This is a genomic window from Methylorubrum sp. B1-46, from assembly GCF_021117295.1.
Lineage (GTDB): Bacteria > Pseudomonadota > Alphaproteobacteria > Rhizobiales > Beijerinckiaceae > Methylobacterium.
The window spans coordinates 2,353,784-2,461,995 of the sequence record NZ_CP088247.1 but is presented as its reverse complement, the minus strand read 5'-3'; the positions used below and the strand labels follow the sequence as shown (position 1 = coordinate 2,461,995).

The following is a 108,212-nucleotide window of genomic DNA, read 5'->3' as shown; positions in this document are numbered from 1 at the left end:
AAGGCGGCGCGCAACGGCGCCTCGTAGGGGAGATGGGCGTTGGCCACGAGATGCAGCGTCCCGCCCGGCCGAAGGGCCGCCGCCGCGCGGGCGATGAAGGCCTGTCCAAGTGCCTGGTCCTCGGCGCCGCCGTCGTGGAAGGGCGGGTTGGAGACGACGAAGTCGAGGCCCGACAGAGCCGGCTCCGGCCCGCGCAGATCGGCCCAGTGCAGGCTGGCCCGCGCATCGCCGACATTGCGCCGGGCCATCTCGGTCGCGCGGCGGTCGATGTCGATCAGCGCGAGCGCAACGACCTTGTCGGATTTCAGAACCTCGCGCGCCAGGATACCGAGGCCGCAGCCGAAATCGGCGCCGCGCCCCGCGAGCGCCGGCAGGCGGCGCAGCAGCAGGGCGGAGCCGGGGTCGAGCCGATCCCAGGAGAAGATGCCGGGCTGCGTGCAGAGCGAGAGGTTGTCGATGTGGCGCGGGGCGCCGGCCTCGATGGTCGCCGTGATGCCGGCGGGCGTCTCGGGCCGCGTCGCGGTGCAGATGCGGTGGTGGCGACGCGGCTCGTCGGTCACCGCGCAGCCGAAGCCGCGCAGCTCCTTGGCGAGCCGCGTGCCGCCCTTGTCCTTGGGCGCCAGCGCCACGAGCCGCCCGCCGGGCCGCAGGGCCCGGATGGCCAGCGCCAGGACGTATCGCCGCTCCACCGTGCCGGGCGGAGCCAGCAGCAGGGCGGCCTCCAGGCTCGCCTCGGCGATGTCCTCCAGCCGCGCCGAGCCGGGGATCAGCGGCGAGACCTGTGCGGCGTCCTCCGGCACGGCCGCGAGGTCGGCGGGCGGGAGGCCGTAGAGGATGGCCCGGATGTCAGGGTCGGTCTGGGGCATGGGGCTGGTGTTCGGGCCGTGGCGCTCGGCGACGATCGGGTCATCCGATCCTGCCCCTCATCCTGAGGTGCCCGCGCCAGCGGGCTTTGACGGATCTTCCAGCGGATCGCGCGAGATCTGGAGGCTCCTTCGAGGACGCCGCTTCGCGGCGCCACCTCAGGATGAGGGTGAAGATTCTCGAGAGGGAATAGAGGTCAGCCGGTCGGGAATTCGAGCCCCATCTCGCGATAGCGCGCGGGGTCGTCGGCCCAGTTCTCGCGGACCTTCACGTGCAGGAACAGGTGGACCTTGGCCTCGGCCACCTCGGCGATCTCGATGCGGGCGGCCTGCCCGATCGCCTTGATGGTCTGGCCGCCCTTGCCGAGCACGATCGAGCGCTGGCTCTCGCGCTCGACGAAGATGGTCTGCTCGATCCGCACCGAGCCGTCGGGCCGCACCTGCCACTGGTCGGTCTCGACGGTGGAGCGGTAGGGCAGTTCCTCGTGGAGCCGGTCGTAGATCTTTTCCCGCGTGATCTCGGCGGCTAGCATGCGAAGGGGCGCGTCGGAGATCTGGTCTTCCGGGTAGAGCCAGGGGCCGGGCGGCATCCGGGCGGCCAGCGCCTTGCGCAGATCGGCAACGCCGTCGCCCTTGAGCGCCGAGATCAGGAAGGTGTCCTCGAACGGCACCATCGCGTTGAGCTTGGCCACCAGTTCGAGCAGGCGCTCGCGGGCGATCAGGTCGATCTTGTTGAGGATCAGGATTTTCGGCCGCTTTACCTCGGGCAGGCGACGCAGGATGGTCTCGACCTCCTCGTCCGCCCCCTTGCGGGCATCGACCAGCAGGCAGACCGCGTCGGCATCGGCCGCGCCGCTCCAGGCCGAATGCACCATCGCCCGGTCGAGGCGGCGCTTGGGCGCGAAGATGCCGGGGGTGTCCACCAGCACGATCTGCGCGTCGCCCTCCATGACGATGCCGCGCACCAGCGCCCGCGTCGTCTGGACCTTTCGGGACACGATCGAGACCTTGGCGCCGACCAGCGCGTTCAGGAGGGTCGACTTGCCGGCATTCGGCACGCCGATCAGCGCGACGAAGCCCGCCCGCGTCTCCTGCGGCGGGACACCTTCGTCCGTGTCGTGTTCCGGTTCGTTCTCAGACATCCGATCCGACCATTCGCGACCTAACCACCTGATCCATCCTGTCCTTGCGTCCCGCCGATTTTCTCGCGGGCGAGGACGGCGCGGGCCGCTTCCTGCTCCGCCACGCGCTTCGAGGCGCCTTCGCCGTATCCCGGTTCAATGCCCTCGACCCGCACCGCGATCCGGAAGACCGGCGCATGGTCGGGGCCGGAACGCTCCACCACCTCGTAGACGGGGATCGCGAGGCTGCGCGCCATCGCCCATTCCTGCAAGGCCGATTTTGCGTCGCGCCCGCGCGGTGCTGCGGTCTCCTCACCGGGGCGGAAGGCGCGCTGCACGATCGCGCGCGTCGCCTCGTAGCCGGCATCGAGAAACACCGCGCCGAGGATCGCCTCGCAGACATCGGCCAGGATGGTCTGGTTGCGCCGGCCGCCGGTCTGGATCTCGCCGGGGCCGAGGTTCAGATGCGGCCCGACCTCCCAGGCCTCGGCCACCGCGGCACAGGTCTCGCGCCGCACGAGGCCGGCGAGGCGGCGCGACAGCTCGCCCTCTTCTGCATCGGGCAGCGCCCGGTACAGCGTCTCGGCGACCGCGAGCCCGAGCACGCGGTCGCCCAGGAATTCGAGGCGCTGGTAGCTGCCGACCCGGCCCGACTGGCCGGCCTTGCTCACATGGGTGAGCGCGAGCGGCAGCAGGGTGGGGTCGGCGAAGACGTGGCCGATGCGCTCTTCGAGCACAGCGAGGCTCGGCCGAGGACGGTGCGCGCGCCGGGCGCGGCTGGATAAGGGAGTCGGAGTGTCGGCGTCGCCCGTTGGGGTCTGCTTGTTCGTCACATCAGTGGATCGTCGAGAAGATGCGGCCCCAGCGCACATCCGAAGGCCAGCGCCAGAGCTGCCAAGCGGGCGTGCGCTCGTCGATGGAGAAGAAGATCATCTCGGCCCGGCCGACGAAGTTCTCGAACGGCACGTAGCCGACGCTGGCGAGGTCGCGCGAATCGGTCGAGTTGTCGCGGTTGTCGCCCATCATGAAGAAGTGGCCGGCCGGGACCGTGTAGACCACGGTGTTGTCCCAGAATCCGCGGTCGCCGTCGCGCTCGATCACCCGGTGCGTCACGCCGCCCGGCAGCGTCTCCATGTATTGCGGCACCTTCACCACCTGGTCGAAGGCGTCGAGCGTCTCGTAATCGGCGATGCGCTCGCGCTTGACCGGCTTGCCGTTGATGTTGAGCACGCCGTCGACCACCTGGATCTTGTCGCCCGGCAGGCCGATCACCCGCTTGATGTAGTCGGTCGCGTTGTCCTTCGGCAGCTTGAACACGGCGATGTCGCCGCGCTTCGGCTCGGCCGCCCAGACCCGGCCATGCGCCTGGAACGGCAGGTACTCGGACAGCGGCAGCGAGTATTTCGAGTAGCCGTAGGTGTATTTCGAGACGAACAGGTAATCGCCGATCAAGAGCGTCGGGATCAGTGAGCCCGAGGGGATGTTGAACGGCTGGAACAGCAGCGTCCGCACCACGAGCGCGATCAGCAGCGCCTGAACGCCGACCTTCACGGTTTCCCGGATGCTGGCCCAGGTTCCGGGCTCGGCCGTCCGGATCTCCGTCTTGCCCTCGCGGTCCACGCGCGCTTGTCCTGTATCCATGAGTGGTGTGCCTCCGGCCCCGCCGTGTCGTTCGGCAGCCGCTGCCCATGGGCCGGTGGACTGTCGTGCTGGGCGGCGGGTCTAGACTAAGCCGCGCCGCCCCGCAACGCGGAGGATGGAGGCGTAGGAAACCGCAAAAGCCGATGCCGGGGCCGATACCGCGATCTATGACGATGTTGCGAGAGGCACGGCCTCAATAATCACGAAGGCTTGCGCCAGGGGCGGCTCGTCGGTGAGGGTGAGATGGAGGCGCGCCTCGTACCCCTGCGGCACCATGCGGGCGAGGTGTTCCCGCGCACCTCCGGTTAGGTTCAGGGTCGGCTGGCCGCTGGGCAGGTTGACCACTTCCATGTCGCGCCAGAACACGCCCTGGCTCATGCCGGTGCCGAGCGCCTTGGCGCAGGCTTCCTTGGCGGCGAAACGCCGGGCGTAGGAGGGCGCGCGGGCGGCGCGCCGGTCGCATTTCGCCCGCTCGCCATCGGTGAAGACGCGGTGGGTGAAGCGATCGCCGAAGCGTTCGAGCGAGGACGCGATCCGGCGGATGTCGCAGAGGTCGGTGCCGATACCGAGGATCACGGCTCGGCCTGCCGCCGCGCCCGGTCCATCGCCGCGCGCATGTCATGGACCGCTTGCCGCAGGCCGACGAAGATCGCCTCGGCGATCAGCGCATGGCCGATATTCAGCTCGCGGATCTGCGGCAGCGCCGCCACCGGGCCGACGCTCTCGACGGTGAGACCGTGGCCAGCATGGATCTCCAGGCCGAGCGCGGCGCCGTGGGCGCTGGCGCGCACGATCCGGTCGAGTTCACGGGCGATTCGGGGCTGGTCGCCCTCGATCACCGCCTCGCAATAGGAGCCGGTATGCAGCTCGACCACGGGGGCGCGCAGCGCGTGGGCGGCGTCCATCACCGCCTCGTCGGGCTCGACGAACAGCGAGACGCGAATGCCGGCCTCCGCCAGGGTCGCGATGCGCGGGGCCAGGTGCGCGCGGCCGGCGATGATGTCGAGGCCGCCCTCGGTGGTGCGCTCCTCGCGCTTCTCCGGCACGAGGCAGGCGGCGTGCGGCCGCGTGGCGAGCGCGATGCCGACCATCTCGTCGGTCGCCGCCATTTCGAGGTTGAGCGGCACCGGCAGCTTTCTCAGCGCCGCGATGTCGGGGTCGCGGATATGCCGGCGGTCCTCGCGCAGATGGGCGGTGATCCCGTCGGCGCCCGCCGCCACGGCCTCATGGGCGGCGCGCACCGGATCGGGCGCGAACCCGCCGCGGGCGTTGCGGACGGTGGCGACGTGATCGATGTTCACGCCCAGGCGCAGGGACGACACGGCTGGCTTCCGATGCATGGCGGACCGATGGGGTGACGGTGTAGCGGCTGCCGCCGGACCTTGGAAGGGTCCTGGGACGCTCGGACACGTCGAAGGATTGGGGATAGGCACGGGACGGACCAGGGTTTCGCGTCGCCCGAGCCCGCTGTCGGCGTATAGCTCTGAGTCGATGCACAAGCTGCTGATTCAGCTCGGCCTTCGCTTCGACAACCCGGACGAGGAACGGTCGTTCGTCCGCAGCTTCACGCTGCATGACCTCGGCCGCACGCAGGCCGCGATGGTGCTCGGCGCCTTCGTCTACTGCTCGTTCTCGGCCATGGACTGGATCCTCAGCCCGGACGCCTGGGCGGTCGCCACCGCGCTCCGGCTCGCCGTGGCCGTTCTGGTCCTGCTGCCCGCGACCCTGCTGCTGACCCGGCCGGGCGCCCGGCCCTTCGCGGAACAGATCTACCTCGTCTACTGCGTGGTGCCGGGCTGCGTGCTCAGCGTGATCTACGTCTTCCTGCGACCGAGCTTCGACCACGGCGCGGCGGGCCTGATCGTGGTGATCCTGTTCGTCTCGACGCTGCTGCCGCTGCGGGTGCCCTCGTTTTCGGTCTTCGCCGTCCTGACCTGGGCCTGCTTTGCCCTGTTCGAGACGATCGCGGCGCACGACAATCCCGGTCTGGCGCTGGTGAACAATGCCGAGCTCGGCGCCGCCTACTCGCTCTCGTTCTACGGGGTCGCGGCGCGCGAGTTCCGCGCCCGGCGCCAGTTCCGGACGACGCAGGAATTGCAGGTCGAGACGGAACGCTCGGAGGCGCGGCTCTCCGAATTGCGGGCCGCCCAGGCCCATCTGGTCCAGGCCGAGAAACTCGCCGCGCTGAGTCAGCTCGTGGCGGGTGTGGCGCACGAGATCAACACACCGATCGGCCTCGCGCTGACGACTTCGACCGCCTTCGACCACGACCTCGCCCGGCTGCGCCGGACCATCGCCTCCGGCCAGATCCGCCGCTCGGACCTGACGCAGAGCGTCGAGCGGCTCGGCGAAGGCGCGGCCCTGGTCTTCGCCAACCTGACGCGGGCCGCCGATCTGGTGCACAATTTCAAGCAGGTCGCGGTCGATCAGGCGACGGAGGACCGGCGCCGCTTCGAGGTCCGGTCCTGGCTCGCGGAGCTGATGAGCACGCTCGATCCGGTCCTGCGGCGCAAGGGCCACGCGGTCCGGCTCGCCTGTCCCGACGGCATCGTGCTCGATTCCTATCCTGGTGCGCTGGCGCAGATCGTCAGCAACCTCGCGCTCAACGCCAGCGTCCACGCCTTCGACGCGGACCGCCCCGGCACGCTCACGATCGACGTGACCCGGCTGGGCGAGACACAGATCAGGATGGTGGTGCGGGATGACGGGCGCGGGATCCCGAGGGAGAACCTGCAGCGCATCTTCGATCCGTTCTTCACGACCGGTCGCGACAAGGGCAGCACCGGGCTCGGCCTGCACATCGTCTACAATCTCGTGGTCTCGACCCTGCGCGGGCAGATCAGGATCGCGAGTGAGGAAGGCGGCGGCACCCAGGTGACGATCGATCTTCCCGTGAGCGTGCCGTGACCCTGCCCCGTGCCGTCCCGCCCACGTCATCCCACCCACGTCATCCCGATGCGGCGGTGCGGGCAGTTGCGCCGGCCGCGCCAATGACCAGATTGGCCCGGCCGGCCCGACCGGCGACGAAATGCTCGAGTCCCGATGCACGGCACGCTGACCCAGCCGGATTTACCGAAGCCGGCCCCGCCCTCCCGGCTGCCGCTGACCCTGCGGCTGGCGCTGCGCGAGCTGCGCGGGGGGCTTGCCGGCTTCCGCGTGTTCATCGCCTGCATCGCGCTGGGTGTGGCCGCGATCAGCGGCGTGACCTCGATCGCCGCCTCGCTGTCCGGCGGGCTCGGGCGCGAGGGGCGTCGGATTCTGGGCGGCGACATCACCTACAGCCTGATCAACCGGGAGGCGACGCCGGCCGAGCGCGCCGTCCTCGACGGTCAGGCGCCCGTCTCGGAGGTGGCGAGCCTGCGGGCCATGGCGGTGGCCGGTGACGGCAGCGCGGCCCTGGTCGAGCTGAAGGCGGTCGATCCGAGCTATCCGGCGGTCGGCGCGGTCGAGACCGATCCACCGGCGCCGGTGCAGGCGCTCATGACCGAGCGGGACGGCCTCTACGGCGCGGTGGCAGACCCGGCGCTGCTGACGCGCCTCGGGCTCAAGGTCGGCGAGCGGGTGACGCTCGGCGGCTTTCCGATCCAGATCCGCGCCGCCCTCGTCTCAGAGCCCGACCGGATCGGCTCCGGCATCGGCTTCGGGCCGCGCCTGCTCGTCTCGCTCGCGGCGCTCCGCGCCACCGGTCTGGTCCAGCCCGGCAGCCTCAACCGCTTCACCTACCGCCTGCAACTGCCGAAGGCCGACGATGCGCGGCTGACCGCCGTCAACGCGGCGGTGCAGAAGGCCCTGCCGGAGGCGGGCTTCGAGATGCGCGCGCGCGACAACGCCGACCCGCGCTTCGCCAAGGGCATCGAGCGCTTCACGCAGTTCCTGACCCTCGTCGGTCTCACCGCCCTCATCGTCGGCGGGGTCGGGGTCGCCAATGCCGTGCGTGCCTTCGTCGATGGCAAGCAGGCCTCCATCGCCACCCTCAAGAGTGTTGGCGCGCCGGGCTCGCAGGTGGTCGGACTCTACCTGATCCAGGTGATGCTGATCGCCGCCGTCAGCACCCTGCTGGGTCTCGCCATCGGCGCGGCCCTGCCGTTCGCACTCGATCTGGCCCTGCGTGACCAGCTTCCGCTGCCGCTCAACCCCGAGATCGCCCCGGCCCGCCTCGCGCTCGCGGGCGCCTACGGCCTCCTGACCGCGCTGGCCTTCGCGATCCTCCCGCTCGGCCGCGCTCATGACATCTCCGTCGCCGGGCTGTTTCGCGACGCCGTCGATCCGTCCGCGCGCCGGCCGCGCTGGCGCTATCTCGCGGTGCTCGGCGCCGCCCTGCTCGCGCTTGCGGGTCTGGCCCTGTTCACGGCCTTCGACCGCAAGGTCGCGCTGATCTTCATGGCGGCGGCGGCACTCGCCTTCGGGGCTTTGCGTCTCGTCGCCACGGGGCTGATGGCGCTGGCCGCCCGCCTGCCCCGGCCGAAGGGCATGGTGCCGCGCATGGCGCTGGCCAACCTCCACCGCCCCGGCGCCCTGACCCCGGCGGTGGTGCTCTCGCTCGGCCTCGGCACGACGCTCCTGGTGACGCTCAGCGCCATCGACAGCAACATCACCCGCGCGCTCGAAAGCTCGCTGCCGGGCCGCGCCCCGAGCCTGTTCTTCCTCGACGTGCCCTCGCGCGACGCGGAGGCCTTCTCGGCTTTTCTCGGGGCGCATGCGCCGAATGCCAAGATCGAGCGGGTGCCGATGATGCGCGGCCGCATCACCGCGCTGAACGGCGTGCCGGCCGGCCAGATCAAGCCGCCGGAGGACGCCGCCTGGGTGCTCGATGGCGACCGGGGCATCACCTACGCCGAGACGCCGCCCGACGGCTCGTCGATCATCGAAGGCACGTGGTGGAACGAGGAAGAGGGTCGCAAGCCGCTCGTCTCCTTCGATGTCGAGCTGGCGCGCTCACTGGGGCTCAAGGTCGGCAGCACGATCACGGTGAACGTGCTCGGCCGTTCGATCACCGCTCGGATCGCCAACCTGCGCAAGATCGAGTGGCGCTCGCTCGGCATCAACTTCGTGATGGTGTTCTCGCCCGGCACCTTCCGGGGTGCGCCGCACGCCGATCTCGCCACCCTGACCCTGCCCGACGGGCCCGACCCGAAGCTGGAGGCGGAGGTGGTGCGCGACGCGGCAAAAGCCTTCCCCTCGGTGACGAGCGTGCGGGTGAAGGACGCGCTGGAGGCGGTCAACGACCTCGTCCACAAGCTGGTGCTCGCGATCCGCGGCGCCAGCGTCGTCGCCGTGCTGGCGAGCCTTCTGGTGCTCGCCGGCGCGCTCGCCGCCGGCCACCGCGCTCGTCTCTACGACGCGGTGGTGCTGAAGGTTCTCGGCGCCACGCGGATGCGCCTGCTCTCGGCCTACGCCCTCGAATACGGCGCATTGGGGCTCGCCACCGCCTTCTTCGGCATCCTGGCCGGTTCGGCCGCGGGCTGGGTCATCGTCTCCCGCGTCATGCGCCTCGATTTCGCACCCGATCCCGCCGGGGCGCTGGCGGTGGCCGCGTTCGCCGTTATCTTCGCGATCGGGGCCGGGCTCGCGGGGACATGGCGCATCCTCGGGCAGAAGCCGGCACCTTACCTGCGGCAGTTTTGAAGATGCTTAATCACGTTCGAAGAGCAGGTTTAATCCACAAAGAATCATAAAAATCTCACGCCGCTGTAAGGCTTGAAAACGCGGCCATTCGGCTGAGCCCCACTTGTTTGTGACTGTTCCAGCGAACATATTCGGCCACGAGGCGCGCTCGACGCGCCAGGGGTTGCGTGTGGACCTCGACAAACTCCACGCCGAGAGCTTCCAAGGGAAACTTTCATGGCATTCGACAACAGCCCGTTCCGCTACGGCGCCCAGCCGCAGGGGTACGCCGGCTCTCAGGTCGAAGTCGACCAGGGCCTGCGCAGCTTCATGCTGGGCGTCTACAACAACATGGTCGTCGGCCTCGGGATTTCGGGTCTCGTGGCGCTGGCCCTCAACATGGCCGTCCAGACCGGGACGATCGTCGCCAACTACAAGGGCATCCCGCTCAACCAGTTGGGCGTGTTCATCTACGGCTCTTGGTTCAAGTACGTCCTGATGCTGGCGCCGCTCGCCTTCATCTTCGTGTTCACCTTCCGGATGGACCGGATGTCGGCGGCTTCGGCACGGACGGCGTTCTGGGCCTTCGCTGCGGTGATGGGCGCCTCGCTGTCCACCCTGCTGCTCGCGTTCACGGGCGCCAGTGTGGTGCGGGTGTTCTTCATCACGGCGGCGACCTTCGGTGGCCTGAGCCTCTACGGCTACACGACGAAGCGTAGCCTGTCGGGCATGGGCTCGTTCCTGATCATGGGCCTGATCGGCATCATCATCGCCTCGCTGGTGAACATCTTCCTGGCCTCTTCCGCGCTTCAGTTCGCGATCTCGGTGCTCGGCGTGCTCATCTTCGCCGGCCTGACCGCCTACGACACGCAGAAGCTCAAGGAGATGTACCTCTACAGTGGCTTCGACGCCGAGGGCGCGGCCAAGATGTCTGTCAACGGCGCGCTGACGCTGTACCTGGACTTCATCAACATGTTCCAGTTCCTGATGCAGCTGCTGGGCGACCGCCGCTAAGCGACGGTGCAAGACTCTGAAACGAGAGAGCCCCGGCCGAAAAGCCGGGGCTTTTTCATGCGCGCAGGTCCCTGCCCTCCCCCGCAGAGGGGGAGGGGCTGGCTACTTCCCCTCCTCCACCGCCTCGCAGACCAGCGGCGGCGGCGCCTCGACGCCGCGCCAGCGGCCGTAGGACCAGGGCCGGTGCCAGGTGGCGCCTGCCGGCAGACGCTCGGGCACGAGGTCGATGCCATGGGTGCCGAACGGGCCGCAACGGCAGATGCGGGCGACACCGATCCAGCCGCCGGCCCAGAGGCCGTGCCGCTGGATCGCCTCGTCGGCGTAGCTCGAGCACGACGGCCAGTGCCGGCACTGGCGCCCGATCAGCCCGGAGAGGGTGAGCTGATAGCCACGAATGGCCCAATGTGCCGCCCGGCGAACCATGGCGGCTTGAGCATCGTCCTGGATATCGGATCCAGGACGATGCTCGAGATTCTTGTTTTGCATCATCTTTTTCCGAAAGCCGGCGACCACCTTTCGGGGTGATGCTCTAGGCCGCCTCGGTTGCGCCGGAGCCGTTCTCACCGGACTTCTTCCGCGCGGCGGCCTGATCGAGGGCGTCCACCACGGCGTCGAAGGTCAGGAGCGTCGAGGCATGGCGGGCGCGGAAATCGCGCACCGGCTCCAGCACGGCGAGGTCGGCCCACTTTCCGTCCGGCGCCGGACCGTTCTCCTTCAGCATGTCCCGCATCCGGGCGCGGACGGCGCGCAGCTCGTCGGCGGTGGCGCCGACGACGTGGCGGGCCATCAGCGAGGAAGAGGCCTGGCCTAGCGCACAGGCTTTCACGTCATGGGCGAAGTCGGAGACCGTGACGCCGTCCGCGTCGAGCGTCAGATCGACGGTGACGGTCGAGCCGCACAGCTTGGAATGGGCGGTGGCGGTGGCGTCCGGCGCCTCAAGCCGGCCGAGACGGGGAATGTCGGCGGCCAGTTCCAGGATGCGGCGGTTGTAGATGTCGTCGATCATCGCTGACACGCCTTTCGCGGGCGTCCGTTGGATAAGGTTCAAGGAATCGTTGAGCCAGATACGCATGCCACGCATTGCGCGACGGCGCGATTGCGACGATATAGGCGCGATACCGCCATTCCGCGAGAATGGCACCGTCGACCCCGGTCACGCCCTGGCCCAGGATTCGGATCGTTCGAGGGCGTCGGCACTTAAATGGTTTAAGACGCCGGGACGGATCGACGATGTACGCCAAGCCCGACAGCACGACCATGAAGGCGCGTGTGGCGAAGGCCGGAGATGCCATGGATGCCGCTCTCAAATCCCTGTCCTACGGCATGAGCGACGACGAGCGACGCATGAGCGCGGTCGGCCTGCAAGGGATGCGCGGCGCCAACGATCCCGGTCGCCCCGAGAGCGCGCCCGATATCGCCCCCTTGCCCGAATCGGCCCAGCGGGTGCCGAACGAAGTGGCACTCGGCCGCCCGAGCCGCCAGGAGGCGGAAGCCGCCGTGCGCACGCTATTGCGCTGGGCCGGCGACGACCCGACCCGCGAGGGGCTGATCGACACGCCCGCCCGCGTGGTGAAGGCCTACGAGCAGATCTTCGGCGGCTACCGCATGGATGCCGACGCCCTGCTGGAGCGGGTGTTCGAGGAGGTCGAGGGCTACTCGGACGCCGTGCTGGTGCGCGACATCCCGTTCTACTCTCATTGCGAGCACCACATGGTGCCGTTCATGGGGCTGGCCCACATCGCCTACTACCCCACCAAGGGCGTGGTCGGCCTCTCGAAGCTCGCCCGCGTGGTCGATGCCTTTGCCCGCCGCCTGCAGACGCAGGAGACGATGACGGCCCAGATCGCCGACACCATCGAAAGCATCCTCCAGCCCCGCGGCTGCGCCGTGATGGTCGAGGCCGAGCATCTCTGCATGGCGATGCGCGGCGTGCAGAAGGCCGGCGTCTCCACCATCACCACGCAGTTCCGCGGCGTCTACAAGGGCGATCCGTCCGAGCAGGTCCGCTTCCTGACCTTCGTGCGGAATCAAAAGGGCTGAGGCGGCCGGGCCTCCCGATCATGACCGAGCAATTCGCTTCTCCCAGCTCCCGCGCCGAGGTCGAGGAAGGGGCGCGACTGACGCCCCGGTTCGGCCCCGACGGGCTCATGGCCTGCATCGCCGTCGATGCGGGGAACGGGCACGTGCTGATGCTCGCCCACATGAACGCCGAGGCGCTCGCCCGCACGCTGGAGACCGGCGAGGCGTGGTACTGGTCGCGCTCGCGCGGCGAACTCTGGCACAAGGGCGCCACCTCCGGGCAGATTCAGCGGATCGTCGAGATGCGGGTCGATTGCGATCAGGACGCGATCCTGATCCGGGTCGACGTCGGCGGCGATGGCGGCTGCTGCCATACCGGCCGCCGCTCCTGCTTCTACCGCGCGATCGAGCGCGACCCCGCGACCGGCGCCGTGACCCTCGTTCCCGCTGATCCGGAGCGATGATGTTCGAGGCGTCCCGGCCCCTCCCCTCCCGCTTTCCGGATGGGGCAGTGGAACCGGTGGTGCCCCGCTTCCGCTCTCCCCGCATCGGCCTCGCCCTCGGCGGCGGATCGGCCCGCGGCTGGTCGCATATCGGCGTGATCGAGGGGCTGGAGGAGGCCGGCATCTTCCCTGAGGTCGTGGCCGGCTGTTCGATCGGCGCCGTGGTGGGCGGGGCGTACGCCGCCGGCCGCATCGACAGGCTCAAGGATTTCGCGCTCTTGCTCACCCGGCGCCGGGTGGTCGGCATGCTCGATCCGCGCATCACCGGTTCCGGCCTGATCGCCGGCGAGCGCCTGCGCCGTCGCCTCTCGCGCGAACTCGAAGGCTTCCGCATCGAGGATCTGCCCCTCGCCTTCGCGAGCGTCGCGACCGAACTCGGCACCGGACACGAGGTCTGGCTATCGCGCGGCCCCCTCGTCGAGGCGGTGCGGGCCTCCTACGCCATTCCCGGCATCTTCCCACCGGTCGCCCTCGAGGGGCGTCTCCTGATGGACGGGACACTGGTCAACCCCGTACCGGTGCGCCTCGCCCGCGAACTCGGCGCCGACCTCGTGATCTGCGTGAACCTCGCCTGCGAAACACGGGCTCCGGCGATGGTGATCCGGCCCGAGCGGGACGACCCGGTGATCACCGAGGCCGAGGAGCCGGTGGAGCGGGCGATCGAGCAGACGCTGGAGGCCACCGTGCGTCGCCGCGGCCGATGGGGGCTGCTGAGCGGGGCGAGCCAGCGCCTGATGAACCATCGTCTGATGCGCCGCCGCGGCGCCGCGGCGGCGCCGTCCGTCGGCCGCTCGAGCCCCGGCGTCGCTCGCGTCATGCTCGACGCCTTCAACATCACCCAGGATCGGATCTCGCGGGCGCGGCTCGCCAGCGATCCGCCGGATGTCGCGATCAGGCCGCTTCTGGCGGAGTTCGGGCAGTTCGAGTTCCATCGGGCGGCCGACGGCATCGCTCTCGGCCGTCAGGCGGTGCGAGCGGCGCTGCCGGAGATCCGGCGCATGATCGAGGGTGCGGCGGCGCGGAGTTGAGCCGCCGCAACGCGTTCGGGTCGCCTCGGTTCGCGCTCAGGCCATCGTGATATAGTCGCGCATCGCCTGATGCTCGGCCTCGACGGCGGCGATGCGGCGCGCGACCACGTCACCGATCGACACGACGCCGACGAGATGCCCCTCCTCCACCACCGGAAGGTGACGGAAGCGGCCATTGGTCATCGTCTCCATCACGTCCTCGATCGTCGTCCGTCGGGTGCAGGTGACGACCTTCTCGGTCATGTAGTGCGAGACCGGCCGGTCGAGCGCCGCCGCGCCCTCGGTCGCCAGCGCCCGCATCACGTCGCGCTCGGACAGGATGCCGATCACGCGGCCCTGGGCATCGCCCACGACGAGGGCGCCGATCCGCTTCTCGGCGAGAAGGTGGATGGCCTCGTCGATCGTGCGGTGCGGGGCCACCGTGACCACCGAGCCGCCTTTCTCTGCAAGGATACGCGCAACGGTCATGTTATAATTCCCCTCCCTGGGAGCTGCACCGTCAGCCCGCGGCGCCGATAAGCGTCTCGGCCGGGTTGGCCCCGGCTCTCTCGGACGATTGTGTGGCGTCTTGGCCGTGCTGGCAAGCAGGCGAGGCCGGACCACCAACAGCCGGCCTGCACGAAAATGCAGACGGCCCACCGGAGGAGAGGCCGGCGGGCCGCAGGAAGTTCCCTGGAATGGAGCCGGATCGGCCCGATCAGCGGCCCTCGGCCTGACGGCGGGTGATCAGCGTGCGGTTCGGCTGGGCCTCGCCCTTGTCCTGCAGGAACGGGACGACGATGCGCAGCCAGCCGCGGGTTTCCTTGCCGCCGTAATTGCGCTCGGCCACATCGCGGGTGATGTAGCCCTGCACGTTCATGAAGCCGAAATTGTAGCCGACGAGGCCGCCCACCGCGATTTGGCCCTGCTGCCGGTAGCCGACGACGTTGGTCTTGAGATCGACCGAGCCGAAGGCCACCGGGCCGACCTGCCACTTGCCGAACTTCTTCGTCAGGGTGACGTCGAGGTTGAGGTAGTCGGGATAGAGCACGCCGTTGGGCGAGCGCGTCTCCAGCATGTGGCCGTAGAGCAGGTTGGCGGTGACCGCCCAGTCGTTGGCGGCGTAGGTGATCGCGAAGCGATGGCTCAGCGAGGCCGACTGCGTCAGGAAGCGGGTTTCCCAGGGCAGGTAGCCGCCGAGAAGGTAGCTGACGCCGACGCCGTCACCGAGATCCCAGGCGAGCTGTCCCGCGAGAAGCGGCTGGCCCCAGCCGCTGTTGTAGGGCGCGCCGCGCACGCTGGAGGCGGCGATCGGCGCCACGAAGACGAACTGAACCTGCCCGCCGAGAACGGAGAAGGGCGTCGCCCAGAGCAGGGTCGGCAGGTTGACGTTGCTCTCGGAATCGCGCGGGGCGGTCTCGCGCACGCCGAAGCTCGACAGGTTCACGGCGTAGAAGCCCTTGGGAAACGGCGCACCGAACGGCACGCCGATGGTCTGTCCGGGCTGGGCAGCGGAGGCAGCATGAGCGGCTGTGCCGCCGAGGCCCCACACGCCGGTTAGGGCAAGCCCGAGACGGGCGATGACGGCTGCTCGATGTTTCACCGGGATCCACTCTCCATCAGGAACGGAGCAGTTGTTTGCTAGTTCGTTTTTAATCCGCTCTCGTTCACATCATCGACGGACGGGTGGCTGCTTTTATTTCCGGCTCCATTGCAAAAGAACACAACGTGGCAGCAAGGACACAGCCTGGCCTGACTGACCCTGTACTAGGCTTGAGATGCGGCCTGTTGATCGCCCGGACTCGATCGCGGCGGGCGCCCGCGTGACGAGGCTCTAACCCGGCCCTCCGGCGCGGCCTCTCTCCATCAGCGGCAGAAGGAAGAAGCCCGCGGCGAAGCCGCCGAGATGGGCATCCCAGGCGATCGGCCCTTCGCTGCCGCCGAGCGGCAGAGCCAGGACCCCGAACAGCAGGTTGGTGACCAACCAGACCGCGAGGAACAGAACCGCAGAGCGGTTGCGCAGCAATTCGGGAATGGTCTGAAGCCGCGGCCGTGGCGGCAATTGCCAGGGCGCGCCGGCCACGAAGGGCGGTGGAGGCTGGAAGACGAAACGGGCTGCCGCCGCCATCAGGGCCGAGATGCCGGCCGAGGCGCCGACCAGCGGCATCAGGCTGTAGGGATCGACCAGAAGGTGGACGACGGCGCCCGCCACGATCCCCGCGAGCGCCAGCAGCCCGTAGCGGAGCACGCCGTAGCGGCGCGCCACCGGCGTGCCGAACACGGCGAGCCACACCGCGTTGAAGATCAGGTGCATCCAGGAGCCGTGCAGCAGGGCATAGGTCGCCCCGGTCCAGGGCATCGCCGAGGGATCGGCCACGAGGTAGCGGGCGAATTCCTGCCGGGCCGAGGCCATCTCGGGTCCGCCCGCCCCCTCCCCCGCCGCCCGGATGATGTCCGCCGCGGAGTTGGGATCGAAGGCGGCGGTCCAGCGCGCCGGGATGAAGGCGAGGTTGAGCAGCACCGAGAGGTCGGTCTCGTTCGGCAGAACGCTGCGGACGACGTGGATCCCGGCCAGCACCGCAATCGAGACGGTGACGATTCCCGGCAGGTTGAAGACGGGCACACGGCCCTGGCGCGGCAGGTCGGGGGAGGCATCCATGCTGCACCATGTCGGGGGGAAGCGCGGCGCTGCAAGATCCAATCGGCACGGGATCGGGCGAGGTCGCTCAATTGCAGGCAAATCCGTCCATTCGCGGTTAAGGTTAAGGATGGGTTGCGCGAGCGCGGCCGGATGGGACGGCATAGGGTGTGCGGACGATCACCACGAACGGCGCGCGGGGACGCTTTTCGTGCCGGACCGATCATAACAGAGCCCATCCGGACCTGGGCCGTACCGATGCGGAACACCATGAAGCATCCGACAAGTCGTCAGCTTCACGCCTACTGGGACCGGCTGCGCGGGGAGCGGGCTGCGCCGGAGCGCGGCGAGATCGAGCCCGGCGAGATCCGCAACCTGCTCGCCGACAGCTTCATCCTGGAAACCGATCCGGCGCGGCGGACGAGTGCGGTGCGCCTTGCCGGCACCCGCCTGTGCGCCCTGTTCGGGCGTGAATTGCGGGGCAGCGCCTTCGTCGATCTCTGGGCCGAGCGGTCCCCGCCCTTCACCGATCCCTGGCATCTCATCGAGACGGTCGCCTGCGACACGGTCGGCGTGGTGGCCGGACTGACCGGCGTCACGGTGCGGAACGAGACCCTCGACCTCGAATTGCTGCTCCTGCCGCTGCGCCACCGCGGCAAGACGCAAGCGCGCATTCTCGGCTCCCTGAGCCCGCATTACATCCCGCCATGGCTCGGCAGCCGGCCGATCCTGCACCTCCAGACCGTATCCCTGAGGGTACTCGAGGGGTTCGCGCCGGAGCCGGCGGCGATGCGCAGCTTCGTCGAGACCCTACCCGCACCCGCCAACGATGCCCGTCCGGTCCGGTTCGGCCACCTGCTGGTCCACGAGGGTGGGCGCGGCATCCGGCAGCATATCGATCGATAGCGACGTTTTGCGCAGGTTTAGGCAGGATCGGCTCAAGAAGACGGCGGCTCCGATGCTCGCTCAGCCGACATGCGTGGGGCGCTGCCGCGCCCTGAAGGGGCACGGCCGTACAGACTGAGTGTCGGACCGCCTGCGGCTGAGATCGTGCCGGCGCCGGCCGTCTTGCCGGCACGGACGGTCGTCAGCGCTCCGGAATGACGGTGGGTGCCGATCCGAGGCGATCAACCAGAAATGGTATCATCCCCCATTCTTGGCGATCGGCGGCTGCCCTCTGGCCGGCATGCAAGCCTTTTGTAACCGTGGCGCAGCTACTGATTCGGTCGGAACATCGAGACCGCCGAGCTGACATGACCGAGCTTTCCCGATCCGGGACAGCCCCCGCTCTGCCGGATTACGCCGCCGAACAGCGTCGGCACCAGCGGGTGCGCGCGACTCTGCTCGGCCGCTACATGCTGGCCGACCGGCGGGAATATCCCTGCCAGACCGTGGACATGTCGCCGGGCGGCGTCCGCCTGACCTGCGCCGTGATCGGCGCGCTCGGCGAGCGCGTGATCCTGTATCTCGAACAGATCGGCCGTCTGGAAGGCGTGATCGTGCGCCACCCGCCGCGGGGCTTCGCGATGCGGATCAACGCGACGCCGCGCAAGCGCGACAAGATCGCCTCACAGCTCATGTGGCTCGCCAACCGGGAGAGCCTGGGCCTGCCGGAAGGCCGGACCAACGAGCGCCTCGTGCCCCACCAGCCCGGCGTGACCCTGCGCCTGGAGAGCGGTCGCTTCATCGCCGCCCGCATCATCGACATCTCAATGTCGGGCGTCGCGCTCGCGACCTCCTCTTCGCCGCCGATCGGCACGCACATCATGGTCGGATCCACGCCGGGGCGGGTGGTGCGCTACTTCGAGGGCGGCATCGGCGCCCAGTTCATGCTGCCGATCTCCCCCGACCGGTTCCATGAGGGCATCACGCTCTGACCGCCGGGCGGGGCCGCCCCGCTTCGCAGCACTTGGCGGTGGACCCGCCGCATCGGCTTGAGTACAGGCCGGTGCCGGACCCACGAGCCGCGGGCTCACGCGCCGACAGACGCTGTTCAGCCGCGCACCGCCGTCATTCCCGGACCATGCAGCGGGGACGGGGAAACGCCCGAGATGCGACGCCCAAATCGACGTCGGCTGGTCTGAACCGGCGACACCCTCCCGAACACCCGAACCGTTCATCCGCGCCGCGACCCCGGCTCTGCCGGGTGAAGCACGGCTTCCGTTCGATCGCCTCGGCCAACCTCATCGCCAGCATTCCGAGGCACGGGTGAACGAACCGGCTGCAGAGGCGCAGCGCAGGCGTGTAACCGACGACGAACTTGGATGCCGGGCCTGCCCATCGTGTCACGGGTGGATGCTTGGTTCCGCTGAGCGGCCCCAGGAACGACGGGTGGGAGGGTCCCGAATACCGCCTGTAGCGGCCGGCAGCCCTCCTCAGGGTTTCCCGACCCCTAACGCGATCACCCGCTTTTGCCGCAGATCCGTGAGCCGCAATTCGCCCTCGCGCACGGGCGGATCGTTGCCGGGGCGAATCGATAAAATTGCGCGGATCGGCTTCAGCGCGGCGGAGGGGGTGCGGCGACATCCTGGCCTCGTTCGAAGGAAACGCCGCGATGCGCACCACCGGGACGGATCATTTCAAGACGGGGCTCCAGATGGGGCTTCTGATACTGATCGTCTGTGTCGGCCTCCTCGGCGCCGACGCGAAAGCCCAGAGCTCTCAGATCATGGCCGCCCTGCCCGCGACGAGCGCCGGCCTCACCGCCGGAGCCGAGGCCCGGCCGATCCTGGCCTGGACGGAGTTCTGCCAGTCCTATCCGGCGGAATGCGTCTTCGACCGGGCCGAGCCGGCCCGGATCACGCTGACCCCCGCCATCTGGTCGAGCATCGTCTCGATCAACCGCCGGGTGAACCGGACGATCGACCCCGTCACCGATCAGGAGCATTGGGGCCGGCCCGACCGCTGGGACCTTGCCGAGGACGGCCGCGGCGATTGCGAGGACTTCCAGCTGCTCAAGCGCAAGATGCTGGCCGCGGCCGGCCTGCCGCGCCGGGCGATGCGGATGACCGTGGTGATCGACGAGAAGGGCGAGGGCCATGCCGTCCTCACGCTGGTGACCGACCGCGGCGACTACATCCTCGACAACAAGACCAACGCGGTGCTGCCCTGGGCCCAGACCGGCTACGTCTTCATCAAGCGCGAGGGACAGGACGCGCTGGCATGGGTTTCGCTCGGCGGGGCCAGCTCGCCCGTCACCACGGCGAACCGCTGAGAGCATCGCCCCGAAAGGAGGCGGCGTGCTTCCCGGATCGATGCCCTGCGGCCGGCGCGAAGATCCGTGAAAACGGCGGTCGGTGTGGCCGGATTGCCAGCCCGAGCGAGGTTGTCTCAGGCGGGCACGGGGAAGCGGCAATCCGCCTTCACCCTTCCTTCACTTTCGTATTGAGCCGGGCGCCGGCCCGTGCAAGCTTCGCCGGGAAACAAGGGGCTGCGGGACGGTCGGCCATGCGGTACGCGGTGCTTCGGGGCGTCGGCAACGGATCGGCGTTCCTCCGCGGGGATGTGAGGCGGCGCCTCGGCCGGGTCGCACATCTGTCTCTCGTTGGCGTCACCCTGCTGCTCGGCGGCGCCGCAGCACCGGTCCAGCCGAGCCAAGCGCGCACCGCCGGTCTGCCCGAGGCGAGCACCGCCGCCGATCCTGGCGCCCCCGCCCGGCCCGTCGCCGCCTGGAACGATTTCTGCGCCCGCTACCCGTCGGAATGCACGGTCGATCCCGGCGAGCCGGCCGTCGTCAGCTTGACCCCGGCGACGTGGCACATGCTCACGACCGTCAACCGCCGGGTCAACGCCCGCATCAAGCCGATCACCGACATGGCGCATTGGGGCGTCGTCGATCGCTGGGATTTCCCCGATGACGGTTTCGGCGATTGCGAGGACATTCAGCTCCTCAAGCGCCGGATGCTGGTGGAGCGGCGCCTGCCGCGTCGGGCGCTGCGCATGACGGTGGTGATCGACGAGATCGGCGAGGGCCACGCGGTGCTGATGGTGCGCACCGACCGGGGCGACCTGATCCTCGACAACAAGACCAATGCGGTGCTGCCCTGGCGGCGCACCGGCTACAGCTTCGTCAAGCGCGAGGGGCAGGACGGCCGGGCTTGGGTGAGTCTCAACAGCGACACCTCGCCCGCGACCACCGCCAACCGCTGATCCGGATCGGGGTTCGGGCGTTGAAGGGCATGCTTTCGCCGCGCTCCGACACCGTTCCGGCTTACCTGCCCCCCGCCTCGGCCGGCTCCTCCGTCCCTGGTCGCAGTCTGCCATGACGCCCGCCGACACAGCTCTCTCGCTCACGCCGGACGCATCGACGCAGCCCGACCGGCTTGCGATACTCCCGCTGCCGTCGCTGCTTCTGGAGCAGGGAGAGGCCGGACCGATGATCGGGTCCGTCAATCCGGCCCTGCTGGCGCTGACCGGCCTCGGCGAGGCGGAGCTTGTCGGGCAGCCGATCGAGCTGCTCGCCTGCCGCCACGGGGATCATGCCGGCTGGGCCCCCTTGCGCGAGGCCCTGGCCCGCGGCGAGGCGGGCTGCTTCGAGCTGCTGTTCGCCCGCGGCGGCGGCGACTCGTTCTGGGGCGAGATCCACCTCGTCCCGCTGCCCGCCGCCGGCGACGCTCCCCGCTTCCTCGGCCAGATCATCGACGTGACGCGGCGGCGGGATGCGGAGGATGCCCTCGCCCTGTCACGGCAGCGGGAGGCACTCGGGCTCCTGACGAACAGCGTCGCACACGAGTTCAACAACTTCCTGCAGATCCTGATCGGCTACATCGACGGGCTGAAGCGGCGCCTGGGCGACCGGCCCGAGCCCTTCATCCAGCGGGCGATCACCCGCTCCACCGAGGCCTCCGAGCGGGCAGCCGTCCTGACCCGGCAGCTCCTCGCCCATTCCCGGCGGATCGCCCCCGACCTGCGACCGGTCGATCTCGGCGCGGCAGTCCGGGCGGGCCTCGACCGGCTGCGCCCGAGCCTGCCGCCTGGGATCGACCTCGACCTGTCGATCCCGGAAGGTCTGCCGCCGGCCCTGTGCAACCCGATCCAGCTCGAACTGGCACTCGGCCACATCCTCGCCAATGCCTGCGAGGCGATGGCGGGGCAGGGACGTGTCCGGGTGGCCCTGTTCGCGATCGAGCCCGGCGACCGTTCGTTGCAGCGCCCCGAGGCCGGGGCCGTCGGCCTCACCGTCTCGGATTCCGGGCACGGTCTGTCGCCCGAGATGCTGTCGCGGGCGCTCGCCCCCTTCGCCACGACGCGCGAATCCGGCCGGGGCGCCGGCCTCGCCATCGTCCACGGCTTGATGAAACGCCAGAACGGTACGATCTCGATCGAGAGCCGGCCCGGCGAGGGCGCGACCGTGCGGCTGGTCTTCCCTGCCGCGCGCTGACTTTTTGACGGCGCGCGTCACGGATCGCGCCCGGCGGATAAAAAATCCGCCACACCGCCAAAAAAGTCGAGCTTAGACGGGACTAAAAACCAGCCTCGGACGTCTCCACATAAAGACGGGGTAATTCGCCCCTTCTGGTGACCGAGGTTCTTTCGATGGCTTCCTCCCCCGCGCGCCGTCGGCGCGTCGTGACCCTCCTCGCGCTCGCGGCTTCGCTCGCCCTGGCGGCGCCCGCCGTCGATGCTCGGCCGGGCGGCGGCGGCGGTATGGGCTCGCGCGGCTCGAAGACCTACAGCGCGCCGCCTTCCACCGCGACCTCGCCGGGCGCGACCGGCCCGATCCAGCGTTCGCAGACGAGCCCGAGCCCCGGCTTCAACAATCCCGGCATGGCGGCACAGAACCAGGGGCGCCGCTTCGGCGGCGGCTTCCTTGGCGGCATGCTCGGCGCCGGCCTGATCGGCGCGCTGCTCGGCGCCGGGCTGTCGGGCGGCCTCGGCGGCATCGGCTCCTTTATCGGCCTGATCTTCCAGATCGGCCTGATCGCGCTGCTCGTCATGTTCGTCGTGCGGTTCTTCCGCCGCCGCCAGGAAGGCAACCAGCCTGCCATGGCCAGCAACACGCCCCACGCCCGCTCCGGCCTGCCGCCGCAGAACGGCATGAATCCCGGTGCGAACCCGATCGGCGGCCTCGGCGGCGGTCTTGGCGGTGGACTCGGTGGCAACGTCCGCACCCAGCCGGTGCAGGTCCAGCCGGAGGACTTCCAGGCCTTCGAGCGCTCGCTCAACGAGATCCAGGGCGCTTTCGGCCGCGAGGATGTCGCCACCCTTCGCCGTCTCGCGACGCCGGAGATGGTTGGCTACTTCGAGGAAGAGCTGCGCGCCAACGCCGCCCGCGGCGTGGTCAACCGGATCTCCGACGTGAAGCTCCTCCAGGGCGACCTGTCCGAGGCGTGGCGCGAGGGTTCGGTGGAGTTCGCCACCGTCGCCATGCGCTTCTCGCTGCGCGACGAGGTGTTCGAGCGGTCCACCAACCGCCACGTCGAGAACGGCCCGCAGGAGGCCAAGGAGTTCTGGACTTTCGTGCGCGAGCCCAACGGCCCGTGGCTGCTCTCGGCGATCCAGCAGGGCCGGTAAGCTCTCTGCATCTCAACAAAAAGGGCGTCCGGCGAGAGCCGGGCGCCCTTTTTCGTGATCGCTCCGCTCGCAATGGCGGAGCCTCTGACAAGAAATCATTCCGTCAGGGAGCGCGCTTCCTCCGGCAGCATGATCGGGATGCCGTCGCGGATCGGGTAGGCCAGCTTGGCGGAGCGGCTGATCAGTTCCTCACGGGCAGCATCGTATTCCAGCGGCTCTTTCGTCAGCGGGCAGACGAGGAGTTCGAGCAGGCGGGGGTCGACGCGGGTCGCTTCGACGGGCGGGGCAGAGGTATCGGCCATGTGTTCGTCACTTCTCTCGACGAGCCCCCACCGGCGAAGCGGCGGAAAGCCTCTGAAAAAACATCACTGCAGCGTCGGCTCCGCGCCGCTGGCGCGCACCAGCTCCATCTCGGTCACGGCGACCAGCACCTCGGCCCGCGTCTTGAGATCGGGCGCTTCCAGCATCGCCTGCTTCTCGCGTACGCCGAACGGGCTCATCATGCAGAGCGCGTTGACCAGCGCCTCGTTCGGCGCCTCCTCGATGCCGGCCCAATCGACTTGGAGCTCGTTGGCCTCGATGAAGTTGCGCAGCGCCCGCAGCACGCCCTCGCGATCGACCGCCTCCTCGCCGGCCCGCGCCTCGAAATCCTGGGCGAAGCCGTCGTAGGACACTTGGCAGCGGCGGTAGGGGGTGGTGACGGCCAGTTCGCTCTCGACCCGGAAGCGGCTGATGCCGGTGAGCGAGATCAGGTAGCGCCCGTCGCCGGTCTCAGCGAACTGGCTGATCCGCCCGGCACAGCCGACACGGTAGAGCCGGGGGCTGAGCGGCGCGCCGCCGCCCTCCGCGTCGGGCTGGATCATGCCGATGATCCGCTCGGAGCGCAGCGCGTCGTCCACCATGGCGAGGTAGCGCGGCTCGAAGATGTTGAGCGGCATCTGCCCCCGCGGCAGCAGAAGTGCCCCCGGCAGCGGGAAGACCGGAATGATGGCGGGGCACTCCGCCGGCGACTTGCAGCTCGGCTGAGGGCTCATGCGCGGCTTTCCTGCTGGGGCAAGGGGTGCGGGCCGTCCCGTCCGGAGGTTTCGGTCGCCGTGACGCTCTGAGGGCGATTCTGCCTCACGAGAACAGCAGCGTCGAGAGCTGGCGGCGCCCGCGGATGGCGGCCGGGTCCATCAGGCCCCAGGCCTCGAAGAACTGGAGCATTTGCTTGCGCGCGGCGTCCTCGTTCCAGTTCCGGTCAGCCCGGGCGATGGCGACGAGCTGATCGACCGCCTCATCGCGCTTGCCGGCGGCGTTGAGGCCCAGCGCGAGGTCGAAACGGGCCTGATAATCGCTGGGATCGGCCTCGATCCGCCGCTGCAGGCCGGCGAGGTCGCCCAGGCTCCCGGCCTGATCGGCGAGTTCGAGCGCGGCGCGCACGCCCGCGAGCAGCGGGTCGTCAGTCTTGTCCGGCGGCACCATCGCCAGCACCTGCCGAGCGTTCTCGGTCTCGCCGAGTTCGAGCTGGGTCTTGGCGAGGCCGGCGATGGCCTTGAGGTTTTCCGGCTCCTCGCGCAGCACGGCGGCGTAGAGTTCGGAGGCCGAGGCGAGATCGCCGGCCGAGGCGACCGCGGCAGCCTCTTCGAGCACCTGATCGATCTCGGAGGGGCCGGCGAGCCGGTCGACGAAGGCGCGCACCTCGGATTCCGGCACGGCGCCCATGAAGGCGTCGACCGGACGGCCGCGGTCGATCGCGATCACGGCGGGAATCGATTGCAGGCCGAGCTGCTGCCCGATCTGCTGCCAGACGCCGGGATGCTCGTCGATATTGAGCTTGGCGAGCTTCACCCGTCCGCCCGACGCCCGCACCACCTTCTCAAGGACGGGCGTGAGCTGCTTGCACGGGCCGCACCAGGGCGCCCAGAAATCGACGATCACCGGCTGGTTCATCGATTCGGCGATGACGTCCTGCCGGAAGCCCGCCGTGGTGGTGTCCTTGATGAGGCCGTCGGCGGGGGCGCCGGCGGCGGCGTTGGCGTCGAGCATGGAGCCCTCGGAAATCATGGAACGCGTCCGGCGCGTGCACCGCGCCGGGCTCGTTACATGGGGCTTCGGGACGCACCTGACCAGACGTTTTCGAACCCCTTCCGGGAACGAAATCCAATCAGGGCTTGGGCTGGCCGGCCGCTCCCGCCTTCGGCGCTTCCCCGCCCGGACCGGCGCCGGCCTTGCTCTCCGTCACGAACACGCCCGCATAGGTCTTGCCCTGCGAGGTCGCCTCGCAGGCGATTCGGGTCTTACCGGGCTCGGGCTTCGAGAACTTGCAGGCACCGACTGCGGGGGCGGGGCTGCGGGCGATGCCGTCCTTGTTCTTCATGCCCGGCACCACGAGGCTGATCGGCTGGAGCTGCTCGGTCTCCTCGGTCTGCTCGTGCTGCGCCCCGGAGCCGCTGAAGCTCAGGGTCTGCCCGTCCCAGGCCGCGAAGTCGAAGGTCGTGCGCCCGCGCGAGACCGTGTTGACGAGCTGCTCCTTGCAGTTCTGCGTGATGTCGAGGCCGCCGATCACCAGTTGCTCGCACTGGCCGGTCATCGTCACCTCCGCCCCCTGCTGAGCCGTGGCCGGCGCTGCGGCGAGCAGGCCCAAGAACGCGGCACCGAAGTGCGCGAGAAGCAGGGCGCGCGAGCGGATCGTCATGGCGTGGTGTTCCTCCTGATCGGCATCCGGTGCCGTTTGTCGTGATGGATATTTCCTGCAAGGCGGCCCGGTTCAACCGCCGAAGCGCAGGGCGCGATCGTTGGGCGCATCAAAATGGAGTTCGGGACCGAGCGGCACGATCCCCGTCGGGTTGATGCCGGCGTGGCTGCCGTAATAGTGGCGCTTGATCTGGTCGAGGTTTACCGTCTCCGCCACGCCCGGCAGGGCGTAGAGGTCGCGCAGATAGTTCGACAGGTTGGGATAGTCGCCGATCCGGCGCCGGTTGCACTTGAAGTGCCCGACATAGACCGCATCGAACCGCACAAGGGTGGTGAACAGGCGGATGTCGGCCTCGGTCAGCGACGATCCGCAGAGGTAGCGCTGCCGGTCGAGCCGGTCTTCGAGGGCGTCGAGCTCGTCGAAAAGGGCCGTGAAGGCGTCCGCGTAAGCCTCCTGCGTGGTGGCGAAGCCCGCCTTGTAGACGCCGTTGTTGACCCGATCGTAGACGCACGCGTTGACCTGATCGATTTCGGTTCGCAAAGCCTCCGGATAGAGGTCCGGCCCCGATGCACCGAAGGCGCCGTTCAGCATCCGGATGATCTCGGCCGATTCGTTCGAGACGATGGTTTCGCGCCGCTTGTCCCACAGCACCGGCACGGTGACGCGGCCGGAATAGTCGGGCTTCGCCCGGACATAGATCTCGTAGAGCCGCTTGGCGCCGAAGAGCGGATCGGCGGTCGAGCCCTTTACGCCGCCCTCCTCCTCGGCCTCAAATACCCAGCCCTCCTCGCGCATGTAGGGCGAGACCACGGAGACGGTGATCGCTGCCTCCAGCCCCTTGAGCCGGCGCACGATCAGCGTGCGGTGCGCCCAGGGGCAGGCGAGCGCGACGATGAGGTGGTAGCGCGCGGCCTCGCCCTCGAACCCGCCCTCCCCCGTGGGGCCGGGGGCGCCGTCGGGCGTCACCCAGTTGCGGAAGGCGGCGGCTGAGCGCTCGAAGCGCCCACCGGATTTGGCCGTATCGTAGCCCTTGTCGTGCCACGCGCCCTCGACCAGCAAACCCATCCCGACGGTCCTTCTCGTCTTGCACCGGAGAGGAGATGGAGGAGGCAGTCGCCGGGGGAAGTCCGCGCGACGGATCTCAGACGTCCCATGCGCGGTTCCGGGCTGGTGGCCGGGACCTGCATATCCCAGATAGGCCGCCGATTGCCGCCACCGCTCCCGGAGCCTGCCGATGTCCGCCCGCCTGTTCGAGCCCCTGCGCCTGGACGACCTGGAGCTTGAGAACCGCATCATCATCGCGCCCATGTGCCAGTACTCGGCGCTGGCCGGCGCGGCGACCGATTGGCACCTGATGCATCTCGGCCAGCTCGCGCAGTCGGGCGCCGGGCTTCTTACCCTGGAGGCGACGGCGATTTCGCCCGAGGCGCGGATCTCGCCCGGCGATCTCGGCCTCTACGACGACGCCACCGAGCGGGCGCTGGCCCGCGTGCTCGACGCGGTGCGCGGCTACGCGCCGATTCCGGTTGCAATCCAGATCAACCATGCCGGCCGCAAGGCATCGAGCCGGGCCCCCTGGGAAGGCGGCGCGCAGATCGCTCCGGAGGCCGTCGACGGCTGGCTCACCGAGGCGCCCTCGGCAATTCCCCACGGCGCGGGTGAAGTGCCGCCGCAGGCCCTGGACGCGGCAGGGTTGAAGCGGGTGCGCGACGGCTTCGTCGCCACGGCGCGGCGGGCCATGCGGCTCGGCATCGACGGCATCGAGCTTCACGGCGCCCACGGCTACCTGCTGCACCAGTTCCTGTCGCCGCTCTCCAACCGCCGCGCGGATCAGTATGGCGGCAGCCTGGAGAACCGGATGCGGTTCCCGCTCGAATGCTTCGAGGCGGTGCGCGAGGCCGTGCCCGCGGGCAAGCCGGTCTGGATGCGCGTCTCGGCGACGGATTGGGTCGAGGACGGTTGGGATCTCGATCAGACGATCGAACTCGCCCGCGCCCTCGCACGCCGCGGCGCGGCCGCCATCCACGTTTCGACCGGCGGCCTCTCGACGGCGCAGAAGATCCCGATCGGACCCGGTTATCAGGTGCCGTTCGCCGAGCGGATCAAGGCCGCGACCGGCCTCACCACCATCGCGGTCGGCCTCATCACCGAGCCGCATCAGGCGGAAGCCATCCTGGCGGAGGGCAAGGCCGACGCGGTCTCGCTCGCCCGCGCGATGCTCTACGATCCCCGCTGGCCCTGGCACGCGGCGGCGGAACTCGGCGCGCAGGTGCGGGCGCCCAAGCAGTACTGGCGCAGCCAGCCGCATCAGTACAAGGATCTGTTCAAGAGCGCGGCCTTCGGCCAGCGATAGCGCTCTCTCTTGTCCCGTCCTTGAGCCTCATCCTGAGGTGCGCAGCGAAGCGGAGCCTCGAAGGATCCTCCAGGGATCGCGCGGCATCTGGAGGCTCCTTCGAGGCCGCTTCGCGGCACCTCAGGATGAGGGCGTGATTTGGAAGGCGTCGGACCCTACTTCCCCATCGCGCCGACCAGCGGCCCGAGCGGGCGGCTGAGATCGGACCGGCCGAGGCCCGGCGCGTAGAGGCTCGACACGCTGCCGTCGAGGAACAGCGCGTTGCGGCTGCCGAGGCTGTCCTTGAACAGGCGGGCGAAGGCGCCGAAGGTCACGGGCCGCTCCGAGATCGCGAACACGGCCACGCGACCGCCGTCGCGCACCCCGACGCCATTGCGGATCTTCTGGCTCGGACCGTCCGCCGAGATCTTCGGGTGGATCTTGCCCTCGATCACCAGCATCGGGCCCGATTGCGTGGCGAAATCCGGGGCCGGCTTGGCCCGCAGGTAGCGGGCGGTGTCGAGCACGCCGGCCCGGTCGCCCTTCACGTAGAACACCCCGTTGGGCTTGAGGTGGAAGTTGCCCGGTCCGTTGGCGGTGGAGACGCCCTTCATCTCGCGCCCGTCCTCGACGTAGAGCCCGACCGGAGCCTGCCCTTTGTCGTACATGCCGGCATTCATGGCGAAGCTGAGCCTTTGGCCCTGTCGCTCGGCCAGGCTCGACAGCGAGCCGTAGGGCAGCCCGTCCGCCCCGAGCCAGAACAGTCGCAGGCGCTCGCGCCGCAGGTCGACGGTGCAGACCGTGTAGGGCTGCCCCTCGAACTCGACCGACTGGCACGGCCCCTTGGCCGCGGTAGCAGCCGGTTGCGCCTGAGCCGGCGCGGGAGCGAGCGGGCCGAGAACGAGCGCGGTGAAGAGGGCAGAGAAGAGGGCGGGAATCTGAACGGCGGGGCGGCGCGTCACGGGCAGGCGGTTCCTGTCTGGCGGCCACCTGTCCGGAACAGGCTCGGCCGGATGCGCCCTCCTCGCGCGAAAGCATGGCAGCATTCAAGCGGCCGGCTCGCGCTTCGAAACCGTTCGGTCGCATCACGAGATGTTTGGGACCTGAGGTCGCAGGGACCGTTTGTTCCCGTCGAGCGTTCAGATCCAACGGGGGGATGGCAAAGTTCTCTCTCGGGTGGAGACGATCTGATGAAAAGGGTTGTTCTGGCATCGGCCGCCATGGCGGGCGCGCTGATGATGATCCCGGCAACCGCCGACGCCCGTCCGGGCTTCGGCGGCTTCCACGGCGGTGGCTTCGGTGGCGGTTTCCGGGGCGGCGGTTTCGGGGGTGGCTTCCGCGGCGGTGGGTTCGGCGGTCCGCGCTTCGGCGGGGGCTTTGGCGGATTCCGGGGTGGCGGCTTCGGCGGTCCGCGCTTCGGCGGCGGGTTCGCCGGTCGGGGCGGGTTCTATCGCGGAGCCGGCTTCGGCGGCTGGCGCGGCGGTTACGGCGGCTGGCGCGGTGGCGGCTGGGGTTACCGGCGCGGCATCGGCTGGGGCGGTGTCGGGCTCGGTCTGGGACTCGGCCTCGCGGCGGGCAGCCTCTACGGCGCCTACGGCTATCCCTACGGCTACGGCGGATGGGGTGGTCCCTACGGTTACACGACGGTCGGTTACGACCCCTATTACAGCGCCGGCTGCTACACCGTTCCGCGCCTGACCTGGACACCCTACGGCTACCGCCGCGTCCTGGTCGAGCGCTGCTACTGATCGCGAGATCATCGGAGACGACGAAAGGGGCCGCTTGCGGCCCCTCTTCCGTTCGGGATCAGCGCCGCTTCGCCTCGTCCTGCCGCATCGGCATGGCGTCGATGGTCGAGAACAGGCGTTGCGGCGGGATCGGCTCCTCCGCGGTGAGCTTGGCACCGCCGTCCTTGCCGACGAGAACCGCCCGGAAGGCATCCCCCTGCAGCCCGAGATGGCGCCGCAGGGCCACCGCGTCCGCCCCCTGCCCCACCGCCTCGACCGTGACGAGATCACGCTCGGACGCCCCCACCCGCGCCGAGGCGAGCGCCTGCCGCTGTGCCGCGAGGCGGGGGTCGCCGGCATTTCCCGCGGCCAACACCAGCACTCGCGATTTCCAGCGGTAGCCCGCCAGAGGATCGCTCCCCGCCGCTCCGGCGGGGTCGCCCGTCACCATGGCCCCGACCATCAGGGTCGCGCTCAGAGCCGCCATCTTCCGGGCCATCGCCCACCTCCGCACATCGCTGCCGCGCATTGCCGGAACCAGCGCGCGACCCATCTGCCCGGTTCCGTCTCGAACAATGCCGGAGCGCTCCATGGCCCTCGTCAACCGTCGGATCGTGCTGGCCGCGCGCCCGCACGGCGAGCCGAAACCCGAACATTTCCGCCTCGAAGAGGGGCGCACCCCGGCCCCGAAGCCGGGCGAGGTTCTGCTGCGGACCCGCTGGCTCTCCCTCGATCCCTACATGCGCGGGCGGATGAGCGCGGCGAAATCCTATGCCAAGCCGGTCGAGATCGGCGAGACCATGGTCGGCCAGACGGTCAGCGAGGTGGTGGCCTCGGAGAACCCGGCCTTCGCCGTGGGGGATCTCGTGCTGGCCTATGCCGGCTGGCAGGATTTCGCGATCTCGGATGGGCGGGACCTCCGCCGCCTCGACCCTGCGGACGGACCGCCGAGCCAGTTCCTCGGCATCCTCGGCATGCCGGGCATGACCGCCTATTCCGGCCTCCTGGAAATCGGCCGGCCTCAAGCGGGCGAGACCGTCGTCGTGGCTGCGGCCGCCGGGCCGGTCGGCTCCCTCGTCGGCCAGATCGCCCGCATCAAGGGCGCGCGGGCCGTCGGCATCGCCGGGGGTGCAGAGAAATGCGCCTACCTGACCGAGACGCTCGGCTTCGACGCCGCGGTCGATCACCGTGCCGACGACTTCCCCGAGGCGCTGGCCCGCGCCTGCCCCGACGGGATCGACGTCTACTTCGAGAATGTTGGCGGCGCGGTGTTCGAGGCGGTGCTGCCGCTCCTCAACGACTTCGCGCGGGTCCCGGTCTGCGGGCTCGTCGCCGGCTACAATCTCAGCGAGCTGCCCCCTGGCCCCGACCGCTCGCCGGTGTTGATGCGCGCCATCCTCACCAAGCGGCTCACCCTGCGCGGCTTCATCGTCTGGGATTTCGCCTCGATGCAGGACGATTTCCTGCGCGACGTCGGCGGCTGGCTGCGGGCCGGCCGAGTCAAGGCGCGCGAGGACGTGGTCGAGGGTCTGGAGAACGCGCCCGTTGCCTTCGCCGGCATGCTGAGGGGTGCCAATTTCGGCAAGCTCGTGGTGAAGGTATCCTGACGCCGACCCTTCTCCGGCAGGCGAGACAGCGCTTGCTGGCTGCCTAGAACAGATATAGAACATTCACGACAAGCACGGCGCTCGGTGGTTAGCGGGCACAACGGCCGACGGCCGCTTGCCCGGCCGGGCGTCATGCTCAAGAGTCGCGCCCTTCGCGGGCGTATCGAACACATGCCCTGTGAGATCCGATCGGACGGAGAGATGAGATGGCGGGCAGCGTCAACAAGGTGATTCTCGTCGGCAATCTCGGGCGCGATCCCGAGACCCGACGCCTGGCCTCGGGCGACCCCGTGGTAAACCTGCGCATCGCGACGTCGGAGTCCTGGAAGGACAAGATGTCGGGCGAGCGCAAGGAAAAGACCGAGTGGCACTCGGTCGTGATCTACAACGAGAACCTCGCCCGCGTGGCCGAGCAGTACCTGCGCAAGGGCTCGAAGGTCTACATCGAGGGCCAGCTCCAGACCCGCAAATGGGCCGACCAGTCGGGCGTCGAGAAGTACACCACCGAGGTGGTGCTCCAGCGCTTCCGCGGCGAGATGACGATTCTCGACGGCCGCGGCGGCGGGGGCGGTGACTTCGCGGGCGAGGACGAGGGCGGCGGCCAGATCAGCCGCGGCGGCGACCGGGGTGGCGACAGAGGCGGTGATCGCAGCGGACGCGACGATTACGGTTCCGGCCGCTCCGGCGGCGACCGCCGGCCCTCCTCGGGCGGTGGAGGCGGCGGCGGCAAGCCGAACTACGACCTCGATGACGACATTCCCTTCTAGGATTTTTTGGGATCGAGGACGGCTCGTTGAAGGGACCGGCGCGGACAGCGCCGGTCCCTTTTTTCGTTTCGGGAAGCGGCCGATACCGGGATGAACGCAAGCCGAGACAGTAACTTGAGGGTCGCTGTCGCCGCATCGAGCCGGCTGACACCCAGCTTGCGGCCGAAAATGACTTGTTGTTCCCAACGGCCGGACCCGGTGGCGGCCTGGCATTCCTGCACCATAATGATTTGCGCGCCGCAACGGCGGAAGGAGCAGCCAGGGATCCATGCTGAGCACAGCGTCGAACGCGCCCGTCGTCGAGGAGCGCCCCCTGGAAAAGGCCCTGGGCCATCAGGTCCGCGTGCTGCGGCGCGAGCGCGACCTGTCGGTGGCCGATCTCGGCAGCGCCGCGGGCATCTCTCCGGGCATGATCTCGAAGATCGAGAACGGCGCGATCTCGCCCTCGCTGGCCTCGATCAACGCCATCGCCTCGGCGCTCAACGTGCCGATCACCGCCCTGTTCGCCGCCTTCGAGGAGACCCGCGACTGCAGCCACGTGAAGCGCGGCCAGGGCGTGCCGATCGAGCGGCGCGGCACCAAGGTCGGGCATCTCTACGAACTCTTGGGCGCCGGCATCCGCGGCGACGTCGTGGTGGAGCCCTACCTCATCACCCTGCAGGACGAGGCCGAGGCCTATACGAGCTTCCGCCACATCGGCACGGAGTTCATCTACATGCTGACCGGCGAGGTGATCTATCACCATTCGGGCCAGGACTATCACCTGGAGCCGGGCGACGCGCTGATGTTCGACTCGAACGGCCTGCACGGCCCGGCCAAACTTCTCAAGACGCCGATGACCTACCTCTCCGTCATCGTCTATCCGCGGTCTTGAAGGGGGGGGCCCACAGGCGTGGTAACGATCCGTTCACCATGACCTGCGAGGCATCGTGCGACGGGGCGGGAGAATGAAGCGATGACGGCGGGTCGGCAGCGGGTGCTCGGCAGCCTCCTCGCCCTTGCCAATCTCCTCGGGGCGCCCGCCCTCGCCGCCGACCTCCCGGTGTTCGAGCCCGGCCCTCCCGCCGTGCCATCGGCCCCGCGCTTCTTCCCCCGTGGCGACGGGGACGCCCTCATCGACGGGCCGCCTCGCCCCCTCCCCCGGCGTCTCGTCGGCTGCGCGCCGCGCGTCGCGCCGGTGCCGACCAACGCGCCGAGCGATCCGAGCTATGTCGGCTCGGAATACGGCCTGGGCAAACCGAGCTATTACGGCTTCCGCCCCGGCCTGGGCTACGACGATCCCTTCGACCGTCCCTTGCGCTACTGCCCCTGATCGGGCCGGAACGCTGGCGTCCCGCGGGCGCCGCGCTTACCTCTGCGGCGCGATCTTCCAATTCCGAGCCGCGCCATGTCCGACACGACCCTCCGCTTCGACTGCCTCGAACCCTTGCGGGAGCGGGTCGATGCCTGGCGCGCGGGTGGCGACAGGATCGTGCTGGTGCCGACCATGGGGGCCCTGCATACGGGCCATCTCGCTCTCGTGGCGCATGCCAAGGCGATCGGCCGGCGGGCCATCGTCAGCATCTTCGTGAACCCGACCCAGTTCGGTCCGAACGAGGATTTTTCGCGATATCCGCGCGACACCGAGACCGATGTGGCGCTGCTCGCGCAGGCCGGCGCCGACGCGGCGTGGCTCCCCTCCGTCGAGACCATGTACCCGACGGGTTTTTCCACTCGCATCGAGCCCGGCCCGGCAGCGGAGGGCCTGTGCGGCACGGTCCGGCCCGGCCACTTCTCCGGCGTGGCCACCGTCGTGACCAAGCTCATCAACCAAGTGCGGCCCGACATCGCCCTGTTCGGCGAGAAGGACTTCCAGCAATTGCAGGTGATCCGCTCGGTCGTCCGCGACCTCGACATGGCGGTGACCATCGAGGGGGTGCCAACCCTGCGCGAGGCGGACGGCCTCGCCCTCTCCTCCCGCAACCGCTATCTCGATCCGCGCGAGCGCGCGATCGCGCCGCGCCTGCACGCGGTGCTCGCCGAGATGGCCGAGCGCCTCGCCCGCGGCGCCGAGGCGGCTCCGCTGATCACCGAGGGTATCGTCGCTCTGGAGGCGGCGGGTTTCGGCCCCGTGCAGTATTTGGAAGTCCGCGACGCGCAGACGCTCGCCCCGGTCGCGCGGGCCGAACGCGCGGCGCGGGTGCTGGTGGCGGCCTATCTCGGCGCCACCCGGCTCATCGACAACGTGGCGGTGGTGCCGGCCTGAAGCGGAGGCCGTCCGATCGGAGCGGATTCGGCCTCGCCCGCCCCACACAGTGCTTGAGCGGCGCTAAAACGCCGCTTCCTCGAAGGCGATCGCGCAGGAATCGACCGAAGCTTGCAGGACCGGCACCGGCCGCTGTCCCGAGCCGCGGCTTCTCCGATGGCCGTACGGGCGGCGCACCGATGGGGAAACTCGTCAAATACGGTGAAAGTGGAACTCATCTGCTATCATGGCTATGAGAATAAATGCATCACCGAATCATAGGTCATGAACTGATTTTCCTTATTGCTGAGTTGTATTAATTCTAGAACTTAGTATTTGATTTTTGTTAATCGCGCGAAAATAACAGCCCTCGACCAACATAACGAGGGCCGGCCCAATGCGTCAAAACCGATTTATTGTGCAACACCGTCGCTCGGCCGCATCCTTACTTGTCCTTCTATCGACGACGAGCTTGATTGCGTTCCACGGCGCCGCGCGGGCCCAGGCCTGGAAGCCGGACGAATATACCCTCGAGGAACTCAGCGTGACGGGCGACGGCAGCGCTGCGGTCGGCTACCAGCCGCGGCGCAGCAGCTTCGGCACCGGCACCGACAGGCCCTTGCTCGACACGCCGGCCAACATCGCCGTCGTGCCCCAAGCCGTGCTGCGCGACCAGCGGGTGCTCAGCCTGGACGAGGCCCTTCGCAACGTCAGCGGCATCGCCCAGACCAACAGCCTCGGCGGCACGCAGGAAGGTGTGGTCCGGCGCGGCTTCGGCACGACGCGCGACAGCTCGATCCTGCGGGACGGGCGTCGCACGGTCCTCCAGCAGAATTTCAGCCACACCATCGAGCGCGTCGAAGTGCTCAAGGGCCCGGCCTCGCTCCTCTACGGCATCTCGGAGCCGGGCGGCCTGATCAATCTCGTCTCGAAGCGGCCACTCTTCACGCGGCAGAACAGCCTCGATGTCACCGTGACGAGCTTCGGCGGCGCGATCATCCAGCCGGATCTGACCGGCCCGATCGAGGGAACCAACCTCGCCTACCGGATTGTCGGCGACGTGCAGGACTACAATTACTGGCGTAACTTCGGCACGATCCAGCGCCAGGTCGTGGCCCCATCGCTGACATGGCGCGGCGACGACACCACCGTCACGGTCGGCTACGAGTTCGCGCACTACAATATCCCGTTCGACCGGGGTACGACCTTCGATCCCCGCACCGGCCGTCCCCTGCGCGTCCCGCGGGAACGGCGCTTCGACGAGGCCCTGAGCCGGGTCGAGGCGATGAGCCATCTCGGCAGCCTCGATATCGAGCACCGCTTCAACGACGACTGGACAATGCTGGCTGGCTTCACCGCCAGCAATCTCACCTACGACGACAACCAGATCCGTCCAGTCTCCTACAATGCGGCCACCGGCCTTCTCACCCGCCGGGCCGACGCGACCCGCGGCGCCGACTTCAATTCTCAGGTGGCCCGGATCGATCTCGTCGGCCGGTTCGAGGCGCTGAGCCTGCGCCACGACCTGCTGGTCGGGGCGATGCACGAGCGCGTCGATTACTACCGCCGGGAGAGCTACCGCGGCGCCAATCAGGGCGGCTTCAACGTCTTCGATCCGGTCTACGGTCGGATCGGGGCCTCGAACCGCCTGTCGCTTCCGGCGAGCAACAACCGCGACCGCCTCATCAACACGAGCCTCTACCTTCAGGACTCGATCCACCTGACCGAGCAACTCATCTTCGTGGCAGGCGCCAGCGCTCAGTTCTACGATCAACTGGCCTATGCCGGCGTTCCGGCCGTCACCTCGACGGATATCGACGGAATCAAACCGTTGCCGCGCGCGGGTCTCGTCTACAAGATCGCACCCCACCTCTCCGTCTATGGCAGCTACACCCAGTCGTTCCGCCCGAACGTGACCGATCTCGATCGCACCGGCACGCTGCTGCCCGAGGAGGGGGACGCCTACGAGGTCGGCGTCAAAGCGGAATTGGGGGCCGGCCTGCTCGTGACCGGCGCGGTGTTCGACACCGAGAAGACCAACGTGCTCGTCACGCAGGTCGTGAACGGCATCCGCACGGCGGCGACCGCCGGAAAGGCGCGCTCGCGCGGCTTCGAGCTCGACGTGGCGGGGCAGATCCTGCCGGATTGGTCGGTGATCGGGAGCTACGGCTTCACCGACGCCATCGTCACCGAGGATCCGACGCTCGCCGGAAACCGGTTGCTCAACACACCGCGGACGACCGCGTCTCTCTTCCTGACGCATCAGGCCGGACTCGTGGCTCCGGCCACGAACGTGGGATCGTTGAGCCTGGGCGACGGCTTCCTCGAACTGGGGTTCGGCTCACGCTATGTCGGCGAGCGGCCGGGGGATGCGGGCAACACCTTCACCCTGCCCGACTACGTCGTCTGCGACGCCTTCCTGAGCTACCGAACCAGCGTGAACGGCCTGCCCGCCGCGCTTCAGCTCAACCTCAAGAACGTGTTCGACGAGACCTATTACCCGTCCTCGGGGGCCAGCAACGTGCTGGTCGCGGTCGGCGAGCCGTTCCAGGCGCTGATGACGGCCCGGGTTTCCTGGTAAGATCCGGCTTCGGGGACGGCGCGGGAGGATCCGCGCCGTCCCCGCTGGGCGACCGAGCCGGGCGGGTCAGGCCGCCCGCAGCGGCCCCGTTTGCTCGTGGAAATCCGGGCCGTTGCTCGTCTTGGCCACGAAGCCCGCGCGGATCACGAAATCCCCGAAATGCTCGCCGGGCTGCCGGTCCTTGGCATAGGCGGCAAACAGCGGCTCCAGCGTGTCCTTGATCTCGCTCGCGAGCACGTCTTCGCGGTAGAGCTTGCTCAGACGGGAGCCGTCGAAGGCGGCGCCGAGATAGAGGTGGTAGCGCTCGGGGCCGCGGCCGACGAGGCCGATCTCCGAGATGAACGGCCGGGCGCAGCCGTTGGGGCAGCCGGTCGAGCGGATGGTGATCGGTTCGTCCTGCAGACCGTGGCGGGCGAGGCTCTCCTCCAACTCGGTCAGCAGGTCGGGCAGGTAGCGCTCGCTCTCGGCCAGCGCCAGCCCGCAGGTCGGCAGCGCGACGCAGGCCAGCGAGTTGCGGCGCAGCGCCGAGGCGCCCCGGGTCAGGCCGTACTCGTCGACCAGCGCGTCGATCTCGGCCTTCTTGCCCGCCGGCACGTTGGCGATGATGACGTTCTGGTTGCCGGTGAGGCGGAAATCGCCTTCGTGCACCTCAGCGATGCGGCGCAGGCCCGAGAGGAATTGCGGTCCGCCCTCGATGTCCTTGATCCGGCCCGACGGCACGTAGAGCGTTAGGTGGTGACGCCCGTCCTCGCCCTCGACCCAGCCGTAGCGGTCGCCGTTGTTGTCGAAGGTGAAGGGCTTGGGCTCCGCCAGCGGCTTGCCGAGGCGCTTGCTCACCTCGTTTCGGAACGCGTCGAGGCCGAAACGCTCGATCGTGTATTTGAGCCGGGCGTTCTTGCGGTTCTTGCGGTTGCCCCAGTCGCGCTGGACCGTCATCACGGCTTCCGCCGCCTTCAGGGCGTCCTCGGGCTTCACGAAACCGAGCACATCCGCCGTGCGTGGAAACGTGTCGGTCTCGCCGTGGGTCATGCCCATGCCGCCGCCGACGGTGACGTTCCAGCCCGTCACCCGGTTCTTCTTGTCGAGGATGGCGATGAAGCCGAGATCGTGGGCGAAGATATCGACCTCGTTCGAGGGCGGTACCGCGACCACGGTCTTGAACTTCCGCGGCAGGTAGGTCTTGCCGTAGATCGGCTCGACCTCTGCCGCGTCCTCGCCGCCGACCACGCGCTCGCCGTCGAGCCAGATCTCGCGCCACGCGCCGGTCTTCGGCAGCAGGGTGTCGGAGATGTCCTTGGCGAGTTGCAACGCGGCCTTGTGGGCTCCGGCCTGGGCGGGGTTGGTCGCCGCCATGACGTTGCGGTTGACGTCGCCGCAGGCGGCGATGGTGTCGAGCAGGGCCGCGTCGATCGCTGCCATGGTGCGCTTGAGGTTCGACTTGATCACGCCGTGATACTGGAACGTCTGGCGCGTGGTCGCGCGCAGCGCGCCGCCGGCATAGGTCGTGGCGATGTCGTCGAGGATCAGCCACTGCTTCGGCGTCACGACCCCGCCCGCGATGCGCAGGCGGATCATGAAGCTGTAGGCCTTCTCGAGCTTCTTCTTGGTGCGCTCCGCCCGGATGTCCCGGTCGTCCTGCATGTACATGCCGTGGAACTTGACGAGCTGGCCGTCATCCTCGGAAATCGCGCCGGTGGCGTGCTTCAGGAGCCCGTCGGCGAGGCCGCCGCGAAGATAGCCGCTGGCGATCTTGAGATGCTCGTTGTGGGCGAGGCCGGCGGCCTTCGCGGCTTCCGCGTCCGTGATCGGGCGTTCGGTCGGCGGCGCCTCGTAGCGACGCGCGCCGATGCCGGGTGTCTCGACGGCGGGGCCATCCGGGGTGTCGATCGGGGTGTGGTCGTCCATGGCGGTGATCCGTTTCGCACTCAGCCCTCCCCCCTCTGCGGGGGAGGGTGGCCCTCGCGTCAGCGAGGGTCGGGAGAGGGGAGCGCCCTGTACGGAAAAGTCTCGACAGCATGGGCCGCGCCATCTTCGGCGCCGTCGCGCTGCCCCTCTCCCGCCTCGTTGCGCTCGGCACCCTTCCCCCATTCAAATCGGGCTTGCCCGATTTGGGCAACCCTATTGCAGACCTTGGGCAAGCCCGAGATCTGTTGGGGGGAGGGTTAATGATCCTTCAGTAAACGTCTTGCTGGTAGCGCTTGGCCCGCTCCAGCGAGGCGACATGCGCTTCCGCATCCGAATGGCTCAGGCCCTTCACGCTCTCGAAGGCGCGCACCACGGCGGAGCGCACGTCCCGCGCCATGTTCTTGGCGTCGCCGCAGACGTAGAAGTGGGCGCCGCCATCGAGCCACGCCACCACCTCGGCGGCGTGCTGGTCGATCCGGTCCTGCACGTAGATCTTCTCCGGCTGGTCGCGGGAGAAGGCCACGTCGATCTTCGTCAGCGAGCCGTCCTCCAGCGCGTCCTGCCATTCGAGCTGGTACAGGAAGTCGTGGGTGAAGTGGCGGTCGCCGAAGAACAGCCACGAGCGGCCGGGCGCTTCCGTCGCGCGGCGCTCCTGCACGAAGGCGCGGAACGGCGCGACGCCGGTGCCGGGGCCGACCATGATGATGTCGGTGGCGCCGTCGGAGGGCAGGCGGAAATGCTTGTTGGGCTTCACCCGCACCCGCAACTTGGCGCCGTTCTTGATCCGGTCGGCCACGTGCACCGAGGCGACGCCGGAGCGGGCGCGGCCGTGGGTCTCGTAGCGCACGGCGGCGATAGTGAGATGCACCTCGTCGCCGACTTCCTTGCGTGAGGACGCGATGGAATAGGCCCGCGGCGGCAGCGGCCGGGTCACGGTGTTGAGGTGCTCGGCGGTCAGCGCGGCGGGAAAGCGCTCGATCAGGTCGATCAGGTGGCGCCCCTCGATCCAGGCCTTGACCTCGCCGCTCTCCACGAACTTTTGCGCGTCGGCGTGGCCCGTCGCCTTGGCGAAGCGCTCGACCGTGGTGGCCGAGAGCGTGGTGATGTCACGCTCCGCGAGCAGCGCCTTGCGAAGCCCCTCGTCGCCGGAGAGCCCCGTGGCGCGCAAGATCTCGTCCACGAGCTGCGGGTCGTTCTCCGGGAAGATCTCCAGCGAATCGCCGGGCTCGTAGGCCGGGGCGCCGTCCTCGAATTCGAGAGCGAGGTGGATCGTTTCCTTGTCCGAGCGCGAGGAGTTGAGGTTCACGTGATCGATCACCTCGACCACCGCCGGCTCGCGGCTGACCTCGCCGTCCTCGTCCTCGGCACCGGCGCGGAAATCGACGGCCACGACGTTGTCGGCCGCGCTCTCGGCCGGCGCCAGCGCCTTCAGCGCGCCCTTAATCCACTCGGCCGCCGGCTTGTCGAAATCGAGGTCGAGGTCGGCGCGGTCGTAGGCGCGCTTGGCGCCGAGCGCCTCGAAGCGCGCATCGAGCGCCTTTCCGATGGCGCAGAACTCCGCGTAGCTGGTGTCGCCGAGAGCCAGCACGCCGAATTGAACGCCCTCCAGCCGCGGCGCGGCCTCGCCCATCAAGTCGCCATAGGCCCGCACGGCGCGGGCCGGCGGCTCGCCCTCACCCCAGGTCGCGGCGATGGCGATGAGCTTGCCGGCCTTCGGCAGGGTGGCGAGATCGAGGTCGGCGAAATCAACGACCTTCGGCTTGAAGCCCTGCTTGCGCGCGAGCTTGCTCACGTCGCTCGCGAGCTTTTCCGAATTGCCCGACTCGGAGGCGAACAGGATCGTCAACGGCTCGGCCGCCTTCGGTGGCGAGGCCGGGGCGGCGACGGCCGCGGCCGGTTGGCCGGCGGCGGCGTCGAGCCCGGCGAGGAAGCCGGTCAGCCACGCGCGCTGGATCGGCGTCGCCGCGCCGAGCGCCGCGTCGAGATGAGCCCGTTCCTGGTCGCCGAAGGGGGCGGTGCGGGGGAGGAGTGCTTGCCTGGACATCGTGGGTGCCATGTCGTCCGCCGGAGCGCCGCTGTCAACGTCGAAACGTCCGTTTTAAAGAACGCCCTGCGGAGAGAAGAGATTGTTCGTTGCTGCGACGCAAAAAGGAAGATTATTCTCCGACCACCGCGAGTCGCGGCTCGGCGCGGCCTCGTGGAGGCGGCGCCGGCAGCGGCAGGGCCGTGGTCGACTTCACCTTCTCCATCGCGAAGCGTGAGGTCACGTTCTTGAGGGGGAGCGTCGCGATCAGGTTTTTATAGAACGTGTCGTAGGCGGCCATGTCGGCCACGACGACGCGCAGCATGTAATCGACGTCCCCGGCCATGCGGTAGAATTCGAGCACCTCCGGCATCGCCGAGATGCGGCCGGCGAACTGCTCCAGCCAGTCCTTAGAATGATCTGCCGTCTCGATGGAGACGAAGACGGTGAGCCCGAGACCGAGCTTCACGGGGTCAAGCACGGCGACGCGCCGGTCGATCACGCCGTCGGCCTCGAGGCGCTGGATCCGCTTCCAGCAGGGGGTCTGCGACAGCCCGACCTGCTCGCCGATGGCGGCGATGGAGAGCGTGGCGTCCTTCTGCAGGAGCGCGAGGATCTTCAGGTCGATGGAGTCCAAGGGGCCTCTCCGAAGCTCGTGGCGAGGGTCGTCTCTCAGAAACGCCCTGCCGGGTGCAGGGCCGATCGAGGCGCGCTGAGAAGATTATTTTCTATCAGGGGCAACGATCCGTCCTGAGGACCGTTGCCGGTTCATTCGCGCCGCAGCACAGGATTGCGTGTGCAGCGGCTGCGGCGCCTTGACAGCGTTCGTTATAGCGAACATTTCAGAGCTCCGACAAGCAGGCAATTCGATTTTACGCACATGACCGCTTCCCTCGTTCGGGCGGCCGGAGATCTCGCCAAGGAAATGGCGAGGCTGGACCTCCGGGGGCGCATCCGCCTCGTGGAGGACCGCATCCCGGGCCGTCTCGTCTTCACCACCAGCCTCGGCATCGAGGATCAGGCGCTCACGCACGCGCTCGCCCTGAACAAGGGCCGCACGGAGATCGTGACGCTCGATACCGGCCGGCTCTTCCCCGAGACTTACGACGTCTGGACCGAGACGGAGGCCGCCTACCGCATCCGCATCCGGGCCTACGCGCCGGAGCGAATCGCCGAGGAAGACTTCGTCGCGCGTGAGGGCATCAACGGCTTTCGCCACTCGGTCGCCGCGCGGCAGGCCTGCTGCGGCTTCCGCAAGGTCGAGCCGCTGGGCCGGGCGCTGGACGGCGCGGCGGCATGGTTCACCGGCCTGCGCGCCGGCCAATCCGCCAACCGGGCCGACACACCGCTGGCGGAAGCGGACGAGGGCCGCGGGCTGATCAAGGTCAACCCGCTCGCCGATTGGACGCGCGCCGACGTCGATGCCTTCGTTCGGGACAACTTCATCCCCTACAACACCCTGCATGACCGCGGCTTCCCGTCGATCGGCTGCGCCCCCTGCACCCGTGCCGTGAAGATCGGCGAGGACGAGCGGGCCGGCCGCTGGTGGTGGGAGCAGGAATCCAAGAAGGAATGCGGCCTGCATCTGCACAGGCCCGAAGGCGACGTGGCACCCGGTCAGGAAGCCGCCGCCTTCGAGGAGCCGGCCGGTGCCGCGACCGCACGCGAACACAGAAGGGAATTGGTCTGATGAGCGCCGCCGTCGCCGCGCCCGTGCGCACCCGCCTGACGCATCTTCAGCGTCTCGAGGCCGAGAGCATCCATATCTTCCGGGAGGCGGTCGCCGAGGCCGAGAACCCGGTGATGCTCTACTCGATCGGCAAGGACTCGTCCGTCCTGCTGCATCTGGCGCTGAAGGCCTTCGCGCCGGGGCGCCTGCCGTTCCCCTTGATGCACATCGACACCACCTGGAAGTTCCGCGAGATGATCGCCTTTCGCGATCGGCGCGCCAAGGAACTCGGCCTCGAACTGATCGTGCACACGAATCAGGACGGGCTCGCCAAGGGCATCGGCCCGGTCAGCCACGGCTCCGAGGTGCATACCGATGTGATGAAGACGCAGGCCCTGCGGCAGGCGCTCGACAAGTACAAGTACGACGTGGCCTTCGGCGGCGCTCGCCGCGACGAGGAGGCGAGCCGAGCCAAGGAGCGCATCGTCAGCTTGCGCAACGCGCAGCACCGCTGGGACCCGAAGCGCCAGCGCGCCGAGCCGTGGCACCTCTACAATTTCAAGAAGCGGCGCGGCGAGTCCTTCCGCGTGTTCCCGCTCTCGAATTGGACCGAGCTCGATATCTGGCTCTACATCGAGCAGGAAAACATTCCGATCGTGCCGCTCTACTTCGCCGCCGAGCGGCCAGTGGTTGAGCGCGACGGCCAACTCATCATGGTCGACGACGACCGCTTCCCGCTGGAGCCGGGCGAGACCCCGCAACAGCGGCAGGTCCGGTTCCGTACACTGGGCTGCTACCCGCTGACCGGCGCGGTCGAGAGCCCGGCCGCGACCCTGCCTGAGATCATCGGCGAGACGCTGGCCGCCCGCACCTCGGAGCGCCAGGGCCGGGTCATCGACAAGGACGGCGCCGGCGCCATGGAGCGCAAGAAGCAGGAGGGCTACTTCTGATGACGATCCATCAGTCTCCGGAAGCGTTCGGCTACGACGCCTTCCTGCACAAGCACCAGTCGAAGGAGGTGCTGCGCTTCATCACCTGCGGCTCGGTGGATGACGGTAAGTCGACCTTGATCGGACGGCTCCTACACGACACCAAGCAGATCTTCGACGATCAGGTGACGGCGCTGCAGCGCGATTCGCGCAAGCACGGCACGCAAGGCGGCGAGGTCGATCTCGCCCTGCTGGTCGACGGCCTCCAGGCCGAGCGCGAGCAGGGCATCACCATCGACGTCGCCTATCGCTTCTTCTCGACCGACCGACGCTCGTTCATCGTCGCCGACACGCCCGGCCACGAGCAGTACACCCGCAACATGGCCACCGGCGCCTCGACAGCGGATGTCGCCGTGATCTTGGTCGATGCCCGCCACGGGCTCACCCGCCAGACCCGGCGCCACGCGCTGCTGGTCTCGCTGCTCGGCATCCACCGGGTCGCGCTCGCCATCAACAAGATGGATCTCGTCGGCTGGTCGCAGGACAAGTTCGAGGCGATCCTCTCCGGCTTCCAGGCGTTCGCCGCGCCGCTGAACTTTTCCGAGGTGCGGGCGATCCCGCTCTCGGCCAAGAACGGCGACAACGTCGTCCTGCCGGGCACCGCAGCCACGTGGTACGATGGCGTTCCGCTGCTGCGCTACCTCGAAGAGGTGCCGGTGAAGTCGGAAGAAGGCGCCGCTGCGTTCCGCATGCCGGTGCAGTGGGTAAACCGCCCGAACTCGGATTTCCGCGGGTTTTCCGGCCTGATCGCCTCGGGCTCGGTGGCGCCGGGCGATGCCGTCACCGTCGCGCCGTCGGGAAAGACCTCGACGATCGCCCGCATCTTCACCGCCGACGGCGATCTGGAGCGAGCCAGCGAGGGCCAGTCGGTCACGCTGGTGCTGGCCGACGAGGTTGACGCCTCGCGCGGCGCAGTGATCGCGACCTCGGACGCGCTCCTGACGCTCACCGACAACCTCGACGTGCGCCTGTTCTGGGCCGCCGAGACCGATCTCGTTCCCGGCGCCAACCTGTGGGCGAAGGTCGGCACGCAGACGGTCAACGCGGTGGTGAAGGCGGTGCATCGCCGGATCGACCCAGAGACCGGACAGGCCGGCCCGGCGGACAAGCTCGCGGTCAACGATATCGGCGACGTGACCCTGACCCTCGATCGTCAGATCGCCGTCGATCCCTACGTCGAGAACCGCGACACCGGCAGCCTGATCCTGATCGACCGCGAGACCACGGATACGGCCGCCCTCGGCCTCGTCCAGACGGTCGTGGCCCCGGCGAAGGCGTCCGCACCGATCGCATCCCCGACGGCATCGCAGGAACCCGCACGCAGCGGCGGCCTCCTCGCCGGTATCAAGCGGCTGTTCGGCGGCTGAATGGAACACCCTGCCCTCCCCCCTCTGCGGGGAGGGTTTTTCTGGCGGCCTATCCGGCTACCCGCTAGAACCGTCCGATGACGCCCGCCCCCGATCCGGTCGCCGACGTGTACGAGGGCCGGGACGGCTGGCTGTTCCTGATCCGCGGCAACAACCGGGTGCTGCAGCAATATGGCCGGCCGGGCGTCTCGCGGGGAACGCTGTGGCGCTGGCGGCGGATCATCGAGACCCGCGTGCGGCGCTGCGCCGGGCTCGGCGCGAGCTACCTCCACGCGCTCGCTCCGGAAAAGCTCACCGTCTATCCCGAGTGGGCCGAGGGGCTCGCCTTCGACCCCGCCCGCGCCCCGGCGCTCCGTCTCGCCCGCTGGCTCACCGCCTCGCCGGGCGCCCGCGCCTGGGTCGATCTCACGGGAGCCTTCCGGGCGGCGCGGGACGGTCCGCCGCTCTATCTGCGCACCGACACCCACTGGACACATCAAGGCTGCGTGCTCGCCTACCGGACGATCCTGTCGCGGATGGGCGTGGCCGCGCGCGATGATTTCGAGGCGCGGCTTGAGCGCACCGCCCTCCCCTTCTCGGGCGATCTCGGCCGCAAGTTCGCGCCCCACCGCACGGAGCTTGCGGAGGGTAGCGCGTTCACAAGCGCGGCCCGGCGCGTCCACGCCAACGATCTCCTGCGGGAGATGGAGGCGCTCGGGCGCGGCGGTGACGCCCATCTCGGCACCCACGCCGTGTTCCGCAACGACGACCCGGCGGCCGATCCGCGCCGCCTCGTGATCTTCGGCGACTCTTATGCGCAGCACACCGCTCACAGCCCGATCGCGACGCTGACCGCACTCTTCGCCGATACGTTCCGCGAGGTGCATTTCCTGTGGTCGACCGGGATCGACTGGACTTACCTCGAAACGGTCCGACCCGATTTCGTCCTCGGCGAGATGGCCGAGCGCTTCGTGATCGACGTCCCGCCAGCGAACATCCGCATCGAGCGGCTCGCGGAACTCGCCCGCGAGCGCAAGCTGATGGGCGAGGTCACGGGAGCGGATTGGCCGTCACCCGCGCCGCCTCCGCCTGACGCGCCCGCATCCGCGCCTGAAGCCGCTGGCGCCGCGCCGCGATGACGGTGCCGTTGATCTCGCCGCCGAACAGGAACATCGCCGCGAGCCAGTAGAGGAACACGAGGAAGATCATCGCCGTGGCCAGACCCCCATAGGTGGAGGCGTAGGCGTTCGAGAACCGGTCGAGATAGTAGCCGAAGCCGAGGCCGGCGAGGAACCACAGGCCGAGCGTCACGGCGATGCCCGGAAGCACCGACAGAACCGGCCGGCGTCCGGCGGCCACGAATTTGTGGGCGATCACCAGCACCAGCGCGATCAGGAAAGCGGTGACGCCGATGCGGCCGATGGCAACCGTGAGTCCGAGCGGCTCGAGCCCCGGCGCCACGAAGACGAGTTGGCGCCAGATCAGCGGCCCGAGCACCACGAGGAGCGCGAAGGCCAGCATGGCGAAGGCGCCGCAGACGACGTAGCCGATCGATTCGAGCCGGGTGAGCCACCACGGCCGCATCTCGCGGATGCCATAGGCGCGGTTGAGCCCGACCCTGAGCGACTCGACGCCCGACGACGAGAAGTACAGCGCCAGCAGCGCGCCGAGCGTCAGCACCCCGCCGCGCTGCTCGGTGAGCAGACGGTGGACCTCGCCGACGATGGGCTTGGCCACCTCGCGCGGCACCGCGTCGAAGATCAGCGTGCCGGCCTCGTCCGCCAGCGACTTGGTGCCGATCAGGCCGGCGAGCGCCGCGAGCAGGATCAGGAACGGGAACAGCGAGGTCAGCATCGACAGCGCGATGTGACTGGCGATCGCCCAGCCGTCATGGGCGACGAAGCGCTGCGCGGCCAGCCCCGTCACGTCGAGGATCTTTTTGAGGCGGCTCAAGGGGCTGGACCGGCGTCTTTTGGCTGAGTCGAGTCGGGCCGCTCCATACGGGCCATCGGACGCGGCGCGTCAATGTCGGCCGATCTTGCTCGGCGATCCCACTCGGGCGGCCTCGGGTGCGGGCCGAGCATGGCCGCCCTCAGGTTTCCCCGATTGCGTTCAGATCCCCCACGTGCTGCCTGCCGGGCGCCATGTCGAGCGTTCTCTCCAGCCTGATCCCGGCCGCCTTCGTGCTGATCTGGGCGAGCGGCTTCGTCGCCGCGCGCTACGTGGCGCCTTATGCCGAGCCGCTGGCCTTCGTCGCCGTGCGGCTGGCCCTGGTCGCGCTCGTTCTGGCGGGAATCGCGCTGGCCTTGCGCGCGCGCTGGCCGAAAACGGCGGCCGGTTGGCGCGACGGCATGGTCGCGGGCGTGCTGATGCAGGGCATCTACGTGGCCGGCGTGTTCTGGTCGGTGCATCGTGGCCTGCCCGCCGGCATCGCGGCGCTGGTGGGCAGCCTCCAACCGCTCCTGACGGCGGCCGTGTCACAGCCGCTGCTGGGCGAACGCGTCGAGCCGCGGCGCTGGGCCGGCATCGGGCTCGGGTTTCTCGGGGCGGGGCTGGTGCTCGGGCCGAAGCTCGGTGCGGTCGATGCCGCCGGCATCCCCCCCCTCGCCCTCACCGTTTCGGTCGCCGCCATGCTGGCGATCACCGCCGGCACGCTGTGGCAGAAGCGCCAGGGCGCCGGTGCCGACCTCGTCTCCAATGCCTGCCTGCAATTCATCGGCGGCACCGCCTTCGCGGTCCCGCTCGCCCTCGTCGCCGGTGAGACCCATCTGAGCCCGAGCCTCCCGCTCGGCCTCGGCATGGCGTGGTCGGTCCTCGTCAATTCGGTCGGCGGCATCCTGCTTCTGCTGGCGCTGATCCGGCGCGGCGCGGTGGCCGGCGTCGCCTCGCTGCTCTTCCTCGTGCCGCCGGTCTCGGCGGTGATCGCCTACCTCTTGTTCGGCGAGACGCTGACCCCGGTGCAGATCGCCGGCATGACGGTGGCGGCCGCCGGAGTCGGCTTGGCGAGCAGACCTTAGACGCGCGCAACACGGTGAACCGTATGATGAATTCAGCCTAAAGACGGGGGATGCGGCGATGAGAAACCGCTATTGTGCCGGCGATCCGATCTATAAAGGAACCATCGATCCGCTTTCATAGAAGAGAGTCCCACATGGCCGCATCCCCCGCTGTCCAGCCCGCCAACGACCCGACCGATTTCGTCGCCCTGGCCAAGGACGCCGCCGCGGGCGCCAAGGCCCTCGTCGCCGAGGCGACCGCCCGCGTGAAGGCACGGGTCACGGGCCCCGAGGGCAAGCTCGATGCGGGCGCGCTGGAGCGTGAGCAGCACGCCGCCCACGGCCTGTCCTGGCTCGCCACCTACGGCGAAGCGGTGCGCGAACTCGCCGGCTATGCCGAGCGGCTGCAGGGCGAAGGGGCCTTCGGCGAGACCGAGGCGCTGCTCGTGAAGATCGGCGTCGGCGAGTATCTCGACCAGATGTTCGGCGGCATCCCTATGAGCCAGGGCGAGATCGTGCGCCCGACGGCGCTCGGCTTCACCAGCGCCGAACTGGCCTCCCTGCGCACGCCGGCTATCGACGCGGCGATCGCCGAGGGCAACACCCCGGCCAACCGCGCGGCGCTGGTGGCCAGGATCCGCGAGGCCACGACCTCGGGGGCGGCCACCATCGGCGTGTCGGGCCTCGACGAGGACATGGAGGCGATCCGCAGCGAGATGCGCCGCTTCGGCAAGGCCGAGGTGGTCGAGCAAGCCCAGGAATGGCACCGCGAGAACGCCTACATCCCGATGTCGATCATCGAGAAGATGGCGGAACTCGGCGTGTTCGGTCTCACCATTCCCGAGGAATACGGCGGCATGGGCATGCCCAAGGCCGCGATGTGCGTGGTCTCGGAGGAGCTGTCGCGCGCCTATATCGGCGTCGGCTCGCTGGGCACCCGCTCGGAGATCGCCGCCGAGCTGATCCTGTGCGGCGGCACAGAGGAGCAGAAGCAGCGCTTCCTGCCGGGCATCGCCTCGGGCGAGATCCTGCCGACGGCCGTCTTCACCGAGCCGAACACCGGCTCCGACCTCGCGAGCTTGCGCACCAAGGCGGTGAAGGAGGGCGACGTCTGGAAGATCACGGGCAACAAGACCTGGATCACCCACCCCGTGCGCGCCGACATCATGACCGTGCTGGTGCGGACCAAGCCCGAGGAGAAGGGCCATCGCGGCCTCTCGATGCTGATCGCGGAGAAGCCGCGCGGTGACGACGCGAACCCCTTCCCCGTCGACGGCCTCTCCGGCGGCGAGATCGAGGTGCTCGGCTACCGCGGCATGAAGGAGTACGAACTCTCCTTCGAGGGCTTCTCGGTGCCCGCCGGGAACCTGCTCGGCGAGGTCGAGGGCAAGGGCTTCGCCCAGCTCATGCAGACCTTCGAATCGGCCCGCATCCAGACCGCGGCCCGCGCCATCGGCGTGGCCCAGTCGGCCCTCGATATCGGCCTGCGCTACGCCGAGGAGCGGGTTCAGTTCGGCAAGGCGCTGGTCGAGTTCCCGCGCGTGGCCGACAAGCTCGCGATGATGGCGGTGGAGATCAACATCGCCCGCCAGCTTACCTACTTCTCCGCCCGCGAGAAGGACGAAGGCAAGCGCTGTGATCTCGAGGCCGGCATGGCCAAGCTGCTGGGCGCCCGCGTCGCCTGGGCGGCGGCCGACAACGCCCTGCAGATCCACGGCGGCAACGGCTTCGCGCTGGAATACCCGATCAGCCGCGTGCTGTGCGACGCGCGCATCCTCTCGATCTTCGAGGGTGCCGCCGAAATCCAGGCCCAGGTCATCGCCCGCCGACTGCTGGAGCAGTAAACCTTCTCAAGACATCACGACAGAAAGCCCGCCCGGTGTTGAACCGGGCGGGCTTTTTCGTTCGAGCCTGCCGGCCTGACGGACTACTTCGTGATCTTCACCGAGACCGGGTCGCTCGACGGGAAGGTCTCCTCCAGCGCCTCGTCAAGGCGCTCGTCCTTCTGGTCCTTCCGATTCTCCGCGAGTGACTTGTCGCCCTTGCCGTCCTGCTGGAAGCCCTTGGGCTTGGTCTCGTCGGTCGATTGCATCTTATCGGACACGGGTGGCCTCGCTGTCTGTCGTCCTGCGCCGCGATGCGGCTTCCAATCCGGACCAACGCGAGCGGGCCTTCCTGGTTCGTGACACGTCACGGTCCTGCGGGCGCCGCCCCGCGCAAGGATGTCCGCTCCGTCGCGCGCGGAGCGGGGCGCGCCTCGCGCATCACGACGCCGTAGACCTGCTCCAGCCGGTCGAGATGCGCGTCGACGCTGAGCGGGGCCGACCAGTAGCGCTCGTAGGCGCGCTCGGCCATGCGGGCCGCCAGCGCGTCGTCCGACATCCGGATCAGGTGGGCGGCGAGCGCGCCGGGATCGCCCGAGCGAAACCAGAACCCGTTCTCGCCATCCTCGACCGCCTCGCGCCCGGCGCAGGCGTCGGAGACGATGACCGGGCAGCCGCAGGCGAGCGCCTCGTAGACGGTGAGCGGCTGGCCCTCGTACCAGATGCTCGGGAAGACCAGCGCGCGCGCCCGCCGCATCAGGGCCTGCACCTCGGGCGCGTTCTTCCAGCCGAGCATCACCGCCTCGGGATAGCGCGCGCTTAAATCCGCGGCGCTCGGCCCGTCGCCGACGAAGACCGGGCGGAGGCCGGCCTGCCGCGCCGCCTCGGCGAAGATCGGCGCGCCCTTCTCGGTCGAGATGCGGCCGACGAACAGGAAATCGCCGCGCTCCTCGCGCTGCGGCGGCTGCCGCTCGACCGAGATCGGATTGTCGATCCGGTGGAACACCGTGCGGGGCGGCAGCAGCGGCGCGATCACCCGCTCCTGCAGCGCGCTGATCGTGACCACGTGGCGGAACAGGCCGGGCAGCCCGGCGACGTGCTCCAGGCCGAGATGGCGAACCACCCGCAGCAGCTTGCGCGGATAGGAACGCGCATCGCAATTCGTGGTGAGGCAGGCTGCCGACATCGGCGTGCGGTGGCAGATCCGGTCGGCCGGATATTCGTAGAAGCCGCCGTTCGGGCAGACGAGGAAGAACTCGTGCATCGTGTAGAGGCACGGGAGACCCGAACGTCGGATCGCCGTGCCGATCGAGGGCGAGAGCGCCTTGGCGAAGGCGTGGACGTGGACCAGCGTGTCGCGGGGATCGCACAGCCTCAGCTCCGCGGCGAGGCGGGCGGACGCGCGGGGGTTCCAGATCGCCTGGGCAGCGAAGGCGAGCTTGTTCTGGGTGGAGGTGATGTCGTCCTGCCCGAGGCAGATCACCCTTGCCCCGCTCTCGGCCAGCCGGGGATCGACCGGGCCGACCGCGGCGAAGACCGTGACCCGATATCCGCGCCGGCACAGGCCCACAGCCGAATCGAGGGCGACCTTGGCCTGGCCGCCGTTGATGTGAGCATGGTCGAGAACGAGGACGACGTGCACGGCGGCTCCCGACCCTTTCCCACGCGTCGTCGCAAGAGCCGGCAACCCGCTCTCGCGACAATCCGCGAACGATCCGCCCTCCGTTTACCAGCCGGCAGTTGATCGCCCGTAAACCCTTGCCGGTGGACGTTCGCCGCGCCGTCGCGGCCTCACTTGCGGAGCGCCGTCCTTGTCCGAGAACCGGATCCTCCCGCGCGAAGACGCACCCGCCTCGGGGCGGGACTCCGCGATGCACGTGGTGATCCTGGCCGAATTTGCCGCCGCCAGCGGCGGTGCCGAGAAGGTCGCCGTGGAATCGGCCCGCGCCCTGGCGGAGGCCGGCGCGGAGGTGACCTACATCCAGGCGATCCGCGGCCCCGTCGATCCGTTGCTCGACCATCCGCGCCTGCGGCGGCTCGAGCTCGGCCTGACCGACGTGTGGTCGCTGCCGGCCTGGCGCGGGGCCGCCTCCGGGATCTGGAACGGCGCGGCGGCCGCGCGCCTGGCCTCCGCGCTCGACGGCCTGCCGCGCGCGCCCGATTGCCTGCACCTGCACCAATGGACCCGCGCGTTCTCGCCCGCCGTGCTGCCGGTGCTGCTCGGCCGCGGCGTTCCGGTCGTGCTGACGCTTCATGACTATGCCCTCGCCTGCCCGAACGGCGTCGATTACCGCTTCGACCGGGCCGAGCCCTGCGCCCTCACCCCGCTCTCCGGCGCCTGCCTCGCGGCGCCCTGCGATCCGAGGAGCCGGCTGCACAAGCTGGTGCGCGTCGGCCGCTCCGCCGCTCTGCGGGTGGCGCTGGGGCGGGCGGAACTCGATGTGGTCCATGTCTGCGACGGCAGCCGGGCACGGATGGAGGAACGGCTCGGCGCCCTGCGCGTGCGGCACCACCGCATCGACAACCCCGTGCGGGTGGAGCGGCAGGCGCCGGCAGAGCCGGCCGCCGGCGATGCCGTCGTCTATGTCGGGCGCCTTACTCCGGAAAAGGGCGCGGACCTCATTGCCGAGGCCGCGCGCCGGGCCGGCCTGCCCGCGCTCTTTATCGGTGCCGGGCCGCTGGAGGCACGGCTGCGGGCGGAGGGCGCGGAGGTGCTCGGCTGGTGCAGCCCGGAGGCGGTCGCATCGATCCTGCGCCGCCGGGCGCGCGCGGTCTGCGCCCCCTCGCGCTGGCTCGAGACCGGGCCGCTCACCGTCTACGAGGCGCTGGCCCAGGGCATTCCCGTCGTCGCCTCGCGGCGCTCCGGCGCCGCGGAGAAGGTCGTGGACGGCCGGACCGGATTCGTCGTCGAGCCGGAGGTGGTGGCGCTCGCCGACGCATTCACCAGCCTCAAGGACGATGCCTCGACCGCCCGCCTCGGCCAGGAGGCCTACGACCGGTACTGGCGGGCACCGATGACACTCGCCGTCCACGCCCAATCCCTGCTGCGCCTCTACCGGCGACTGGGCGAAGAATACAGTATGCGGCAGTGCGGCATGGCAGGGCCCGCCGCCCTGCCCGCCTCCGCTCATGAAAGTGGCAGAACCCTTGGCAAGGGGAGCCTTTCGTCACTATAATGCCAACCATCGGATCGCATCGGAACAGGTTCCGGCGTTGAAATCTGAATTTGTAACAAAAGCATAAACGCCGGCGCGATGTTGGCCGGACATTGCTCATCGTCTGTCAGAAACTGTCCTTGACTTTTATGTTGCACCGCAACATACGAGGTGCGGGCCGGTTAGCCGCGGGGAGGCCTTCGAGGCTCCCCGAAACCGAAATCTCCCGGTCCGTCTGACAGGAGAGACAGATGAGCACCCAGAGCTTCGAGATCCCCGCCGAGTTCCGTGACTTTGCCGACAAGAGCGTCGACCAGGCTCGCAATGCCTTCGGCACGTTCCTGAACGGTGCGGTGAAGACCTCCGAGCAGCTCCGGAACTCGGCCTCGACCGTTCAGTCGACGCTGCATGCCGCGGTGCTCAAGAGCCTCGACCACGCCAAGGCGAACGCCGAGACCACCTTCGACTACGCGCAGCGCGTCGTGCGCGCGAAGGACCCGCGCGAGGCCTTCGAGATCCAGTCCGAGTTCCTGAAGACCCAGTTCGCCGCGTTCCAGGCCCAGGCCAAGGAATACGGTGCCCTCGCTCAGAGCGCCGCCCGCTAATCCGGTCTGGCTTCGGGCCACGGCGTCCACGGCGCCACGGCCTGTCGCGGGAGCACGAGGCGTCGAACCCGCACCGGCGGGCTCGGCACACCCCGTGCTCCGACGCTATGCTCCGCCCCAGCGCGCCATCGGGCTTCTGCAGCCGCCGTTGGAAGCGCGCTGAGGCAGAGGATTTCGAACGAGGAGAAGGCCCATGTCGTCGAGCCGCCGCAGAGGACGCCCGCCGGGAGCGCCCGCCAATCCCCAGCCGCCGACACTGACCGCGCCTCAATCCGAGGTCGCCGACGCGCTGCTGGCCGAGACCTCGGCCGATAAGGGCCAGGAAGAGGAGTCCCGGCAAGCCGAACAACAGCCTGAGACAGAGGTGACGGAAGTCCCGGCCGTCGAGGCCGCTGCCGAGCCGACGGCCGGGGATGATGCCGCGGAAAACACGGCATCATCCGAGGAGCCGGTCGCTGAGTCCGCCCCCGTCGAGGCGCAGGCCGCCGAGGACGACCGGCCGGTCGAGCCGCCGGCTCAGGATGCCGTAGAGGCCGCCGCCGTGCCGGACGAGGCACCCGTGGCACCACCCTCCCCCGAGCCGATCGTGTCCGAGGCGGCCGAGGCCGTGGCGGAGTCGGTGGAGACGGCGGTCGAGGCGACGAACGAGACACTCGCCCAAACACTGGCCGAAACCGCGCTGCTGCCAAGCCTTGCCGAGACCAAGCCGTCCGAGGGCGCCGCGCCGCGGTCGCACAACGTCCATATCGGTGCGAGCTTCGCCTTCGTGCCCAGCTTCGCGCCCATTACCGAGATCAATGCGAAGCTGTTCGCCTTCGCCCGCGGCGAGGGCGAGGCCGCCCTCGCGCACATCCAGGCGCTCGCCCGCGCCAAGTCCCCGGCGGAAGCGCTTCGGCTCCAGGTGACGGAGATGCAGCGCGCCGCCGACGCCTCTCTGACCTGCTTCAGCGAGATCGTCCGCAGCGCCAACCGCCTGAGCGACAGCGCCCACCCGCACTGAGGCCGGCGTTCGCGCATCACCGGGAACGATCGGGGCAGTCGTCCAAGGGGCGGCTGCCCTTTTCTTCGTCTGGCGCCCCCCGCCGCGCGGCCGGGTGAAGCGGGTGAGAGGGGTGCACGCCGGCCCCTCGCCCCCCGCCGCCGCGGGGTCTACATAGCCCGCACTGCTCCAGCGACCTCCGGGAGACCCCGCATGCCGTCCTCGCCGCTTCTGCCGGCCTGCCTCGTATCCGCGCTGCTCCTCGCCGCCGCGCCCGTCGGCGCGCAGATGGCGAACACGCCCGCAAAGCCCGCGCCCGAGAAGGCGGCGTCGGAAAAATCCTTGGACAAGGCGGTGCCCCTGTCGAAGGGCGAGATCCAGCTTTCCTTCGCCCCCGTGGTGAAGCGGGCGGCGCCCTCCGTCGTCAACGTCTACGCCTCGCATGTCGAGAAGCGCTCCGCGCGCTCCAACGCCATGGAGGAGTTCATGCGCCGCTTCTTCGGCGAGGATCGTCCGGGCCGCGGCCCCGGCGGCCCCGGTGGCATGCCCGGCGAGCGGGCGCAGCGCTCGCTCGGCTCCGGCGTGATCGTCGATGCCTCGGGCCTCGTCATCACCAACAACCACGTCATCGAGAACATGAACGAGGTGAAGGTGGCGCTCGCCGACAAGCGCGAGTTCGAGGCGCAGTTCGTGTTGCGCGATCCCCGCACCGACCTCGCCGTGCTCAAGATCAAGAGCCCAGCCGACATCGCGCCGATGCCGATCGGCGATTCCGACCATCTCGAGGTCGGCGACTTCGTGATGGCGATCGGCAACCCCTTCGGCGTCGGGCAAACCGTGACGCAGGGCATCGTCTCGGCGCTCGCCCGCACGCAAGTCGGCTCCTCGGACTACCAGTTCTTCATCCAGACCGACGCGGCGATCAATCCGGGCAATTCCGGGGGCGCGCTGGTGGACCTCAAGGGCCATCTCGTCGGCATCAATACGGCGATCTACTCGCAGTCGGGCGGCAGCCACGGCATCGGCTTCGCCATCCCCGCCAGCATGGTCCGCGCGGTGGTCGAGACCGCCAAGAGCGGCGGCAGCCTCGTGCGTCGGCCCTGGCTCGGCGCGCGAGTGCAGACGGTGACCCCCGACATCGCCGAGAGCGTCGGGCTCGACCGGCCGACCGGCGTGCTGGTGGCGAGCATGCAGGCCAAGAGCCCGGCGGAGGAGGCCGGCCTCAAGCGCGGCGACGTGATCCTCTCGGTCGACGGCCAGAGCGTCGATGATCCGGAAGCCTTCGGCTACCGCTTCGCCCTCAAGGGCATCTCCGGCACGGCCGATCTCGGCATCCTGCGCGGCACGAAGCGGCAGACGATTGCGGTCAAGCTCGGCCCGGCACCGGAGACGCGCCCCCGCGACAGCCTCAAGGTCCGAACCCGCACGCCGTTTGCGGGTGCGACCTTCGTCAACACCTCGCCCGCGGTGAGCGAGGAGCTTCAGGCGGATCTGCCCGAGGAGGGCGTGGCGGTGACCGCCGTCGAGGACGGCTCGCTCGCGGGCCGGGCGGGCTTCCGCAAGGGCGACGTGATCGTGGCCGTCAACGGCATGCCGATCGCCTCGACCAAGGATCTGGACAGGCTGACGCAGCGCAATCTCGGCCTGTGGGAGGTCGCGATCAAGCGCGGCGGCGAGGTGCTCACCTCGGTCTTCGGCGGATAGAGAATCGCCTCGGAAGGGATGGCCCGCTGTTCAAATCGGCGGCGCCACAACAGGACGCGAGCGTCCCCGCCGAAGCGATGCGCGGGATCTAACCGACGCGCAGGAAGCTGCGGGGCGGGGCCGTGCCCAGGACGGCACGGTTCCGGCCGCCTTGCTTAGCCGCGTAGAGCGCCCAATCCGCCGTTTTCAGAAGCGCCGCCTTCTCATCGGCCCGTTCGACGCTCATCCCGCCCCCGCTCACGGCGATGCCGACGCTGACCGTCACGATCCGGGCTCCGTCGCCGCGACCGGGATGGCGCAGGCCGAGCGCCGCGACAGAGCGGACGAGGTCGTCGGCGAGAGCGACCGCCTCCACCGGCCCGACATTTCTCAAGACCACGGCGAATTCCTCGCCGCCGTAGCGGGCGCAGAGGCTGTCGACGCGGCCAAAGGCCGAAGCGGCAAGGGTTTCGGCCACACGGCGCAGGCAGGCATCCCCCGCCAAGTGGCCACTGGTGTCGTTGAAGCGCTTGAAGTGGTCGATGTCGATCATCAGCACCGCCAGCGGACCGTTCTCCGCCAGCCAGGTGTCGAGGCAGAGATCGAGGGCGCGCCGGTTCGGAAGGCCGGTGAGGGCGTCGGTCTGCGACAGGTCCTGGAAGCGCTTGCGGGCGCGCTCGGCGATGTCGCGCAGCATCCGTGCGCGCAGCCCCAGGAGGTAATCGCGGCAGCGCCGCGTCTCCATCTGGTAGTTGGCGTAGAGACTGCACCCGCAGGTCGTCGCGAGTTGGAGGAACAGTGCACCCCTCAGCCCGTCCACGAGTTCGGTCTTCTTGGCGAGGACGAGAAGCCCGATGGCGAAGCTGACGGCTGTCATGATGACGGCCTGCGGAAAGCGCAGGGTGAGAACGATGTTCCCGAACAGGATGGCAAGGAGGATCTCGGCGAAGGAATAGGCCCCGAGCGGTGCCTGCGTGAGCCAGAACAGCATCACGGGCGGTAGAATCCCGCCGACCATCCCGACCAGCATCAGGCGCTCGCGCCGGGCTGCGCCGACCCGGCCGACCAACCAGACGAGCAGCAGCGCTAAGGGCGTGAATATCAGCAGGCGCGCGGCCAGGGCCCAGAGCGCGAGGTCCGGCATCAGGAACCAGCCGGTCACGTTGTAGACGTTGTAGAGCAAGATCCCGACGAGGGCGTTGCGGCGCAGGTCTGCCTCGCGCGCGCGGCCGTGCTCGCTCTCGTATTGCTCCGCCACCGACGGGCTGAAGCGCAGAATGCGATCCAGGTCGGTGGTAGCGTCAGCCGTCTCCCGGCTCGCAGGGGCAGGGTCCATGGGGTTTCGGGGCCTCTAATCGCTCAACCAGGGGTATCGCACCCGAGCGATAAGGAAGCGTGTCGAAGAACTCCCATTCGCTCTCGCTATCGGACGTTCTTGCCGGACGGGACGCTCTTCCCTGATCCGCGGGCACGGACTGTCGCATCGTCGGACACCCGAGGCTGCCTGCTGACATCCTCCGGCTGCCCTCTGCGGCCGAACCGTCGGTTCGAACGCGGCCCCCGTCTCGCGCACGGTAAACGCTGCGGAGGGACGAGGGACACGGTCATCACGTGCGCTCGCGCTCATACCCGATCCCGGCGCGACGCTAGGGTCGGAGCGAACTGGCGGAAGGAACGGTCCGTTTCCGATGTTTCGTCGATCCCGTGCGACGCAATCCGGTAACCGTACCAAGCAATCCGCCGGCAATCCGGCGTCCGTAGAACGGCTCCACACGAGAGCCGGAAGGGCTCCGAACGAGGGGCGGACATCATGCGGGACCTGTTCAAGATCGCGGCGGCCGGAACGGTGATGGCGGCCTATGCCCTGCTCGCCCCCTCGCTCGTCGAGGCGGTGCCGGGCCCGGCCGGGTCGGCCAAGGCCTTCACCCAGCGCCTGCCGCAGGCGGGCGGCGCGGTTCCGGTGAGTGCCCGGATCGACGGTGGAGCGCCGATTCCGGGACAGGTCGTGGTCACCCGCCGGCCGCTTCTGGTCGGCATCTCGGCGGGCGAAGCCTCCCGATGACCGCCGCCGACACACGTCTGCTCGCGGCGGCGTTCCTGCTCGGCCTCGGAGCGGCCGTTCTCCTCAACGCCCTTCTCGTTTGATTCGGTCTTCGCTCGATCAGAGCGGAGATCGGATCAACAAGCCGGCGCGGCGCTTGAGCGAAGCCAAATCCGCCATCCCGAAGGGATCAACCGGATTGGGTTGACGTCCCTCGATCGGGCCGGGTGTTGCGGACGCTTGTCAGGCCGCGACGGTGGCCAGGGCGTGGCGGTTGCCGTGCAGGCCGGCGCAGAGATCGTCGATTTCAGTCAAGTCGAGAGCCTCGCCGCTGCTGGCGGCGATGGTGTCGATCAGGTCGTCCTTCCGGGGATCGAACGGGTGACCCTGCATCCGGTAGAACTGGTAGTAGCGCAACGCCGCCAGAAGCGTGTCGCGCTCGCGGGCGGTGACGGTGAGGTTCTGCGTGGTCATGGGCTTCCCCTTGGCTTGCAACGAACGCTCAGGCGGAACCGCGCGCGACCCGCCGAGCTTGACCGTTGTAGCCGCCCCGCGGCAGCCCCGTCTATGACATGTGGAGGCATCGGGCGGTTCAGCGCCCTCGGCTCACCCCGACGCCGTTCCGACCCTTGGCCCCTTGGCAGACGCGGTCGCAGGGACCGGCGGAAGGCCTTCGGCTAACCCGTAATAGTCCTCCAGAAGCCGCGGATAGGTGGTCGGCCGGAACGGTGTGCGGGCGGCCCAGAGCGCGTCGATCGGCAGCGCCAGCAGGGCTGCGTTCAGCCGTTGAGGATCGTCGGCGAGTGCCGGATCGAGACGGTGGCCCTCTCCGCTCATCCGCAGCCGCTCGGCCTGGGCGCCGAGATCGAACACCACCGGCGGCACCCCGGCCGCGAGCGCGAGCGAGAGCGTGTAGCAGTAGGTTTCCGGCGAGATCGAAGGGAACAGCACGATATCGGGATCGAGGCGGGCGATGTGCGCCAGCGCCGCGGCATCACCACGGTAAGGGCCGGTCTCGCGCACGCCCGCGATCTCGATGGCCCGCGGATCGGTGGATCGGCCGATGATCGTGATTTCGATCGGGAGGTGCCTGAGTCGGGCATCGAGGGCGAGATTGTGGATCACGTCGAAGCCCTTCTGCACGCCGATCGACCCGAGCACCGCGACTCGCAGCGGCCCTTCCCGGCGCCGACGCGCCTTGAGTTCGACGCCGGTCAGCGTCTCCTCGTGCGGGCGCAGCACGATGGTGTCGAGGTGGAGCACGGTGCCGATGCGGCCGGCGAGGTCGGCCGACGGCGCAAACACCGTGCGGGCTCGGTCGAGGAAACCGGCCCAGATCCGCCGCCGCTTGGCGGGATCGGGCAGGAGGATCCCGTCGGCGTCGTGGTCGAGGCGGATGCAATCGCGGCAGGCGTCGGGCTCGGCCAATCCGCAATAGACGCCCTCGGGCCGCACGAGGTTATTGCGGTGACAGACCGAAGCGTAGTCGTGCAGCGTCACGTCGTAGCCCACACCCGCCTCCTCGATCAGCCGCATCGCCACGCGGGTCGACGGCGCGTCGAGCCCCGCCAGCGAGTGCACATGCACCATCGCCGGGCCGAGCCAGCCGATGAGTTCGGCGAGCAGATCCGCGTCGCGGTCGAGGGAGAGCGGGTCGAGGATGGAGACGGGAAAGTCGATTGCGCTTCCTTCGGGCAGACCGAGCTTGAACCCGCCGGGCTCGTCGGTGCGCAGGTAGACGGCAGTGAGCCCCGCCTCGGCCAGCCGAGAACTCAGCCGCTCGATATGGGTCTCGACGCCGCCACCGAAATCGTGGGTGACGATGAGGGCGAGGCCGCGCCCGGCACTGGCCTTTGCGCGCTTGGCGAAGCGGTAGAGATCGAGGCGGTGCCGGGCGAAGCGGGCGGGATCGACCTCGATATGGTTGTGGACCCGGCGCTGGTAATCCGGGTGCTTGGTGAGGAGCGCGCGAAGGATGTCATCGCCCTTGGTCGCGAGCAGCGTGCCGAAGGAAACGCTGCCGGAATGGAACACGAAGATGTCGTGGGCCAGGAGATTGATGAAGCCCGCCTTGAGGGCGCGCATGCAGAAATCGTTCTCCTCGCCGTAGCCGCGCCCGAAGGTCTCGGCGTCGAGGAGGCCCACCGCCGCGATCGCCTCCCGGCGCATCGCCATGCAGAAGCCGACGCCCGTCGGCACCGGCGAGCTGGTGCGGGCATTGCAGGCGCGGGTAAAGGCGTCGATCTCGGCCGGCGTGATCTCGAGCTGGGTCTGATTGTCGACGTTCGGCCGCGGATAGCTGCAGATCGTGGCATTGTTGGAGAACGGCGTCACCGTGGCGACGCGGGGGTCGGCGTCGAGGTGCCAGAGTAAGCGGTCGAGCCAGTCGCCGTAGACGACGATGTCGGCGTTGAGGAGCACGACGTCCTTGCCCGCCGCCCGCTCCAGTCCGCGGTTGCAGGTGCGCACGAAGCCGAGATTCTCATCGTTGACGAGGTGGGCGAACAGGCCGCGACCGGCCAGCTCGGCGAGCGCCGCACTCAGCCGCGGGTCGGGGCTGCAATCGTCGATGACGAGGAGGGCGAATGAGGCGGCCTGCGGGGCGCTCAACACCGCGTGGATCGCCCGCAGGGTGTCGTCGTAGCCTTTGTAGACGGGCATGATCAGCACGGCCCGCGCCGAGGCGATGTCGGCGGCGGGCCGCGCCCGCTCCCACTCAGCCGGCGTCGGCGCGACCTGGGCCGGCCAGGTTCCGAGACCGAACGGCGTCGGCCGGAAGCCGCGCGCCCGGCCCGCCGCCAGATAGTGGAAGAACGGGTTGACTCCCGCACCGACCTCCCGCCGGTAATGCTTGCGGTAGAACCGCACCGAGAAGTCGGGGCTCGGGTCGCGATCCTCGCGGGCGCCGAAATCGAGGAAGTGACGGACCGGATCGACGCCGGAGCGGCGGATGTCGGGATTGGTGTCGAGATAGTGTTCGCCGTCGAAGGCGGCCGCGACCGTCTCGTAGATCTGCGCATCGGAGGCCTCGGCCGGGTCGGCGGGCAACGACGCCGCCTGCGGCTTGGCGCGCCGCTTGGGCGGAACGGCGGCCTCCGAGGCCTGGAGCCGCCGCGTCGCGGCGAAATGGTAGAGCGGGCTGACGCCGAGGCGCCGCATATGGGCGTGGCGCTGCAGGTAGGCATCGCCCGAGAAGGCGTCGCTCGGATCGAGCCCGCGCCGCCAGCCCTTGGACAGGTAGTGGGCGAGCGGGTCCTCTCCCGCCTCCAGACCGGCGAGACGGGCGTAGTACGGCGCATCGAAATAGGGTTCGACGACGCTGGCCTGGAGTGCCGGGAAATCCGGGCCGGGCTGCGTCGCGACCCGCAGCCGCTCGGCTGCCGACAGGCCGGCATAGTGCAGGAGCGGGTTGACCGGCGCAGCCTCGGCGAGGTGGCGGTCGAGGTAGAACAGGGTCGAGAACACCGCGGACGGGTCGCGGCCCTCGAGCCAGCCGTGATCGAGGTAGTGTCGGAGCGGATCACCCCCGCCCGCGGCCACGTCGGGATAGGCGGAGCGGTAGAAGGCGGGATCGAAGAAGGGGGCAGCGGTCGCGGCGTCGCGGCGCTTGGGCCGAAACAGCTTCGGCAGCTTGATCACGACCAGATCCCTCGAAAACGCAGTTGGGCCGGGCCCCGCCGCCGGCCTCGGCCCTGCGCTCGGTCCCTTGGCACACATGGGAACGAAGTGTGGCGTGGCCGGGGCGAGCCTGTCCCCATACAGCATCGCCCGAACGATGGGCTGGCTCTCATGAAACGGACATGCGCACAGGGATCCGATGGCGCAGACGGGGTGGCCCACGCGAGAATGCGCCCGAACCCCTTCCCCCGTGACGGGGTTCGGCTCTAAGAGTGCCTGACAAAACTCCCGATCACCGTACGGTTGCTTTCCGTGCGCGTCGGCGCAGCGGGCGTTTTGCGAGAGGCACTCAGCATCGGTGCCGCCTCAGGTGCGATCAGCAGTGCGGCATGGCCCCGGGAGGGCACGATTTCGGACGGTCTCTGGTCATCGGTGCTCGGCCTCGTCGCGGTCATTGCACTCGTCTTCGCCAACGGCTTCTTCGTCGCGGCGGAGTTCTCCCTCGTCGCGGTGCGGCGCAGCCGGGTCGCCGAACTGGTCAACGAGGGGCGGGCCAACGCCCGGGCGCTCCAACGCGCCACCGATCGGCTCGACGCGCATCTCGCCGCGACGCAGCTCGGCATCACCCTCTCCTCGCTGGCGCTGGGTTGGGTCGGCGAGCCGGCGCTCGCCCACCTGATCGAGCCGCTGTTCCAGTGGCTGCCGGATGGGGCCGTCGGCATCACCACGCACACGCTGGCGGTAGCCTTGGCCTTCGCCGTCATCACCACGCTGCACATCGTGCTGGGTGAACTGGCACCCAAGAGCCTCGCCCTCCAGCGCAGCGAGCGCACCGCGCTCGTGATCGTGCGGCCGCTCACCCTGTTCCTGTTCATCTTCGGCCCGGCGATCCACCTCCTCAACGGCCTCGGCAACGGCGTGCTGCGCATGCTCGGCCTGCGGCCCGGCGAGGGCGAGGGGCATCTGCCTTCGCCGAAGGAACTCAGCCTGCTCGTCACCGCGAGCCACGAGGCGGGCCTGCTGCACGAGGCGCAGGAGGATGCGGTGGCGCGTATCCTCGCCATCGGCGAGCGGCGCATCCGCGAGATCATGACCCCGCGCAACGAGGTCGACTGGGTCGATCTCGACGACAGCCAAGAGGAGATCATCGAGGCGGTGCGCGCCTGCCGCCACGAGCAGCTCGTGGTGAGCCGCGGCCAGATCGACGACGTCGTCGGCGTGCTGCGCAAGCAGGATCTGCTCGACCAATTCCTCGACGGCAAGCCCCTCGACGTGAAGGGGGCGACCCGCGAGCCCATCGTCGTCCACGAAGGGCTCGCGATCCTCAAGGTGCTGGAGATGTTCCAGACCAAGCCCGTGCGCATGGCGATCGTCGTGGACGAATATGGCAGCCTCGAAGGCATCGTCACCCAGACCGACCTTCTGGAGGCGATGGCCGGCGAGATCCCCGAGCCCGGCGAGGAGCGGATGGTGGTCGAGCGCGAGGACGGCTCGCTGCTCATCGACGGCATGATGTCGGCGACCGACGCGTTCGATCGCCTCGGCCTGCCGGAGCGTCCGCGCTCGGACGACTTCTCGACGCTCGCCGGCTTCGTCATCGTCCAGCTCGGGCGTATCCCGACGGAGGGCGACAAGATCGAGACGCAGGGCTGGCGGATCGAGGTTGTCGACATGGACGGGCGGCGCATCGACAAGGTGCTCGCCACGCGCCTGCCGGAGGCCTGAGCTCATCCATCACAGCGATGCCATGACCCGTAACGTCTTCGTCCTCACCGGTGCCGGGATCTCCGCCGAGAGCGGGCTCGGCACCTTCCGCGACACGGACGGCGCGTGGGCGCGTTTCGACCCGATGCGGCTCGCGACGCCCGAGGGCTTTGCCGCCGATCCGGTGCTCGTCCACGACTTCTACAATCACCGCCGCCGCGATGCGCGCGCCGCCGCGCCCAACCCGGCGCATCAGGCGCTCGCCCGGCTGGAGGCGGGATTGGCCGAGAGTGGCGGCCGGCTGTTCCTCTGCACGCAGAACATCGACGACCTGCACGAGCGGGCGGGCTCGCGCCACGTCGTCCACATGCACGGCGAACTCCTGAGAGCCCGCTGCACGGCCTGCGGCGCGGAGCCGGTCTGGCACGAGGACCTGACCGTCGAGACGGCTTGCCCGCATTGCACGCGCGAAGGCGGGATGCGGCCCGACGTGGTGTGGTTCGGCGAGATGCCCAAGCACCTCGACGCCATCGACGAGGCGCTGGCCGAGGCCGACCTGTTCGTGGCGATCGGCACCTCCGGCGCGGTCTACCCGGCCGCGGGCTACGTCGCCCAAGCTCGCGCCTTCGGCATCCCGACGCTCGCGCTCACCCTGGACGAAGCCGACAATGCCGGGATGTTCGAGGCATCCCGGCTCGGGCGAGCGAGCGAGACGGTGCCGGCCCTCGTGGACGAGATCTTGGGCAAGGCAGCCTGAGCGTCACCTCCGTCATCGCGCGGCGAAGCCGAGGCAATGACGGCAGCGTCTACCGCTGCGGCCCGTAGGGCGGGCGCGGGATCGCCCGGTGCGCCGCCCTGAGCGCCGCCGACCAGCGCTCGCGCAGATCGTGGAAGTAGCTCTCGCCGGCCTCGATGCGGTGGCTCACTTCGAGGTCGAGATGGCCGCGGCGCTGCACGGCGATGTCGATCGGCAGACCGACGCCGAGATTCGAGCGCATGGTCGAGTCCATCGAGACGAGGCCGACCTTCAGCGCGTCGTAGAGATCGGTCTCGTAGGTCACCGCCCGGTCGAGGATCGGCTTGCCGTATTTGTGCTCGCCGATCTGGAGGAAGGGCGCCTCGCGGCTGCACTCGATGAAATTGCCCGCCGAGTAGATCATGAACAGCCGCATCGGCTCGTCGCCGATCTGTCCGCCGAACAGGAACGAGACCTCCAGGCGCAGGTTCGCCGCCTCGAACCCCGCCTGCTCGATCTCGCGGACCCGGCGGATCGCCCGGCCGACGAGTTGGGCCGCCTTGAACATGGTGGCCGCGTCCTCGAGTTTGGGCGGCGTCTCGCCCTCGACGTCGTCCACGCCCTCCCGCAGCATGCTCAGCACCGACTGCGTCATCGAGAGGTTGCCGGCCGAGGCCAGCATCATCACCCGCTCCCCCGGCACGTTGAACATGTGCAGCTTGCGGTAGGTCGAGATGTTGTCGAGCCCCGCATTGGTGCGGGTGTCGGCGATCATCACCAGCCCGTCCTCGACGAGCACTCCGACGCAGTAGGTCATGGCGGTACCCGCCTCAGGCGAAAAAGGCCCGGGAAACCGGGCGGAACGAGGCGGCTCGCTTCGCACGTGCCGCGCGCAAGCCGCAAGACAACTTTTTCGAAGCCGATCCGCTGGGGCCGATGACCCGGCTCAGCCCTGGGTTTGGCTCTGGCTCTGCTGGCCGCGCGCTTGGTGCGGCGCCTGCACCTGCTCGACCCGCAGGGCCACGTCGAGGGTTTCGATGCCGCCGCCCATGCGGCTGCCGCGGATCGGCGCGGCGCCGAGATAGTCGAGGCCGACGGCGACACGCACATGCGCCTCGGTCGCCGAGAGGCCGTTGGCGGGGTCGAAGCCAATCCAGCCGAGTTCCGGCACCAGCGATTCCGCCCAGGCATGCCCTGCCTTCTGGTCGTCGCCGCCGTCGTCGCGGCGGAAATAGCCGGAGACGTAGCGGGACGGGATCTCCAGGTGCCGGGCGGCGGCGAGGAAGATGTGGGTGAGGTCCTGGCACACCCCCTTGCCCGCCTCGAAGGATTGAGCGGCGCTGGTGCTCGCGCTGGTCGGGCCCGGCTCGAAGGTCACGGCGTCGTGCACGGCGGCGAGAAGCCGGTGCAGGGTCGAGAGCGGACCGCGCTCCCCCTCCCGCGCGACCTTCTCCGCGAAGGCCTTGAGTTCCGGGCTCGCCTCGGTGAGGGGCGTGTCGCGCAGGTAGAACAGGTCGGGCAGGCGCTCGACCGCGCCGCGGATGATGCCGCTCGTCTCGAAGGTCTCAATCTCGCCGGTCACCCGCACGGTGAGCGCGTCGGTGGGGTCATCGGCGGTGAACCAGTGCACGAGGTTGCCGAAGCCGTCCTCGCGGGCGGTGAGCCGCCCGTTGACCGAAGGCTCGATCCGCCACTCGCGCACGTGCTGCCCGTCATGGTCGCGCGGTGTCAGCCTCAGGATCTGAATGAGGCCGCGGGCCGGCTGCTCGTAGGTGTAGACCGTATCGTGGACGATCCGGATGCGCATGCCTTGATCCTGCCGGGCTGACTCGCGGCAAGCTAGGGCAAGGGCGACGATTTGGAAATCGGGCGGCTTGCTCAAAGCGTTGGCAGGACGGGTGTTCTCGTCCGGGCGGCTGTGGCGCATCGGTGCGGAGCGATGCCGCGACGCCACCGTTCAGAGGCGGCTCGGAGAGGGACTGTGCCCGGCGCACCGTAGCCGAACAGGTCCGCATGCCTGTCTCGACCAAGCCCTGCCCTCGGCAGGGCCGGCACCGCCCCGGAACGGTATCGCCTGGCGCATCGTTTCAAGCGCCCGAGCCCACAGCTCAGCGAATTGAGAGACGGCCCGACCAGAAAACTCTATCGCGCCACCTGAACTTCTCGCATCGCATTCACCTCAGGGCCACGGCCCGACGGTGAATTCTTGTCTTAACAGCATAATTTACGCGTTAATCTGCCGTTCAGCGGAGGATTTTGTTCGATACTCGTGCAATTTTCTTGGAACGGTCCTCCCGAACTCTCCGTTTCTGGTCCCGCAACAACCGAAACACTCGGAGGAAATGATGCTCAAACACATTCGTGTCGCGGCGCTTGCCAGCACCTTCGTCATTGGCGGCGCGGCTCTCGCGCTCGCTCAATCGTCCTCGACGACCGGAACCGGCGGCTCCTCGGCGGGTGGCGGCACCAGCTCCTCGACGGTCGGAACCGGTGGCTCCTCGGCCGGCTCGGGCGGCGGCTCGGGCTCGTCCTCGACGCTCGGCACGGGCGGCTCCTCGGCGGGCGGCGGCACCAGTTCCTCGACGGTCGGAACCGGCGGCTCCTCGGCCGGATCGGGCAGCGGTTCGGGCTCCTCCATGGGCACCGGCGGGTCGTCGGCCGACAAGAGCGGCAGCGGCTCGTCCATGGGCTCGGGCGGCTCCTCATCCGGCAGCATGGGCAAGTCGGGCGGCGCTCCGGGCCATGACAAGAGCGGCCCCGGCAATTCCGAGAACGCACCGGGCCACAACAAGCGTTGAGCCTCGTCGGGGGTGACGGCGCGGGCGCGGCTCTCAAGGGCCGCGTCCGCTTCAGCATCTGAGGAGAGTCGCACCATGGCACGCGTGATCCTGCCGCTTCTCGGCGGCGCAATCGCCCTCGCCGGCATCGCCGCGAGTCAGGCTCAGACCACCACCGTCCAGAGCGGCCCGAACGGCGTCTCGGGCAGCACGACCGTCACCACCGGCCCCAACGGCAAGCCGTGCCGGGTCGTCCACTCGGACGAGGCGAACAGGACCGGGACGCTGTCGAGTTCGGTCACGGCCGGCCCCGACGGGGTGAAGAGTTCCACCACCGGCGGCCCCTCGGTGACGACGCGCTCGGGCGACGGCACGAGCAGCAGTTCGGCCGCGAGTTCGAGCGGCGGCGGAAGCACGATGACGACGACCGGGGACGGCGACTGCGTGGTCACCGTGCCGAGCAACAGGAAGTGAGGGTCCGATGAGCATCACCAAGACGATCATCAAGCCGGCGACAGCGCTCGTCGCCCTCGGTCTCGCGCTCGCCCCGGCGCTGGTCCAGGCGCAGGGCGGCAGCGCGACGGCGGGCAGTGCCGGCTCGGCGGCCTCCGGCGGCACCTCCGCCTCGACCGTCGGCACCGGTGGCACCTCGACGGGCGCGAACGGCGGCACCGGCTCCTCGCTGGCGACCGGCGGCGCGGCCGCCGGCGGCAAGACCATGAACCGCTCCCACGTGAACGAGACCGGCCAAGGCGGCCTCAACGGTCAGTCCAAGTCCATGGCCCATGACGGTGGCACGTTCTCGAAGTCGCAGACGAAGACCAAGGTCCGCGACGGCGAGAGCGTCGAGTCGCGCACCAAGACCATGTCGCACGAGCCCGGCTCGAAGCCGGTGAAATCCACGACCACCACCGGTTCAACGACCGGCCAGTAAGACCGGACCGACCGCGCCGTCCCGGTTCCGCTCCACCCGCTCGCAGGAGGCCCGATGCTTCGTAAACCGACCCTGACCCTTCTTTCGGTTCTGGCATGCGCCGCCGGCATCGTCGGAACCACCACGGCCGCCATGGCCGACCCGCCCTGGGCGCGCGGCGGACGCGGCCTCCACCACGGCGGCCCTCCACCCTGGGCGCCGGCCCACGGATGGAGGCGCAAACACGAGTACGGCGGCCATTACGGCCGATCGTATCGCGGCTCCCGGTACGGCGAGCGGCGCTACGGCGGCTATGGCGGGTATCGGTACTGACCCAGATCAGGCTCGCGCCGCAGCCGACGCCTTGGCTCCCGCGCCGATCCGCTGCGATCGGCGCGGGCCATGATGAAAGACGAGAGCCGCTTCCGTCACCGGCTCTCGGGTCGACACCGTCCGAGGTCCCTGCGCGATTCCGGACGCGATCGACAATCAAACGATCTGGCGCGGCGCGATGGGGACCGGCACGGACAGTCCCGATCCGCCGGCCGCACCTGAGCCATAGCCCTGGACGAGGTCGTGCGCCTCCTGCTCGCTCGCAGCCGCGGGCGGAGACCCCCACATGCTCGTCCCGTTGGGCTCACGGATGAGGAGGATCGAGACGGCGCCGATCGCGCCCGCGATCATCAGGTAATAGGCCGGCCAATCGAGGTTGCCCGTATAGGCCACGAGCGATCCGACGACGACGGAGGTCGTCCCGGCAAACAGCGACACCGACACGTTGAAGGAGATGGACAGGCCGCTCGCACGAACGTTCGTGGGGAAGAGCGCCGGTAGCGTCGAGGGCATCGTGGCGCTGAAGCAGATCAGCAGCAGCCCCATGATCAGCAGGCCGAGGAAGACCGCGGTCTCGCTCTGGCTGCGGATCAGCATGATCATCGGCAGGGCGAGCACGACGAGGCCGAGCGATCCGATCAGGACGAAGGGCTTGCGACCGAAGCGGTCGGACAAGCGGCCGATGAAGGGGATCGACAGGAGCGCGAGGACCATCACCACGATCTGCAGGACCTGTGACTCCCTCGGCGAGATGCCGCCGGATTGCTGCATCATCGGCAGGGTCTGCGTCACGTAGGTCGGCATGTAGGACGTCAGCATGTAGTTCGGCACGTTCCAGGCGAGCGCGAGGCCCATGCAGACGAGGACATAGGGCCACAGGGCGAGGATGTCCTTCGCGGTCTGCCCCGCGCGCAGACGCTTCTCGCGATCCTCCGCCTCCTGTTCGAGGGCGGCGAAGGCCGGCGTCTCGGCCAGTTGCGAACGCATGTAGACGCCGACGAGGCCGAGCGGCAGGGCCAGGAAGAACGGTAGGCGCCAGCCCCAGTCGAGCAGTTGCTCTTCGGTCAGGGCGACGCCCGCCACGGTCACGACGATCGCGCCGAGCAGGTATCCCGTGAAGGTACCGAATTCCAACCAGCTGCCGAGATAGCCGCGCCGCCGGTCGGGGGCGTATTCGGCGATGAAGGTCATGGCGCTGCCGTACTCGCCGCCGGTGGAGAAACCCTGGACCAGGCGAGCGACGAGAAGCAGGAGCGGCGCGGCGATTCCGATGCTCTCCTGGCTCGGGATGCAGCCGATCGCGAAGGTGCCGACGGCCATCAGGATCATCGTGGCCGCGAGAACCTTGTTGCGGCCGATCCGGTCGGCCAAGGGGCCGAAGAACATGCCGCCGAGCGGCCGGATCAGAAACGCGACCGCGAAGAGCCCGAAGGTCGCGATCTCACCCATCTGGTGGGAGAGATTGGAGAAGAACACTTTCTGAATGGTCGGCTCGAAGAAGGCGTAGACGCCGAAATCGTACCATTCGGCGACGTTCCCGATCGAAGCGGCCGAGATGGCGCGGCGGATCGTGGCCGGCTCGGTCACGGTGCAATCCGAGGCCTTCCAATCCTTGTCGTCGTCAACATGCATTGACAGCATAGCTTGTCGATCTCCGCAGGGCTCCTGAGAAGAAAAAGAGGTTGCTGAAATGGCAGATGCGCGCATGCGCCGATCGCCGCGCTTCGACGACCTCGAATAAAATTCGGTCGAAGACCGGTGCTGATCTTCCTCCCGGACAGCGTGTCCGAATATTCTTATCATTCAAGTCACAGCCGGCGCCCGCACGGGCTGCAACCAGGGGCTAGTTTGATCGAGCCTTCTGCCACGACTTGTCGCGGAGCGACGTTTTGTTGCGGTTTGCCGCGCGGCAAGGCCATTTCCCGCCAGCAATGGGCGGACGCCGCCTGCGCAGCCGAGGCGATGCGGGCCATCGGCCGGGGCAAAGGCGCCGCGAGATCGAGGCGCTGACAATAGTTGTGAGCCTTACCCCTCTTGACGCCCGGATCAAGGCGGCATCCTGCCCTCGCCCCGAGCTCCGTCGGATCGCGGCCTCGCTTGCGGATCGTGTCATCGCGGGCCGTGCGGATCCTTGGCAGGACGCGCCGGCGGTCACGGCGCTCCGGTCGGCGCCGTATTGGGGGCCACAAGCCTGCTCCGCGCGGTATTCAGGGCCGCGAAGCGAATCGGCCGCGTCGCCGATCCGGCGCTGGGTGCCTCTCACAAGACGCCCGCTGCCCTGACCTCCCAGAGCGAGAGCGGTCAGTGACCGGGCGTTTCGTGCGGCGCGCCTACACCAGATACTGCTCGCTGATCGCCGCTCCGAGCCCGTTGTTCTCGATAATGAAACCCTGGATGAACTCGTGCAGCCCGGAGGCGAAGATGCGCTCGATATCGGCGCCGCGGAGCTTCGCCCTCAGGTTGCTCGCCAAGCGCTGGCTCTCGCCGCGGCGGCCGTAGGCGTCGGCGATCAGGTCGAGATGCTCCACCAACATCCGGTAGCAGCTCGCGAGCGAGCGCGGCATCTCGGGATTGAGGATCAGCAGGTCGGCGACCAGCACCGGCTTGATGCTCTCGCGGTAGACCCAGTGATAGGCGTTGAAGGCCGAGACCTCGCGCAGGATCGTGGTCCACTGGAAGTAATCGAGCGAGCCGCCGACCCGCTCGGAGGCCGGCAGCAAGATCTGGTACTTCACGTCGAGGATGCGGGCGGTGTTGTCGGCCCGCTCGATCGCCGTGCCGGCGCGGGTGAACCAGTAGGCATCGTTCCTCAGCATCGTCCGGTAGGCCGAGCCGTCGAAGGTCAGCGAGACCCGCTTCACCCAGTCCAGGAACTGCGTGAATTCTTCCCGGCTGAGGTCGCGCCCCTCGTAGGAGCGCAGCTCCAGCCACGCGCCGTTGATCGTGTCCCACATCTCGGTGGTGAGCGCCGTGCGGATCGAGCGGGCATTCTCCCGCGCCGTGGCGATGCAGGAGCGGATCGAGGACGGGTTATGGGGCGAGAAGGCGAGGAAGTTGCAGACCGTGTGCTCGTTGACCGCGTCGTAGAGGGTCTTGAACAACGCGGGATCGCCCGCCGAGGATAGGGCCGAGGCCCACTCGTTCGAAGTGCGGCCGCCGTAATTCGACGGCAGGGCGGTGAGCCGCAGGGCCGCGTCGAGAATACGGGCGAGGAAATCCGCCCGCTCAGCGTAGCGCGAGAGCCAGTAGAGATTGTCGGCAGTCCGGGACAGCATGGGTCAGCTCGCGGGCGCGGTGGCGACCGGGACGGCAGATGCGCGGTGTTTCATCACCGACGCCGCCCGGCTCGCCGAAGACATGCAAAACGATCGGGCGAAGTGGTCAGGCATCGAGCACCCAGGTGTCCTTGGTGCCCCCGCCCTGGCTCGAATTGACCACGAGCGAGCCCTCCTTCAGCGCGACGCGGGTCAGGCCGCCCGGCACGATGCGGATCTCGTCGGCGCCGGCCAGCACGAAGGGACGCAGATCGACGTGCCGCGGTGCGACGCCGGAGGCGACGAAGGTCGGGCAGGTCGAGAGCGAGAGGGTCGGCTGGGCGATGAAGTTGTCGGGTGCGTGCCGCAGCTTCTTCGCGAACTCGTCGATCTCGCGGCGCGTGGCGTGCGGGCCCACCAGCATGCCGTAGCCGCCCGAGCCGTTGACCTCCTTCACCACGAGGTCCTTCAGATTGTCCATCACGTAGGAGAACGCCTCCCGCTCGCGGCAGCGATAGGTCGGCACGTTGTGCAGGATCGGCTCCTCGCCGGTGAAGAACTTCACGATCTCCGGCATGTAGCTGTAGACGGCCTTGTCGTCCGAGATGCCGGTGCCGACCGCGTTCGAGAGCGTGACGTTGCCGCGCTCGTAGGCGTTCATCAGGCCCGGCACGCCGAGCACCGAATCCGGGCGGAAGACGAGCGGATCGAGGAAGTCGTCGTCGAGGCGGCGGTAGATCACATCGACGCGGCGCGGCCCCTCGGTCGTGCGCATGTAGACGACCTCGTCCTTGGTGAAGAGATCGCCCGCCTCCACCAATTCGACGCCGAGTTTGTCGGCCAGGAATGAGTGCTCGTAGAAGGCCGAGTTGTAGCGGCCCGGCGTCAGCAGCACCACAGTCGGGTCCCGCGTCGCGGAGGCAGGGGCAAGGCTGCGCAGGGTTGCGAGCAGGGCGTCGGGATAGTTCTCGACTGGCGCGACGCGGTGGCGGGAGAACAGCTCGGGGAAGAGCCGCATCATCACCTCGCGGTTCTCCAGCATGTAGGAGACGCCGGACGGAGTGCGGGCGTTGTCCTCCAGCACGAAGAAGTCGTTGGCGCCGGTGCGCACGATGTCGATGCCGGCGATGTGGACGTAGAGGTCGTGCGGCACGTCGAAGGCGCGCATCTCCATGCGGTAATGCGGATTGCGGTAGACGAGGTCGGGCGGGATGATCCCGGCCTTGATGCATTCCTCGGCGCCGTAGACGTCGTTGATGAAGGCGTTGAGCGCGGTGACGCGCTGCTTGAGGCCGCGCTCCAAGAAATCCCATTCGGGCTTCGTCAGCACCCGCGGAATGATGTCGAAGGGGATCAGCCGCTCGGTCGATTCATTGGCGCCGTAGACGGCAAACGTGATGCCGATGCGCCGGAACAGCATCTCGGCCTGGCTGCGGCGGGTGTTGAAATGCTCCGGCGGCGTCTTGTCGAGCCAAGCCTTGAGGATGTCGTAGGCCTCACGGACGGCGGCCTGTTCCGGCTGCCCCGATCCGCCTCCGTTCATCTCGTCGAACGCCGTGAGCGCCATCCGCGCGATTCCCCCTGATGTCTCGTTCTACCGGAGCAAGAGGCAGGCCAGCCGGACGGCCGCCGGCACGCTCGCTCCCGTGCACCCTCAACTTGCCGTGGCACCCTACCGCCCGCAGCGGCGCCGGCGCCCCATGCTGTGATCGGTTTGCCGGACAACCTGTCGGAGATGTAGCGGAGGCGCGGCGCGTGCCCATCCCTGGCGGACAGGCTGGCAGCGCCGGACGATGCCTGTCGAGGAGGCATCGAAGACGGGTCAGATCAGCTTGAGCCCTTTCAGGCTGGCATGCCCGTCGCGGCCGAGGATGACGTGGTCATGCACCACGATCCCCAGCGGATCGAGCACCGTGACGATCTCCCGCGTCATGCGAATGTCGGCGCCGGACGGCGTCGGGTCGCCGGAGGGATGGTTGTGGGCCAGGATGATCGCGGTGGCCGAGAGCTCGAGCGCCCGCCGCGCCACCTCGCGGGGATAGACCGGCGTGTGATCCACGGTGCCGCGGCCCTGCACCTCGTCGGCGATCAGGTGGTTGCGCCGGTCGAGGAACAGCACCCGGAACTCCTCGCGGCCCGAGAAGGCCATGGTGGCGCGCAGATATTCGAGCAGCGCGCTCCACGAGGAGAGCAGCGGGCGCGCCGCGATGGCACCCCGCGCCAGCCGTCGTCCCGCGGCCTCGATCAGCTTGAGGTCGGCGGCGACGCCCGCGCTGACGCCTTCGACCTCGGCGAGCCGGGCGGGCTCGGCGCTGACGACTTCGGCGAACGAGCCGAACCGGCGGATCAGCGCCTTGGCGAGCGGCTTCACGTCCCGCCGCGGGATCGAGCGGAACAGGGCGAGTTCGAGCAACTCGTAATCGGCGAGCGCCTCGGCGCCGGCTTCCGCGAAGCGGGCGCGCAGGCGCTCGCGGTGACCGTGATAGTGCGGCGCCTCCGCGGCGGCGGAGGCCGCCGCCTCGGCGAGCCCCGGCAGGGCGGGCGGTTCGGCCGTGCGGCGGGCCATTGCCGGCAGGCCGTCAGTCGGCCTGCGTGCCGTGGGGCTCGATCCCGTGGGGTTTGGGCTGGTCGAGCCCCTTGGGCGAGAGCGTGAAGATCTCGAAGCCGTCTTCCGTGACCGCCACCGTGTGCTCGAACTGCGCCGAGAGCGAGCGGTCGCGGGTCACCGCGGTCCAGCCGTCGGAGAGCACCTTCACCGCCGGGCGCCCCAGATTGATCATCGGCTCGATGGTGAAGAACTGGCCGGCCTTCAGCGGCACGTCGTAGCTCGCCTCGACGTAGTGCAGGATGGTCGGCGCGTCGTGGTAGACGCGGCCGAGCCCGTGACCGCAGAAATCGCGCACCACCGAGCAGCGCTCGGCTTCGGCGTAGGTCTGGATCGCCCGGCCGATATCGTTGGTGGAGCCGCCCGGCCGCACCGCGCGGATGCCGCGCATCAGCGCCTCGTAGGTGATCTCGCACAGGCGCTGCGCCTTGCGCGGCACCTCGCCGATATAGGCCATGCGGCTCGAATCCCCGTGCCAGCCGTCGAGGATCAGGCAGCAATCCAGGTTGACGATGTCGCCCTCGCGCAGGGGCTTGTCGTTCGGGATGCCGTGGCAGACAACGTGGTTGATCGAGGTGCAGATCGACTTGCGGTAGCCGCGGTAGAACAGCGACGCCGGATAGGCACCGTGATCCATCCCGAACTCGAAGGCGAGCTTATCGAGATGCTCCGTGGTCACGCCGGGCTGGGCGGCTTCGACCAGGAGGTCGAGCGCCTCCGCCGTGAGGCGGCCGGCACGGCGCATCCCCTCGAACCCCTCCGGGCCGTGGATCGGCGGCTCCGGGGCGCGGCGACCGCCTTCGGCGACGGCTTGCTCTTCACGGCTCATGGGGATCGGGCGCTTCGGCAGATGAGATGCGGCGGTCGGCTTCGTCTTACGCCGCACGAGGGCCGGCGCCAACCCGAGCGTCCGCCGCCAATACCGTTTCCTCGAGATCGCCCGCAGCGGCATGGCCGGAGGAAAGCACGGATAGGCCGTTGCCAGGGGCCGGCTGAGGCAACCACACCCTGCGCTGAGATGGCTCTCGCCCCGAACGAACGCCGATCGAGGCCTGGATCGACCTCGGCGCCTCCCGAGTTGTAACGAGCAACCGCGGTTCGGTACGGGCAAAGCCGACGGCTCATGCGCTTCGGTCGTGCCGACGCCCCGACCGGCATCGACAAGAGTTTCGCTCATGCTGTCCGGCCTCGCGTACTTCCTTGCGAGCACCCTCATCCTCCAACCTGTCCAGGCCGAGGTCGCCGATCGCCTTCGCCAGGCCAAGGTGGCGCCGGAGGTTGTTGCCCAGGCGCAGGCCTGTGTCTCCTCCGCCCTGCCGACCCTGGTTCAGCGCGTCGGTGACGACTATTGGTGGGCCGCGACGACCGCGGCGGGGGTCTGGCTCGGCCTGACGCCGCTCGAGCGGGTCGTCGCCGACGTGGCTCCGTCCTGCCGCGGAACCCTCGATACAATCCGTGCGAGCTGAACGGCGTCCGTCAACGGGATGCGGCCGGCATCGCCTGCTCAAGCGCGCCGAACACCCGCCAGCCACCCTGGGCAGATCTTCAACCGTCGGCGCGATCGGTCCGAGACCCTAGGCTTGCGCCCATGAACGCGCTAGACCAGAGCCTCCGTTTTCAGGGACGTGCGATGGCTGACAAGGCGGTTCCCCACTTCCACAATCAGGCCGGCGTGACCGTGATCGCGGTGGGCTCGAAGGAGTTCATGTGCATCGGGGCGCTGCCGCCCTTCGATCACCCGCACGTCTTCCTCGACATGGGCAGCGACAGCGAGATCATCTGCCAGTACTGCTCGACGCTGTTCCGCTACGATCCGCGGCTGAAGGCCGGGACGGCGGAGCCGACCGATTGCGTGTGGCACGACGAGGCGCCCCAGGAGGCTCCCAGGGCGGCCTGACGGCGGGGTTGTCCGTGACGGCGCTCTCTATCGCCATCGTCGGCGCCGGGATCGGTGGGCTCACCGCCGCGCTGGCGCTGTCCGATGCCGGTTATTCCGTCACGCTGATCGAGCGCCGCACCGGCTTCTCCGAAGTCGGGGCCGGCCTTCAGCTCTCGCCGAACGCCAGCGCAGTGCTGATCGGGCTGGGCCTCGGCGCGGCCCTGCGCCGGGCGGGCGACGAGCCGCCGGGCGTCACCGTGCGCGCCTTGGCCTCCGGCCGCGTCATCGGCGGCATCCGCCTGGGGCCGGGCCTGCGCGAGCGCCACGGCGCGCCCTATTACGTGCTGCACCGTGCCGACCTCCAGACCCTCCTGCTCGACGCCGTGCGCGGGCGTCCCGGCATCCGCCTCTGCGTCGGGCGCGAGGTCTCGGATGTCACGGAGACGGCGGACGGCATCAGCCTGACGATGAAGAGCATCGACGGCGACCGCAGCGAGCGCCTGAGCGCCGACCTCCTCGTCGGCGCCGATGGGGTGCGCTCGACCCTGCGCCAGCGCTTCGACGCGCGCCCGCTCCGGCTCCACCGGCAGGCGGCGTGGCGGGCGGTGATTCCCCGCGAGGCGGCGCCGGAGGCGCTGCAGGGCAACGAGACCGGGCTGTGGCTCGGGCCCAGGCGCCACGTCGTCCACTACCCCATCAACGGCGGCAGGCGGCTCAACGTCGTCGCGATCGTGCCCGAGCGCGAGGGCGACGAGGATTGGGGCCGGCTCGGCGATCCAGCGGTGCTGCGCGACCATTTTCCCGACGCGGCCGGTCCGCTGAACGAGTTGCTGAGTCTGCCCGATACCTGGGTGGTGTGGTCGCTGGTGGACCGCCCGGCCGTGCGGCCGATGGCGCGGAACCGGATCGCGCTCCTGGGCGACGCCGCCCATCCGGTGCTGCCGTTCCTGGCCCAGGGGGCGGCGCTCGCCATCGAGGACGCGGCGGTGCTGGCCGCAAGCCTGTCGGGGCCGGCGGGCGTGCCTGAGGCGCTGGCGACCTACGCCGCGGCGCGCCAGTCCCGCGTGCGGGCGGTGCAGCGAGCCGCCCGCCGCAACGGCCGCTTCTATCACGCCGGCCGCCTCATCGGCTTTGCCCGGGATATGGCGATGCGCCGCCTAGGCCCGGAAGGCATGAGCAACCGTTACGCCTGGGTCTACGGCTGGCACCCGCCGGCTTGATCTGGCCCCGCCGGACGGCTACCGCTGCCCGCATGCGGACGTGGCGAAACCGGTAGACGCACGAGACTTAAAATCTTGCGGCCACAAGGCTGTGCGGGTTCGAGTCCCGCCGTCCGCACCAATCCGTCGAGAATCCTGGATTGTCGGCAACGTACCGACAAAACATCGTTCGGCCCCTGTCACGATGAAGGGCCTCGCAGGCCCTCGGGGGCGCCGGGCGAGAAGACTCACGGCTCGCTCGAAGGCCACCGATGAGGGCCCTGGAGGTCCCCGGGCGGCCTCCTGGAAGAGCCGGAAGCGACAACGCCCTCCGGCTCTCATAGTCTCGACTACCGCGCCGGACGTTCGCGAACGACCCGCTCCTCGCGGCGCTCAATGCGCTCTTCACGGCGGGGGTCAGGATCGACCCCGAGCACACCGCCCACGGTGCCGGTCGCCGCACCGACAGCTCCTCCGACAACGCCGCCCACGGGGCCGGCTGCGCGGTTGCCGTCTTCGGCACCACGCTCGGCGCCACGGATCGTCCCTTGAGCCTGGGCGGTCGCGGCGAGCGCGAAGGGCGAGAGGACGAGGACAGAGGCGAGCAATAGCCGCGTCATGGTGATGGGCTCCTGATGTTGCGCACCGGCCGTACGATGCGCTTCACAGGACCAACGGCCGAGATGGGCGATGGTGCCGAAGTCAGCCCGCTTCTCGCCCTTGCGACGAAGGGTGAGCGGCCGCTACAGCTTCTTCTTGATGACGTTTTTGGCCCCCGATGCCGTGACCTCGGGATTCGGAGCGCCCTCGCTGCGCGTCCATTCCACGACATGATCCGCACCCTGGACCTCCAATCGCGTCGGACCGGCGAGAACGAGGGAGACGCGGTTGTTGGCGCCGGAGGTGCTCAGCTTGCCGGGTGCGCCGCCGCCTCCCAGCGTCGCCGTGACGGTGTTCTGCGTGACGCTGACGGTCACGTTCTGGGCCCGGCCGCCTTTCACCTTGTTGTCCATACCGGAGACGGCGAGCCCGGTCCCCTCCTCGAAGCTGACCTTGTGGTTCGAGCCGTGCACGGTGATGAGGCCGCACTTGCCCGTCAGCGCGATTTCATTCTCCGCGCCGTAGACACCCACGTCCTTGCCCTCGCAGTCCACGTCGCGGCTGATCCCGACACCTTCGATGGTGAGCTCATCGGCTTGCGCGATGCCCAGGGAAGCGATCGTGGCCGCAAAGACGAGGGGAAGGAGACGAGGCATCGACGGATCCTGGGTCGTTGTAGGGCTGCGGAAGAGAGCAAACCGGCCGAGGCCCGTCAAACGGTCGAGCCGGAGCCCGACTTGGCAGAGACAGCACGTCGGTCGTCGCGCGACAACGGAAGCGACGCCTCACGGCCGCTCTCCACAGCACTTGGCGGCCCCGTGCTCGACGCGAGCGGCCAAGCCATGCCACCGTCACGCGGTGCCGATCACCAAACTCCAACTCTGCGCGCTGCTCGCCGACGCGCTTCACGTCCCGGAGCGCGAGCGCGTCGCGGCGTTCCTGCGCGACCCGGCGACCCAGCTCATCGATAATCCGTTCTCGTCGGCCCGTGCCGCCGCCGCGCGTACCATCTGGGCCGGCCGGAGCTTCGACTTCGGCGTCATGGGCGTCGAGGCCGCGGGCCTGTCCGAACTGGTGAGCGCGCTGGCCGCCCTTCCGGGGGCGGAGCCGCTGATCGAGGAAGTCGCCCGGTCCGGCCCGCACACGGCGTCCGTCGTCCTCGGGGCGGATCGCGGCCGGGTGATCGGCGTCGCCCTGTACGGCAAACCCGGCATCCCGCTCCCGCCCTTCACTGCGCGCCGGCCCCGTCGCCGCGCAGTGGCCTCGACCCAGCTCGACCTGTTCGCCGACCTGCGGTGAGGCGCCTGCCCTACCTGGCTCGCGCCGGGGCGGGACTTCTCGCACCGATCGAGCCTATCCCGAACGCGGGGCGGGAACCGGCCCCAGCTTTCGGCCCCATTGCGCAACGAGCACCGCCCGGCTCGCCCCGGACGAGCGTCGATGCCGGGCGCCGTGCAAGATCACCAGAAGAATCCCCATTAGTGTCCCGGCCAGCACGTCCGGCAGGTAGTGCCCGCCCGCGCCGAGCGTGGCGACGAGGATCACGCCGTTGAGGAGACCGGCGAGCGGGCCGATCACCGGCACCGGGGCCAGCGCCCAGGCGGTGAGGATCGCGAGGCAAGCGTGGAAGGAGGGGAAGGTGACGAGGCCGCGGATCTCCGAGAGCGCGATCGTCGGCAGCGTACCCTCGCGCAGGGCGTGCAGGGCATCGAGATGCCAGAGGGCGCCGACCGTTTCGAGATGCCCCTGCGGATAGATCTGCGGCGCGTAGTGGGCGTAGGGGCCGACCGCCGGAAACAGGGCCGAGACGGCGATCGAGGCGAGCAGCGCCAGGCTGAACAGGCGGGCATAGGCCCAGAGACGGGCGACTCGTGACACCGCGCTGAGCGCGATGACGACGAGGCCGATCTGGGGACCGCTCGAATGGTAGGCGAGCGCCAGCCACCATGACAGATCGGGGTGGGCGGCAAGGAAGCCGACCCAGCCCCGCCAGTCGAAGCCCAGAGCCGCCTCGACCCGCGCCAGGAGCGGGTCGGCGAGCGGCGGCGCCAGCGTGGCGCTCACGTAATGCAGCAGGGCCGCCGCTGTGGTGAAGGCGGCGAGATAGGCGCTCGACAGGGCCATGGCCCGCAGCTTCGGCTCGGGCTTGACGGCGCTGAACAGCAGCGCGAGCCCGAGTAGGACGGCGACCGCGCCGGACACGGCGAGCAGGCCGGTCCAGGCGATGTCGATTCCGGCCCGCGCGAGCCAGAGGGCGTCGAGCCCGGCGAGAGCCCCGACGAGCGCCCAATAGCCCGCACCGGGGGCGGCGAGGCCCGCGCTCGGCCACCGCATCCCCATCCGCATCGCCATGCCGGCCGCTGGCCCGACAAGACGGCCGGCCGGCGGGCCGGCCATCCTTGAGCCGGCCCCGCGTTCCTCGTCGAGCAGCATCCGTCCGTCGCTCCGTGCGCGCGACCCGACGGCCGCCCCGGACGGGAAGACGCGGCAGCGCCCGCTTTGGTTCGGATTGCGCGCCGTTTCAGGCGGATGGTGCGGCGGTTTGGGCACGATCCGCGCCCGCGGCCGGCCGGTTCGCGTTCGCGGCGGGCATGAAGGTCTCGACCCGGTTGCGGCCCTCGTTCTTGGCCGCGTAGAGCGCGAAATCGGCGGCCCGCAGCAGATCGGAGACCTCGATGCCGAAGTCCCGCATCCGCCCCCGCGCGGCGGTGACGCCGACGCTCACGGTCACCGGCATCCCGACGGACAGGCCCGGATGGCGAAGGGCGAGATCGGCGATGGCCGCGCGGACGGCTTCGCCCGCCATCCGGGCCGTGGCCGGCTCGGCGCCCGGCAGCAGGGCCGCGAATTCCTCGCCGCCGTAACGGGCTGCGAGACCGCCATGGGCCTCGACGGCGGCCTGAAACGCCGCGGCCACCGCCACGAGGCAGCGGTCCCCCTCGGCATGACCGGCGGTGTCGTTCAGGAGCTTGAAGTGATCGATATCGATGAAGATCAGGCCCAGCCACGCATCCTGCTCGCTCGCCAGACTCCAGCCGGCCTCCAGCCGCTCGGTGAAGTGGCGGCGGTTCGACAGGGCCGTCAGCGCGTCGGTCTCCGAGAGCACGGTGAGCCGCGCGTTGGCGCGGGCGAGCGCCTCGGCCTGAAGCTTCACCCGCAGGCCGATCAGGAAGGTGTTCCGGGCCGCCCATTCCCGCGAGTAGCAGAGCTTCAGCGGCACCAGGATCAACCCTGAGACCAGCAGGGGCAGGCCGCTGCGCTCCGCATTGCACAGCCCGAGCCCTAGAACGAGGCCGGCATAGAGGACGAACGCACTGCCGCAGAACCACAGGCAGTGCCGGAACGGCAGCGGCGCGATCAGCCCCACGACCAGCGGCACGATGGTGGCGATGATGATGTAGACGTCCGTGTGCGGAGCCGGCGCGAGGCGGGCGCTGTTGAGGACGACGACGATATCGACGAGCGCCGTGGCCATGACGGCGCCGGTGATCCGCACCATCGTCGGCCGTCCTCGCAGGGACGCGACCGCCCCCAGCGCGACCGGGCAGAAGACGCCGAGCGTCATCACCAGCGGCACGACGAAGCCCTCCGGACCGAACACTTCGCGGTCCATCACGAGGGAGAGAACGTTGAAAAGGGTGAAGACGGCGAGCCAGGACTGCACATAGAAGCCGTCCTGCCGGGCCGTCTCGGCGCGGTACTGCGCTTCGAGCACATCCGGCAACTTGAGCCGGTACCACGGGCGGCTCAGGCCGGCTTCGATCGGCTGTAGCATCGATGCGCCAAGTCAAGCCTCTACGACTTAAGCGTTACCGTAAGAGGCCACCTCCGCTCAATACCGAATGTCAATCGGCGTGGGTGGGAGCGAGTGTTTCATCGGCGCAATTTCATCCGTTCGTGCGTGTCGAGACCGGATCACCGGCCGCACCGTAGCCGCGCTTGGCCGCCGCGCGATTGACGATGCCGAAGCGCAGGACGGCTTCCTCCAGGTAGTCGATCGCCCGGATGAGACCGCGTCGCGCCCGGTCCCGCTCGTCCTCCTCGGCGTCTCCGGGGGTCTCGGCCAGCGTCACGGATGCGATCAGCACGCGGTCGCGCTCGTCCTCAATCCGCCGGTCGCGCTCGACATGGCCGCGCACATCGGCATCGAAGGCGGCGATCACCGCCCAGGGCAGGTCGTCCTTCCGACCTCCCGCCGGGTGCGCGGCTGCCAGCCGCCGGGCCTCCGCGGCCGCCCCGCGCATCAGATCTGCCAAGCTCACCGCCACGCTGCCTCTCTCCTTGCCGCGGACGGTCCCGCACCCGCCCCTCCCCTGCCAACGCCGGCCGCACCCCTGACGTTCGAACCGAGAGGCAGTGGGACCGGGACGATCCGCCATGCCCGTTCCGGCCAGCTCGAACGGGGACCCGGGCGACGGAAGTCCGGAGGGTCAGGGCGTCGGCGGCTCCAGTGCCATGATCGTGCGCGAAACCTCACCAAAACGCCCTTGATTGCGCCTTATTGCCTTCACACTCGCCGCCAATCTCCACCTGCGCCGCATCGAGGGGCGTAGAGATCAGTATCGGCATTGGTGATGATTGATTTCGAGAACCTGCCCTCATGGGCTTCTCGCCGCCTGAACCGGCATATCGCGCGCAGCGGCACCGGCCTGGTCGTGCGCTGGATCTCCCTTCCGGGCGGACGCAGCGCCATGAGGGGGGAGGCGGACCAAGTCTCGCAGGCCTCCGGATGGGAGGGCGATGCGTCGGACGCCAATCCTCAACGCTCGCGCCCACCGAGCGACTTGGGGGCATCGCCGTCCGGTGGGCGCGGGCGACCGGCGGACCAGCCGACCGGCGCCGCCGAGGATAGGGCCGATGCGCCGCTCCGACAGGGGTGGCCGATGCGATTGTCGACCGAACGCAGGGCGAGCGCGGCTCTCAGGTGAGAGCGCCTCAGGAAACGCCCGGTCCGGACGGTTCCCGCTTTGGGCAGGAAAGCATCGCAGGCGTTTTGTGAGCGACACGCAGGCGTCCCCTGCCTGCGGCGAGCCAAGCGGCACCGGCATGATGCCAGAACATGCCGCCGGCCACGAAAAGGGCATAAGCCGTGCTTTAGGTTTGCCGGCATACGCTCTCTCCTGCCGAAGCCCGGCACGGGAGAACGGGCGCATCGTCGGACACGTGCAGAGACAGACACGTGAGCCTTCTCGGCAGAGCAATCGGCCGGCGCGTTCGCCAGAAAGCGTCGCCAACCCATGGTGTTTCGATGAGACGAACGGGATTTCTCGGCCTCAGCATCATCGTCCTCGCCGCGGCCGGCTGGCAGGATCTCGGCCCCGCTCATGCCGGCGAGAGCGTGAGCGGGCGAGCACGCGTCCTGAGCGGCGATACGCTGGTGGTGGGCGGACGCGTGGTCGGCCTCTACGGCGTGGCGGCGCCCGGCCTCAAGCAGACCTGCCTGAACGCCAAGGGTCAGAACTATGCCTGCGGCGCCCATGCCGCCAAGGCGCTCGCCGCGCACCTGAAGGATGCGACGGTCACTTGCCAGATCCGCGAGACCGACAGCTACGGCCGCGCGCTCTCCGTCTGCCACCGCGACAAGGAAGATCTGAGCGCTTGGATGGCCGAGAAGGGCTTCGCCATGGCCGAGCGCGGCGGAAAGGCCGTCTATGTCGGGGCGGAGACCGTCGCGTGGGGCAAGCGCCTCGGTCTCTGGGCGGGCTCCTTCGAGGATCCGACCGGGCGGCCGCGGACGAGCTACTCCAAGGCCAGCACGGTGGCCGACGCTCAGCCCGAGACGCACTGAACGCATCGAGATCCCGGCCGGGGCGGAGGCCGCATCCGCCGGGCGACGTCCTCGTGTCCTGGCTTGCGGGGGTGCGTCTCCGCACGGGACCGGCGGATTCATCGCCGCGGCGCCGCTTGCGGCCGGCTTGGTCCGGTGCCAACTAGGTCGCTCAGGCGCGCGACCGATACGCGGCCGCAGATACGCGAGATACGCAGATACGCGGCGGGAACGTCACCCCGATGTCGATCGGCGGAGACACTCCTTCGCGTCGGACTGTGCCGGCCCGCCCCCTCGGCACCGGCGTCCCGCGCCAGGGAGTGATTGAGAAGCCATGCATCGTTCGATCGCCGTCTCCGCCCTCCTGCTCGCCGGCCTTCTGGCGGCCGCACCCGCCCTCGCCCAGGATGGGGGCGACACCCGGCTCACTCCGACCGGCCGCGCCGTCACGGCGACGGGGCAGACCAAGCCGCCGGCGCCGGGCATCCCCCAGGGACAGGCCGCCTCGACCTCTCAGGAACAGATGCTCAAGGCCCAGCGCGCGGCGCAGGCGCGCGACAAGGCCTGGGACGCGAAGATGAACAAGACCATGGGCTCGATCTGCAAGGGCTGCTGACGAGCACCGACGACCGGCGCGACTGGCTGTCTCCCTCCACCCCTTTCGCGACACCCCTATCGACAGCGTGGCATCCATCGCCTCGCTGTCCGCCCGGCGCAGAACCGCACATCGCCGCTCGAAGCGACGCTCCCTGCGTCTCGCCGGCGGGCAGGAGCATACGATTTCGCCGCCCGCCCCGCTTGCACGGCGCACGCGTCCGTAGTATCGGGCACGCCTTCGCGACAGTCCTTGGGATGTTCGCATCCCTTCGTACGCGGTGACCGCGCCGGCGTTCCCACGCCGATAGCGCGGTCTCTCACATGAGCCGGGGACATCAGATCCCCATCAGGCGTCGTCCGCCGGGCAATACCGTCCGTGTGCGGAAACCCGCCTGAAACAAGGAAAGGTCACTCCCGTGATCCAGATGCAGACGAATCTGGACGTCGCCGACAATTCGGGTGCGCGCCGCGTGATGTGCATCAAGGTGCTCGGCGGGTCGAAGCGCAAATACGCCGGCGTCGGCGACATCATCGTCGTCTCCGTCAAGGAGGCGATCCCGCGCGGCCGCGTGAAGAAGGGCGACGTCATGAAGGCGGTCGTCGTGCGCACGGCCAAGGACGTGAAGCGCGCCGACGGTTCGGTGATCCGCTTCGACAAGAACGCCGCCGTTCTGATCAACAATCAGAAGGAGCCGGTCGGCACCCGTATCTTCGGGCCGGTGCCGCGCGAGTTGCGCGCGCGCAACCACATGAAGATCATCTCGCTCGCTCCTGAGGTGCTGTGATGGCCGCCAAGATCAAGAAGGGCGACACGGTCGTCGTCCTCACCGGCCGCGACGCGGGTCGCTCCGGCGAGGTCATCCAGGTCATGCCGAAGGACGGCAAGGCCTTCGTGCGCGGCGTAAACCTGGTCAAGAAGCACCAGAAGCAGACGCAGAACGCCGAGGGCGGGATCATCTCCAAGGAGGCTGCGATCCAGCTCTCCAACCTCGCGTTCCAGGACGTGAACGGCAAGCCGACCCGCGTGGGTTTCCGCATCCTCGAAGACGGACGCAAGGTCCGGTTCGCCAAGACCACGGGGGATCAGATCGATGGCTGAGGCCGACAAGAACGCCTACGTCCCGCGTCTGCGCAAGCACTATGACGAGGTCGTCCGGCAGAAGCTGATCGAGCAGTTCGGGTACAAGAACCCGATGCAGGTCCCGCAGATCGAGAAGATCGTCATCAACATGGGCGTCGGCGAGTCCACCGCGGATTCGAAGAAGGCCACCGTTGCGGCGGGCGACCTCGCGCTCATCGCCGGCCAGAAGCCGGTCATCACCCGCGCCCGCAAGGCGATCGCGACCTTCAAGGTTCGCGAGGGCATGCCGATCGGCTGCAAGGTGACCCTGCGCAAGGCTCGCATGTACGAGTTCATGGATCGCCTGATCACGATCGCGCTGCCGCGCGTCCGTGACTTCCGCGGCCTGAACCCGCGCTCCTTCGACGGCCGCGGCAACTACGCCATGGGCCTCAAGGAGCACCTCGTGTTCCCGGAGATCTCCTACGACAAGGCGGAGCAGACCTGGGGCATGGACATCGTCGTCCAGACGAGCGCCACCACGGACGAAGAGGCCAAGGCTCTCCTCGCCCATTTCAAGTTCCCGTTCCGGCAGTAAGCAGCGGCAACGTCGCTTAAACGCGGACACTGGAGACAGACATGGCTAAGAAAAGCTCAGTCGAGAAGAACAACCACCGCAAGGATCTGGTGAAGCGCTTCGCCGAGAAGCGTAAGGCCCTCCTTGCCATCGCCAACGATGAGTCCCGTGAGATGGAGGAGCGCTTCGAGGCGCGCCTGAAGCTCGCGGAACTGCCGCGCAACTCGTCGGCCACCCGCATCCGCAACCGCTGCGAGATGACCGGCCGTCCGCGGGCCTACTACCGTAAGCTCGGCATCTCGCGCGTCGCTCTGCGCGAGCTCGGCAACCGGGGTCTCATCCCCGGCCTCGTGAAGTCCAGCTGGTAAGGGGAGGCATCCATGGTGAACGATCCCGTGGGTGATATGCTCACCCGCATCCGCAACGGCCAGAGCCGTCGCCGCAACGTCGTCCAGACCCCCGGTTCGCGCCTGCGCGCCTCGGTCCTCGACGTGCTGAAGTCCGAGGGCTACATCCGCGACTACGCGGTGTCCGACCTCGGCAACGGCCGCACCGAGTTCCAGATCGAACTCAAGTACTACGATGGTCGCCCGGTGATCCGGGAGATCAAGCGTGTGTCGAAGCCCGGCCGCCGCGTCTACTCGTCGGTTGGCGAGCTGCCGCGCGTCGCCGACGGCCTCGGCGTTACCATCATCTCGACCCCGCAGGGCGTCATGGCCGATCACGAGGCGCGCGAGCGCAACGTCGGCGGTGAAGTGCTCTGCAAGGTGTTCTGATCCGGAGGACAGCGACATGTCTCGCGTAGGCAAGAAGCCCGTCCCCGTCCCGTCCGGCGTCACCGCCACGGTCACGGGTCAGACGGTGAAGATGAAGGGCTCGAAGGGCGAACTCCAGTTCGTCGTCCCGCCCCAGGTCATCGTGGAGTTCAAGGACGGCGCCGTCTCGGTGCAGCCCAAGGACCAGTCGAAGCAGGCTCGCTCCCTGTGGGGCACCTCGCGCGCCCAGGTGGCGAACCTCGTCGAGGGCGTCTCCAAGGGCTTCGAGAAGAAGCTCGAGATCACCGGCGTCGGCTACCGTGCCGCCATGGCCGGCAAGGCGCTCAAGCTCTCGCTCGGCTACAGCCACGACATCGAGTACGAGATCCCGGCCGGCATCACCATCGTGACGCCCAAGCCCACGGAGATCGTGGTGTCGGGCATCGACCGGCAGCGCGTCGGTCAGGTTGCGGCGGAGATTCGCGAGTATCGCGGCCCCGAGCCCTATAAGGGCAAGGGCGTCAAGTACGCTGGCGAATTCATCTTCCGCAAGGAAGGCAAGAAGAAGTAAGGGGGGCGATCATGTCGAACAAGAACGAAGCCCTCCTGCGCCGCAAGGCGCGGGTCCGTCGGGCCCTCCGAGCCTCCGCCAACGGCCGTCCGCGGCTGTCGGTGTTCCGCTCGTCCAAGCAGATCTACGTCCAGGTCATCGACGATGCCGCGGGCCGCACGCTCGCTGCCGCGTCCAGCCTCGACAAGGATCTCAAGGCCAGCCTCAAGACCGGTGCCGACAAGGCGGCGGCCGAGGCGGTCGGCAAGCTCGTCGCCGAGCGCGCCAAGGCTGCGGGCGTCACCAAGGTCGTCTTCGACCGCTCGGGCTACATCTTCCACGGCCGCGTCAAGGCTCTCGCCGACGCTGCCCGTGAGGGTGGCCTGGACTTCTAAGACGCCGCGTTCCCTCCCCTTCGTGGGGAGGGGACCATCGAGCGAGCGGGTCCTTGCGGCCCGCGTCAGTGAGATCACAGGAATCAGATATGGCACGTGAACGCGAAGGTCGTCGCCGCGACGACCGCGAGGAGCGCGACAGCGAATTCGTGGACAAGCTCGTCCACATCAACCGCGTCGCCAAGGTGGTGAAGGGTGGCCGTCGCTTCGGCTTCGCGGCGCTCGTCGTCGTCGGCGACCAGAAGGGCCGCGTCGGCTTCGGCCACGGCAAGGCCCGTGAGGTGCCGGAGGCGATCCGCAAGGCGACGGAAGCCGCCAAGCGCGGTCTGATCCGCGTGTCGCTCCGCGAGGGCCGCACCCTGCACCACGACGTCAACGGTCGTCACGGTGCCGGCAAGGTGATCCTCCGCGCGGCGCCGCAGGGTACCGGCATCATCGCCGGCGGCCCGATGCGCGCCGTGTTCGAGACGCTCGGCATGCAAGACGTCGTCGCCAAGTCGCTCGGCTCGTCCAACCCCTACAACCTCGTGCGCGCCACCTTCGACGCGCTCAAGAACGAGGACAGCCCGCGCTCGGTCGCGGCCCGTCGCGGTCTCAAGGTGTCGGCCCTCCAGGCCCGTCGCCGTGACGCCGACCCGGCCGACACCTCCGAAGCGGCCGTCGCGTAAGGGAGGGCAGCATGGCTAACAAGACTGTCCGTATCGAGCAGATCGGTTCGCCGATCCGCCGCGAGGCCTCCCAGCGTGCGACGCTGATCGGCCTCAAGCTGAACAAGCTGCACCGCGTCTCCGAGCTGGAGGACACTCCCTCGGTCCGCGGGATGATCCGCAAGGTCGCGCACCTCGTGCGCGTCCTCGACGACGCCGCGGCGTGAGGAGGGCTTACCCATGAAGCTCAACGAGATCCGCGACAACGAAGGCGCGACCAAGAACCGGATGCGCGTCGGCCGGGGCATCGGCTCCGGCAAGGGCAAGACCGGCGGCCGCGGCGTGAAGGGTCAGAAGGCCCGCACCGGCGTGTCCATCAAGGGCTTCGAGGGCGGCCAGATGCCGCTGCATCGTCGCCTGCCGAAGCGTGGCTTCAACAACATCCACGCCCACGACCTGAACGAGGTGAACCTCGGTCGCGTCCAGGCGGCGGTGGATGCCGGCAAGCTCGACGCCAACGCCCCCGTGACCGTCGATGCGCTGGTGAAGGCCGGCATCATCGGCCGTGCCCGTGACGGCGTGAAGCTGCTCGGCGTCGGCGAGCTGACCGCGAAGCTCAGCTTCGAGGTGACCCGCGCCTCCAAGTCGGCCATCGAGGCCGTCGAGAAGGCCGGTGGCTCGGTGACCACGACCTTCGCCGCTGGCGTTGCCCATCGCGGCGCGTCGGAAGGCGCGGTTGCGTCGGCCTGACACCACGATTAAGTCGAACGCCGAAGCGGCGGCCCGTGCTCGCACGCGGCCGCCGCTTCCGCTTTCAGGGACCGCCTAACGGGTCCCGACGGCATTTTCCGGGATACGAGACATGGCCTCAGCCGCCGAGCAGCTTGCCGCCAACCTGAATTTCGGCGCCATCGCCAAGGCCGACGAGCTTAAGAAGCGCATCTGGTTCACCCTGGGAGCGCTCATCGTGTTCCGGCTGGGCACCTACATCCCGATTCCGGGCATCGACCCGGAGCAGTTCGCGCGCAACTTCCAGAACCAGGCCGGCGGCGTGCTCGGCATGTTCAACATGTTCTCCGGCGGTGCCGTCGAGCGCATGGCGGTCTTCGCGCTCAACATCATGCCCTACATCTCGGCCTCGATCATCGTTCAGCTCCTGACCTCGGTCGTGCCGACCCTGGAAGCGCTGAAGAAGGAGGGCGAATCGGGCCGCAAGGTTATCAACCAGTACACCCGCTACCTCACGGTGGTGCTGGCGCTGGTCCAGTCCTGGGGCATTGCCTTCGGCCTGCAGGGATCGAACGCGGTCATCACGCCGGGCCCATTCTTCATCCTCTCAACCGTCGTGACGCTGACCGGCGGCACGCTGTTCCTGATGTGGATCGGCGAGCAGATCACCTCACGCGGCATCGGCAACGGCTCCTCGCTGATCATCTTCGCGGGCATCGTCGCCCACCTGCCGGCTTCGATCTTCGGGGCGCTCGAACTCACCCGGACCGGCGCGCTCTCGCCCGCCATCCTGCTCGGTGCCGGCATCGCCGCCGTCGCGCTGATCTACTTCATCGTGTTCATGGAGCGCGCCCAGCGCCGTCTTCTGATCAACTACCCGAAGCGTCAGGTCGGCAACCGCATGTACGAGGGCCAGTCCTCGTTCCTGCCGCTCAAGCTCAACACCTCGGGCGTGATCCCGCCGATCTTCGCTTCCTCGCTGCTGCTGCTGCCGACCACGGTGGCGAGCTTCTCAGCCAACCAGGGCTCGACCGGTATCCTCGGGACGCTCACGGCCTATCTCGGCCATGGCCGGCCGCTCTACATGCTGGCCTATGCCGGCCTGATCATCTTCTTCACGTTCTTCTACACGGCGATTGTCTTCAATCCGCAGGAGACCGCCGACAATCTGAAGAAGCAGGGCGGCTTCATCCCCGGCATCCGGCCCGGCGAGCGCACCGCCGCCTTCATCGACAAGGTGCTGACCCGCATCACCGTGATCGGTGCGGCCTACCTCACCTTCGTCTGCCTCGTGCCGGAGATCGTCGCCTCCTACACCTCGGCGGCGCTCGGCTTCGGCGGCACCTCGCTGCTGATCGTGGTCTCGGTCACCATGGACACGGTGGCGCAGATCCACGGACACCTGATGGCGCACCAGTACGAGGGCCTCGTGAAGAAGGCGAAGCTGCGCGGCGCCTCCACCACCCGGCGGCGTTGAGCGTCACGCTCTTCGACAAAGGTTCGGTGGACGCGCGCACGGGAATTGCGCATCAAGGCGGTGTGACGACGGCGCGGCCCGTGAAGGCCGGCGCGCCGCCCATGAAGAACGAGCCCGGCGCCGGGCCTTGAGGACGGGGAGACGCTATGCGGATCATTCTGCTCGGACCGCCGGGAGCAGGTAAGGGCACACAGTCCGAGCGTATCGTGGAGCGCTATCGCGTCCCGCAATTGTCGACGGGCGACATGCTGCGCGCGGCGGTGGCCGCCGAAACGCCTGTAGGGCTCGAGGCGAAGTCGATCATGGAGAGCGGCGGCCTCGTGCCGGACGCGGTCGTGGTCGGCATCGTTGCCGACCGCATCGAGGAGGCCGACGCCAAGAACGGCTTCATCCTCGACGGCTTCCCGCGCACGGTCGAGCAGGCCAAGGCCCTCGACGCCATGCTGGCGGAGAAGGGCATTGCCCTCGACGCGGTGGTGGAGTTCGTCGTGGACGAGAACGCCCTCGTCGGCCGCATCGCCCGGCGCGCCGAGGAGACCGCCGCCCGCGGTCAACCGGTGCGCAAGGACGACACGCCGGAGGTCTTCAAGACCCGCCTCGACGCCTACAAGCGGCAGACGGCGCCGCTCTCGGACTACTATGCCGGCACCGGCCTGCTGCGGAAGATCGACGGCATGAAGCCGATCGACGACGTGACCGGGGACGTGACCGACCTGCTCGACGGCTTCCGCGAGACGGCGGCGTCCTGAACCTTTGTCCCGGACGATGATAGTCGAGCCCGCTCCCGTTCCGACGGGGCGGGCTTTTTCATGCGCCGCATCGGGCTACCGCTCGCCATGCGCAAATCGGTTTGCAAAGCGTTGACAAGTTCGCGAGGTCGCGCTAGGCGGACCCCCTTCGTCCAAGCGGGATGTGGTTCGGGGCACCTCTGAGAGGCTGCTTGCGGACCGATTTGTCGTTTCGGGCGGGCGCGCAGGGGCCGGCCTCCACCGGACGCGCGCTTTTTCTTGTGTGACGGCGGGCCAGTGTCCCGCCCCATGGAGAGATCATCTTGGCCCGTATCGCAGGCGTCAACATCCCGACCGGTAAGCGCGTCGTCATCGCGCTCCAGTACATCCACGGCATCGGCCCGAAGAAGGCCGAGGAGATCACCGGCAAGGTCGGCATCCCGGCCGAGCGCCGCGTGAACCAGCTCACCGACGCCGAGGTGCTCCAGATCCGCGAGACCATCGACCGCGATTACATCGTGGAAGGCGACCTGCGCCGCGAAGTCTCGATGAACATCAAGCGCCTGATGGATCTCGGCTGCTATCGTGGCCTGCGTCACCGCAAGCAGCTCCCGGTCCGCGGCCAGCGCACCCACACCAACGCCCGCACCCGCAAGGGCAAGTCGAAGCCGATCGCCGGCAAGAAGAAATAATTCGGCATTGGACGGCCGTGCTTCGCTCGGCCGTCTTTCCGTCGCGTCGAGTCTCCCTCGACGTTTGCGATCGATCGGGACGGATCTGCACGGCAGCCGCGTCCGAGTGACAAAAAAATCCCGAGCGCCTGGTGTTACGGGCGTGATTGAAGGACCAGCGAGAACAAGATGGCCAAGGAACCGACCCGCGTCCGCCGCCGCGAACGCAAGAACATCGTCTCCGGCGTGGCGCATGTGAACGCCTCGTTCAACAACACGATGATCACCATCACCGACGCACAGGGCAACACGATCTCGTGGTCGTCCGCCGGTGCCATGGGCTTCAAGGGCTCGCGCAAGTCGACCCCGTACGCCGCCCAGGTTGCCGCCGAGGATGCCGGCCGCAAGGCTGCCGAGCACGGCATGCGCACCCTCGAGGTCGAGGTCTCCGGTCCCGGTTCGGGCCGTGAGTCGGCGCTCCGCGCGCTCCAGGCCGCGGGCTTCACCGTGACTTCGATCCGCGACGTCACCTCGATCCCGCACAACGGCTGCCGCCCGCGCAAGCGTCGCCGCGTCTGATCGGACGAGACCGGAGCCCCCTCGTACGGAGAAGCCCATGGCGGACGGATCGAAGCCCCTCCCCGGCGCGCTGCGTTGGAACCTCGGCGACCTCACGGTCACCGCGCTCAACGACGGCTGGTTTCAGGGCTCCCTCGATCTCGTCACGGGCATCTCCAAGGACGAGGCCGGCGCGCTCCAGCGCGCGGGCTTCCGCTCCGAGGCTCCGGTTGTCACGCTCAACGCCTTCCTCGTCACCGGCGCCGGCCGCAAGCCGGTGCTGATCGATTCGGGCTACGGCCATTTCGGTCCCGCGACCATGGGCCGGGTGCCTGCGGCCCTCGCGCTCACCGGCGTCGAGCCGGAGGAGATCGAGACCGTGCTCCTCACCCACCTGCATCCCGACCATGCGGGCGGGCTGGTGAAAGAGGACGGCAGCGCGGCGTATCCGAACGCGGAACTCGTGATCCACGCTACGGAAGCCGCACATTGGCTCCCCGACGAGGCGCTCTCACGGGCGCCGGACGAGGCGAAGCCGTATTTCGAGAACGCCCGCAAGGCCGTCTCACCCTACGCTGCCCGACTGCGCAAGCACGAGGGCGGCGAATTGGTGCCCGGAATCACCGCCGTGCCGCTGCCCGGCCACACGCCGGGTCATTGCGGCATGCGGATCGTATCGGGGGACAAGTCCCTGCTGATGTGGACGGATGTCGTGCATATGCCGGCAATTCAGTTCAAGCAGCCGGAGGCGGGCGTCGCCTTCGACGTCGACGGCGATCAAGCGCGTGCCACCCGCAAGCGCGTGCTCGACGAGGTGGCGAGCGAGAAGACCTTCATCGCCGGCTCGCATCTGGAGTTCCCGGCGCTCGGGTACGTCACGCGCGATGGCGTCGGCTACAGCTTCGTCCCCGCTCTTTGGGTGGCCGGCGAAGAACACTGATTTTTGGGACCGGTCCGGATGCTCTCAGAGCCATTCAGGGCCGGCCGAAGCGCTTTCCGGGACGCCGGCGGCGCGGGTTTGGCAAGAGGTAGGACCGTGGTCATTCAGAAGAACTGGCAAGAGCTCATCAAGCCGAACAAGCTGCAGGTCTCCGCCGGCGACGATCCCAAGCGGGTCGCCACCGTGGTCGCCGAGCCGCTGGAGCGCGGCTTCGGCACGACGCTAGGCAATTCGCTTCGCCGCGTGCTGCTCTCCTCGCTCCAGGGCGCCGCGGTTACTTCGGTGCAGATCGACGGCGTGCTGCACGAGTTCTCGTCGATCCCCGGCGTGCGTGAGGACGTGACCGACATCGTCCTCAACATCAAGACCATCGCCATCCGCTCGCAGACCGACCAGCCGAAGCGCATGACCCTGCGCAAGACCGGCCCCGGCCTCGTCACCGCGGGTGACATCGGCGCCGTCGGCGACATCCAGATCCTGAACCCCGACCTCGTGATCTGCACCCTGGACGACGGGGCCGAGATCCGCATGGAGTTCACCGTCGCCACCGGCAAGGGCTACGTCCCGGCCGACCGCAACCGTCCCGAGGATGCGCCGATTGGCCTGATCCCGGTGGATGCCCTGTTCTCTCCCGTGACCAAGGTCAGCTACCGCGTCGAGACCACCCGCGAGGGCCAGGATCTCGACAAGGACAAGCTGACCATGACGGTCGAGACCAACGGCGCCGTGTCGCCGGAGGATGCGCTGGCCTACGCCGCACGCATCATCCAGGACCAGCTCCAGGTGTTCGTGAACTTCGAGGAGCCCCGCAAGGAAGAGGCCGCGCCGCTCGCGCCGCAGCTCCCCTTCAACCCGGCCCTGCTCAAGAAGGTGGACGAGCTGGAACTGTCGGTCCGCTCGGCGAACTGCCTGAAGAACGACAACATCGTCTATATCGGCGACCTCATCCAGAAGTCGGAGGGCGAAATGCTGCGCACCCCGAACTTCGGCCGCAAGTCGCTCAACGAGATCAAGGAAGTGCTCGCCGGCATGGGCCTGCACCTCGGCATGGACGTTCCCGGCTGGCCGCCGGAGAACATCGAGGATCTCGCCAAGCGCTTCGAAGAGCACTACTGAGCGGCAAAGCCGCCGCTGGCCTGATGGGGCGCGCCGCACGGCGCCGCCTCTTTGGCCAATCCAAACCGGCGGAATGCGTCGGCTCGACCTCCCGTCCCAGCCGAGCCGGGGCGGGCACTTCCAAAAGAATCCCGCCGCGGGGTGAAGCGGATTTCGTGAAAACAGCCTCAGGGCACTCGGCCGTACCGTGGCACGGCGGCCGTGACTGACAAGGACCAGCCACCATGCGTCACTCCTATCGCGGTCGCCGCTTCAACCGCACCGCCGAGCACCGCAAGGCGATGTTCGCCAACATGTCCGCCGCGCTGATCAAGCACGAGCAGATCGTCACCACCCTGCCGAAGGCCAAGGACCTGCGTCCGGTCGTCGAGAAGCTGATCTCACTCGGCCGCACCGACAGCGTCCATGCCCGCCGCCTCGCCATGGCTCAGATCCGCGACGCGGACATGGTCAAGAAGCTCTTCACGGTTCTCGGCCCGCGCTACCAGTCGCGTCCGGGCGGCTACTGCCGCATCATGAAGGCCGGCTTCCGCTACGGCGACAACGCGCCGATGGCCGTGATCGAGTTCGTGGACCGTGACGTTGATGCCCGCGGCAAGGATTCCGGCCCGACCGCTGTCGAGACGGCCGACGCGGCCTGAGCCCGGCTACTGCCGCAGCATGGCGGAATAGGTGACAATGTAATCGGTGCGAAAGGCGGCCCCAGGGCCGCCTTTTTGCTTGTTCGCTCAGGAGCGGTAAGAACGAGCGTCCGAACCGCCGGTGGAGAAACCATTCGGACGCGGGCACTGGGACAATTGTGCATATGCTACCCTGTCTTGCATCCGCTATCGTCAGCAGGCGCGGCAGGGTGGAAGATCACTGGCAGGGGCGCCTCCTTTTCGGCGTAGCCGGCCGGAAGGCATCGTCGAACGGCAGGATGTGAACCGTGAATGCTCCCAATGAGAGCGCAGAGGTGCTGAGGGATCCGCTGCTCCTCGACAACCAGCTCTGCTACGCGCTTTACGCCGCCGCCCACCGGATGACGAAATCCTACCGGCCGATGCTGGAACGGATGGGGCTGACCTACCCGCAATACCTCGTTCTGCTCGTCCTCTGGGAGACGGACGGGATCACCGTGTCCGAGATCGGCCGGCGCCTGCGCTTGGATTCCGGCACACTCACGCCCGTGCTCAAGCGGCTCGAAACAAGCGGCCTCTTGAACCGCAGCCGCCGTCAGTCCGACGAGCGGGAGGTCGAGATCGCCCTGACCGATCAAGGCCGGGCGCTGCGCGCGGAGGCTGTGGCCGTCCGCCAGTCCGTCATGTGCCAGCTCAACATGTCGGAGCCTGAAATCCAGGCGATGCGCGCCGACCTGAACGCCCTCATCGAGAACCTGTCGACCGCGAGCTGATTGCCGGAAGGCCGCACGCTGTCGGTCGATTTGCCGGTTAAATTTCAGTTGAGTTGCAGCCTCCGCTTCCGTTAGGGACCCATGTCGCTCGGGGTGGAGGGCGACGGCAGCTCCGATTGCGACGACGTGCCTTCCCGTCATCAATCTTTCAAGGAAGTTTGGCCTTGTCTCCCCCCGCGCGGGGCAGGCCCGGCGGCAGACGCTGCGCGCGAACTGCGCCGGCCGCAGGGCGTTTCAATTTAATGACGGCTGGCCCGATCGAGAGCAGCCGCGAAGCGCGGCCCCAGGTCGGCGTGCTGCCGATGCGCCGGACGCCCGAGGGCGGAACGGAAATCCTGCTCGTCACCTCTCGCGAGACGCGGCGCTGGATCATCCCGAAGGGCTGGCCGATGAAGGGGCGCAAGCCCTTCGAGGCTGCTGCCCGCGAGGCCTATGAGGAAGCCGGCATCGTCGGCCGCGTCGGCAAGCGGCCGATCGGCTTCTACCTCTACGAGAAGCGCCTGAAGAACCGCGACGCGGTGCTCTGCCAAGTGACGGTGTTCCCGCTCGACGTGCGCAAGCAGCTCAAGAAGTTTCCTGAGCGGGGCCAGCGCGAAGCCCGCTGGTTTACGCCGTCCGAAGCCGCCGAGATGGTCATCGAGGCAGGTCTCGCCGGCCTGATCCGGGCTGCGGGCAACCGCGATCCGAAGAAGAAGCGCTGATGCGCCCATCAGGTCTGCAGAGCGCTTTTCCAGCGGCCCGCATCACCAGATAGGGCTTTCGGCCTTCGGCCGCTCCAGACGGAGCGGCGCGACGAAGCCTTCGGTTGGCGGCATCTCGGACGGCTTGTTGTAGGGAATCGGTTCGAGCGGGCTCTCGATGCGCATCGTCTGCGCCATCCCGACCGCAGCCGCGGCGATCAGATTGAGAGACAGAAAGCCGAAGCTGACGAACTTTGGAGCATTCCAGCCGTGCAAGACCACGGCGCCGGCCGCTCCGACCGCAGCGAAACCAACGACTTGGTACACCTCCTCTTCACCTCACCCTGCGCGCGCTCGAATAGCTCGCAGGTAACATATAGTGTGTCTTTTTTGCAGCATTTGTGCCGCAGCACACTGACGTCTCGGCCGGCCGAGCCCTACTGTAGGAAGGGCTCGCATCAGCTTCAGAGCTGCGGCTCGATCATCGGCCCGTCGAGCCTTCGCGGTTCTTGCAAGCCCCGCATCGCGTTTCGGGACCCAGCATCGACAGGTCCTCACCGCAGCCATCGAATGGCGGTCCCGTCTTACCGACCCGCCCAGACGGCCTAGAGGCGAGACCCAAAATCCGCCGGGCGACGCGGTTGCAGCTGCCGAGCGCTTCGACGAGGACGGCATCGACGAGTAACACCGTGATCCGGTTGTCCAAGCCTACGGCGACGACGCTTGCGCGCCACCGGACTCACTCTTTGATGAACGCCGCACTCCCGCCCTCGGATCGTGCAGCGACGGCCTCCTCCTCGAAGGCAGGGGCCTATCCGTAGTGGGCGACGAACCGACGGCGGCCAGTCACGTCCGGATCGGCGAACTCCATAGCCTCATTCGCGAGAGCCGGCGATACCAGCGGACGCTCTTCTGCATTCCCAGGATATCGCGGCGATGCCGCTGTGCGGATCCTCGGCCTTCACGACGCCGAGGCGCCGGACTGGTGGCACCGACGGCGTGCGATCCGTACGGCTCGGTGGTCACGACGCCCAAACGAAAACGGGCGCGGAGCTTTCGCTCCACGCCCGCCACACAATTCCTGCTGTGAGAGGCCTCAGGCCGCCGTGCCGGCCGCTTCGGCCGCCGCCGCCTGATCCTCGACCAGCTTCCAGGTCTTGGTCTTGGAATAGGGACGGGACTCCTCGATGAATACCGTCTGGCCGACCTTGGCCGTGTTGGCCTCGTCGTGCGCATGATAGTTCTTCGAGCGGCGAACCGTCTTCTTCATCACCGGGTGGGTGAAGCGACGCTCCACCTTCACGACGATGGTCTTATCGGTCTTGTCGCTGACGACGACGCCTTGAAGGACGCGCTTGGGCATGTGGAATCTCCTCAGGCCTTGGCCGCGTCCAGCGTCTTCTGACGCTGCAGCGTGCGGACACGGGCGATGTCGCGGCGGACCTCACGGACCCGGGCGACGTTCTCGAGCTGGCCCGTCGCGCCCTGGAAGCGCAGGTTGAACTGCTCCTTCTTCAGGCTGATGAGCTCGTCGGAAAGCTGATCCGCCGACAGAGCGCGCAGATCAGACAGTCTCTGGTCGGACTTCATGATCTCTTCCTATCAATCAGCGATGCGCTGGATGACGCGGGTGCGCACCGGCAGCTTCGCGGCACCGAGGCGCAGAGCCTCGCGGGCGATGTCCTCGGCAACGCCATCGACCTCGAACATGATGCGGCCGGGATGGACCCGGGCCGCCCAGTATTCGGGGGCGCCCTTACCAGAGCCCATGCGGACCTCGGTGGGCTTGGCGGTGACGGGCAGATCCGGGAACACCCGGATCCACACCCGGCCCTGACGCTTCATCTCGCGGGTGATCGCGCGGCGGGCCGCCTCGATCTGGCGCGCGGTGATGCGCTCGGGCTCCAGGCACTTGAGGCCGAACTGGCCGAAGTTCAGCTCAAAGCCGCCCTTGGCCGCGCCATGGATGCGTCCCTTGAACTGCTTACGGAACTTGGTCTTCTTGGGTTGCAGCATGGCAGCCTCTCATCATTCTCCAGATGGCTCGCGATTACGCGTTGGCGTGATCGCGGCGGCCACGGCCACCACGGTCGTCGCCGTCCCGCTCGCGGCGCCCGCCGGAACGGCCGCCCTCTTCCTGCGCCTTCTTATCCTGAGCCATGGGATCGTGCTCGAGGATCTCGCCCTTGAACACCCACACCTTGATGCCGCAGGTGCCGTAGGTGGTGAAGGCGGTGGCGGTGCCATAATCCACGTCCGCGCGCAGCGTGTGCAGCGGAACGCGGCCCTCACGGTACCACTCGGTGCGGGCGATCTCGGCGCCGCCGAGACGGCCGGCGCAGTTGATGCGGATGCCCTCGGCGCCTAGGCGCATGGCCGACTGCACGGCGCGCTTCATGGCGCGACGGAAGGCGACGCGGCGCTCGAGCTGCTGCGCGATGGACTCGGCGACCAGCGTCGCGTCGACCTCGGGCTTGCGCACCTCGACGATGTTGATCGTCACATCGGCCTTGGTCATCGTGCCGACGAGCTTGCGCAGCTTCTCGATGTCCGCGCCCTTCTTGCCGATCACCACGCCCGGACGGCCCGAGTGGATGGTGACGCGGCACTTCCGGTGCGGACGCTCGATGACGATCTTCGAGACGGCGGCCTGCTTGAGCTGCTTCATGAGGGCGGCGCGAATGGCCACGTCCTCGTGCATCAGCTTGGCGTACTCGCCCTTCTCGGCGAACCAGCGCGAATCCCAGGTCCGGTTGATGCCGAGACGCAGGCCGATCGGATTGATCTTCTGACCCATGGGTAACTCCTCAGGCCGCTTCAGCGCGCACTTCGCGAACCACGATCGTGAGGTTCGAGAAGGGCTTCAGGATGCGCGCGCCGCGACCGCGGGCACGGGCGTGGAAGCGCTTGAGCACCAGCGCCTTGCCGACGAAGGCCTGGGAGACGACGAGATCGTCCACGTCGAGGTCGTGGTTGTTCTCGGCGTTGGCGATTGCGCTCTCGAGGCACTTCTTCACATCGCGGGCGATGCGCTTGCGGGAGAATTCGAGGTCGGCGAGCGCCGATTCGACCTTCTTGCCGCGGATCAGCGCCGCCACGAGATTGAGCTTCTGGGGCGACACGCGGAGCATCCGCGCGACGGCCTTCGCCTCGTTCTCGGGGAGCGCGCGGGGGGTGGCAGGCTTGCCCATCTCAGCGCCTCTTCGCCTTCTTGTCGGCCGCGTGACCGGGGAAGGTGCGGGTCGGCGAGAACTCGCCGAACTTGTGACCGACCATCTCCTCGGTGACGTAGACCGGGATATGCTTGTGTCCGTTGTGCACACCGAAGGTGATGCCGACGAACTGCGGGAGAATCGTGGAGCGGCGGCTCCAGATCTTGACGACCTCGTTGCGGCTGCCGCCGCGGGCGGCGTCGGCCTTCTTGAGGAGGTAGCCGTCGACGAACGGCCCTTTCCAGAGGGAACGTGCCATGGCTGTTACTTCTTGCGGTTATGGCGGCTGGACAGGATGAAGACGTCGGTCCGCTTGTTGGACCGGGTCTTCTTCCCCTTGGTGGGCACGCCCCAGGGCGTGACCGGGTTCCGGCCGCCCGAGGTGCGACCCTCGCCACCGCCGTGCGGGTGATCGACCGGGTTCATGGCGACACCGCGGTTGTGCGGGCGCTTGCCGAGCCAGCGGTTGCGGCCGGCCTTACCCAGCGAGATGTTCATGTGGTCCGGGTTCGAGACCGCACCCACGCTCGCGAAGCACTGGCCGTGCACGAGGCGCTGCTCGCCCGAATTCAGGCGCAGCGTCACGTAGCCCTGGTCGCGTCCGACGATCTGAGCATAGTTGCCAGCGGAGCGAGCGATGGCGCCGCCCTTGCCGATCTTCAGCTCGACGTTGTGGACGATGGTGCCCACCGGCATCGAGCCAATCGGACCGGCATTGCCCGGCTTCACGTCGACGCTCTCACCCGCGACCACCTTGTCGCCCGGCGACAGGCGCTGGGGGGCGAGGATGTAGCTCTGCTTCCCGTCGGGGAAGGTGATGAGCGCGATGAAGGCGGTGCGGTTGGGATCGTACTCGATCCGCTCCACCGTCGCGGGAACGTTGAGGTTCTCGCGACGCTTGAAGTCGACGTTGCGCAGGACCCGCTTGTGGCCACCGCCGCGGAAGCGGACGGTGATGCGGCCCAGGTTGTTGCGGCCACCCGAGGAGCTCTTGCCCTCGGTCAGCGCCTTCACCGGCTTGCCCTTGTAGAGCTCACGGCGGTCGACGAGCACGAGCTGGCGCAGGCTCGGCGTGACCGGTTTGAATGTCTTCAAGGCCATCGGCTTGATCCTAACGCTTCAAGTCTCAGAGGCCGGTCGTGACGTCGATCGAATCACCCTCGGCGAGGGTGACGATCGCCTTCTTCACGTCCGAACGCTGCCCGCGCTGCCCGCGGAAGAACTTCTTCTTGCCCTTGGTCGTGAGCGTGTTCACGCCCGTGACCTTGACGTCGAACAGCTTCTCGACCGCTTCCTTGATCTGCGGCTTGGTGGCCTTCGGGGCGACCCGGAAGACGACCTTGTTCTGCTCGGTGAGGTTGGTCGCCTTCTCCGTGATGACGGGGGAGACGATCACATCGTAGTGGCGCGGATCAGCACTCATTTGAAGCGCTCCTCCAGCGCGTCGACGGCGGCGCGCGTCAGCACGAGCGTGTCGCGGCGCAGAATGTCGTAGACGTTGATGCCCTGGACGGGCAGCACGTCGATCTTCGGGATGGCGCGGGCGGCGCGACCGAAGTTCTCGTCGACCTCCGAGCCACCGATGATCAGCGCGCTCGACAGGCCGAGCTTCTCGAAGCGCTCGACCATCGCCTTCGTCTTGTGGCTGTCGACCTTGATATCGTCCACGACGATCAGGGTCGAGGTCTTCGCCTTCGACGACAGAGCGTGCTTGAGGGCGAGCGCACGGACCTTCTTGGGAAGGTCGTGGCCGTGGTCGCGCACCACCGGACCAAAGGCCCGGCCACCGCCGCGGAACTGCGGAGCGGATGCGGCGCCGTGACGGGCGTTGCCGGTGCCCTTCTGCTTGTACAGCTTCTTCGAGGTGCGATCGACATCCGAGCGGTTCTTGACCGCGTGGGTGCCGGCGCGCCGCTTGGCGAGCTGGTAGCGCACCATGCGCTGCAGGATGTCGGCGCGCGGCTCAAGGCCGAAAATCGCCTCGTTGAGCTCGACCGAGCCGGCGGAGCCGCCGTCGAGCGTGGTGATATCGAGTTTCATCACGCGTTCTCCTCGGACGCCGGAGCCTCGGCAGCGCCGTTGGCCGAACCGTTCTCACGGAACTTGCCCGGCAGCGGCACGTCGGCGGGCAGCTTGCGCTTCACCGAGTCGCGAACTTGGATCCAGCCGCCGGCGACACCGGGAACGGCGCCCTCGACGAGGATCAGGCCGCGCTCCGGATCGGTACGGACGACCTTCAGGTTCTGCGTGGTGACGCGCTCGACGCCCAGATGTCCCGGCATCTTCTTGTTCTTGAAGGTCTTGCCCGGATCCTGGCGGCCACCGGTCGAACCGATCGAGCGGTGGGAGATCGACACGCCGTGGGTGGCGCGCAGACCGCCGAAGTTCCAGCGCTTCATACCGCCGGCGAAGCCCTTACCCGTGGTGGTGCCCGTCACGTCGACGAACTGACCCGGGATGAAGTGGTCCGCGGTGATCTCGGCACCGACCGGGATCAGCGCGTCCTCGGACACGCGGAACTCGGCGAGCTTCTTCTTGGGCTCGACCTTGGCGACCGCGAAGCGACCGCGCTCGGCCGCCGACACGTTCTTCACCTTGGCCTTGCCGACGCCGACCTGGAGGGCGACGTAGCCGTCCTTCTCGGTCGTGCGGTGTGCCACAACCTGGCACTGATCGATTTGAAGCACGGTGACGGGCACATGCTCGCCTGCGTCCGTGAAGACGCGGGTCATGCCGACCTTCCGTGCGATGACGCCTGAGCGCATAGGTCTCTCCCTCGCGCGATGAAACGGTAAGCTCTAAATCCAGCGCGGACTTAGAGCTTGATCTCCACGTCCACGCCAGCGGCGAGGTCGAGCTTCATCAGCGCGTCCACGGTCTGCGGCGTCGGGTCGACGATATCGAGCACCCGCTTGTGCGTGCGCATCTCGAATTGTTCGCGCGACTTCTTGTCGATGTGCGGCGAGCGGTTCACCGTGAACTTCTCGATATGCGTCGGCAGTGGGATCGGGCCCCGGATCTGCGCGCCGGTGCGGCGCGCGGTCGAGACGATCTCCTTGGTGGACGCATCGAGGATGCGATGATCGAACGCCTTGAGGCGAATGCGGATGTTCTGACCGTTCATGACCTGACCTCGGCGGAAACGTTGGAAGGGCGGGCGCGAGGGCCCGCCCCTCTTACGTCCCCTGTCGATGATGCCTTGCGGTGGCGGTTAGTCGTTGATGGCGGCGACGACGCCGGCACCGACGGTACGGCCGCCCTCGCGGATGGCGAAGCGCAGCTTCTCTTCCATGGCCACCGGCACGATCAGCTCGACGTCCATGGTCACGTTGTCGCCCGGCATCACCATCTCGGTGCCCTCGGGCAGCGTGCACACCCCGGTCACGTCCGTGGTGCGGAAGTAGAACTGCGGGCGGTAGTTGGTGAAGAACGGCGTGTGGCGGCCGCCCTCTTCCTTCGTCAGGATGTAGGCCTCGGCCTTGAACTTCTGGTGCGGCTTCACCGAACCCGGCTTGCACACGACCTGGCCGCGCTCCACGTCCTCGCGCTTCGTGCCGCGCAGCAGCACGCCGACGTTGTCGCCCGCCTGGCCTTGGTCGAGCAGCTTGCGGAACATCTCGACGCCGGTCACCGTCGTCGTCGTGGTCGGACGGATGCCGACGATCTCGACCGTCTCGCCGACCTTGACGATGCCGCGCTCGACGCGACCCGTCACCACCGTGCCGCGGCCCGAGATCGAGAACACGTCCTCGATCGGCATCAGGAACGGCATGTCGATCGGACGCTCCGGCTGCGGGATGTAGGCGTCGACCGTCTCCATCAGCTTCAGCACGGCGTCGCGGCCGATCTTCGGCTCCTTGTCCTCGAGCGCCATCAGGGCCGAGCCCTTGGTGATCGGGATGTCGTCGCCGGGGAAGTCGTACTTCGAGAGAAGCTCGCGCACCTCGAGCTCGACGAGCTCAAGGAGCTCCTCGTCATCGACCATGTCGACCTTGTTGAGGAACACGACGAGCGCCGGCACGCCGACCTGACGGGCGAGCAGGATGTGCTCGCGGGTCTGCGGCATCGGGCCGTCGGCGGCGGACACGACCAGGATCGCGCCGTCCATCTGGGCGGCACCGGTGATCATGTTCTTCACGTAGTCGGCGTGGCCGGGGCAGTCGACGTGGGCGTAGTGGCGGTTGGTGGTCTCGTACTCGACGTGGGCGGTCGAGATCGTGATGCCGCGCGCCTTCTCCTCCGGCGCCTTGTCGATCTGGTCGTAGGCCGTGAAGGTCGCCCCGCCCGACTCCGCCAGAACCTTCGTGATCGCCGCCGTCAGCGACGTCTTGCCGTGATCGACGTGTCCGATCGTGCCGATGTTGCAGTGCGGCTTGGTACGGGAGAACTTTTCCTTACCCATCTGGGCCTCCTAATCGTCTGTCTCGTGGATCAAAGAAGCTTTGCGCGCTCGCCCTTAGGCGTACTTGGCGATGACCTTATCGGCCTCGCCGCGCGGCACTTCCTCGTAATGGTCGAACTGCATCGTGAAGTTGGCGCGGCCCTGGGAGAAGGAGCGCAGCTGGTTCACGTAGCCGAACATGTTGGCCAGCGGCACCATCGCGTTGATGACGTTGGCGTTGCCCCGCATGTCCTGGCCCTGGATCTGGCCGCGGCGGGAGTTGAGGTCGCCGATGACCGAGCCGGTATACTCTTCCGGCGAGACGACCTCGACCTTCATCACCGGTTCCAGCAGGACCGAGCCGCCCTTCTGAAGCGCCTCGCGGAAGGCGGCGCGAGAGGCGATCTCGAAGGCGAGCGCCGAGGAGTCGACGTCGTGGTAGGCGCCGTCGATCAGCTCTACCTTCACGTCGACCACCGGGAAGCCGGCGAGCACGCCCGCGCCGAGGACCGAGTTGAGGCCCTTCTCGACGCCGGGGATGTACTCCTTCGGCACCGCGCCGCCGACGATCTTCGACTCGAACGAGAAGCCGGCGCCCGGCTCGTTCGGCTCGACGACGAATTTCACCCGAGCGAACTGACCGGTACCGCCGGTCTGCTTCTTGTGGGTGTAGTCGATCTCCTGACGGCGGGTCAGCTTCTCGCGGTAGGCCACCTGCGGCTGGCCGATATTGGCGTCGACCTTGTAGGTGCGGCGCAGGATGTCGACCTTGATGTCGAGGTGGAGCTCGCCCATCCCCTTGAGGATGGTCTGGCCCGACTCCTGGTCCGTCGAGACGCGGAAGGACGGATCCTCGGCGGCGAGCTTCGAGAGCGCGATGCCGAGCTTCTCCTGGTCGGCCTTCGACTTCGGCTCGACGGCGATCTCGATGACGGGCTCGGGGAACTCCATCTTCTCGAGGATCACAGCCTTGTTCGGATCGCACAGGGTGTCGCCGGTGCGGGTGTCCTTGAGGCCGGCCAGGGCGACGATGTCGCCGGCGTAAGCCTCCTTGATGTCCTCGCGGTTGTTGGCGTGCATCAGCAGCATGCGGCCGACGCGCTCCTTCTTGTCGCGCGAGGAGTTCAGGACGCTCGTGCCCGACTCGACCTTGCCCGAATAGACGCGGCAGAAGGTGATGGTGCCGACATGAGGGTCGTCCATGATCTTGAAGGCGAGCATGGAGAAGGGATCTTCATCCGACGGCTCGCGCTTGACGGGCTCCTCGGTCTTGAAGTCGAGTCCGTCGACGGCGCCGCGATCCACCGGGGACGGCAGGTAATCGACGACGGCGTCGAGGAGCGGCTGCACGCCCTTGTTCTTGAAGGCCGAGCCGCACAGCACCGGATGGAAGGCGCGAAGCTGCACGGCGCGACGCACGAGGCGGCGCAGACCGTCCTCGTCCGGCTCCACGCCGTCGAGATACGCGGTCATCGCCTCGTCATCGAGCTCGACGCAGGCCTCGACCAGCTTGGTGCGATACTCGACAGCCTGATCCTTCAGGTCGGCCGGGATCTCTTCCTCGGCGAAGTTGGCGCCGAGCGCCTCGCCGGACCAGACGATCGCCTTCATCTTGATGAGGTCGATCACGCCCTTGAAGCTCGACTCCGCGCCGATCGGCAGCTGGAGGCAGACCGGCTTGCCGGCGACGCGGCCGATGATGTCGGCGACGCATTTGAAGAAGTCGGCGCCGATCTTGTCCATCTTGTTGACGAACACGACGCGCGGCACGTCGTACTTGTCGGCCTGACGCCACACGGTCTCGGTCTGGGGCTCGACGCCCTGGTTGCCGTCGAGCACGCAGACGGCGCCGTCGAGCACGCGAAGCGAGCGCTCCACCTCGATGGTGAAGTCGACGTGGCCGGGGGTGTCGATGATGTTCAGACGCTTGTCGCGCCAGAAGCAGGTGGTCGCAGCCGAGGTGATCGTGATGCCACGCTCCTGCTCCTGCTCCATCCAGTCCATCGTCGCGGCGCCCTCATGGACCTCGCCGATTTTATGGGACTTGCCGGTGTAGTAGAGGATCCGCTCGGTCGTCGTGGTCTTGCCGGCATCAATGTGGGCCATGATGCCGAAGTTGCGGTAGTCCTCGATCGCGTGCGTGCGGGGCATCGGGGTCTCTCCGGATAGGGGCGGACAGGCGCACCCCCTTGGGTGCGCCTCAGCGAATTACCAGCGGTAGTGCGAGAAGGCGCGGTTGGCCTCGGCCATCCGGTGGGTGTCTTCACGCTTCTTGACAGCGTTGCCGCGGTTGTTGGCGGCATCGAGCAGCTCGGCCGACAGGCGCTCGACCATGGTGCGGTCGTTGCGGCCGCGGGCGGCTTGGATCAGCCAGCGGATGGCGAGAGCCTGACGGCGCTCGGTGCGGACCTCGACGGGGACCTGGTAGGTCGCGCCGCCGACGCGGCGGGAGCGGACCTCGATCGCCGGGGCGACGTTGTCGAGCGCGGCGCGGAACACCTCGATCGGGTTGGCGCGAGCGCGGCTCTCGACGAGATCGAAGGCGCCGTAGACGATGCGCTCGGCGGTCGACTTCTTGCCCTCGTACATGATGGAATTCATGAACTTGGTGAGGACGACGTCGCCGTACTTGGCGTCCGGGATGATCTCGCGCTTCTCGGCAGAGTGACGACGGGACATGTTTTCGACTCTCGAAAATATGGTCTTAAGCGCCTCGCGCAGGCCGCCTTGAGCTGATCGCCGGCGACATCCTTACGAGGCCGTGGAAATGGCCGTCCGGGTAAACCTTACTTCGGACGCTTCGCACCGTACTTCGAACGGCGCTGCTTGCGGTTCTTGACGCCCTGCGTGTCGAGCACGCCGCGCAGGATGTGGTAGCGCACGCCCGGAAGATCCTTCACGCGGCCGCCGCGGATCATGACCACGGAGTGCTCCTGAAGGTTGTGGCCCTCACCGGGGATGTAGCCGATCACCTCGAAGCCGTTGGTCAGGCGCACCTTGGCAACCTTACGAAGTGCCGAGTTCGGCTTCTTCGGGGTCGTGGTGTAGACGCGCGTGCAGACGCCGCGCTTCTGCGGGCAGGCGTTGAGCGCCGGCACCTTGTTGCGCGCCTTCTGCGCCTTGCGCGGCTGGGCGATCAGCTGGTTGATCGTCGGCATCCTGTGCCCTCTTCATCCGGCCGCGCAGGGCGGCCACCGTCTGAAACCTGTCGAAGCCCCTTGCGGAGCGGTCGGTCCGCAGGCGAACCTGCGGCAAAACGAATAGCGCCAGAGGCCGATAAAGGCCTTTGGCGATGGTGAGGCAGAGGATCACGCCGTAAAACGACGCGTTCTTACCCGCTGATCTGACGAATACGTCAGGGTGTGATGCCGGTATCGGTCTGACGACGGTCGCCGAAGCCCCTGGCTTCGACCCGAAAGCGACTCTCGATCCACCGGAGTGGCGCGCTTCTACGCGGGCGGTCCGGCTCCGTCAATGCCCGGAGAGGATAAAGTTCGGTGAACGCGTCCCTCTCGTGCGGCCAAGCTAATTTGCGGGCGTTTCTTCACTATTCAGCCGCATCCGAGAGGCGAAACGCCTCGATTCCGCGCCGGTCCGGGTTGATTTCGGCCAGTGCGCGCTTCGCGGTTTCCAGCGGATGTTCGGCGTCGATTCGGACCGAGGCGAGATCCGGGCTCTTGTAGACGGTGACGACGGTGTCCATCACCTCGGTCAGCGTCGTGCGCTTGTCCTCCGGGGCGGCAATCAAGAGCTGCAGCCCCCAGGCGCGGAAGAGATCGACCAGGGACTGGCTGTTGCGCACATCGAGCTTGGAGAAGGCCTCGTCGAGAAGGCACAGGCCCAGACCCGGTGTTTCGTCGCCGGGGCGGTCGCCGGGGTAATAGGCTGAGGCCATCGAGGCGGCGATCGCCACGTAGAACGGCGCCTGCGCCTCGCCGCCCGAGCCGCGCAGGGCCCGGCTCGACAGAGTCGTGCGGTTGCCCGCCCGATCGCGCATGCCGATCTCGTAGACGAAGTAGTTGCGGTAATCGGCGAGCCGCGCCGCGCTCTCCTCGCCCTCGATCAAGGCGGTGATTTCCGCGAGCGCCGCAGCGAGCGGGCTTTTGTCCGCCCCTTCCTCCGGCCCCGGAAGGATCGCCTGCGCCGCGTCGGGCGAGCGGGCGACCTCGGTGGCGAGCGCGTGTACGGCAGCATAGCGGCGGTCCACCTCGGCCTCGAAAGCGTAGGTCTGGCCGGTGAAGGTCTGCGAGGCGAGGCGCTCGTTCAGCGCGTCGAGGCGGGCGCGCATCCGCTCGAACTTGTCGGCAAG

At 68.5% G+C, this 108,212-nt stretch carries 118 protein-coding genes and 1 tRNA gene (2 of these 119 running past the window's edge); 61 read left to right on the top strand and 58 right to left on the bottom strand.

The window, feature by feature from the left end; all coding sequences use genetic code 11:
* From LPC10_RS11525 to LPC10_RS11500, 6 genes are all read right to left on the bottom strand, one after another.
* Window positions 1-866: the 5' portion of a class I SAM-dependent methyltransferase gene (locus LPC10_RS11525; RefSeq protein WP_231346789.1), read on the bottom strand. 61 nt of this gene lie to the left of the window's left edge; the window shows 866 of its 927 coding nt (coding positions 1-866); its start codon is at window positions 864-866; its stop codon lies beyond the left edge, outside the window.
* 194 nt (window positions 867-1,060) lie between these two features.
* The gene (gene era, locus LPC10_RS11520; protein ID WP_231346788.1) at window positions 1,061-2,005 is read right to left on the bottom strand and encodes a GTPase Era; all 945 of its coding nucleotides are present in this window, start codon (window positions 2,003-2,005) and stop codon (window positions 1,061-1,063) included.
* 20 nt (window positions 2,006-2,025) lie between these two features.
* Window positions 2,026-2,856 carry a ribonuclease III gene (gene rnc, locus LPC10_RS11515; RefSeq protein ID WP_370644701.1) on the bottom strand — a complete coding sequence of 277 codons (831 nt, stop codon included), beginning with the start codon at window positions 2,854-2,856 and terminating at the stop codon, window positions 2,026-2,028.
* The gene (gene lepB / locus LPC10_RS11510) at window positions 2,819-3,625 is read right to left on the bottom strand and encodes a signal peptidase I (protein WP_231346786.1); all 807 of its coding nucleotides are present in this window, start codon (window positions 3,623-3,625) and stop codon (window positions 2,819-2,821) included. The genes rnc and lepB overlap by 38 nt, the downstream gene beginning before the upstream one ends.
* Window positions 3,626-3,790: 165 nt before the next feature.
* Window positions 3,791-4,201 (bottom strand): holo-ACP synthase, encoded by a 411-nt coding sequence (gene acpS, locus LPC10_RS11505; protein WP_231346785.1) that lies wholly within the window; start codon window positions 4,199-4,201, stop codon window positions 3,791-3,793.
* Window positions 4,198-4,947, bottom strand: coding sequence for a pyridoxine 5'-phosphate synthase (locus LPC10_RS11500; RefSeq protein ID WP_231346784.1), 750 nt, complete (start codon window positions 4,945-4,947; stop codon window positions 4,198-4,200). The genes acpS and LPC10_RS11500 overlap by 4 nt, the downstream gene beginning before the upstream one ends.
* A gap of 169 nt (window positions 4,948-5,116) precedes the next feature.
* On the opposite strand from LPC10_RS11500, the gene LPC10_RS11495 reads away from it, so the two are divergent.
* From LPC10_RS11495 to LPC10_RS11485, 3 genes are all read left to right on the top strand, one after another.
* Window positions 5,117-6,532, top strand: a complete 1,416-nt coding sequence (locus tag LPC10_RS11495; protein ID WP_231346783.1) for a sensor histidine kinase — start codon at window positions 5,117-5,119, stop codon at window positions 6,530-6,532.
* Between the two features lie 135 nt (window positions 6,533-6,667).
* Complete coding sequence (locus LPC10_RS11490; RefSeq protein ID WP_231346782.1) at window positions 6,668-9,250, top strand: ABC transporter permease; 2,583 nt, start codon at window positions 6,668-6,670, stop codon at window positions 9,248-9,250.
* Between the two features lie 216 nt (window positions 9,251-9,466).
* On the top strand, window positions 9,467-10,243 hold the full coding sequence (locus LPC10_RS11485) for a Bax inhibitor-1/YccA family protein (protein WP_231346781.1): 777 nt from the start codon (window positions 9,467-9,469) through the stop codon (window positions 10,241-10,243).
* 102 nt (window positions 10,244-10,345) lie between these two features.
* Here the strand turns inward: LPC10_RS11485 and yidD are convergent, their stop codons facing one another.
* Both yidD and LPC10_RS11475 read right to left on the bottom strand, forming a co-directional pair.
* A complete protein-coding gene (yidD, locus tag LPC10_RS11480; protein WP_231347018.1) occupies window positions 10,346-10,666 on the bottom strand; it encodes a membrane protein insertion efficiency factor YidD in 321 nt (106 codons plus the stop codon).
* Between the two features lie 106 nt (window positions 10,667-10,772).
* Entirely contained in the window at window positions 10,773-11,249 is a 477-nt protein-coding gene (locus LPC10_RS11475; protein WP_231346780.1) for an iron-sulfur cluster assembly scaffold protein, read from the bottom strand.
* A gap of 224 nt (window positions 11,250-11,473) precedes the next feature.
* On the opposite strand from LPC10_RS11475, the gene folE reads away from it, so the two are divergent.
* From folE to LPC10_RS11460, 3 genes are read left to right on the top strand one after another with little or no spacing between them, the layout of a single operon-like run.
* Window positions 11,474-12,283, top strand: a complete 810-nt coding sequence (gene folE, locus LPC10_RS11470) for a GTP cyclohydrolase I FolE (RefSeq protein WP_231346779.1) — start codon at window positions 11,474-11,476, stop codon at window positions 12,281-12,283.
* A gap of 20 nt (window positions 12,284-12,303) precedes the next feature.
* On the top strand, window positions 12,304-12,726 hold the full coding sequence (gene hisI / locus LPC10_RS11465) for a phosphoribosyl-AMP cyclohydrolase (protein ID WP_231346778.1): 423 nt from the start codon (window positions 12,304-12,306) through the stop codon (window positions 12,724-12,726).
* Window positions 12,723-13,793, top strand: coding sequence for a patatin-like phospholipase family protein (locus tag LPC10_RS11460; RefSeq protein WP_231346777.1), 1,071 nt, complete (start codon window positions 12,723-12,725; stop codon window positions 13,791-13,793). The genes hisI and LPC10_RS11460 overlap by 4 nt, the downstream gene beginning before the upstream one ends.
* 36 nt (window positions 13,794-13,829) lie before the next feature.
* Here the strand turns inward: LPC10_RS11460 and LPC10_RS11455 are convergent, their stop codons facing one another.
* From LPC10_RS11455 to LPC10_RS11445, 3 genes are all read right to left on the bottom strand, one after another.
* Entirely contained in the window at window positions 13,830-14,261 is a 432-nt protein-coding gene (locus LPC10_RS11455) for a CBS domain-containing protein (RefSeq protein WP_231346776.1), read from the bottom strand.
* Window positions 14,262-14,490: 229 nt separating this feature from the next.
* Window positions 14,491-15,375 (bottom strand): transporter, encoded by an 885-nt coding sequence (locus LPC10_RS11450; RefSeq protein WP_231346775.1) that lies wholly within the window; start codon window positions 15,373-15,375, stop codon window positions 14,491-14,493.
* A 231-nt stretch (window positions 15,376-15,606) separates the two neighbouring features.
* Window positions 15,607-16,431: a rhomboid family intramembrane serine protease gene (locus LPC10_RS11445; protein ID WP_231346774.1), complete on the bottom strand. Its 825-nt coding sequence runs from the start codon at window positions 16,429-16,431 to the stop codon at window positions 15,607-15,609.
* A gap of 249 nt (window positions 16,432-16,680) precedes the next feature.
* Between LPC10_RS11445 and LPC10_RS11440 the strand changes: the two genes are divergently transcribed.
* From LPC10_RS11440 to LPC10_RS11415, 6 genes are all read left to right on the top strand, one after another.
* Window positions 16,681-17,316: a PAS domain-containing protein gene (locus LPC10_RS11440; protein WP_231346773.1), complete on the top strand. Its 636-nt coding sequence runs from the start codon at window positions 16,681-16,683 to the stop codon at window positions 17,314-17,316.
* Between the two features lie 347 nt (window positions 17,317-17,663).
* The gene (locus LPC10_RS11435; RefSeq protein ID WP_231346772.1) at window positions 17,664-18,287 is read left to right on the top strand and encodes a PilZ domain-containing protein; all 624 of its coding nucleotides are present in this window, start codon (window positions 17,664-17,666) and stop codon (window positions 18,285-18,287) included.
* A gap of 677 nt (window positions 18,288-18,964) precedes the next feature.
* Complete coding sequence (locus tag LPC10_RS11430; RefSeq protein ID WP_231346771.1) at window positions 18,965-19,624, top strand: transglutaminase-like cysteine peptidase; 660 nt, start codon at window positions 18,965-18,967, stop codon at window positions 19,622-19,624.
* Between the two features lie 233 nt (window positions 19,625-19,857).
* Window positions 19,858-20,559, top strand: coding sequence for a transglutaminase-like cysteine peptidase (locus LPC10_RS11425; protein ID WP_231346770.1), 702 nt, complete (start codon window positions 19,858-19,860; stop codon window positions 20,557-20,559).
* Between the two features lie 112 nt (window positions 20,560-20,671).
* The gene (locus tag LPC10_RS11420; protein WP_231346769.1) at window positions 20,672-21,790 is read left to right on the top strand and encodes an ATP-binding protein; all 1,119 of its coding nucleotides are present in this window, start codon (window positions 20,672-20,674) and stop codon (window positions 21,788-21,790) included.
* Window positions 21,791-21,945: 155 nt separating this feature from the next.
* Window positions 21,946-22,923, top strand: coding sequence for a TIM44-like domain-containing protein (locus tag LPC10_RS11415; RefSeq protein WP_231346768.1), 978 nt, complete (start codon window positions 21,946-21,948; stop codon window positions 22,921-22,923).
* A 95-nt stretch (window positions 22,924-23,018) separates the two neighbouring features.
* Here the strand turns inward: LPC10_RS11415 and LPC10_RS11410 are convergent, their stop codons facing one another.
* The 5 genes from LPC10_RS11410 to LPC10_RS11390 all read right to left on the bottom strand — a co-directional run bounded on the left by LPC10_RS11410 (window position 23,019) and on the right by LPC10_RS11390 (window position 26,665).
* The gene (locus LPC10_RS11410; protein ID WP_096485204.1) at window positions 23,019-23,225 is read right to left on the bottom strand and encodes a Trm112 family protein; all 207 of its coding nucleotides are present in this window, start codon (window positions 23,223-23,225) and stop codon (window positions 23,019-23,021) included.
* A 63-nt stretch (window positions 23,226-23,288) separates the two neighbouring features.
* Window positions 23,289-23,957 (bottom strand): LON peptidase substrate-binding domain-containing protein, encoded by a 669-nt coding sequence (locus LPC10_RS11405; RefSeq protein ID WP_231346767.1) that lies wholly within the window; start codon window positions 23,955-23,957, stop codon window positions 23,289-23,291.
* Window positions 23,958-24,042: 85 nt separating this feature from the next.
* Window positions 24,043-24,951 (bottom strand): co-chaperone YbbN, encoded by a 909-nt coding sequence (locus LPC10_RS11400; protein ID WP_231346766.1) that lies wholly within the window; start codon window positions 24,949-24,951, stop codon window positions 24,043-24,045.
* Window positions 24,952-25,069: 118 nt separating this feature from the next.
* Window positions 25,070-25,600, bottom strand: coding sequence for a hypothetical protein (locus tag LPC10_RS11395; RefSeq protein ID WP_231346765.1), 531 nt, complete (start codon window positions 25,598-25,600; stop codon window positions 25,070-25,072).
* A gap of 72 nt (window positions 25,601-25,672) precedes the next feature.
* Window positions 25,673-26,665 carry a glutathione S-transferase family protein gene (locus LPC10_RS11390; protein ID WP_231346764.1) on the bottom strand — a complete coding sequence of 331 codons (993 nt, stop codon included), beginning with the start codon at window positions 26,663-26,665 and terminating at the stop codon, window positions 25,673-25,675.
* Window positions 26,666-26,834: 169 nt separating this feature from the next.
* On the opposite strand from LPC10_RS11390, the gene LPC10_RS11385 reads away from it, so the two are divergent.
* Entirely contained in the window at window positions 26,835-27,953 is a 1,119-nt protein-coding gene (locus LPC10_RS11385; protein WP_231346763.1) for an NADH:flavin oxidoreductase/NADH oxidase, read from the top strand.
* 155 nt (window positions 27,954-28,108) lie between these two features.
* Here the strand turns inward: LPC10_RS11385 and LPC10_RS11380 are convergent, their stop codons facing one another.
* Window positions 28,109-28,894: a phosphodiester glycosidase family protein gene (locus LPC10_RS11380; RefSeq protein ID WP_231346762.1), complete on the bottom strand. Its 786-nt coding sequence runs from the start codon at window positions 28,892-28,894 to the stop codon at window positions 28,109-28,111.
* Window positions 28,895-29,122: 228 nt separating this feature from the next.
* On the opposite strand from LPC10_RS11380, the gene LPC10_RS11375 reads away from it, so the two are divergent.
* Entirely contained in the window at window positions 29,123-29,680 is a 558-nt protein-coding gene (locus LPC10_RS11375) for a hypothetical protein (RefSeq protein WP_231346761.1), read from the top strand.
* 58 nt (window positions 29,681-29,738) lie between these two features.
* Here the strand turns inward: LPC10_RS11375 and LPC10_RS11370 are convergent, their stop codons facing one another.
* On the bottom strand, window positions 29,739-30,158 hold the full coding sequence (locus LPC10_RS11370; RefSeq protein WP_231346760.1) for a DUF4174 domain-containing protein: 420 nt from the start codon (window positions 30,156-30,158) through the stop codon (window positions 29,739-29,741).
* A 91-nt stretch (window positions 30,159-30,249) separates the two neighbouring features.
* Here LPC10_RS11370 and LPC10_RS11365 point away from each other — a divergent pair, with 91 nt between their 5' ends.
* From LPC10_RS11365 to LPC10_RS11340, 6 genes are all read left to right on the top strand, one after another.
* Window positions 30,250-31,266, top strand: coding sequence for an NADP-dependent oxidoreductase (locus tag LPC10_RS11365; RefSeq protein WP_231346759.1), 1,017 nt, complete (start codon window positions 30,250-30,252; stop codon window positions 31,264-31,266).
* A gap of 206 nt (window positions 31,267-31,472) precedes the next feature.
* Window positions 31,473-32,033, top strand: a complete 561-nt coding sequence (gene ssb, locus LPC10_RS11360; protein ID WP_231346758.1) for a single-stranded DNA-binding protein — start codon at window positions 31,473-31,475, stop codon at window positions 32,031-32,033.
* Between the two features lie 268 nt (window positions 32,034-32,301).
* Window positions 32,302-32,907, top strand: coding sequence for an XRE family transcriptional regulator (locus LPC10_RS11355; RefSeq protein ID WP_231346757.1), 606 nt, complete (start codon window positions 32,302-32,304; stop codon window positions 32,905-32,907).
* 81 nt (window positions 32,908-32,988) lie between these two features.
* Window positions 32,989-33,345, top strand: coding sequence for a hypothetical protein (locus LPC10_RS11350; RefSeq protein WP_231346756.1), 357 nt, complete (start codon window positions 32,989-32,991; stop codon window positions 33,343-33,345).
* A 75-nt stretch (window positions 33,346-33,420) separates the two neighbouring features.
* Window positions 33,421-34,278, top strand: coding sequence for a pantoate--beta-alanine ligase (gene panC / locus LPC10_RS11345; RefSeq protein ID WP_231346755.1), 858 nt, complete (start codon window positions 33,421-33,423; stop codon window positions 34,276-34,278).
* Between the two features lie 451 nt (window positions 34,279-34,729).
* Window positions 34,730-36,838, top strand: a complete 2,109-nt coding sequence (locus LPC10_RS11340; RefSeq protein ID WP_231346754.1) for a TonB-dependent siderophore receptor — start codon at window positions 34,730-34,732, stop codon at window positions 36,836-36,838.
* A gap of 66 nt (window positions 36,839-36,904) precedes the next feature.
* On the opposite strand, the gene LPC10_RS11335 is transcribed toward LPC10_RS11340, so the two are convergent.
* The 3 genes from LPC10_RS11335 to LPC10_RS11325 form a co-directional block, all read right to left on the bottom strand.
* A complete protein-coding gene (locus tag LPC10_RS11335; RefSeq protein ID WP_231346753.1) occupies window positions 36,905-38,743 on the bottom strand; it encodes an NADPH-dependent assimilatory sulfite reductase hemoprotein subunit in 1,839 nt (612 codons plus the stop codon).
* Window positions 38,744-39,011: 268 nt separating this feature from the next.
* Window positions 39,012-40,787: a sulfite reductase flavoprotein subunit alpha gene (locus LPC10_RS11330; RefSeq protein ID WP_231346752.1), complete on the bottom strand. Its 1,776-nt coding sequence runs from the start codon at window positions 40,785-40,787 to the stop codon at window positions 39,012-39,014.
* A 112-nt stretch (window positions 40,788-40,899) separates the two neighbouring features.
* A complete protein-coding gene (locus LPC10_RS11325) occupies window positions 40,900-41,403 on the bottom strand; it encodes an Lrp/AsnC family transcriptional regulator (RefSeq protein ID WP_133089335.1) in 504 nt (167 codons plus the stop codon).
* A 243-nt stretch (window positions 41,404-41,646) separates the two neighbouring features.
* Between LPC10_RS11325 and LPC10_RS11320 the strand changes: the two genes are divergently transcribed.
* The 4 genes from LPC10_RS11320 (at window position 41,647) to LPC10_RS11305 (ending at window position 45,909) form a co-directional block, all read left to right on the top strand.
* Window positions 41,647-42,456, top strand: a complete 810-nt coding sequence (locus LPC10_RS11320; RefSeq protein WP_231346751.1) for a phosphoadenylyl-sulfate reductase — start codon at window positions 41,647-41,649, stop codon at window positions 42,454-42,456.
* Window positions 42,456-43,385 carry a sulfate adenylyltransferase subunit CysD gene (cysD, locus tag LPC10_RS11315; RefSeq protein ID WP_231346750.1) on the top strand — a complete coding sequence of 310 codons (930 nt, stop codon included), beginning with the start codon at window positions 42,456-42,458 and terminating at the stop codon, window positions 43,383-43,385. Before LPC10_RS11320 ends, cysD begins: the two co-directional genes overlap by 1 nt.
* Window positions 43,385-44,791 carry a sulfate adenylyltransferase subunit CysN gene (gene cysN / locus LPC10_RS11310; RefSeq protein WP_231346749.1) on the top strand — a complete coding sequence of 469 codons (1,407 nt, stop codon included), beginning with the start codon at window positions 43,385-43,387 and terminating at the stop codon, window positions 44,789-44,791. The genes cysD and cysN overlap by 1 nt, the downstream gene beginning before the upstream one ends.
* Window positions 44,792-44,868: 77 nt before the next feature.
* Window positions 44,869-45,909 carry a hypothetical protein gene (locus LPC10_RS11305; RefSeq protein WP_231346748.1) on the top strand — a complete coding sequence of 347 codons (1,041 nt, stop codon included), beginning with the start codon at window positions 44,869-44,871 and terminating at the stop codon, window positions 45,907-45,909.
* Here LPC10_RS11305 and LPC10_RS11300 read toward each other — a convergent pair.
* Window positions 45,821-46,723, bottom strand: a complete 903-nt coding sequence (locus tag LPC10_RS11300; RefSeq protein WP_231346747.1) for a YihY/virulence factor BrkB family protein — start codon at window positions 46,721-46,723, stop codon at window positions 45,821-45,823. The genes LPC10_RS11305 and LPC10_RS11300 overlap by 89 nt on opposite strands.
* 191 nt (window positions 46,724-46,914) lie before the next feature.
* Here LPC10_RS11300 and LPC10_RS11295 point away from each other — a divergent pair, with 191 nt between their 5' ends.
* A complete protein-coding gene (locus LPC10_RS11295) occupies window positions 46,915-47,787 on the top strand; it encodes a DMT family transporter (RefSeq protein WP_231346746.1) in 873 nt (290 codons plus the stop codon).
* A gap of 134 nt (window positions 47,788-47,921) precedes the next feature.
* Window positions 47,922-49,610 (top strand): acyl-CoA dehydrogenase family protein, encoded by a 1,689-nt coding sequence (locus LPC10_RS11290; protein WP_231346745.1) that lies wholly within the window; start codon window positions 47,922-47,924, stop codon window positions 49,608-49,610.
* 83 nt (window positions 49,611-49,693) lie between these two features.
* Here the strand turns inward: LPC10_RS11290 and LPC10_RS11285 are convergent, their stop codons facing one another.
* Window positions 49,694-49,870 (bottom strand): hypothetical protein, encoded by a 177-nt coding sequence (locus tag LPC10_RS11285; protein WP_231346744.1) that lies wholly within the window; start codon window positions 49,868-49,870, stop codon window positions 49,694-49,696.
* An 86-nt stretch (window positions 49,871-49,956) separates the two neighbouring features.
* Window positions 49,957-51,231 carry a glycosyltransferase family 4 protein gene (locus LPC10_RS11280; RefSeq protein WP_231346743.1) on the bottom strand — a complete coding sequence of 425 codons (1,275 nt, stop codon included), beginning with the start codon at window positions 51,229-51,231 and terminating at the stop codon, window positions 49,957-49,959.
* Between the two features lie 229 nt (window positions 51,232-51,460).
* Here LPC10_RS11280 and LPC10_RS11275 point away from each other — a divergent pair, with 229 nt between their 5' ends.
* The 4 genes from LPC10_RS11275 to LPC10_RS11260 all read left to right on the top strand — a co-directional run bounded on the left by LPC10_RS11275 (window position 51,461) and on the right by LPC10_RS11260 (window position 56,032).
* On the top strand, window positions 51,461-52,765 hold the full coding sequence (locus LPC10_RS11275; protein WP_231346742.1) for a glycosyltransferase: 1,305 nt from the start codon (window positions 51,461-51,463) through the stop codon (window positions 52,763-52,765).
* A 230-nt stretch (window positions 52,766-52,995) separates the two neighbouring features.
* Window positions 52,996-53,349: a phasin gene (locus tag LPC10_RS11270; RefSeq protein ID WP_108940139.1), complete on the top strand. Its 354-nt coding sequence runs from the start codon at window positions 52,996-52,998 to the stop codon at window positions 53,347-53,349.
* Between the two features lie 193 nt (window positions 53,350-53,542).
* Window positions 53,543-54,349, top strand: coding sequence for a phasin family protein (locus LPC10_RS11265; protein WP_231346741.1), 807 nt, complete (start codon window positions 53,543-53,545; stop codon window positions 54,347-54,349).
* Window positions 54,350-54,541: 192 nt separating this feature from the next.
* Window positions 54,542-56,032, top strand: a complete 1,491-nt coding sequence (locus tag LPC10_RS11260; protein ID WP_231346740.1) for a DegQ family serine endoprotease — start codon at window positions 54,542-54,544, stop codon at window positions 56,030-56,032.
* A gap of 88 nt (window positions 56,033-56,120) precedes the next feature.
* On the opposite strand, the gene LPC10_RS11255 is transcribed toward LPC10_RS11260, so the two are convergent.
* Window positions 56,121-57,347: a GGDEF domain-containing protein gene (locus LPC10_RS11255; RefSeq protein WP_231346739.1), complete on the bottom strand. Its 1,227-nt coding sequence runs from the start codon at window positions 57,345-57,347 to the stop codon at window positions 56,121-56,123.
* A 474-nt stretch (window positions 57,348-57,821) separates the two neighbouring features.
* Here LPC10_RS11255 and LPC10_RS11250 point away from each other — a divergent pair, with 474 nt between their 5' ends.
* Window positions 57,822-58,073 carry a hypothetical protein gene (locus tag LPC10_RS11250; RefSeq protein ID WP_231346738.1) on the top strand — a complete coding sequence of 84 codons (252 nt, stop codon included), beginning with the start codon at window positions 57,822-57,824 and terminating at the stop codon, window positions 58,071-58,073.
* A 222-nt stretch (window positions 58,074-58,295) separates the two neighbouring features.
* On the opposite strand, the gene LPC10_RS11245 is transcribed toward LPC10_RS11250, so the two are convergent.
* Window positions 58,296-58,526 (bottom strand): hypothetical protein, encoded by a 231-nt coding sequence (locus LPC10_RS11245; protein WP_231346737.1) that lies wholly within the window; start codon window positions 58,524-58,526, stop codon window positions 58,296-58,298.
* A gap of 132 nt (window positions 58,527-58,658) precedes the next feature.
* Complete coding sequence (locus tag LPC10_RS11240; RefSeq protein WP_231346736.1) at window positions 58,659-61,691, bottom strand: glycosyltransferase; 3,033 nt, start codon at window positions 61,689-61,691, stop codon at window positions 58,659-58,661.
* A 489-nt stretch (window positions 61,692-62,180) separates the two neighbouring features.
* Between LPC10_RS11240 and LPC10_RS11235 the strand changes: the two genes are divergently transcribed.
* Both LPC10_RS11235 and LPC10_RS11230 read left to right on the top strand, forming a co-directional pair.
* Window positions 62,181-63,395, top strand: coding sequence for a hemolysin family protein (locus LPC10_RS11235; protein WP_370644720.1), 1,215 nt, complete (start codon window positions 62,181-62,183; stop codon window positions 63,393-63,395).
* 22 nt (window positions 63,396-63,417) lie between these two features.
* Complete coding sequence (locus LPC10_RS11230; RefSeq protein ID WP_231346735.1) at window positions 63,418-64,131, top strand: NAD-dependent deacylase; 714 nt, start codon at window positions 63,418-63,420, stop codon at window positions 64,129-64,131.
* Between the two features lie 49 nt (window positions 64,132-64,180).
* Here LPC10_RS11230 and LPC10_RS11225 read toward each other — a convergent pair whose 3' ends face one another.
* The 4 genes from LPC10_RS11225 to LPC10_RS11210 all read right to left on the bottom strand — a co-directional run bounded on the left by LPC10_RS11225 (window position 64,181) and on the right by LPC10_RS11210 (window position 67,351).
* Window positions 64,181-64,927 (bottom strand): peptidase, encoded by a 747-nt coding sequence (locus LPC10_RS11225; RefSeq protein WP_231346734.1) that lies wholly within the window; start codon window positions 64,925-64,927, stop codon window positions 64,181-64,183.
* Between the two features lie 129 nt (window positions 64,928-65,056).
* Entirely contained in the window at window positions 65,057-65,917 is an 861-nt protein-coding gene (locus LPC10_RS11220; protein WP_231346733.1) for a transglutaminase family protein, read from the bottom strand.
* A 609-nt stretch (window positions 65,918-66,526) separates the two neighbouring features.
* Window positions 66,527-66,796, bottom strand: coding sequence for a hypothetical protein (locus LPC10_RS11215; RefSeq protein ID WP_231346732.1), 270 nt, complete (start codon window positions 66,794-66,796; stop codon window positions 66,527-66,529).
* 255 nt (window positions 66,797-67,051) lie between these two features.
* Entirely contained in the window at window positions 67,052-67,351 is a 300-nt protein-coding gene (locus tag LPC10_RS11210) for a hypothetical protein (protein ID WP_231346731.1), read from the bottom strand.
* A 17-nt stretch (window positions 67,352-67,368) separates the two neighbouring features.
* On the opposite strand from LPC10_RS11210, the gene LPC10_RS11205 reads away from it, so the two are divergent.
* On the top strand, window positions 67,369-67,821 hold the full coding sequence (locus tag LPC10_RS11205; RefSeq protein WP_231346730.1) for a hypothetical protein: 453 nt from the start codon (window positions 67,369-67,371) through the stop codon (window positions 67,819-67,821).
* A 54-nt stretch (window positions 67,822-67,875) separates the two neighbouring features.
* Window positions 67,876-68,133, top strand: a complete 258-nt coding sequence (locus tag LPC10_RS11200; RefSeq protein ID WP_231346729.1) for a hypothetical protein — start codon at window positions 67,876-67,878, stop codon at window positions 68,131-68,133.
* Window positions 68,134-68,289: 156 nt separating this feature from the next.
* On the opposite strand, the gene LPC10_RS11195 is transcribed toward LPC10_RS11200, so the two are convergent.
* From LPC10_RS11195 to map, 5 genes are all read right to left on the bottom strand, one after another.
* Window positions 68,290-69,774, bottom strand: a complete 1,485-nt coding sequence (locus tag LPC10_RS11195; RefSeq protein ID WP_231346728.1) for an MFS transporter — start codon at window positions 69,772-69,774, stop codon at window positions 68,290-68,292.
* A 689-nt stretch (window positions 69,775-70,463) separates the two neighbouring features.
* Window positions 70,464-71,408 carry an alpha-E domain-containing protein gene (locus LPC10_RS11190; protein ID WP_231346727.1) on the bottom strand — a complete coding sequence of 315 codons (945 nt, stop codon included), beginning with the start codon at window positions 71,406-71,408 and terminating at the stop codon, window positions 70,464-70,466.
* Between the two features lie 106 nt (window positions 71,409-71,514).
* A complete protein-coding gene (locus LPC10_RS11185; RefSeq protein ID WP_231346726.1) occupies window positions 71,515-72,954 on the bottom strand; it encodes a circularly permuted type 2 ATP-grasp protein in 1,440 nt (479 codons plus the stop codon).
* Window positions 72,955-73,209: 255 nt separating this feature from the next.
* Window positions 73,210-73,953 carry a DNA repair protein RadC gene (radC, locus tag LPC10_RS11180; RefSeq protein WP_231346725.1) on the bottom strand — a complete coding sequence of 248 codons (744 nt, stop codon included), beginning with the start codon at window positions 73,951-73,953 and terminating at the stop codon, window positions 73,210-73,212.
* Window positions 73,954-73,966: 13 nt separating this feature from the next.
* The gene (gene map, locus LPC10_RS11175) at window positions 73,967-74,821 is read right to left on the bottom strand and encodes a type I methionyl aminopeptidase (RefSeq protein WP_231346724.1); all 855 of its coding nucleotides are present in this window, start codon (window positions 74,819-74,821) and stop codon (window positions 73,967-73,969) included.
* Window positions 74,822-75,167: 346 nt separating this feature from the next.
* On the opposite strand from map, the gene LPC10_RS11170 reads away from it, so the two are divergent.
* The 4 genes from LPC10_RS11170 to LPC10_RS11155 all read left to right on the top strand — a co-directional run bounded on the left by LPC10_RS11170 (window position 75,168) and on the right by LPC10_RS11155 (window position 77,212).
* The gene (locus LPC10_RS11170; protein WP_231346723.1) at window positions 75,168-75,458 is read left to right on the top strand and encodes a hypothetical protein; all 291 of its coding nucleotides are present in this window, start codon (window positions 75,168-75,170) and stop codon (window positions 75,456-75,458) included.
* A gap of 164 nt (window positions 75,459-75,622) precedes the next feature.
* Window positions 75,623-75,889 (top strand): zinc-finger domain-containing protein, encoded by a 267-nt coding sequence (locus LPC10_RS11165; RefSeq protein ID WP_231346722.1) that lies wholly within the window; start codon window positions 75,623-75,625, stop codon window positions 75,887-75,889.
* A 14-nt stretch (window positions 75,890-75,903) separates the two neighbouring features.
* Window positions 75,904-77,091 (top strand): FAD-dependent oxidoreductase, encoded by a 1,188-nt coding sequence (locus LPC10_RS11160; RefSeq protein ID WP_231346721.1) that lies wholly within the window; start codon window positions 75,904-75,906, stop codon window positions 77,089-77,091.
* 34 nt (window positions 77,092-77,125) lie between these two features.
* Window positions 77,126-77,212: transfer RNA gene (locus LPC10_RS11155), tRNA-Leu, on the top strand.
* A gap of 208 nt (window positions 77,213-77,420) precedes the next feature.
* Here LPC10_RS11155 and LPC10_RS11150 read toward each other — a convergent pair.
* Window positions 77,421-77,690 carry a hypothetical protein gene (locus tag LPC10_RS11150; RefSeq protein ID WP_231346720.1) on the bottom strand — a complete coding sequence of 90 codons (270 nt, stop codon included), beginning with the start codon at window positions 77,688-77,690 and terminating at the stop codon, window positions 77,421-77,423.
* Between the two features lie 123 nt (window positions 77,691-77,813).
* Window positions 77,814-78,326, bottom strand: coding sequence for a DUF3060 domain-containing protein (locus LPC10_RS11145; protein ID WP_231346719.1), 513 nt, complete (start codon window positions 78,324-78,326; stop codon window positions 77,814-77,816).
* A 202-nt stretch (window positions 78,327-78,528) separates the two neighbouring features.
* Between LPC10_RS11145 and LPC10_RS11140 the strand changes: the two genes are divergently transcribed.
* Window positions 78,529-78,969 carry a hypothetical protein gene (locus tag LPC10_RS11140; protein ID WP_231346718.1) on the top strand — a complete coding sequence of 147 codons (441 nt, stop codon included), beginning with the start codon at window positions 78,529-78,531 and terminating at the stop codon, window positions 78,967-78,969.
* 54 nt (window positions 78,970-79,023) lie between these two features.
* Here LPC10_RS11140 and LPC10_RS11135 read toward each other — a convergent pair whose 3' ends face one another.
* The 3 genes from LPC10_RS11135 to LPC10_RS11125 all read right to left on the bottom strand — a co-directional run bounded on the left by LPC10_RS11135 (window position 79,024) and on the right by LPC10_RS11125 (window position 81,938).
* Window positions 79,024-80,103, bottom strand: a complete 1,080-nt coding sequence (locus LPC10_RS11135; protein ID WP_231346717.1) for a phosphatase PAP2 family protein — start codon at window positions 80,101-80,103, stop codon at window positions 79,024-79,026.
* A gap of 88 nt (window positions 80,104-80,191) precedes the next feature.
* The gene (locus LPC10_RS11130) at window positions 80,192-81,445 is read right to left on the bottom strand and encodes a diguanylate cyclase (RefSeq protein ID WP_231346716.1); all 1,254 of its coding nucleotides are present in this window, start codon (window positions 81,443-81,445) and stop codon (window positions 80,192-80,194) included.
* Window positions 81,446-81,557: 112 nt separating this feature from the next.
* Complete coding sequence (locus LPC10_RS11125; RefSeq protein ID WP_231346715.1) at window positions 81,558-81,938, bottom strand: hypothetical protein; 381 nt, start codon at window positions 81,936-81,938, stop codon at window positions 81,558-81,560.
* A 980-nt stretch (window positions 81,939-82,918) separates the two neighbouring features.
* On the opposite strand from LPC10_RS11125, the gene LPC10_RS11120 reads away from it, so the two are divergent.
* From LPC10_RS11120 to LPC10_RS11020, 21 genes are all read left to right on the top strand, one after another.
* The gene (locus tag LPC10_RS11120) at window positions 82,919-83,458 is read left to right on the top strand and encodes a thermonuclease family protein (RefSeq protein ID WP_231346714.1); all 540 of its coding nucleotides are present in this window, start codon (window positions 82,919-82,921) and stop codon (window positions 83,456-83,458) included.
* Window positions 83,459-83,771: 313 nt separating this feature from the next.
* Window positions 83,772-84,053 carry a hypothetical protein gene (locus LPC10_RS11115; protein ID WP_231346713.1) on the top strand — a complete coding sequence of 94 codons (282 nt, stop codon included), beginning with the start codon at window positions 83,772-83,774 and terminating at the stop codon, window positions 84,051-84,053.
* 397 nt (window positions 84,054-84,450) lie between these two features.
* The gene (rplN, locus tag LPC10_RS11110; RefSeq protein ID WP_012253654.1) at window positions 84,451-84,819 is read left to right on the top strand and encodes a 50S ribosomal protein L14; all 369 of its coding nucleotides are present in this window, start codon (window positions 84,451-84,453) and stop codon (window positions 84,817-84,819) included.
* Complete coding sequence (rplX, locus tag LPC10_RS11105) at window positions 84,819-85,133, top strand: 50S ribosomal protein L24 (protein WP_017485523.1); 315 nt, start codon at window positions 84,819-84,821, stop codon at window positions 85,131-85,133. Before rplN ends, rplX begins: the two co-directional genes overlap by 1 nt.
* Window positions 85,126-85,692, top strand: coding sequence for a 50S ribosomal protein L5 (gene rplE / locus LPC10_RS11100; protein WP_012454049.1), 567 nt, complete (start codon window positions 85,126-85,128; stop codon window positions 85,690-85,692). Before rplX ends, rplE begins: the two co-directional genes overlap by 8 nt.
* Before the next feature lie 41 nt (window positions 85,693-85,733).
* The gene (rpsN, locus tag LPC10_RS11095) at window positions 85,734-86,039 is read left to right on the top strand and encodes a 30S ribosomal protein S14 (protein WP_003597141.1); all 306 of its coding nucleotides are present in this window, start codon (window positions 85,734-85,736) and stop codon (window positions 86,037-86,039) included.
* Window positions 86,040-86,051: 12 nt separating this feature from the next.
* Entirely contained in the window at window positions 86,052-86,447 is a 396-nt protein-coding gene (gene rpsH, locus LPC10_RS11090; RefSeq protein WP_231346712.1) for a 30S ribosomal protein S8, read from the top strand.
* A gap of 16 nt (window positions 86,448-86,463) precedes the next feature.
* Window positions 86,464-86,997 (top strand): 50S ribosomal protein L6, encoded by a 534-nt coding sequence (rplF, locus tag LPC10_RS11085; RefSeq protein WP_012454046.1) that lies wholly within the window; start codon window positions 86,464-86,466, stop codon window positions 86,995-86,997.
* A gap of 11 nt (window positions 86,998-87,008) precedes the next feature.
* Window positions 87,009-87,371 carry a 50S ribosomal protein L18 gene (gene rplR, locus LPC10_RS11080; RefSeq protein WP_108940103.1) on the top strand — a complete coding sequence of 121 codons (363 nt, stop codon included), beginning with the start codon at window positions 87,009-87,011 and terminating at the stop codon, window positions 87,369-87,371.
* A gap of 89 nt (window positions 87,372-87,460) precedes the next feature.
* Window positions 87,461-88,039 carry a 30S ribosomal protein S5 gene (rpsE, locus tag LPC10_RS11075; protein ID WP_012253652.1) on the top strand — a complete coding sequence of 193 codons (579 nt, stop codon included), beginning with the start codon at window positions 87,461-87,463 and terminating at the stop codon, window positions 88,037-88,039.
* A gap of 11 nt (window positions 88,040-88,050) precedes the next feature.
* A complete protein-coding gene (gene rpmD / locus LPC10_RS11070) occupies window positions 88,051-88,245 on the top strand; it encodes a 50S ribosomal protein L30 (protein ID WP_108940102.1) in 195 nt (64 codons plus the stop codon).
* Between the two features lie 13 nt (window positions 88,246-88,258).
* Window positions 88,259-88,768 carry a 50S ribosomal protein L15 gene (rplO, locus tag LPC10_RS11065; protein ID WP_231346711.1) on the top strand — a complete coding sequence of 170 codons (510 nt, stop codon included), beginning with the start codon at window positions 88,259-88,261 and terminating at the stop codon, window positions 88,766-88,768.
* A gap of 112 nt (window positions 88,769-88,880) precedes the next feature.
* Window positions 88,881-90,224: a preprotein translocase subunit SecY gene (secY, locus tag LPC10_RS11060; protein WP_231346710.1), complete on the top strand. Its 1,344-nt coding sequence runs from the start codon at window positions 88,881-88,883 to the stop codon at window positions 90,222-90,224.
* 146 nt (window positions 90,225-90,370) lie between these two features.
* Window positions 90,371-90,973, top strand: coding sequence for an adenylate kinase (locus LPC10_RS11055; protein ID WP_231346709.1), 603 nt, complete (start codon window positions 90,371-90,373; stop codon window positions 90,971-90,973).
* Between the two features lie 302 nt (window positions 90,974-91,275).
* Complete coding sequence (rpsM, locus tag LPC10_RS11050; protein WP_231346708.1) at window positions 91,276-91,644, top strand: 30S ribosomal protein S13; 369 nt, start codon at window positions 91,276-91,278, stop codon at window positions 91,642-91,644.
* 168 nt (window positions 91,645-91,812) lie between these two features.
* Complete coding sequence (gene rpsK / locus LPC10_RS11045; RefSeq protein ID WP_009866710.1) at window positions 91,813-92,202, top strand: 30S ribosomal protein S11; 390 nt, start codon at window positions 91,813-91,815, stop codon at window positions 92,200-92,202.
* A gap of 37 nt (window positions 92,203-92,239) precedes the next feature.
* Window positions 92,240-93,121 carry an MBL fold metallo-hydrolase gene (locus LPC10_RS11040; protein WP_231346707.1) on the top strand — a complete coding sequence of 294 codons (882 nt, stop codon included), beginning with the start codon at window positions 92,240-92,242 and terminating at the stop codon, window positions 93,119-93,121.
* Between the two features lie 96 nt (window positions 93,122-93,217).
* A complete protein-coding gene (locus tag LPC10_RS11035; protein WP_012454038.1) occupies window positions 93,218-94,237 on the top strand; it encodes a DNA-directed RNA polymerase subunit alpha in 1,020 nt (339 codons plus the stop codon).
* A 224-nt stretch (window positions 94,238-94,461) separates the two neighbouring features.
* Window positions 94,462-94,878: a 50S ribosomal protein L17 gene (gene rplQ / locus LPC10_RS11030; RefSeq protein ID WP_108940095.1), complete on the top strand. Its 417-nt coding sequence runs from the start codon at window positions 94,462-94,464 to the stop codon at window positions 94,876-94,878.
* A gap of 287 nt (window positions 94,879-95,165) precedes the next feature.
* Window positions 95,166-95,630, top strand: coding sequence for a MarR family winged helix-turn-helix transcriptional regulator (locus LPC10_RS11025; RefSeq protein ID WP_231346706.1), 465 nt, complete (start codon window positions 95,166-95,168; stop codon window positions 95,628-95,630).
* Window positions 95,631-95,872: 242 nt separating this feature from the next.
* Window positions 95,873-96,331: an NUDIX hydrolase gene (locus LPC10_RS11020; RefSeq protein WP_231346705.1), complete on the top strand. Its 459-nt coding sequence runs from the start codon at window positions 95,873-95,875 to the stop codon at window positions 96,329-96,331.
* Window positions 96,332-96,373: 42 nt separating this feature from the next.
* Here the strand turns inward: LPC10_RS11020 and LPC10_RS11015 are convergent, their stop codons facing one another.
* The 17 genes from LPC10_RS11015 to LPC10_RS10935 form a co-directional block, all read right to left on the bottom strand.
* Window positions 96,374-96,637, bottom strand: a complete 264-nt coding sequence (locus LPC10_RS11015; protein WP_231346704.1) for a hypothetical protein — start codon at window positions 96,635-96,637, stop codon at window positions 96,374-96,376.
* 769 nt (window positions 96,638-97,406) lie between these two features.
* Complete coding sequence (rpsQ, locus tag LPC10_RS11010) at window positions 97,407-97,673, bottom strand: 30S ribosomal protein S17 (RefSeq protein WP_012454031.1); 267 nt, start codon at window positions 97,671-97,673, stop codon at window positions 97,407-97,409.
* 11 nt (window positions 97,674-97,684) lie between these two features.
* Window positions 97,685-97,900 (bottom strand): 50S ribosomal protein L29, encoded by a 216-nt coding sequence (rpmC, locus tag LPC10_RS11005; protein WP_003597107.1) that lies wholly within the window; start codon window positions 97,898-97,900, stop codon window positions 97,685-97,687.
* A gap of 12 nt (window positions 97,901-97,912) precedes the next feature.
* On the bottom strand, window positions 97,913-98,326 hold the full coding sequence (rplP, locus tag LPC10_RS11000) for a 50S ribosomal protein L16 (protein WP_017485512.1): 414 nt from the start codon (window positions 98,324-98,326) through the stop codon (window positions 97,913-97,915).
* Between the two features lie 34 nt (window positions 98,327-98,360).
* Window positions 98,361-99,107: a 30S ribosomal protein S3 gene (rpsC, locus tag LPC10_RS10995; RefSeq protein ID WP_017485511.1), complete on the bottom strand. Its 747-nt coding sequence runs from the start codon at window positions 99,105-99,107 to the stop codon at window positions 98,361-98,363.
* Between the two features lie 10 nt (window positions 99,108-99,117).
* Window positions 99,118-99,501, bottom strand: coding sequence for a 50S ribosomal protein L22 (gene rplV / locus LPC10_RS10990; protein WP_108940089.1), 384 nt, complete (start codon window positions 99,499-99,501; stop codon window positions 99,118-99,120).
* Between the two features lies 1 nt (window position 99,502).
* The gene (gene rpsS, locus LPC10_RS10985) at window positions 99,503-99,781 is read right to left on the bottom strand and encodes a 30S ribosomal protein S19 (protein WP_003597098.1); all 279 of its coding nucleotides are present in this window, start codon (window positions 99,779-99,781) and stop codon (window positions 99,503-99,505) included.
* Window positions 99,782-99,786: 5 nt separating this feature from the next.
* Window positions 99,787-100,623: a 50S ribosomal protein L2 gene (gene rplB / locus LPC10_RS10980; protein WP_231346703.1), complete on the bottom strand. Its 837-nt coding sequence runs from the start codon at window positions 100,621-100,623 to the stop codon at window positions 99,787-99,789.
* A 25-nt stretch (window positions 100,624-100,648) separates the two neighbouring features.
* Window positions 100,649-100,945, bottom strand: a complete 297-nt coding sequence (locus LPC10_RS10975; protein ID WP_108940088.1) for a 50S ribosomal protein L23 — start codon at window positions 100,943-100,945, stop codon at window positions 100,649-100,651.
* Entirely contained in the window at window positions 100,942-101,562 is a 621-nt protein-coding gene (rplD, locus tag LPC10_RS10970) for a 50S ribosomal protein L4 (protein ID WP_108940087.1), read from the bottom strand. The genes LPC10_RS10975 and rplD overlap by 4 nt, the downstream gene beginning before the upstream one ends.
* Window positions 101,562-102,287, bottom strand: coding sequence for a 50S ribosomal protein L3 (rplC, locus tag LPC10_RS10965; RefSeq protein WP_108940086.1), 726 nt, complete (start codon window positions 102,285-102,287; stop codon window positions 101,562-101,564). The genes rplD and rplC overlap by 1 nt, the downstream gene beginning before the upstream one ends.
* Window positions 102,288-102,337: 50 nt before the next feature.
* On the bottom strand, window positions 102,338-102,646 hold the full coding sequence (gene rpsJ / locus LPC10_RS10960) for a 30S ribosomal protein S10 (RefSeq protein ID WP_003597088.1): 309 nt from the start codon (window positions 102,644-102,646) through the stop codon (window positions 102,338-102,340).
* 87 nt (window positions 102,647-102,733) lie between these two features.
* Window positions 102,734-103,924 (bottom strand): elongation factor Tu, encoded by a 1,191-nt coding sequence (tuf, locus tag LPC10_RS10955; protein WP_108940085.1) that lies wholly within the window; start codon window positions 103,922-103,924, stop codon window positions 102,734-102,736.
* Window positions 103,925-103,978: 54 nt separating this feature from the next.
* A complete protein-coding gene (gene fusA, locus LPC10_RS10950) occupies window positions 103,979-106,054 on the bottom strand; it encodes an elongation factor G (protein WP_231346702.1) in 2,076 nt (691 codons plus the stop codon).
* A gap of 57 nt (window positions 106,055-106,111) precedes the next feature.
* Window positions 106,112-106,582 (bottom strand): 30S ribosomal protein S7, encoded by a 471-nt coding sequence (gene rpsG, locus LPC10_RS10945; protein WP_012454023.1) that lies wholly within the window; start codon window positions 106,580-106,582, stop codon window positions 106,112-106,114.
* Window positions 106,583-106,689: 107 nt separating this feature from the next.
* Window positions 106,690-107,061, bottom strand: coding sequence for a 30S ribosomal protein S12 (gene rpsL, locus LPC10_RS10940; protein ID WP_004447775.1), 372 nt, complete (start codon window positions 107,059-107,061; stop codon window positions 106,690-106,692).
* Window positions 107,062-107,450: 389 nt separating this feature from the next.
* On the bottom strand, window positions 107,451-108,212 hold the 3' portion of the coding sequence (locus LPC10_RS10935) for an SbcC/MukB-like Walker B domain-containing protein (protein ID WP_231346701.1). Its footprint extends 2,706 nt past the window's final position; 762 of the gene's 3,468 nt are visible here — the last part of the coding sequence; its start codon lies beyond the right edge, outside the window — the gene reads right to left on this strand; its stop codon occupies window positions 107,451-107,453.

What these genes read in the sequence shown, in the direction of transcription:
- era (WP_231346788.1), bottom strand. Translation starts at nt 2,005, where the DNA reads ATGTCTGAGAACGAACCGGAACACGACACGGACGAAGGTGTCCCGCCG.
- rnc (WP_370644701.1), bottom strand. Translation starts at nt 2,856, where the DNA reads ATGTGCGCTGGGGCCGCATCTTCTCGACGATCCACTGATGTGACGAAC.
- lepB (WP_231346786.1), bottom strand. Translation starts at nt 3,625, where the DNA reads ATGGATACAGGACAAGCGCGCGTGGACCGCGAGGGCAAGACGGAGATC.
- LPC10_RS11495 (WP_231346783.1), top strand. Translation starts at nt 5,117, where the DNA reads ATGCACAAGCTGCTGATTCAGCTCGGCCTTCGCTTCGACAACCCGGAC.
- LPC10_RS11490 (WP_231346782.1), top strand. Translation starts at nt 6,668, where the DNA reads ATGCACGGCACGCTGACCCAGCCGGATTTACCGAAGCCGGCCCCGCCC.
- LPC10_RS11485 (WP_231346781.1), top strand. Translation starts at nt 9,467, where the DNA reads ATGGCATTCGACAACAGCCCGTTCCGCTACGGCGCCCAGCCGCAGGGG.
- yidD (WP_231347018.1), bottom strand. Translation starts at nt 10,666, where the DNA reads ATGGTTCGCCGGGCGGCACATTGGGCCATTCGTGGCTATCAGCTCACC.
- LPC10_RS11475 (WP_231346780.1), bottom strand. Translation starts at nt 11,249, where the DNA reads ATGATCGACGACATCTACAACCGCCGCATCCTGGAACTGGCCGCCGAC.
- folE (WP_231346779.1), top strand. Translation starts at nt 11,474, where the DNA reads ATGTACGCCAAGCCCGACAGCACGACCATGAAGGCGCGTGTGGCGAAG.
- hisI (WP_231346778.1), top strand. Translation starts at nt 12,304, where the DNA reads ATGACCGAGCAATTCGCTTCTCCCAGCTCCCGCGCCGAGGTCGAGGAA.
- LPC10_RS11460 (WP_231346777.1), top strand. Translation starts at nt 12,723, where the DNA reads ATGATGTTCGAGGCGTCCCGGCCCCTCCCCTCCCGCTTTCCGGATGGG.
- LPC10_RS11455 (WP_231346776.1), bottom strand. Translation starts at nt 14,261, where the DNA reads ATGACCGTTGCGCGTATCCTTGCAGAGAAAGGCGGCTCGGTGGTCACG.
- LPC10_RS11445 (WP_231346774.1), bottom strand. Translation starts at nt 16,431, where the DNA reads ATGGATGCCTCCCCCGACCTGCCGCGCCAGGGCCGTGTGCCCGTCTTC.
- LPC10_RS11440 (WP_231346773.1), top strand. Translation starts at nt 16,681, where the DNA reads ATGAAGCATCCGACAAGTCGTCAGCTTCACGCCTACTGGGACCGGCTG.
- LPC10_RS11435 (WP_231346772.1), top strand. Translation starts at nt 17,664, where the DNA reads ATGACCGAGCTTTCCCGATCCGGGACAGCCCCCGCTCTGCCGGATTAC.
- LPC10_RS11430 (WP_231346771.1), top strand. Translation starts at nt 18,965, where the DNA reads ATGCGCACCACCGGGACGGATCATTTCAAGACGGGGCTCCAGATGGGG.
- LPC10_RS11425 (WP_231346770.1), top strand. Translation starts at nt 19,858, where the DNA reads ATGCGGTACGCGGTGCTTCGGGGCGTCGGCAACGGATCGGCGTTCCTC.
- LPC10_RS11420 (WP_231346769.1), top strand. Translation starts at nt 20,672, where the DNA reads ATGACGCCCGCCGACACAGCTCTCTCGCTCACGCCGGACGCATCGACG.
- LPC10_RS11415 (WP_231346768.1), top strand. Translation starts at nt 21,946, where the DNA reads ATGGCTTCCTCCCCCGCGCGCCGTCGGCGCGTCGTGACCCTCCTCGCG.
- LPC10_RS11410 (WP_096485204.1), bottom strand. Translation starts at nt 23,225, where the DNA reads ATGGCCGATACCTCTGCCCCGCCCGTCGAAGCGACCCGCGTCGACCCC.
- LPC10_RS11405 (WP_231346767.1), bottom strand. Translation starts at nt 23,957, where the DNA reads ATGAGCCCTCAGCCGAGCTGCAAGTCGCCGGCGGAGTGCCCCGCCATC.
- LPC10_RS11400 (WP_231346766.1), bottom strand. Translation starts at nt 24,951, where the DNA reads ATGCTCGACGCCAACGCCGCCGCCGGCGCCCCCGCCGACGGCCTCATC.
- LPC10_RS11395 (WP_231346765.1), bottom strand. Translation starts at nt 25,600, where the DNA reads ATGACGATCCGCTCGCGCGCCCTGCTTCTCGCGCACTTCGGTGCCGCG.
- LPC10_RS11390 (WP_231346764.1), bottom strand. Translation starts at nt 26,665, where the DNA reads ATGGGTTTGCTGGTCGAGGGCGCGTGGCACGACAAGGGCTACGATACG.
- LPC10_RS11385 (WP_231346763.1), top strand. Translation starts at nt 26,835, where the DNA reads ATGTCCGCCCGCCTGTTCGAGCCCCTGCGCCTGGACGACCTGGAGCTT.
- LPC10_RS11375 (WP_231346761.1), top strand. Translation starts at nt 29,123, where the DNA reads ATGAAAAGGGTTGTTCTGGCATCGGCCGCCATGGCGGGCGCGCTGATG.
- LPC10_RS11370 (WP_231346760.1), bottom strand. Translation starts at nt 30,158, where the DNA reads ATGGCCCGGAAGATGGCGGCTCTGAGCGCGACCCTGATGGTCGGGGCC.
- LPC10_RS11365 (WP_231346759.1), top strand. Translation starts at nt 30,250, where the DNA reads ATGGCCCTCGTCAACCGTCGGATCGTGCTGGCCGCGCGCCCGCACGGC.
- ssb (WP_231346758.1), top strand. Translation starts at nt 31,473, where the DNA reads ATGGCGGGCAGCGTCAACAAGGTGATTCTCGTCGGCAATCTCGGGCGC.
- LPC10_RS11355 (WP_231346757.1), top strand. Translation starts at nt 32,302, where the DNA reads ATGCTGAGCACAGCGTCGAACGCGCCCGTCGTCGAGGAGCGCCCCCTG.
- LPC10_RS11350 (WP_231346756.1), top strand. Translation starts at nt 32,989, where the DNA reads ATGACGGCGGGTCGGCAGCGGGTGCTCGGCAGCCTCCTCGCCCTTGCC.
- panC (WP_231346755.1), top strand. Translation starts at nt 33,421, where the DNA reads ATGTCCGACACGACCCTCCGCTTCGACTGCCTCGAACCCTTGCGGGAG.
- LPC10_RS11335 (WP_231346753.1), bottom strand. Translation starts at nt 38,743, where the DNA reads ATGGACGACCACACCCCGATCGACACCCCGGATGGCCCCGCCGTCGAG.
- LPC10_RS11330 (WP_231346752.1), bottom strand. Translation starts at nt 40,787, where the DNA reads ATGTCCAGGCAAGCACTCCTCCCCCGCACCGCCCCCTTCGGCGACCAG.
- LPC10_RS11320 (WP_231346751.1), top strand. Translation starts at nt 41,647, where the DNA reads ATGACCGCTTCCCTCGTTCGGGCGGCCGGAGATCTCGCCAAGGAAATG.
- cysD (WP_231346750.1), top strand. Translation starts at nt 42,456, where the DNA reads ATGAGCGCCGCCGTCGCCGCGCCCGTGCGCACCCGCCTGACGCATCTT.
- cysN (WP_231346749.1), top strand. Translation starts at nt 43,385, where the DNA reads ATGACGATCCATCAGTCTCCGGAAGCGTTCGGCTACGACGCCTTCCTG.
- LPC10_RS11305 (WP_231346748.1), top strand. Translation starts at nt 44,869, where the DNA reads ATGACGCCCGCCCCCGATCCGGTCGCCGACGTGTACGAGGGCCGGGAC.
- LPC10_RS11295 (WP_231346746.1), top strand. Translation starts at nt 46,915, where the DNA reads ATGTCGAGCGTTCTCTCCAGCCTGATCCCGGCCGCCTTCGTGCTGATC.
- LPC10_RS11290 (WP_231346745.1), top strand. Translation starts at nt 47,922, where the DNA reads ATGGCCGCATCCCCCGCTGTCCAGCCCGCCAACGACCCGACCGATTTC.
- LPC10_RS11275 (WP_231346742.1), top strand. Translation starts at nt 51,461, where the DNA reads ATGCACGTGGTGATCCTGGCCGAATTTGCCGCCGCCAGCGGCGGTGCC.
- LPC10_RS11270 (WP_108940139.1), top strand. Translation starts at nt 52,996, where the DNA reads ATGAGCACCCAGAGCTTCGAGATCCCCGCCGAGTTCCGTGACTTTGCC.
- LPC10_RS11265 (WP_231346741.1), top strand. Translation starts at nt 53,543, where the DNA reads ATGTCGTCGAGCCGCCGCAGAGGACGCCCGCCGGGAGCGCCCGCCAAT.
- LPC10_RS11260 (WP_231346740.1), top strand. Translation starts at nt 54,542, where the DNA reads ATGCCGTCCTCGCCGCTTCTGCCGGCCTGCCTCGTATCCGCGCTGCTC.
- LPC10_RS11255 (WP_231346739.1), bottom strand. Translation starts at nt 57,347, where the DNA reads ATGGACCCTGCCCCTGCGAGCCGGGAGACGGCTGACGCTACCACCGAC.
- LPC10_RS11250 (WP_231346738.1), top strand. Translation starts at nt 57,822, where the DNA reads ATGCGGGACCTGTTCAAGATCGCGGCGGCCGGAACGGTGATGGCGGCC.
- LPC10_RS11245 (WP_231346737.1), bottom strand. Translation starts at nt 58,526, where the DNA reads ATGACCACGCAGAACCTCACCGTCACCGCCCGCGAGCGCGACACGCTT.
- LPC10_RS11230 (WP_231346735.1), top strand. Translation starts at nt 63,418, where the DNA reads ATGACCCGTAACGTCTTCGTCCTCACCGGTGCCGGGATCTCCGCCGAG.
- LPC10_RS11225 (WP_231346734.1), bottom strand. Translation starts at nt 64,927, where the DNA reads ATGACCTACTGCGTCGGAGTGCTCGTCGAGGACGGGCTGGTGATGATC.
- LPC10_RS11220 (WP_231346733.1), bottom strand. Translation starts at nt 65,917, where the DNA reads ATGCGCATCCGGATCGTCCACGATACGGTCTACACCTACGAGCAGCCG.
- LPC10_RS11215 (WP_231346732.1), bottom strand. Translation starts at nt 66,796, where the DNA reads ATGGACGAGCCGCTGCCGCTCTTGTCGGCCGACGACCCGCCGGTGCCC.
- LPC10_RS11205 (WP_231346730.1), top strand. Translation starts at nt 67,369, where the DNA reads ATGAGCATCACCAAGACGATCATCAAGCCGGCGACAGCGCTCGTCGCC.
- LPC10_RS11200 (WP_231346729.1), top strand. Translation starts at nt 67,876, where the DNA reads ATGCTTCGTAAACCGACCCTGACCCTTCTTTCGGTTCTGGCATGCGCC.
- LPC10_RS11195 (WP_231346728.1), bottom strand. Translation starts at nt 69,774, where the DNA reads ATGCTGTCAATGCATGTTGACGACGACAAGGATTGGAAGGCCTCGGAT.
- LPC10_RS11190 (WP_231346727.1), bottom strand. Translation starts at nt 71,408, where the DNA reads ATGCTGTCCCGGACTGCCGACAATCTCTACTGGCTCTCGCGCTACGCT.
- LPC10_RS11185 (WP_231346726.1), bottom strand. Translation starts at nt 72,954, where the DNA reads ATGGCGCTCACGGCGTTCGACGAGATGAACGGAGGCGGATCGGGGCAG.
- radC (WP_231346725.1), bottom strand. Translation starts at nt 73,953, where the DNA reads ATGGCCCGCCGCACGGCCGAACCGCCCGCCCTGCCGGGGCTCGCCGAG.
- map (WP_231346724.1), bottom strand. Translation starts at nt 74,821, where the DNA reads ATGAGCCGTGAAGAGCAAGCCGTCGCCGAAGGCGGTCGCCGCGCCCCG.
- LPC10_RS11170 (WP_231346723.1), top strand. Translation starts at nt 75,168, where the DNA reads ATGCTGTCCGGCCTCGCGTACTTCCTTGCGAGCACCCTCATCCTCCAA.
- LPC10_RS11165 (WP_231346722.1), top strand. Translation starts at nt 75,623, where the DNA reads ATGGCTGACAAGGCGGTTCCCCACTTCCACAATCAGGCCGGCGTGACC.
- LPC10_RS11150 (WP_231346720.1), bottom strand. Translation starts at nt 77,690, where the DNA reads ATGACGCGGCTATTGCTCGCCTCTGTCCTCGTCCTCTCGCCCTTCGCG.
- LPC10_RS11145 (WP_231346719.1), bottom strand. Translation starts at nt 78,326, where the DNA reads ATGCCTCGTCTCCTTCCCCTCGTCTTTGCGGCCACGATCGCTTCCCTG.
- LPC10_RS11135 (WP_231346717.1), bottom strand. Translation starts at nt 80,103, where the DNA reads ATGCTGCTCGACGAGGAACGCGGGGCCGGCTCAAGGATGGCCGGCCCG.
- LPC10_RS11130 (WP_231346716.1), bottom strand. Translation starts at nt 81,445, where the DNA reads ATGCTACAGCCGATCGAAGCCGGCCTGAGCCGCCCGTGGTACCGGCTC.
- LPC10_RS11120 (WP_231346714.1), top strand. Translation starts at nt 82,919, where the DNA reads ATGAGACGAACGGGATTTCTCGGCCTCAGCATCATCGTCCTCGCCGCG.
- LPC10_RS11115 (WP_231346713.1), top strand. Translation starts at nt 83,772, where the DNA reads ATGCATCGTTCGATCGCCGTCTCCGCCCTCCTGCTCGCCGGCCTTCTG.
- rplX (WP_017485523.1), top strand. Translation starts at nt 84,819, where the DNA reads ATGGCCGCCAAGATCAAGAAGGGCGACACGGTCGTCGTCCTCACCGGC.
- rplE (WP_012454049.1), top strand. Translation starts at nt 85,126, where the DNA reads ATGGCTGAGGCCGACAAGAACGCCTACGTCCCGCGTCTGCGCAAGCAC.
- rpsN (WP_003597141.1), top strand. Translation starts at nt 85,734, where the DNA reads ATGGCTAAGAAAAGCTCAGTCGAGAAGAACAACCACCGCAAGGATCTG.
- rpsH (WP_231346712.1), top strand. Translation starts at nt 86,052, where the DNA reads ATGGTGAACGATCCCGTGGGTGATATGCTCACCCGCATCCGCAACGGC.
- rplF (WP_012454046.1), top strand. Translation starts at nt 86,464, where the DNA reads ATGTCTCGCGTAGGCAAGAAGCCCGTCCCCGTCCCGTCCGGCGTCACC.
- rplR (WP_108940103.1), top strand. Translation starts at nt 87,009, where the DNA reads ATGTCGAACAAGAACGAAGCCCTCCTGCGCCGCAAGGCGCGGGTCCGT.
- rpsE (WP_012253652.1), top strand. Translation starts at nt 87,461, where the DNA reads ATGGCACGTGAACGCGAAGGTCGTCGCCGCGACGACCGCGAGGAGCGC.
- rpmD (WP_108940102.1), top strand. Translation starts at nt 88,051, where the DNA reads ATGGCTAACAAGACTGTCCGTATCGAGCAGATCGGTTCGCCGATCCGC.
- rplO (WP_231346711.1), top strand. Translation starts at nt 88,259, where the DNA reads ATGAAGCTCAACGAGATCCGCGACAACGAAGGCGCGACCAAGAACCGG.
- secY (WP_231346710.1), top strand. Translation starts at nt 88,881, where the DNA reads ATGGCCTCAGCCGCCGAGCAGCTTGCCGCCAACCTGAATTTCGGCGCC.
- LPC10_RS11055 (WP_231346709.1), top strand. Translation starts at nt 90,371, where the DNA reads ATGCGGATCATTCTGCTCGGACCGCCGGGAGCAGGTAAGGGCACACAG.
- rpsK (WP_009866710.1), top strand. Translation starts at nt 91,813, where the DNA reads ATGGCCAAGGAACCGACCCGCGTCCGCCGCCGCGAACGCAAGAACATC.
- LPC10_RS11040 (WP_231346707.1), top strand. Translation starts at nt 92,240, where the DNA reads ATGGCGGACGGATCGAAGCCCCTCCCCGGCGCGCTGCGTTGGAACCTC.
- rplQ (WP_108940095.1), top strand. Translation starts at nt 94,462, where the DNA reads ATGCGTCACTCCTATCGCGGTCGCCGCTTCAACCGCACCGCCGAGCAC.
- LPC10_RS11020 (WP_231346705.1), top strand. Translation starts at nt 95,873, where the DNA reads ATGACGGCTGGCCCGATCGAGAGCAGCCGCGAAGCGCGGCCCCAGGTC.
- rpsQ (WP_012454031.1), bottom strand. Translation starts at nt 97,673, where the DNA reads ATGCCCAAGCGCGTCCTTCAAGGCGTCGTCGTCAGCGACAAGACCGAT.
- rpmC (WP_003597107.1), bottom strand. Translation starts at nt 97,900, where the DNA reads ATGAAGTCCGACCAGAGACTGTCTGATCTGCGCGCTCTGTCGGCGGAT.
- rplP (WP_017485512.1), bottom strand. Translation starts at nt 98,326, where the DNA reads ATGCTGCAACCCAAGAAGACCAAGTTCCGTAAGCAGTTCAAGGGACGC.
- rpsC (WP_017485511.1), bottom strand. Translation starts at nt 99,107, where the DNA reads ATGGGTCAGAAGATCAATCCGATCGGCCTGCGTCTCGGCATCAACCGG.
- rplV (WP_108940089.1), bottom strand. Translation starts at nt 99,501, where the DNA reads ATGGGCAAGCCTGCCACCCCCCGCGCGCTCCCCGAGAACGAGGCGAAG.
- rpsS (WP_003597098.1), bottom strand. Translation starts at nt 99,781, where the DNA reads ATGGCACGTTCCCTCTGGAAAGGGCCGTTCGTCGACGGCTACCTCCTC.
- rplB (WP_231346703.1), bottom strand. Translation starts at nt 100,623, where the DNA reads ATGGCCTTGAAGACATTCAAACCGGTCACGCCGAGCCTGCGCCAGCTC.
- LPC10_RS10975 (WP_108940088.1), bottom strand. Translation starts at nt 100,945, where the DNA reads ATGAGTGCTGATCCGCGCCACTACGATGTGATCGTCTCCCCCGTCATC.
- rplD (WP_108940087.1), bottom strand. Translation starts at nt 101,562, where the DNA reads ATGAAACTCGATATCACCACGCTCGACGGCGGCTCCGCCGGCTCGGTC.
- rplC (WP_108940086.1), bottom strand. Translation starts at nt 102,287, where the DNA reads ATGCGCTCAGGCGTCATCGCACGGAAGGTCGGCATGACCCGCGTCTTC.
- rpsJ (WP_003597088.1), bottom strand. Translation starts at nt 102,646, where the DNA reads ATGAACGGTCAGAACATCCGCATTCGCCTCAAGGCGTTCGATCATCGC.
- tuf (WP_108940085.1), bottom strand. Translation starts at nt 103,924, where the DNA reads ATGGGTAAGGAAAAGTTCTCCCGTACCAAGCCGCACTGCAACATCGGC.
- fusA (WP_231346702.1), bottom strand. Translation starts at nt 106,054, where the DNA reads ATGCCCCGCACGCACGCGATCGAGGACTACCGCAACTTCGGCATCATG.
- rpsG (WP_012454023.1), bottom strand. Translation starts at nt 106,582, where the DNA reads ATGTCCCGTCGTCACTCTGCCGAGAAGCGCGAGATCATCCCGGACGCC.
- rpsL (WP_004447775.1), bottom strand. Translation starts at nt 107,061, where the DNA reads ATGCCGACGATCAACCAGCTGATCGCCCAGCCGCGCAAGGCGCAGAAG.